We start from the raw sequence: 115343 nt of genomic DNA on the forward strand, positions 1-115343 counted from the left end.
CGTACGCCGTTTGCGCAGCACGCTCGGCGATGTCGAGGTCGATGCGCAGTTTGTCGAGAATCAATTGGTGGACTGTGTGTTTGTTCATGATCAATCGCAGAACTGCAAAACGTTGGCGCGGCTTTTTTCGCTGGGCGCGGTCTGGTCCTGCTGCAGCCAGAACTGGCATTTCGGGTTGGACGCGTTGCGCGAACTGGCGCGCGCCTGATCCAGTCGAGCCTGCTGTTCATTCTTGCGCAGGTTTTCTTCGTACTGCTCGAACAATGGGCTTTGCGGCGGAATGTCCGGCTGGGCTTGCACCGGCGCAGGCGGATGGGCGATCTGCTGCACCGCTTGGGCGACGGGCGCCAGTTGCTCGGCAAAGATGAACCGCGAAAGCAGCCAGCAGGTCAGAGCGATGGCGAGAAAGCCCAGCCACATGCCCAGGGCGATGCTACCGATCAGGTGCAGGGCGCTAAGCTGAACAGGCAAGGGGCGACGCGAACGGGGACGGTAGGGCATGGCTGCCTCCTGGCGGATGAATGCGGGCAAGTAGCGATTGTCGCACGAAGATTAATCGGCGTCGGCTCTTCTGCGCGAGGGTATTTATGCGGACAATCGGCGCTTTTGCCAACGGGAGCCTTAAATGACTGAAACGAACACCCGCTGGGATATTTTCTGCACCGTCGTCGACAACTTCGGCGACATTGGCGTGACCTGGCGCCTGGCCCGGCAACTGGTTGCCGAGCATTCACTGACAGTGCGCCTGTGGGTCGACGATTTGCGCGCTTTCGAACGTATCTGCCCAGCGATCGATATCGACGCTGCTCAGCAATATCAGCAGGGCGTCGAGGTGCGGCACTGGCCCGCCGAGTGGGTTCACACGGACGCCGCTGACGTCGTGATCGCCGCGTTCGCCTGCAATTTACCCAACGATTACATGGACGCCATGGCCGCGCGTGAACGCCCGCCGCTGTGGCTGAACCTCGATTATCTCAGCGCCGAAGACTGGGTCGTCGGCTGTCACGGATTGCCCTCGGTCAAATACAAATCGGTGCAGAAGATTTTCTTCTTTCCCGGCTTTCAGCCAGGCACCGGCGGGTTGTTGCGCGAGCGCGGCTTGCTTGAGCAGCGTCGGCAGTTTCAACAGGATGCCGCGGCGCAGCGACAATTCCTGCAAGGGCTGGGCATCGAGCGCGCACCGGACGCACAACTGATTTCGCTGTTTGCCTACGAGAACCCCGGGCTGGCCAGTTGGCTCGATGTACTGGCAGCGGCGGACACGCCGACCCATTTGCTGGTACCGGAAGGGCGGATTCTCGGCGATGTGGCGCGTTGGCTCGAAGTGGAAACGCTGACGGTCGGCGCCATTCATCAACGCCAATCGCTCACCGTGCAGGTATTGCCGTTCGTCCGTCAGGACCAATACGACCACTTGCTCTGGTGCTGCGATTTCAACGCGGTGCGCGGTGAGGATTCGTTCGTGCGTGCGCAATGGGCGGCACGACCGATGCTCTGGCACATCTATCAGCAGGACGAAGACATCCATCTGGACAAGCTCGACGCCTTCCTCGCGCTTTACACCCAAGGCTTGTCGCCAGCGGCTGCCGAGGCGATGAACGGTCTGTGGCGCGCCTGGAGTGCCGGCCAGCCGATCGGCGAGCACTGGCTGGCGGCGCGCAAACACTGGCCGGAACTGCAGGAAAATGCCCAAGGGTGGTGTCTGGAACAAGGCTTGCAGGCGGATCTCGCCACGGCGCTGGTACAGTTTTACCTAAATTGGATATGATACGCGGCCTAGATTTTTGTAAATCCCATCCAAATTCGGATATTCGCAATGAAAACTGGTAAAGAACTCAAACCCGGTACCGTGATCCGTATCGACAACGATCCTTGGCTGGTTCAGAAAGCTGAATTCACCAAGTCGGGCCGTAACAGCGCGATCATGAAGACCAAGCTGAAGAACCTGCTGACCGGTTACAAGACCGAAACCGTTTACGGTGCGGACGACAAGCTGGACGACGTGATCCTGGATCGTAAAGAAGCCACCCTGTCGTTCATCAGCGGTGACACTTACACGTTCATGGACACCACTGACTACACCATGTACGAACTGAACGCTGACGACATCGAAGCCGTTCTGCCGTTCGTTGAAGAAGGCATGGAAGACGTCTGCGAAGCCGTATTCTTCGAAGGCCGTCTGGTTTCCGTAGAACTGCCGACCACCATCGTGCGTCAGGTTGACTACACCGAAGGTTCCGCTCGCGGTGACACTTCCGGCAAGGTGATGAAGCCTGCCAAACTGAAGAACGGTACCGAGCTGTCGGTTGCTGACTTCATCGAAATCGGCGACATGATCGAGATCGATACCCGCGAAGGCGGCTCCTACAAAGGCCGTGCGAAATAAGCACTGCTTTTTGCGGAAAGAAAAAACCCGACCATTAAGTCGGGTTTTTTTGTGCCTGCAATTCAGCCATCACCACAAATCCCTGTAGGAGTAAGCCTGCTCTCGATGGCGTCATACCAGTCGACATGTTCATCGACTGATACACCGCTATCGCGAGCAGGCTCACTCCTACATGTGGGGATAGGTTTATTTCAGGTGTTCTTTCAGCTCTTGCGAAGCCTGCAACATCGCCGAGCGCACTGCCGGCACCTGGCTGACCACGTTGAGCAAACCGTAATCGTGGATCATGCCGTTGTAACGCACCGACGTCACCGGCACACCGGCTTCGTCGAGCTTGCGCGCATACGCCTCGCCTTCATCGCGCAGGACATCGGCGCTGGCGGTCTGCACCAGTGCTGGCGGCAGACCTTTCAGTTGCGCGGTGGTAGCGCGCAGCGGTGAGGCGTAGATCTCGTTACGCTGTTTCGCGTCGGTGGTGTAGTTGTCCCAGAACCACTTCATCATGTTGCGGGTGAGGAAGTGCCCCTCGGCGTATTGGTTGTAGGAACCCGTTTCGAAGCTGGCATCCGTCACCGGCCACAGCAGCGCCTGAAATCTGATCGCCGGGGTGCCCTTGTCCTTGGCCATCAGTGCAACCACTGCGGCCATGTTGCCGCCGACGCTGTTGCCGGCCACGGCCAGACGTTTGCCGTCGACGTTGATCTCCTTGCCGTGTTCCGCCACCCACTTGGTGGCGGCGTAGGCCTGGTTGATCGCCACCGGGTAATGCGCTTCAGGCGAAGGGGTGTAGTTGACGAATACCGCCGCCGCACCCGAACCGGCCACCAGATCGCGGACCAGACGTTCGTGGGTCGGGAAATCTCCCAGCACCCAGCCGCCACCGTGGAAGAACATGAACACCGGCAGCTCGCCCTTGACCCCGGCCGGCCGGACGATGGTCAGGCTCAACGGTTGGCCATCGACCTGGATGGTCTTCTCGCTGACATCGGCTTTGGGCAGTGTCAGTTTGACCCCGGACTGCGCGCCGACCAGCACGGCGCGAGCGTCCTTGGGCGACAGCTGCTCAATCGGCTTGCCGCTGCCGGCATTCAGCACATCGAGAAACGCCTGGGTGTTGTGCTCGACATCACCGGCGAAGGCGCTCTGCACGGACAGGGCGAGAAGGGTACCGGTCAAGACTTTGCTGAAAGTGTTCATGTTCAATTTCCTTGTTCGGGCCGGGGGCTCAGTGATTACACGGTGACGTGCAGACGGACATCGACGTTGCCGCGGGTGGCGTTGGAGTACGGGCAGACCTGGTGAGCGGCGTCGACCAGGGTTTGCGCATCGGCTTGTTCCAGACCTGGCAGGCTGATGTGCAGGTCGATGTCCAGACCGAAGCCGCCCGGGATCTGACCGATACCGACGTGGGCGGTGATCGAAGCGTCATCGGGGATTTTGCGTTTGGTCTGACTGGCAACGAATTTCAGCGCGCCGATGAAGCAGGCGGAGTAGCCGGCAGCGAACAGCTGCTCAGGGTTGGTCGCCGCACCGCCAGCACCGCCGAGTTCTTTTGGCGTGGCGAGTTTGACGTCGAGGATGTTGTCGCTGGAGATCGCACGACCGTCACGGCCGCCAGTGGAGGTTGCGATTGCGGTATAGAGAGTTTGCATGGTGTGAGCCTCGTTGGTTGTGGTGTTTTGCACTAATTGTTTGCGCGCTAAGTAGGTGTGATGAGAATGTATAGCGCTAATGTTTTGCGCGCAAGATAAATTTTTAAAGAATTTTTCCTGAGCGTGATCTTTGGTAGATCAATCTTCTTGAAAGGATTGAGATAGAGGGACCGGAGGGGGGCTTGAAGCCTGAAAATATTTTTCAGGCGAAGGAGATCAAGTGTAGGAGTGAGCCTGCTCGCGATAGCGATGAGTCAGAAATACATGTGCTGACTGACCCAGCGCAATCGCGAGCAGGCTCGCTCCCACAAGGGGGACGGGGGCGGGGCTTAATTCAGGCTGTCTTGCAGGTGCCCGCGCAGCGCCTGCAGTTCTGCTTGCAGCTTTTGCAGGCGTTCCAGAGAAAAGCCGCTGGCGCCGAGGATGCACTGCGGAATGCTTTGCGCCTTGTCCCGCAGGGCCCGGCCTTGCTCGGTCAACTCGACGATGACCACACGCTCGTCCTCGCGACTGCGCGTGCGGCTGAGCATGCCTTCTGCTTCCAGACGCTTGAGCAGCGGCGTCAGCGAGCCCGGATCGGTGAGCAGGCGCGTGCTGATTTCTCCGACCGTCAAACCATCCTGTTCCCACAACACCATCATCGCCAGGTATTGCGGGTAGGTCAGGTTCAGCGCTTGCAGCAGCGGCTTGTAGACCTTGGTCATCATCAGTGAAGTGGAATGCAGGGCGAAGCAGGCCTGGTTAGCCAGCAGCAGGTCGTCGCAGGTGTCGCGTTCGGAAGTCATGGTGCAAGCCTTGTTCAGTAATGCGATGAATCTAGCGCTCGAATCTTTAATGCGCCAGATAATTTTTCCTGAGCCTTGAGCCTTGAGCCTAGTGCCGGCCCAGATCCCGTTGCAACGCCAGATCCCAGGGAGGAACAGGGCTGAAGCGGGTTTTCAGATATTCCAGTAGCAAGCGGCTGCGCGAATGGGGCTGTTGGCCCATGCGCAAGGCGTAAATGCCGGCAGACTCTGCTTCGGGCAAGCCGTTGTCGCAGAACAGCGGCAGCAGTTCGCCGCGCAGCAGGTATTCGCTGGCCAACCAGGTCGGCAGATGGGCGATACCCAATCCGGCCAAAGCGCCGCAGACCAGCGCTTCGGCGTTGTTGGCGCTCAGGCGGATGCGGGCCGGACGGTGCAACTGCAATTGCCCGTCGAGTTGAAAGCGCCAGGCGAAGGGCGGGGCGAGGCCGTCCCAGTCGAGCCCGTCGTGTTCATTCAGTTGTGCGGGATGGCTCGGCACGCCACGGCGTTTCAGGTAATCGGGGCTGGCGCAGGCGATGCGTACAATGCTCGCCAGTGGCGTGGCGACCAGACGCGTATCAGCCAGTTGCCCGGCGCGCAGGACCAGATCGACTTTGCCCAGGTTCGAGCCGTCCATGTCGATAAAGCTGTCGATCAAATGCAGCTGCACATCCAGGCCCGGGTATAGCAACAGAAAGTCAGCGAGCACCGGCGCCAGATGGCGGCGCCCGAACGCGGCGGGCGCGTCGATGCGGATCAAGCCTTCCGGCGCACTGCTCAGCGACACCGCTTCGGCGCGGGCCAATTGCAGCTCGGCGACAATTCGCCGTGCGCGCTCGGCAAAGGCCAGCCCGGCCGGCGTCGCGCGCACCGCATGGGTGCTGCGCACGAATAACTGGCTGCCTACCGCGCTTTCGAGATTGTCGATACGCCGGGCGACCGCCGAAGGTGTTAGCGGATGGCGGCGTGCGGCGGCGGAAAAACTGCCGCTTTCCAGCACATCGAGGAACAGTCCGAGCTGATCGGTCAGTTGATTGGGGTTCATGGTGTTGAGCGCTTATGCGGAATCGGCACAGCCATTGTGCGTTGCTGTGCGTTTCCCCGCCAGCCGCGACTGCGTAGCATGGCAAGCCTGACGAAGAGGAATGTGCGGTGATGGAATTCTTGTTGTACCTGTTGTTTGGCGCGGCGCTCGGCACACTCGGCGGCATTTTCGGAATCGGCGGCGGCTTGATCGCCATTCCGTTGCTCGGTGTGTGGTTCGGGCTCGATCAGCAGATCGCCCAAGGCACGGCGCTGGTGATGGTGGTGCCGAACGTGATGCTGGCGCTGTGGCGTTATCACCAGCGCAATCGCATCGAGCTACGCCATGCGCTGCCGTTGGCGCTGATGGGTTTCTGCTTTGCCTGGCTCGGTTCGATCTGGGCGGTGGGCATCGATGCGCAAACCATGCGCGTCGGTTTCGTGGCTTTTCTGGTGGCGCTGTCGGCGTACAACTTGCTGAAGATGTTCGGTCCGAAACCCGCGGTGAGCGCAGAAATGCGCTACTCGTGGCCATGGCTCGGTGTGCTCGGCGCTGCGTCGGGGACCATGGGCGGTTTGTTCGGTGTCGGCGGGGCGGTGGTGGCAACGCCGGTGCTGACCAGTCTGTTCGGCACCTCGCAAGTGGTCGCTCAGGGTTTGTCCCTGGCACTGGCCCTGCCCAGCACCGGCGTAACCCTGGTGACCTATGCGGTACACCACGAAGTCGACTGGATGATCGGCTTGCCACTGGCGCTCGGCGGTCTGGCCAGCATCAGTTGGGGCGTGAAAGTCGCCCACGCGATGCCGGAAAAACTTCTGCGCGGGCTGTTCTGCGGTTTTCTGGTGCTGTGTGCGGTGATGCTCGCGTTCAAAGTTTGAAGCCTTCGACGATGTGTTCGGCCAGACATTCAGTGATCGGCGACGGATTGTTCAGGTTGCGGATCAGCATGATGCTGGCCTCGGGCAGTAATGGCAGGTCTTCAGCGGCGCCGAGAATGCGCATGTCCGGGGTGATCAGGCTCTCCAGTTGCGCGGTAATTGCCAGGCCCGCGCTGACAACGGCCATCAACGCCGACAGGCTGGTGCTGTTATAGGCGATGCGGTATTCGCGGCCCATCGCGTCCAGCGCATTGCACGCCCATAAACGGCAGAAACAATCACTGTTGAACATCGCCAGCGGCAGCGGCGTCTGTTCGTGGGCGCTGAAGTTCTGCGCCTCGGCCCAGACAAAACGCTCCTTGCGCAACAGTTGGCCGATCTCGTTACCCGGCTCACGGGTGACGATCGACAAGTCCAGATCGGTGCGCTGCAGCAACTGTTTGGTCGACTCGCAATGCACCTCGATCTGGATCAGCGGATAGAACTGCGCAAACCGCGAGAGGATCCCCGGCAGAAAACGCATCACGTAATCATCCGGCGTGCCGATGCGCACGGTGCCGACCATGTGCGGCTCGCGCAAAGTGTTGAACACCTCGCTGTGCAACTTGAGGATGCGCCGCGCATAGCCGAGCAATACCTGGCCTTCGGCGGTGAGGCGCACCTGACGGCCATCGCGCTCGAACAACTGGCGCTGCAACACGTCTTCTTCCAGACGCTTCATCTGCATGCTCACCGCCGATTGCGTGCGGTTGACCATCTCGCCGGCGCGGGTGAACCCGCCCTGATCGGCAATCGCCACAAAGGTGCGCAGGACATCGGTATCGATACTGGGGTAAGCGGACAATTGATGAATCTCCGTGATGCTTGCCATCAGAAACATTCGTTGGATTGATCTTAGCGCCGAGACGAGACTTGAGCCATCCACAAAGGGAGGCAAGACGATGAAAGGTCAAAGAGAGTATGTGAACGAAGAACAGCTGTCCGGCCACGGCCATATCGTTTCCGATCTGCTGCACAAGTTTAGCCGCTGGTACGAACTGCACCGTGAACGCGAGTTGCTCGCCAGTTTGAGTGACGAAGCGTTGAAGGACATCGGTGTCAGTCGTGCCGACGTTGAACACGAAGCCGTGCGGCCGTTCTGGGATGATCCGATGCATAAATGATCAACCCGGTGCTACACAAACCCACTTTCGGTGAGGTAGGTTGCGAGCAGACAAGGAGATGTTCATGCCCGCGACTCTGGCCTTTTCCCTCAAACAGGCGCGACGTCTGGCGCTGGCTGCCCAAGGATTCAACGGGCGCCAGCCGCCGACCGTCAAGGCGCCGCAGCTCAACCGGCTGATCGAACGGCTGGGCCTGCTGCAAATCGACTCCGTCAACGCCGTGGTGCGCTCGCACTACCTGCCGCTGTTTTCCCGTCTCGGTGCCTATTCTTTGGATTTGCTTGACCAGGCTGCCTGGAGTTCGGGGCGGCGCCGCACGTTGTTTGAATACTGGGGGCATGAAGCGTCGCTGCTGCCGCTGTCGATGTACCCGTTGCTGGGCTGGCGCATGCAGCGGGCCCGGCGCGGCGAGGATATTTATCAGCAACTGGCGACATTCGGCCGCGAGCAGCAAGAGACGATTCGCCGGGTGCTGGCAGCGGTTGAAGCGCAGGGCGCCTTGGGCGCCGGCAGTCTGTCGACCCGCGCCGACAAGGCTGGGCCGTGGTGGGACTGGAGTGCGGAAAAGCTTGCGCTGGAATGGTTGTTCGCCGCCGGTGAGGTGACCGTGGCCGGGCGACGCGGTTTCGAGCGTCTGTACGATTTACCCGAGCGAGTGATTCCTGCGGCGATCCTGCAGCAGCGGATGCCCGACGAGGCGGAGGCGCAACGCGAACTCTTGCTGCATGCTGCGGGGGCGTTGGGCGTCGGCACGGAAAAAGACTTGCGTGATTATTTCCGCTTGAGCCCGACGGATGCGCGGCCGCGTTTGGCCGAGCTGGTCGAGGCGGGGCAATTGCAGATGTGCGAGGTGGCCGATTGGCGGCAGATTGCCTATTGCCTGCCGGAGCCCACAGTGCCGCGTAAAGTCATCGCCAGTGCGCTGTTATCGCCGTTCGATTCGCTGATCTGGGAACGCAGCCGCACCGAGCGCTTGTTCGACTTCCGCTATCGGCTGGAGATTTACACGCCGCAACCCAAGCGTGTCTACGGCTATTACGTGTTGCCGTTTTTGCACAATGAGCGGATCGCCGCGCGGGTCGATCTGCGTGCCGAGCGGGCAGCGGGGCAGTTGGCGTTGCATGCGGTGCACGAGGAAGAAGCCGGGCTGGACGAGGAGGGGATGCTGGCGCTGGCGGTGAGTTTGCGCAGGATGGCAAGTTGGCTGGGCCTGGCGCGGGTGCAGCTCAATTGTCAGCGTGAGAGTGCGGCGCGGCTTGGGATGGCATTCGCACAGATCGAGTGCGACTGAACTGACGCCATCGCTGGCAAGCCAGGCTCCCACAGGTTCTGCGCCGGATACATAAATTGCATACGACAGGAACCCTGTGGGAGCGGGCTTGCCCGCGAAGAGGCCAGTTCAGGCAATAAAGAAAGCCAACCTCATCGCCGAACCTGCTTCAAGGTCTCGGCAATCAAAAACGCTAGCTCCAGCGACTGATCGGCATTCATCCGCGGATCACAATGGGTGTGATAACGGTCCGACAGGCCATCCTCGGTAATCGGCCGTGCACCACCGATGCATTCGGTAACGTTCTGCCCGGTCATTTCGATATGAATGCCGCCGGCGTAGCTGCCCTCGGCTTCGTGCACCTGGAAGAACTGCTTCACTTCACCAAGGATCTGCGCAAAGTCGCGGGTCTTGTAGCCGCTGCTGGCCTTGATGGTGTTGCCGTGCATCGGATCGGAGCTCCACAGCACTTGCTTGCCTTCGCGCTGCACTGCGCGAATCAGTGCCGGCAAATGATCGCCGACCTTGTTCGCGCCCATTCGCGCGATCAGGTTGAGGCGGCCGGGATCGTTGTCCGGGTTGAGCACATCGATCAGGCGGATCAGGTCGTCGGGATCCATGCTCGGGCCGACTTTCACCCCGATCGGGTTGTTCACCCCGCGCAGAAATTCCACATGTGCGCCGTCCAGTTGACGGGTGCGGTCGCCGATCCACAGCATGTGCGCCGAGCAATCGTAGTAATCGTTGGTCAGGCTGTCGCGGCGCACGAAAGCTTCTTCGTAGTTCAGCAGCAGCGCCTCGTGGGCGGTGAAGAAACTGGTTTCGCGCAGTTGCGGCGAGCTGTCCATGCCGCAGGCGCGCATGAACGCCAGGGTTTCATCGATACGATCGGCGAGGTGGCTGTACTTTTCGGCCAGCGCCGAGTTGGCGATGAAGTCCAGGTTCCACTTGTGCACTTGATGCAGGTCGGCAAAACCGCCCTGAGCAAAGGCGCGCAGCAGATTCAACGTCGCGGTGGACTGGTGATAGGACTGCAGCAGGCGCTCCGGATCGGGCACGCGGCTCTTTTCGTCGAAACCGATGCCGTTGACGATATCGCCACGATAGGCCGGCAGCGTCACGCCTGCGATGGTTTCATCGTTGGCCGAACGCGGTTTGGCGAACTGACCGGCCATGCGCCCGACTTTGACCACCGGGCAACCGGCGGCGAAGGTCATGACGATCGCCATTTGCAGCAACACTTTAAACGTGTCGCGAATCTTGGCTGCGGAGAATTCGGCAAAGCTTTCTGCGCAATCGCCGCCCTGCAACAGGAAGGCCCGACCTTGGGTGACTTCGGCAAACTGACGGCGCAGCTCACGCGCTTCGCCGGCAAACACCAATGGCGGATAACTGGCCAGGGTTTGCTCGACCTGGCGCAGGTGCGCGGCGTCGGGGTATTGCGGTTGTTGCTGGATCGGCAGGGCGCGCCAGCTGTCAGGGCTCCACGGTTGGCTCATCACGGTCTCGAAATTTCATACGCAGGGAAACGCCATGGTAGCAGCAATTAGTGCGTGACCTGTTCCCGCCCCATCACCGACAATTGCCGCTTTGCCACGGCACCACAGCGGTGCCATCGCGTCACCGCGCCCGGTGACCATCAGGAGACGAAATGACAGAGGAGCGCGTCGAGCATCTGCTCGCCGAAGTACAGGATGAGTTCGGCGTGATTCGCGTGCTGGAAGTGGCCGATTACCGCTTTCTCGAATTTGGCGATGCCATCGAACAGAGCTGCGTGTTCACCGCCGATCCGAGCTGGCTCGAATACGACTACACGCGCGCCATGCTGATTGGCGCGCTATGCCACGAGCAACCGGAAAGTGCGCTGTTTCTCGGCCTCGGCGCCGGCACGCTGACCCAGGCCTGCCTTAAATTCCTGCCGCTGGAAGACGTCGAAGCCATCGAATTGCGCCCGGACGTGCCGCGCCTGGCGATTGAATACCTGGGTCTGGACGACGATCCGCGTTTGTACATTCGGGTCGGCGATGCCCTCGAGTTGCTGCCGAGCGCAGAACCGGCGGATCTGATTTTCGTCGACCTCTATACCGATGTCGGGCCGGGCGTCGGGCATCTGGCCTGGAGTTTTCTCGGCGACTGCCAGAAGCGCCTGACCCCGGGCGGCTGGCTGGTGATCAATCAATGGGCGACGGATGACGGCAAACCGCTGGGCGCGGCGTTGCTGCGCGGGCTCTATCACCGGCATTACTGGGAGCTGCCGGTAAAGGAGGGCAATGTGATTCTGATTGTTCCGGCGGACCTTGATCAGGTGTTGGACATACCAGCGCTGACGGCACGGGCGCAAGCATTGGCGCCCAGATTGGGGTATTCGTTGCAGTCGTTGATCAACGCCATTCGCCCGGCGACCTGAGTCGGCAGTGCCGGCCTCATCGCCAGCAGGCCGGCTCCCACAGGGGTTCTTCGTCGTACACAAAACCCCTGTGGGAGCTAGCCTGCTAGCGATGGCGGCCTGTTGAACAACACATATTCAGGCCCCTTTGAACACCCCAGGCCGCCGCTCCACCAGCGACCTCACCCCCTCCGCGGCATCTTCAGTGGCCAGCAATTTCTTCACCAGTGCAGGCAATCCCTGCGCCGCCGCCGTCTCGCCCTCATACCGTGCCTGTCGTGCTGAGAGCAACGTCGCCTGCACCCCCAGTGGCGCCTGGCGGGCAATCCGTTCTGCCAGCTCGATCGCGCGCGGCATCAGGTCTTCGCTGGCCATTACTTCCTGCACCAGGCCCAGGTGCAACGCGTCATGCGCATCGAATTCATCCCCGGTCAGCAACCAGCGCATCGCATTGCCCCAGCCGGCAATCTGCTGAAAGCGTAAAGTCGCGCCGCCAAACGGAAAGATCCCACGCTGCACTTCCATCTGCGCGAAGCGAGTATTGCTCGCGCACAGGTTGATGTCCGCCGCCAGCATCAGCTCGATGCCGATGGTCAGGCAGTAACCCTGCGCGGCGACGATGACCGGTTTGCTCACCCGTGGGCCGACGAAAACGCCCCAGGGATCGCAGCCGCCGCTCGGAACCTGCCAGCCTTCGGCCAGGGCTGCGCTGGCATTGACCAGATCGAGCCCGGCGGTGAAGTGCTCGCCATGGCCGAACACCACGGCGACCCGCGCTTCGCGGTCGGCTTCGAATTCGCCGTAGGCCAGGCTCAGGTCGTTGAGCAGGTCGATATCGAAAGCGTTGCGCTTGGCCGCCCGATCGAGGCCGATCAAGTGCACATGACCACGACGTTCTCGGCTGACGCGGCCGGCGCAGGGCTGATTCATGGCTAAATCCTCAAGCGGGAAGGGCGGGTGCGCGGCGCTTTGCCGCAGGTCGGTGAACCGTTTAAGCGTCATCGCCCGCAGGGCCGGGCCTTTGCAAAATAGACCGTTGCGCGATTATCCGCAAAACCCCGTTACACGGCGGTGACACACGGATAAGGGCCACAAAAAAAGCTCCCTTTTCGGGCAAAATCCGGTATAGTGCGCGCCGGCCTTTAACCGGGCCGCGTTTAGGTAGCGCAATTTCCCGAAGTCAGCTTCGGCTGCACGTCCGCACTGCGGGCTCTTCCTTGACGATTCATCTTCATTCATTCGTTTTCGCAAATCCCCGCCGACAAAGCTGCCAGGGCGACTCTTGAGTCTCAACACGGCATGCGCAGCTTTGGAGCATGGGTCTTTGCGGATGCACTTAGAGGCAGACCCATGACCCAGGAAACCGGCGGATTCGCCGCTTTTAATCTCAACCCGAATATTCTTGCAGCCGTCGCAGCGACTGGCTACGAAGAGCCTTCGGCGATTCAGCAGCAATCGATCCCGATCATCATGGCCGGCCAGGACATGATTGGCCAGGCGCAAACCGGTACCGGTAAAACCGCCGCGTTCGCACTGCCTATTCTGCACCGCATCGATCCTGCCAAGCGCGAACCGCAAGCCCTGATCCTGGCGCCGACCCGAGAGTTGGCGCTGCAAGTAGCAACCGCTTTTGAAACCTACGCCAAGCAAATGCCAGGCGTTACTGTCGTGGCCGTTTACGGCGGCGCGCCGATGGGCCCGCAACTCAAGGCTATCCGTAATGGCGCACAGATCGTTGTCGCCACCCCGGGTCGTCTGTGTGACCACCTGCGTCGCGACGAGAAAGTCCTGTCGACCGTGAACCATCTGGTTCTCGACGAAGCTGACGAAATGCTGAAGCTGGGCTTCATGGATGACCTGGAAGTCATCTTCAAGGCTCTGCCAGCGACCCGTCAGACCGTTCTGTTCTCGGCGACCCTTCCGCAGTCGATCCGCGCCATTGCCGAACGCCACCTGCGCGATCCGCAACACGTCAAGATCCAGACCAAGACCCAGACCGTTACCGCGATCGAACAGGCTCACCTGTTGGTTCACGCTGACCAGAAGACCTCGGCCGTGCTCAGCCTGCTGGAAGTCGAAGACTTCGACGCACTGATCATGTTCGTGCGCACCAAGCAAGCGACTCTGGATCTGGCCAGCGCCCTCGACGCCAAAGGCTACAAAGCCGCGGCGCTGAACGGTGACATCGCCCAGAACCAGCGTGAGCGCGTCATCGACTCGCTGAAAGATGGCCGTTTGGACATTGTTGTCGCCACCGACGTTGCTGCCCGTGGTCTGGACGTTCCGCGCATCACTCACGTGTTCAACGTGGACATGCCGTACGATCCGGAATCCTACGTGCACCGTATCGGCCGTACCGGCCGTGCCGGTCGCGAAGGTCGTGCGCTGCTGCTGGTGACTCCGCGTGAGCGCCGCATGCTGCAAGTGATCGAGCGCGTCACCGGTCAGAAGGTTGCTGAAGTCCGCCTGCCGGACGCTCAGGCCGTTCTCGATGCACGCATCAAGAAACTGACCAACAGCCTGTCGCCGCTGGTTGGCGATGCCGAGTCGACGCACGGTGATCTGCTTGATCGCCTGACCGCTGACATCGGTTGCACTCCACGTGCACTGGCTGCAGCGCTGCTGCGCAAAGCCACCAACGGTCAAGCGCTGAACCTGGCGGCGATCGAGAAGGAACGTCCACTGGTGCCGAACAACGCACCGCGTGGCGACCGTCCTGAGCGTTCCGGTGATCGTCCTGATCGTGGTGACCGCGAGCGTCGCGCGCCAATGCCTCTGGGCGAAGGCCGTGCTCGTTGCCGTACCGCGCTGGGCGCGCGTGACGGTATCGCAGCGAAAAACCTGCTGGGCGCGATCCTCAACGAAGGTGGCCTGGCCCGCGAAGCGATCGGTCGCATCCAGGTGCGTGACAGCTTCAGCCTCGTCGAGCTGCCGGAAGATGGTCTGGACAAACTCCTGACCAAACTGAAGGACACTCGCGTTGCTGGCAAGCAGCTCAAGCTGCGTCGCTACCGCGAAGATTGATCCGCTCTCGGGCTGATTGATCGCACATAAAAAATCCCCGACTGGTTCGGGGATTTTTTTTGCCTGTCTTTCGGGTTCACACAAAACCCTGTGGGAGCCAGCCTGCTGGCGATGGCGTCAGCCAAAGCGATAGATATCCATCCCCAACGCTCCCATCGTGAACCCCTTGTGCGCCACGCTGAACTCACCTCCGGCACCCCGCGCGAAGTACAGCGGCAACAAATGCTCATCACTCGGATGACTGCGCACCGCATGCGGCGCCTGCTGGCGGTAATCGTGCAACGCCGTCTCATCATCGGCTGTGAGCTTGTCGATCATCCAGTCACGAAAATCCCGCGCCCACGGCTCGACGCTCTCGGGGTCGGCATGCCAGTCAAGTTCGCGCAGGTTGTGAGTGATGCTGCCAGAGCCGATCAACAGAACGCCCTGATCGCGCAGGCTCGCCAGCGCGCAGCCAACCCGCGTTTGCAGCGCCGGTCCCGCACGACTTGGCAGCGACACCTGCACCACCGGAATGTCCGCTTGCGGGTACATCAAGGATAATGGCACCCAAACGCCATGATCGAACGGGCGTTGCGGGTCGAGGCGCGCCGGCAGGTGGTTGGCGGTCAGCAGGGCGGCGACCTCGGCGGCCAGTTGCGGATTGCCCGGCGCCGGGTACTGCACCTCGAACAATGCACGAGGAAAACCGCCGAAGTCGTGCCAGGTTTCCGGTCGCGGATGACTGCTGACCAGCAACTCCTGGCTCTCCCAATGCGCGGAAACCACGACAATGGCTTTGGGTTTTGGCAGTTCGGCCGCCAGCCGCGCCAATGCCGGGCCGCTGGCGCCGGGTTCCAGGGCCAGCATGGGTGAGCCATGGGAAATGAACAGGCTGGGCAACATGGTTGATTCCTGAGGATTAAGATGGCTCATCTTCGGTCAGTTGACTGATTTGAATCTAATATAAGTTTTCGCGGTTTTTCATCGATTTTTCGGGAGTGATGCATGCAGCCTGAGTTTTGGTACAAGAAATGGGATTCGAACCAGATCGGCTTTCATCAGCCCGAGGCCAACCCCTATTTGCGACGCTATTGGCCCGACCTGTCGATTGAGCCCTTGGCGCGGGTGCTGGTGCCGCTGTGCGGAAAAAGTCTGGATTTGCTGTGGCTTGCCGAGCGTGGCCATCAAGTGTTCGGGGTTGAGCTGTCGGAGAAGGCGATCGAGGGCTTTTTCAGTGAGCATAAGGTTGAACCGCAGATCAGCCAGAAGGGCGCTTTCAAGGTTTACCGCAGTGATGCCATCGAGCTGTGGTGCGGTGACTTCTTTGCGCTGACGGCGCAGGACGTTGCCGATTGCACGGCGTTGTACGACCGCGCCGCGCTGATCGCCTTGCCGGCGCCGATGCGTGAACGTTATGCGGCGCATCTTCAGCAAATCCTTGCGCCCGGCGTGCAGGGGTTGTTGATCACCCTCGATTACCCTCAGGCGCAAATGCCCGGGCCGCCGTTTGCGGTGGATGATGACGAGGTGCAACGCTTGTTCGGTGAGGGCTGGCAGGTGCAGAGGCTGGAAGAGCAGGATGTGTTGGCCGTAAGCCCGAGGTTTTCCGATGCGGGGGTGACGGAGTTGGTGGAGCGGGTTTACCGCGTGTCTTCCACATAGTTCTGTGCAGGCAGTTCCGGCTTCATCGCGAGCAGGCTCGCTCCCACAGGGTTATGCGGTGTTGATGCCATCTGTGGCACAACACAATGCCCCTGTGGGAGCGAGCCTGCTCGCGAAAGGGCCGGCATTGTCGACGCATAATCCAGCGATATAAAAAAAGGCCCGCATCACTGCGGGCCTTTTTTTTATCGCTTTCGGAATCAACCGCGACGACGCAATGCGTCGATACGCTCTTCCAACGGCGGGTGGCTCATGAACATGCGGGCAAAGCCCTGTTTGATGCCACCGTTGATGCCGAACGCATTCAGGGTGTCCGGCATGTGCACCGGCAGGCCCTGTTCGGCGCGCAGGCGTTGCAGTGCGCCGATCATCGCGTTGGTGCCGGCCAGTCGGGCGCCGGCTTCGTCGGCACGGAATTCGCGCTTGCGCGAGAACCACATGACGATCGCGCTGGCGAGAATGCCCAGTACCAGTTCGGCGAAGATCGTCGCCACGTAGTAGGCAATGCCCTGGCCTTCTTCGTTCTTGAAGATCACCTTGTCGACGAAGTTGCCGATGATCCGTGCGAAGAACATCACGAAGGTGTTCACCACGCCCTGGATCAACGCCAGCGTGACCATGTCGCCATTGGCGACGTGGCCGATCTCGTGGGCCAGCACGGCTTTGACTTCATCGGGCGAAAACCGCTCGAGCAGGCCCTGGCTGACCGCGACCAGCGCGTCGTTCTTGTTCCAGCCGGTGGCGAAGGCGTTCGCTTCGTAGGCCGGGAAAATACCCACTTCGGGCATCTTGATCCCGGCTTCGCGGGACAGTTGCTCGACGGTTTGCAGCAGCCATTGCTCGTGCCGGGTCCGCGGCTGGCTGATGATCTGGGTGCCCGTGCTCATCTTCGCCATCCACTTGGAGATGAACAGCGAGAACAGCGAGCCGGCGAAACCAAAGACGGCACAGAAAACCAGCAGCTGACTGAGGTCGAGGTCGACCCCGTTGGCCGCCATGAACCCGTTGAAGCCGAACAGGCTCAGGGTGATGCTGGCTATCAGCACGACCGCCAGGTTAGTGGCCAAAAACAGCAGGATGCGCATCATGGTTGTAGAAATCTCCTCAAGCTAAAGATGTAGCGTACTGCGGGGTATATAAGGTGCTGCACCGGGCTATTCAACTGAGTGACTATTTCAAACTGTGTCCTACAGTGAATTCTTCAGTGCCGGGCACATTTCCCACGTCAGATCAGGACAAGGATGACGGGCAGTCGCGACCCGTCGCCATTACCCCGGACGCTGTCAGCGGGCACGAAACGCAAGTGTAGAAGGCCTGTGCGCAGGCGGAACGCAGAAGTGTTGCTGAATCAGACAGTGCGCAACATTGGGCTGTTGCGCACTGCTGGCCAGTTACTGGCGGTAGGACTTGAGGAAGTTACCGATGCGGCCGATGGCCATTTCCAGATCGTCGACGCGGGGCAGGGTGACCACACGGAAGTGGTCCGGCCATGGCCAGTTGAACGCCGTGCCTTGCACGACCAGCAGCTTTTCCGAAAGCAGCAGGTCGAGGACGAATTTCTCGTCGTTGTGGATCGGGCAGACTTTAGGGTCGATTTTCGGGAACGCATACAGCGCGCCCATCGGCTTGACGCAGCTGACGCCAGGAATGTCGTTGAGCAATTCCCAGGTGCGATTGCGCTGTTCCAGCAGGCGACCCTGCGGCAGCACCAGATCATTGATGCTCTGATAGCCGCCCAGCGCGGTCTGGATTGCATGCTGGCTCGGCACGTTGGCGCACAGGCGCATGTTGGCCAGCATGTCGATGCCTTCGATGTAGCTCTGGGCGTTATGTTTCGGCCCGGAAATGGCGATCCAGCCTGAGCGGAAGCCGGCCACGCGGTAGGACTTCGACAGGCCGTTGAAGGTCAGGCAGAGCAGGTCTGGCGCCAGCGAGGCGGTGCAGATGTGCACGGCATCATCGTAAAGGATCTTGTCGTAGATCTCGTCGGAGAACACCACCAGATTGTGCGCCCGGGCGATTTCCAGCATGCCCAGCAGCACTTCCTTCGAATACACCGCGCCGGTCGGGTTGTTCGGGTTGATGATCACCATCGCTTTGGTGTTCGGGGTGATTTTGGCCTTGATATCGGCCAGATCGGGGAACCAGCCGGCGCCCTCGTCACACAGGTAATGCACGGCGTTACCGCCGGCGAGGCTGACGGCAGCGGTCCACAGCGGGTAATCCGGGGCCGGCACCAGCACTTCGTCGCCGTTGTTGAGCAGCGCCTGCAGCGACATCACGATCAGCTCGGACACGCCGTTGCCCAGGTAAATGTCTTCGATGCCGACGCCTTCGACATTCTTCTGCTGGTAGTACTGCATGACGGCTTTGCGCGCACTGAACAGGCCTTTGGAGTCGCTGTAGCCTTGCGCGGTCGGCAGGTTGCGGATCACATCCTGAAGGATTTCGTCCGGCGCTTCGAAACCGAACGGTGCCGGGTTGCCGATGTTCAGCTTGAGGATGCGCTGGCCTTCCTCCTCCAGACGTTTGGCGTGCTTGAGCACCGGGCCGCGAATGTCGTAGCAGACGTTGGCGAGCTTGTTCGATTTGCTGAACTGCATGGCGATGTGATCCTGAAAATGAACGATCCAGGCGGCGAATGGACAACCGTACTGGGAATCCTGCGTCTTCACACAGGCGGACCGATCGAGCCGTGGCTCGGAGAATCCGTTTGAATGCGCCCGGTCTGGCTGCCAGACTGGTGCGTGACGAGGCGCAATCATACGTGCCGCCCGATCCGTGGAAAAGGTACAGATCGGGCTTTTTCAGCCGCTGAGGTGTGATGATGGAAAAGTTGCAAAAAACCCTGGAAGAATGGAAAGCCATGCTCGATCCGGAGCAGTACAACGTGTGCCGCCTCAGTGCCACCGAGCGCCCGTTCTCCGGCAAATACAACGACACCAAGACCGATGGCGTCTATCACTGTGTCTGCTGCAACGAGCCGCTGTTCGATTCCACCACCAAGTTCGATTCCGGCTGCGGCTGGCCGAGTTTCTACGCGCCGATCGGCGAAAGTGCGATGACCGAAATCCGTGACACCAGCCACGGCATGATCCGCACCGAAGTGAAGTGCGCGCGTTGCGATGCGCATCTGGGCCACGTGTTCCCGGACGGCCCGCCACCGACCGGCCTGCGCTACTGCATAAATTCGGTGTGCCTGAATCTCGAACCACGCCAGTAAGCACCAACAGGGCGACCGGCGGGTCGCCTTTTTATGGGGTAATTAAATTGCACACAATTGAATTGCTCGCTATGTTTGCTCTTTCCCGACCTTCCGTGGAGCCCGACACATGAGTGACAACCTGCTGAACATCCCCTGCACCACTATCAAGGGTGAGCAAAAGACTCTGGCCGATTTCGCCGGCAAAGCGGTGCTGGTGGTCAATACGGCGAGCAAATGCGGCTTCACTCCGCAGTACAAAGGCCTCGAAGAGCTGTGGCAGACCTACAAGGATCAGGGGCTGGTGGTATTGGGCTTTCCCTGCAACCAGTTCGGCAAGCAGGAGCCGGGCAACGAAGGCGCGATCAGCGAGTTCTGCGAATTGAATTTTGGTGTGAGCTTCCCGCTGTTCAAAAAGGTCGAGGTCAACGGCGCCGGCGCTCACCCGTTGTTCGTGCAGTTGAAGAAACGCGCGCCCGGCGTCCTCGGTTCGCAAGGCATCAAGTGGAACTTCACCAAGTTTCTGATCGGCAAGGATGGCCAGTTGGTCAAGCGCTTCGCCCCCGCAACCAAGCCGCAGGACCTGAGCCGCGAGATCGAAGCTCTGCTCAAATGAACAGCCTGCCGCTCGTTTCGCTGAAGCTCGACAGCCAGTTGTGCTTCAAGCTGTATGCCGCTTCGCGGGCGGTGATTCGCGCCTACAAGCCGATGCTCGATCAGCTCGGCCTGACGTACCCGCAATACCTGGCGATGCTGGTGCTGTGGGAATGGCAGGACGTCGCTCCGCAGCAACCGACCGTCAAAGCCCTGGGCGAACGTCTGGTGCTGGATTCGGGCACGTTAACGCCGCTGCTGAAACGTCTGGAGCAATTGCAGTTGGTGCAGCGCCAACGTTCGGCCCGCGACGAACGTGAAGTGCACTTGAGCCTGACGCCTGAGGGACAGGCGCTGCGTGAACAGGTAGGGCCGCTGAAGGCCCGCCTGTTATGCGACAGCGGGGTGGATCTGGACCGGCTCAACCAACTGCGCGACGGCCTCGACCACTTGTTGGGACAGATCAAGGCGCTGGGGTAGGCGGCACCCACTGATCGAGCAGGGCCGCCAGCTCCTCGCGGCGGAACGGCTTGGCCAGATAATCGCTCATGCCGGCCGCGCGGCAGCGTTCGCGCTCCTCGGACATGGCGTTGGCGGTCAGGGCGACAATCGGCAGTTGCGGCCAGCGTCCGCTCTGGCGGATCTGCCGGCTCGCTTCGTAACCGTCCATCACCGGCATGTTGCAATCCATCAGCACCAGATCGAAATCGTTGAATTCAAGCTGATCCAGCGCTTCGGCGCCGTGGGCAGCGACGACGACTTCGCAACCCAGCTTGCCGAGCATGCCCTTGGCCACCAGCTGGTTGACCGGGTTGTCCTCGACCAGCAAGACCCGCCCGCGAGTGTTTGCGGTCGATGCGTCTTGCTGCGCATCGTTGATCGCGACCACTTCTGGCTGCAAAGTGCGTCGCAGGTTCTGATAAAGCGCGTTACGTGCCAGCGGGCGTGCCTGTTGTTGCAGAGGGGCGAGGGCGGCGGCTTCTTCGCTCGGCAGGAAACTGCCGTAAGCCGTCACCAGCAGGATCGGCGCGGTGATGGCCGGTCGCAGCCCGAACAGACACTCCGGGCAATCGGTAATCAGCACGTCAGGTTTCAGGCCGAGCAGCGAATCGTCGATGGTGCGCTGCGTGTACTCCAGGCCCCAGACCGGCAGCAAACTTTGCAGCAGCTCCGCCAGGCCACTGCTGGCTGCGGTAATGGCCAGAATCTTGCCTTGCAGCGGCGCCGGCGCCAGGGCGCGGGTATGACAGGGCAGCGGCAGCTCGGCGCAGAACTGACTGCCGAAACCGATTTCGGAACTGATCGTCAGCCGGCCCTGCATCGCTTCGCAAAGGTTGTAGGTCAGCGCCAGCCCCAGCCCGGTACCGCCGTATTGGCGGGTGATACCGGCGCCGGCCTGGGTGAATGGCTGGAAGATTTTCAACTGCGCTTCCTGAGCGATGCCGATGCCGGTGTCGCAGACTTCGATGCGCACGCCCTTCTTGTAAGTCGACAGACGCACGTCGACCCGGCCGAAGCGGGTGAATTTCAGCGCGTTGGACAGCAGGTTGCTGACGATCTGGCGCACCCGGGTCGGGTCGCCAAGCACCAGCGCCGGAAAGTGCGGATCGATCAGGCAGGTCAGTTCGACGCTAGGCGCGGCGTTCTGTGACAGCAGGTTGGCGGTGTCTTCGATCAGCGAGCCGAGGTCGAACGGGATGTGTTCGAGCTCCAGTTGCCCGGCATCGAATTTCGACAGATCGAGAATATCGTTAAGCAGCTCGACCAGCACCTTGCCCGAGTCATGGGCGATCGATAGCTGTTGCTGCTGTTCGGCATTCAGCGGGCCGTCGAGCGACAGCGCGATCATCCCCAGCAAGCCGTTGAGCGGTGTGCGGATTTCGTGGCTCATGTTGGCGAGAAACGCCGAGCGCGCTTCGGCCATGTCCAGCGCGGTGCTGCGCGCGACTTCCAGTTCCTGGTTGGACTGGCTGAGCCGCGCATTGATCGCCTTGAGTTCGGCAGTGCGCGCCGAGACGATGTTTTCCAGTTGACCGAGATAGTCGGTCAGACGGTTTTCCGCATTACGCCGCTGCTGGATCTCGGTGGCTATGTTCTCGAATTGCTGATTGGCGACTTTGACCAGCACGCCGATTTCATCGTTGGCATGGCCCGACGGGCATTCCAGAGTGGTCGGCTCGGCGCTGCGCGGGTCGCGGCCGCTGAGTTCGCGGATGACCCGCACCAACGGCTTGGTCAGCATCACGTAGAACAGCGCGAGCAGAATGCCGGTCAGCAACAGGCTGCGGGCGAAACCGTTGAGCAGGGTGATCTCGGCCCGGCGCAGGAACCGGCTGCCGAAGGCGTAGGTGTCGACTTCCAGACTCAAGACGCCGAGCGATTCGTTGGGCAGATGATCCAGGTACAGGCGATCCTCGAACTGGCGCTTGGCGCCAAACAGGAAATCGCTGATCACCCGATAGCCGCTTTGAAGCTCCGGGCGCTTGACGTTGGCCAGCACCGTGCCGTTGTTGTCGGTGAGGGTCGCCGAGATGATCGCCGGCGAGCGCAACAGGCCCAGGGTCAGTTCCTGCGCCAGTTCGGCATCGATGTTGTAGGCGATGCGCGAGGCCGGATTGTGGCTGATTTCCAGCAGCGACAGGATTTCACGGTTGATGGAGGCGTCTTCGCTGGCATAATCGATGCCGATTTGCAGCAGGCTGAGCAGCGTGCCCAGAATGAACCCGACCAGCACGGTAAGCCTGGCTTGTTTGAACGACAGCCGGTGGGTGAATTTGATATCCATGGGGTGTTGAACCACTTCCGTTTCCCTTCGCTGCTCAAGCATAGTCGATCATGTATGGATACCGAGGTTCCCGAATCGCCTTGTAACAAGGCTTGCTCGGGTGATTTGGGTCTGTGTGTCGTCGCTGGATCGTCATCATTACTGTGAACGTGCCCGAGGAGAAGACGTGGATTCCCGATTGAATGCTTTTCTTGAACGCGCCGAGTCGGTTCTGGCGCGCATCGAACCGTTGTTGCCGGCGCCACGGCCGGTGATCGACTGGGGCACCTGCCTGGCCGCGCGCTGGCAGCGCGACGGGCGCAGCGGCTATCTGCTGCCGCTGGAAGTCAGCCTCGACATGCGCTTGTCCGACCTGATCGGTGTCGACCGGCAACTGGAACAACTGGGCCGCAACACCCGACAATTTCTCGATGGCATGCCGGCCAACCATGCGTTGCTCTGGGGCTCGCGCGGTACCGGCAAGTCGTCGCTGGTGCGCGCGCTGCTGGCGGAACACGCCGCAGCGGGCCTGCGCCTGATCGAGATCGAGCGCGACCATCTGGCGGACCTGCCGCGAGTGGTCGAGCAGATCGCCAAACTGCCGCAACGCTTCGTGCTGTTTTGCGACGACCTGTCGTTCGAATCCGGCGAAGGCGATTATCGCGTGCTGAAAAGCGTGCTCGACGGCTCGCTCGAGCAGGCGCCGGACAACGTTTTGCTGTACGCCACCTCGAACCGCCGCCATCTGGTGCCGGAAAAGGAAAGCGACAACGAAAACTGGAAACGCGTCGACGGCGAACTGCATCCCAGCGAAGCCGTTGAAGACAAGATCGCGTTGTCTGACCGTTTCGGCTTGTGGCTGTCGTTCTACCCGTTTACCCAAGAACATTTCCTCAACGTCGTCGAACACTGGATCGGCCAGTTGGCGACCAAGGCCGGCCTGAGCTGGCAGCGTGACGAAGCGCTGGACATTCTCGCCGTGCGTTGGGCCACCGGCCGCGGCAATCGCAACGGACGTTGCGCGTATCAATTTGCCCGCTATTGGGTGGGCCTGAAATTGCTGGAGCACAAGGCATGATCGATTTGCAACAAAGTGGCCAGGGCCTTGAAGGCTATGGCCTGTTGGCGGCACAACTGGAATCGCTGCTGGCGGACGAGCGCGATTTTATCGCCAACGCCGCGCAGTTTTCGGCCTTTCTGTTCAACCAGCTCGATGACCTGAACTGGGCCGGTTTTTACCTCAATCGCAACGAGGAGCTGGTACTCGGCCCGTTCCAGGGCCAGATCGCCTGTGTGCGCATTCCGTTCGGTCGCGGTGTCTGTGGCGCGGCGGCAGCTACACGGCAGACCCAGCGCGTCGAAGACGTGCATGCCTTCCCGGGACATATTGCCTGCGACAGCGCTTCCAACAGCGAACTGGTCGTGCCGTTGGTCAAAGAGGGTCGCCTGATCGGTGTGCTTGATCTCGACAGCCCGAAACTTTCGCGTTTCGCTGCGCAGGATCAGGCCGGCATCGAGCAACTGGCGGCGATTTTCCTGCGTCTGACCGACTGCTGATCACGGATCGAGGCCAGCCTTGAGCAACAGGCTGGCCGGGTCGACGCTGTCGATCTGCGCCGGGTCGAGAAAACGCTCGGCGTACTGCCGGTACACGCCTTCGCTGATGAACAGGCCAAACAGCTGCGCATCAATGTGCGCTTCGCGGCACATGGTGGCCATGATCGCCAATGCCTCGCTGAGAGTCTTGGCTTTCTTGTACGGGCGATCGGCGGCGGTCAATGCTTCGAAGATATCGGCAATCGCCATCATCCGCGCTGGCAGGCTCATTTCGTCGCGCTTGAGACGTTTCGGGTAGCCGGTGCCGTCCATTTTTTCGTGATGGCCACCGGCGATTTCGGCAATGCTCTCGAGGTGGCCGGGGAAGGGCAGGTGGCTGAGCATCATGATCGTCTGCACCATGTGATGGTTGATCACGTACCGTTCCTCGCGGGTCAGCGTGCCGCGCCTGATGCTCAGGTTGTACAGCTCGCCGCGATTGTATTTGTAGCGCGGCACATCGAGCTTGAAACCCCACGGATTGTCTTCGGGAATCAATTCGTTGGGGTCACGTTCGAGCAGATGTTCGGGCTTGTCCGCCAACAGCTTTTCCTTGGTCGGCAAGCTTGGCGCCGGTGTCCGCGCTTGCCGCCGGTTCTCCTCCCACGACACGCCCAGACGGTCATCCAGCGTACGCATCCAGGTGCGCTGCGCCAGTGTGTTCAGACGCTGCAGATCGGCGTCAGCCATGGCCTCGCTGCCCAGGTTGCAACGTGCAACAAACGCAAAATCGTCATCCAGCGCCGCCAGTGTCGTGTCGCGCAGGCCGGCCAGGGCGGACTCCTCGCCGCCCATGGCAAGTGCCTGCCAGTAGCCGACCCAGGCATCGCGCTTGAGCACTTCGAAACGCGTGCGGATTTCGTGGATGCGGTCGTTGATGGTTTCCAGTTTGGTGGCCTTGTCGACCACGTATTCCGGCGTCGTCACCTTGCCGCAGTCGTGCAACCACGCGGCGATGTGCAGGGCTTCCCATTCATCTTCGCTGGGCTGGTAGGCACGGAAGGCCGGCGCATCGCTCGCCGCTGCCGCCTGAGCCAGCATCAGTGTCAGCTCCGGCACGCGCTGGCAATGCCCGCCGGTGTAGGGGCTTTTCGCATCGATGGCGCCGGCCAGTAATTGAATGAATGCATCCAGCAGTTGCTTCTGCCGCGCTTGCAGACGCTGGCTCTCGATGCTCACCGCGGCTGCTCCTGAAACGGCCTGCAAGAAGGCGATGCGATCAGGCCGCAGTTTTTCCAGATCGGCTGTGGTGCCGCTGTCGTCGACCAGCAGAATCAGCAGACCGATGGTTTCGTCATGGCGATTGTGCAGACGAATGCCGATCAGATGGATGCGCGGCGCTTGCATCGCCAGCAGGACTCTTTGCAGGTCCCCGGCCTGATCGAAACCCAGATGGCTGACGACATTGCTGGCGCTGATCAATTGCTTGAACCACTCGGGACCGTCGGTGTGTTGCAGGTCGTGGCCGTGTATGTCGAAGTTTTCCAGCGCCTGGGGTGCGCCGTCTATGACTAAGCCGTAAGGCTCCATGCGCGTGCTGTCGCTTTCACGCAGGTAGATCAGCCCGGCCTGCGCCTGGGCGATCTGCACGGTTTCGAACAGTACCCGCTGCAACAGAGAGGCGAAGCGCGTTTCCGCGCCGAGGGTGTCGGTGATGCGGAAAAAACTCGCCAAGGTGTCTTTCATCCGCGCCATCGACACGCTCAACTGATCGACTTCGAGCACCGGTGAGCGGCGTGCCGAGGGAAAGTCGAAATTGAAACTGCGGATCGCGTCGGCTTCCTTGACCAGCGCGTGCAAGGGCTTGACCAGAATCCGCGAAATCACCCAGCCCAACGGCAGGCACAACAGCAGGATCGCCAAGGTGATCAGTGCGCCTTGCCAGCGCAAGCGGTAAGCGTCGACGAGCAGTTCGTCTTCCGGCACCAGCAACGCCAGTTGCAAACCCTTTGGCCCGCCTTCCTCGACGGTGCTGCGCGCGACAATCCACTGCCGGCCTTCGGCGCTCACACGATTGCTGGTCTGGGTGCCGGTCAGCAGTGCATGCAGGGCAGGGCTCAGATCGGCGGCCTTGGCCAGGCTCGCCGCGCTGCCGTCGACGATCAGGCGTTGGCTGTCCGGGTAGGCCACGGCGTTGCCGTCTGCATCGAACAGGGCGATCTCGGTGGACGGCGTGACCACATGCTTGCTCAAGGTTGCCGACAGAGCGACCAGTGTCAGGTCGGCGCCGATCACGGCGTTGTCGCCACTGCGTCGGGCCAGGGTGGTGCCGACGTTGTGCGTGGAGAAAAACACATAGGGCTCGGTGGTGATCTGCTCGTTCTGCTCGTGCGCCTGGGTGAACCAGGCGCGGCTGCGCGGATCGTAGCGGTCGGCGAGATTGTCCTGACGACCGACCGGCAGCAGCGCCGGGTCGAAAAACAGCGACTGCGAGTGCAGGTTGCCCTGCGCATCATGCTCGATGCTCCAGACCTGAAACGCTGCGGCCTCGGGCGCCTTGAGCAAGGTCTTGAGGGCGGCGCTGCGCAATGGCCGCACCATGAAAAAGTCGCCGTTGGCATAACCCAGGTACAGCGAGGCCAGGCTCGGGTTGTCGGTCAGCGACTGGCTGAAGGGGCGTAGCAAGGGCAGGCGTTGCTCAAGGCTGGCTGCCTGCGCGGCCGGATCACCGGCCAGCAGGCTCAGCAGATGGCGGATCGGTTGATAGGTGGCGGCCACGTCCAGACGCACATCCTGTTCGATGCGGTTGAACAGTTTCTCGCTGCTCGACAGGATGATCTGCGTGGTCTGGCGGTAATTGAAAAGCCCCAGCACGACCCCGGTGAGCAGCAGCAGGCAGGTGAACATGACGCTGATGTGCACGTGCAGCGGTAACCGGCGTTGTTCCGGGCGCAGTGGGCTGGGCATTTCTGGCTCTCCATGATGTTTAACTCACTGCTCAGCACCCAGCATAGTTAAGGCAAGCTCATTGTGCTTTGCTCCGACAGTGTCAATTGTTGCTGCAAAGCCTGCTCCAGTTCGAGCATCGCCCGGTCGGTCGCTTCGCAGTGGCGGGCAAGCTCGGTTTTTTCCGCGGCGTTGGCGCAAGCCTTCTCGAGGGCTTCGCAACATTCGATGACCCGTGCGGCCTGCGCAATCCGCGCGGCGCCCTTGATCTTGTGCGCAACCGCCGCCAGTGCCGCGCGGTCATTGGCCGGTGTTAACGCCAGCAGCTCCTGGCGGTCAAGGCGGCTGCTCTTGAGCAACTCGGCCAGCAGGCGTTGGGTCTGCGCCGGGTTGCCAGCGGTCAGCATGTCGAGATTTTGCAGATCGAACGCCGGGCTTGCTGGCGCCGGGGTGATGCCGTCGACCCATTCACTGAGCAGGCTCAGACTCAGCGGTTTGAACAGACAATCGTCCATGCCGGCCTGTTTGCAACGCTGGACTTCTTCCGGTTGCGCATTGGCGGTAAAGCCCAGCACCGTGCAGGGCGGGCAACGCGTCTGCGCTTCATGCTGGCGAATGGCGCGGGTCAGCTCATAGCCGTTCATCAGCGGCATGTTGCAATCGACAATCACCAGATCGAAGTGGCCGGCCTGCCACAATTGCAGACCGACGCAGCCGTTTTCGGCGACGCTGAAACGATGGCCGAGAAACTCTAGCTGCTGGCACATCAGCAGGCGGTTGGCCGGGTGATCATCCACCACCAGCACGCACAGGGGCGTTCGCGCTGTTTTGATTACAGCTTCGTTTTTGCTGGCGCTCACCTGTGCCGGCAGCGTTTCCACAGCCAGCGTGATGCACACCTGAGTGCCGATTCCCGGCTGGCTGCTTAATTGCAACTGGCCGCCCATCATTTCGCACAGGTTACGACTGATCACCAGGCCCAGACCGGCGCCGCTTCGAGCTTGTCGATGGCTGTTCTGCGCCTGGGCAAATGGCGCGAACAGGCGTTGCTGATCTTCAGCGTTGATACCGACGCCGCTGTCCTGCACGGTCAGTTGCATCAGCGCACGGCCGGGCACTTCGGTGTTGATCAGATCGAGGGTGATCCTGACATGACCCTGCTCGGTGAATTTGATCGCGTTGCTGACCAGATTCGACAGCACCTGCTTGAAGCGCAGCGGGTCGAGATAGACATCGACGGCCAGTTCCGGTGGATTGAGCACGGTTTGCAGGACGAGGTTTTTCTGCCGGGCGAGGCCATCGAAAATGCGCGTGACCGATGCCACGGTGTCGACCAGGTTGACCCGCTCCGGACACAGGCTCAGGCGCCCGGATTCGATGCGTGCGATGTCAAGAATATCGCCGATCAGACCGAGCAGATCCTTGGCCGAATGGTAGGCGGTGTCGATCGAAGAACGATCCGGGTGTTGTTGATCCATGCGTTTGAGGGTCAGTTCGAGCATCCCGATCACCGCGTTCATCGGTGTGCGGATCTCATGGCTCATGGTCGCCAGAAAGGTGCTTTTCGCCCGGTTGGCCTCGTCCGCCTGCTCCTTGGCCGCGCGCAATTCATCGAACAACTGACGACGCTCGCTGATGTCGATCCAGCCGCCGATGATGCCCTGCACAGCGCCGCTGGAATTGCGGTACGGCAATATCCAGTGATAGATCGTCAGGCGGCGGTTGCCGATGTGCAAAGGCCGGTCGACCACCATCGGCATGCCTTCGGCAACCACTCGCTGGTAATCGGCATGAAAGGCATGGGCCTCGAAAGCATTGCTCAAAGTGCCCTCAATGACGCTTTTGCCGATCACGTCCTCACGCTTGGCAGCAAATGCTTCGAGGTAGCTTTCGTTGCAACTTTGCAGCAAGCCCTGGCGGTCGCGCACGTAAATCGGGTGCGGCGTGCCGTCGACCAGTGAGCGCATGAACTCCAGTTGATCGTTCAGCGCCCGTTCGGCGGCCTGGCGCTGTTTGATCTGGTGGCGCATGTAGGCGTTCCACGCCAGTAACAGCAACAACAGCAGACAGGCGCCGAGAATGACCTGATAGAACAGGCGCTGATAGTTGTGCCAGATGTTCTGCGAGGCGGTGGAGTAACCGCGCCAACGGCCATTGATAACGCCCAGTTCATCCGGTGCGATGCTCAATAGCGCCTTGTTGATGATTGAGGTCAGTTCGGTGTTGTCACGCGCCGTCGCCAGTGAAAATGCAGCCTGACTCGTACCAATGGTGGTGGTGATCTGCAGCGGCTGATTGAAGATCCGCGAGGAAATGAAATAGTTGGCGATGACCAGCGAGTTCACCGCGCCGTCGACCCGTCCTTCGGCAAGTAGCGACACTGCGCTGAAGGTGTCTGCGGTTTCAATCAGATGGATGCGCGGATATTCCTCGCGCAGGTAGTCGACCATTGGATTGCCCTGGGCAATTGCCAATTGCTTGCCGCGCAACTGGCCGAGATTGGTCGGGCCGTCGGCGCTTTTGCGCGTGAGCAACACATAGGAGTTTTCCAGATAGGGCCGACTGAAACTCAAGTGTTTCTCGCGTTCTTCCGACGGCAGCAGCGCGGCGATCAGATCGGCTTGATGGCGATCGATCTGCTCGATCATTTCCGCGTCGTTACGGCTGCGCCGAATCTCGAAGCGCAGGCCGGTACGCAGGCGGATCAGCTCGAGCAGGTCGGCGCTGATGCCGCGAAAATTACCGTCGTTATCAAAGAACGTCAGGGGGGCAAAGGCCTCATTGACCACCACGCTGACCACCGGATGCTGTTTGAGCCAGGCTTCTTCGCGCTCGGTCAGTTGCGGTTTCTGCTCGCTGAGCAGCAGATCGCTACCGGCGCTCCAGCGTTTGGCAATACTGTCACGTTCACTGGCCGGCACGGCTTTGAGCACGTGGTCGATGATGCTTAATAGTTGCGGGTTGCTGCGGCGCACGGCGAAGCTGAAACCCTGGGCTTCCTGCTTGCCGAAATTGGCCATGCGCACGTTGTTCAGGTAGCCCTTGTTGATCATGTAGTGAGTGGACAGGGTATCGCCGAGAAACACATCGGCCTGATCGAACGCCACCGCGTTGATTGCGTTCTGGTAGGAGGGATAGCAGGTGATGAGCGCTTTCGGATACAGCGCCTTTATTTCGGGCAATGGCAGATAGTGATAAACCATGCTCAACCGCAGCCCGGCGAGACCTTCGCTGAGCGAGCGGGTTTCGTCCTCGCGGGTGACCAGCACCGGTTGATCAAATGCGTAAGGGGTCGACAGGGCGAGGTTGGCGTTGCTGGCTTCGAAGCCGTTGGCGGTCCCGAGCAGGTCGACCTGGCCATCGAGCAGGGCGCGAATTGCCGCATCGCGTGAAGGGAAGCGCTGCACCCGGATCGGCAGACCGGTGGCCTGGCTCAGCAGTCCGGCGTAGTCGGCGGTGAGGCCTTCGTAATCCTTGCCGCTGACCGTCATGTCAAACGGCGGGTAGTCGGGCGCCGAGGTGCCCAGCACCAGTTCGTTGCGTTCCAGCAGCCACTGCCGCTGTGGCCGGTCGAGCATCACCGTTACTGCTTCGCCCGCCGACCGGCTGAGCAGGGCGTAGTCCGGCGAGGCGGCGGTCAGGGCGAAGACGTTTGCGCTCAGCAACAGTCCTGCGCTCAACGTGATCAGATAGTCCTTCAAACGACTGGGCATGCTGGCTCTCACACGAGTGCGTTGCGTTTGGCCATCTCGATAAGTTCTACAAGGGATTTGGCTTTGAGTTTTTGCATCAGGCGTTTCTTGTAAGTGCTAACGGTTTTATTACTCAGAAACATGCCTTTGGCGATTTCCTTGTTGGTGCGGCCCTGGGCGAAAAGTTGCAGGACCATCAATTCGCGATCGTTAACGGTTTTGAACAGTTCAAGTTCGGCATAACGGACGTCGTCATTGCGAACGGGGTTCAACGCTTGACTGGGAAAGTAGTTGTATCCGGAAAGTACCGCTTTGATCGCACTGACCAGCTCGCTCAGGTCTTCCTGTTTGCAGACATAACCCGAGGCGCCGGATTGCATGCAGCGAATGCCGAAGAGGGTCGGGCACTGTGCGGTCAGGATCAGGATTTTCAGCGGTGAACCCATGGCGTTGAAGCGGGCCAGTACTTCCAGGCCGTCCAGCTTGGGAATGCTGACGTCGAGAATGACCAGGTCGGGCATGCATTCGCGGACCATCTGCATGGCGTCGACTCCGTTATCGGTCTCGCCGACGACCTTGTAACCTTCATGTTCGAGCAGCATTCGAACGGCGAGACGGATGACGGGGTGATCGTCGACAATAAAAACGGAGTTCATAATCAAATCCCATGCGAACACGAATAAAGCGCGCACCTTAGCTCAGTTGCATGAGCACTCGCAGGGAGTGACGGGGTCTGGGTCATGGTATCGGATAAGTCCTACAATCATTGAGGACGCGGACTACAGTTGAACTGGGTTTGGCGTAAGGAAGTGCGGGATCGGGGTGGGCTTTTAGTTTGGCTTGATCAAGTTGTAAGTGTTGGCGGGGATCGCGTTTTTTTATTGTTTAAAGTTATGGGTGTTTGGGTTTTATTTTGGGTGAATATCCGTTGCTGCGGTGACGGCTTCTTATGGTTTCGCCCTTACGGCGAGGCACTTTTTCCAGACGCCGAAAAAGTACCCAAAAAGGCTTGCTCCTGCGTTCGGCCCTCGCAGGCTCGGGTCCCTTCGCTCCGGGATCGATCCGGGCGCAGCGGATACGGTTTGCTGCGCTGCACCTACGTCCGCTGTGTCTGGCTGCGCCAGACGGTCGCTGCGCTCCCACGCCCGGATCAATCCCTCCGCTCAGCCTTCCGATGTCGCTGGTGACGCAAGATCAAAAGCACTCGAGCTAACGCTCATTGTTGAGTGGTGAGAAGCGTCGCATGGCTTTGGATTTGTGGTGGTGCTGCCGCTCACCCCAGCCCTCTCCCGAGGGAGAAGGAGCCGATCGGTGTGCTTTTCAAGTGTTGGATTCAACTCGATACCCTGGTCGGCGTAACTTTCGAATTCACCTCGATCAGTCCCCTCTCCCTCCGGGCGGTCCGACGTTTCGGGAGGGCTAGGGTGAGGGGCTTTTGATGTTGCCGGTACATGCAGGCCTCAGTGGCTGGAGCGTCCGGTCATTTCCAGTGCCATGTCGCTGGCGTAGCTGTCGGTCATGCCGGCGATGAAGTCGATCATGCGCAGGAATGAGGTGTGTAGCGAGCCTTGCGGGTCGGGGGCGTTGCTGCCGAGCAGGTCGAGGATGCGCCGGCTCTTGAAGGACGGGGTGCGGCCGTTGTGTTGTTCCAGTGCGGCGCCGCAGAAGGAGTTGAGGAGGATTTCCAGGGTGGTGTAGGCGCCGATTTCGTGCAGGGTCTTGCGTTTGTCCTGGAAAATTTTCTTGCGTGCGATGTCTTTGGCGTTCAGTACGCAGCGTTTGGCCGGGCCGTGCATGTGTTCGACCAGGTCGCCGTGCAGGGTGCCGGCGAGTAGTGCGTCCTGTTGTTCGACGAAGGCGCGTGCGGCGGCGTTGGTCAGGTGTTCGATGGCTTTGCCGCGCAGGATCGCCAGTTTGCGTCGGCGTGAGTCTTGCGGGCCGAGCAGGCGATAGGTTTCCGGCAGATCATCGCCGACCAGGCCGAGCAGCAGCGCTTCGACTTCGGCGTATTCCAGCAGCTCCATTTCGAGGCCGTCTTCAAGATCGATCAGCGCGTAGCAGATGTCGTCGGCGGCTTCCATCAGATACACCAATGGATGGCGCGCCCAGCGCTGGTCTTCGATTTGCGGCAGGCCGAGTTTGTGGGCGATCTGCTCAAGCAGGGGCAGTTCGCTCTGGTAGCAGCCAAATTTATGTTTCTTGTAGCCCAGCGAGTCGGCGTGGCGTGCAGTCCACGGGTATTTCAGGTAGGTGCCAAGCGTGGCGTAGGTCAGGCGGGTGCCGCCGTCGAACTGGTGGTATTCCAGTTGCGTAAGGACGCGGAAGCCTTGGGCATTGCCTTCAAAATTGAGAAAGTCGCCGCGTTCGGCTTCGCTCATGCCATCGAGCCAGCCGCGACCGGCGGCCTGCTGGAACCAGTGGCGGATGGCGTCTTCACCGGAATGGCCGAAGGGCGGGTTGCCGATGTCGTGGGCCAGACACGCCGATTGCACGACCATGCCGAGGTCGGCCGGGTCGCACCATTCGGGCAGCGCGCTGCGCAGGGTTTCACCGACGCGCATGCCCAGCGAGCGGCCGACGCAGCTGACTTCCAGCGAGTGGGTCAGACGCGTGTGGATGTGGTCGTTGCTGGTGACCGGGTGCACTTGGGTCTTGCGCCCGAGCCGGCGGAAGGCGCCGGAGAAGATGATCCGGTCATGGTCTTTGTGAAAAGGGCTGCGGCCGAGTTCTTGCGGGCTGTGCAGCGGCTTGCCGAGACGTTCGCGGTTGAGCAGGGTGTGCCAATCCAAGGCTGTTTCTCTCCGTCAGGTGACTAGGGGCGTTGGCCCCTAGCTTCCCGGTTCGCGCTGGCCCCTGCAAGCGGAACTACAGACCGGCCGCGTCGATGTCGATCAGCAGCAAGCGCTCGCCATTGTCGAAAAACTGCCCGGCGGTGAGGCAGTACTGATTGCTGGTGGCATCGCGGTAAGTGCTGGACAGGGTCAAACGGCGTTCCTCCCAGCCTTCGGCGAGCAGATGATAGAAGTACGGGCGCCACGACCAGTTATGGCCCAGGTATCGGTTGTCGGCGACCCAGCGATGCTGGCGCCATTCCAGGTTCGGCGTCAGTTGCGTGCCATGGCGATCGCACTGATAAAAGCGCAGCAGCCAGGGGAAGGCATCCAGTTGTGGCAGTGCGCTCAGTGGTGCGTGGGCCTGCGCCCAGCTTTGCAGGATCGACATCAGTTCGGCCAGTTGCTGGCGCATCTGCATCAGCCGCCCGCGCTCGGCGAGTTTCTGCCGCACATAGCGCTGACGCAGCTCGGCGAAACGCTGCACGAACGCGTCGGTGGCGAAGAACGCCTCTTGCGCCCGGGCGAAGAGAAAACCCTGCACGTAACGCGATCCGCATTCCAGCGCAAAATTGAGCTGCGCTTCGGTCTCGACGCCTTCGGCAATGATCCAGCAGCCGGTCTTCTCGGCCATTTGCGCCAGCGCCTTGACCACGTCACTGCTCGGCCCTCCCAAGGCTGCGGCCTGAAACAGACGCATGTCGAGTTTGAGAATGTCCGGTTGCAATGCCAGCACCCGATCAAGCTGGGAATAACCGGCGCCGAAGTCGTCGATAGCGATTCTGGCACCAGCCTCGCGATAACGCGCGACCACCTCGGCCAGGCGCTGATCATTGCCGCCCAGTTCGGTGATTTCGAAGACGATGCGCTGCGGATCGACACCATGACGCGCCAGTTGCCTGAGGCTGGGCAACGCCTGCCCGGCGCGCAGGCGACTGATCCAGCGCGGCGACATGTTCAGGCTGAGAAACCAGTCGGAGGGCGCTTCGTGCAGGCGGCTCAAAGCGTTGTCACGGATCTGCCGGTCGAGGCGACGCAGGGCAATCGCAGGCGTACGCGGATCGGCGAACAACGGCCCGACCGAAGTCAGTTGGCCGTCAGCCTGGCGCAGGCGGCCCAGCGCTTCGACGCCTGCAATCAGTCCGGTGGCGGTATCGATGAACGGTTGAAAGCAGGCGAGCGGTTGCCCGTCGATCACGGGGCCTCCTTGGTTCTTGTTTTGATGAACCCCGATGGCTGCGTAGGCGTGCGGGATTGAACCTGCGGATAACAGGTTCATCCCGCCGTCAGTGCAAGAATGTAGCCAGATGGATCACTTCAACGTTTAGCCGAACTCTGCATGACCAGTTTGATCAGCGGCCCCAGCGTGGTGCCGAGCCGGATCAAGCGGCTGACCCCACCGGCGCCGCCGCTTTTCGCGCCTTTGCCGGTGAGAAAGCCCAGCAGCGTAACCGCTGCCACGCCCCACAATGGCGCGTGTTTGATACCGAAGCCGCTGTGCAGACCCTGCGTCATGCCGCGCACGCGCTGCAAAGGCTGCAGAACCTGCCCGGCCTCATGGCGGATTTCCTGGCGATGCATTTCCATGCGCAGGCGAATCAGCGCCTTGCGCATTTCCCGGCGCGAGCTGTTATGCGGCAATTGAGGATGGCTCATGGCAACAGGCGCTCCCGGTCGTTGGCCAGCTCTTCGAGCGTGCCGTGGAAAGGCGAGGACTCGTCGAAGATCGCCGCCTTGAGGCGCAGCCCGCAGAAGATCGAGGCCAGGGTATAAAACACGCACAGGCCGATGATCGCGGCCAGACGATACGTGTCCCAGAACAGGATCATCACCAGCGTCGATAACCCCACCAGCAACAACAGGGCAAAGACCAGCGCCAGCCCGGCGAACAGCAGCAGGCTGACGGTGCGGGATTTCTGCTCCTGCAATTCGATGCCGAACAACTCGACATGACTGTGCAACAGACCGAGAACGGCGGCGCCCAGGCGTCGCGTGGAAGAGGCGGTGCCCGCAGTCGGGCCGGATTCACCGATCGACATGATCAGCGCCGAGTGGCCAGCAGGCCAATCAGAAAACCGACGCCGGCAGCAATGCCGACCGACTGCCATGGGTTGGCCGACACGTATTCCTCGGTGGCGGTGACAGCGGCCTGACCGCGTTCGCGCAAGCTGTCTTCGGTCAGTTTCAGGGTTTCGCGGGCACGCAACAGGCTGTCTTGGATCTGAGCACGCAGCTCATCGGCCTGATCACCGGCCAGGGTGGCGGTGTGCTCGAGCAAACGCTCGGTGTCGGCGACCAGGGTCTGGAAGTCGTTCATCAGGATGTCTTGAGCAGTCTTTGCCTTGATGCTGGCCATTGGGTGGATCTCCGTAGTGACGTCTGAAGCGTTCGAGTATGAGCCTTGCGCGAAGGTTCAGTAGAAATGACTGGTACGACAATTGCTGTGTTGTGGTGCGTCGCCCGGCCATTGTGCGCTGTTGCCGGGCGTACGCCACGGGAAACCTTGTCCCGAATGATCGCGGTTCGTGTCAGCACATCGACCGGGTGCGCCAAAGCAGTTCGCTGAAGATGCCATTCGGTGCCTGCCTGGTCGCAACTTGGTGCATGAAATGTGCGCATGAACCGCTTTGGTGCCTTTTCTGCCGTTAGGTCTGCCTGCTTATGGAAAATCTGCAAAGCGCTGTGGACACGTTGGTCCACAGTTCCAATACCTTGTTCATTCTGATCGGTGCCGTGATGGTACTCGCGATGCACGCCGGTTTCGCCTTTCTGGAGGTCGGAACGGTCCGGCAGAAAAACCAGGTCAACGCGCTGGCGAAAATTCTCAGCGATTTCGCCGTCTCGACGCTGGCCTATTTCTTTATAGGCTATTGGATCTCTTACGGTGTGACGTTCATGCAACCGGCAGCGGTGCTGAGCGCCGATCACGGTTACGGACTGGTGAAATTTTTCTTCCTGCTAACGTTTGCTGCGGCAATCCCGGCGATCATTTCCGGCGGCATCGCCGAGCGTGCGCGCTTCGTGCCGCAATTGTGCGCCACGGCATTGATCGTCGCGTTCATTTACCCGTTTTTCGAAGGCATGATCTGGAACGGTAACTACGGTCTGCAAGCCTGGCTGACGGTGCAGTTCGGCGCCGCGTTCCATGACTTTGCCGGTTCCGTTGTGGTGCATGCCATGGGCGGCTGGCTGGCGCTGGCGGCCGTGTTGCTACTCGGGCCGCGCAATGGCCGCTACCGCGATGGGCGTCTGGTGGCGTTCGCACCGTCGAGCATTCCGTTCCTGGCGCTGGGCTCGTGGATTCTGATTGTCGGCTGGTTCGGCTTCAACGTGATGAGTGCGCAGACGCTGCAAGGCGTCAGTGGTCTGGTCGCGGTCAACTCGCTGATGGCAATGGTCGGCGGCACAGTGGCGGCGTTGATCGTCGGGCGCAATGACCCAGGCTTTCTGCACAACGGCCCGCTGGCCGGGTTGGTGGCGGTCTGTGCCGGTTCCGATCTGATGCATCCGGTCGGCGCGCTGGTGACCGGGGCGATTGCCGGCGCTCTGTTTGTCTGGTGCTTTACCGCCGCACAAGTGAAATGGCGCATCGACGATGTTTTGGGTGTGTGGCCGTTGCACGGTTTGTGCGGCGTATGGGGCGGAATCGCCTGCGGGATTTTCGGCCAGACCGCGCTCGGCGGTATCGGCGGGGTCAGCCTGATCAGTCAGTTGATCGGCACCGGGCTTGGCGTCACGGTAGCGCTGCTCGGCGGCTTCGTCGTGTACGGCGTGATCAAGGCATTGCATGGTCTGCGCCTGAGCCAGGAACAAGAGTATTACGGTGCCGATCTGTCGCTGCACAAGATCGGCGCGGTGAGCCAGGATTAAGTCTCGGCATCGTCGGTACCGGGATAAAAACCGTGCAGCAGGCGATAGCGGTCGATGCGCAGTTGATCGACTTGTTCCTGCACCTTATGTGCGGGCAATCCGAGCATGATCAACGCGTGAGAGGCGAGCATCAGGCTTGACTCCAACAGTTCCGGCACCACTTCGGTGGCGCCGGCGGCTTTCAATTCGGCCCACTGGCTGTCGTCGCGGGTGCGCACCAGAATCGGCACATGGGCATTCAGCCGCCGGGCTTCCTTGAGGATGCGCAGGGCGATATCGCTCTGATCCACGGCGATTACCAATAGTCGCGCGCGTAACAGGCCGACGGCGCTCAGCAGGTCGCCACGCGACGAGTCGCCGTAATGCACGTCACTTTCGCCATGGGTGGCTTCCTGTACGCGCACCGGGTCGTTGTCCAGGGCGACGTAGGGTTGTCTGGCATTGCTCATGAACCGCCCGATCGATTGGCCGACACGGCCGTAGCCGCAAATCACTACGTGTTGGTTGAGGTCGGCATTGAGCGCGCTGATTTCTTCAATCTGCGCTTCCTGATTGGGTTTGCGATGCAGCGCTGCGGCGATGCGTGGCGCTGCACGCAGCAACAGCGGGGTCAGCAGCATCGAGCAGAATGTCGCCGCCAGCAGCAGGTCGCCCAAGCCCGCGGGCAGCATGCGGTTCTGTTGCATCTGCGCCATCAGTGCAAAGCAGAACTCGCCGCCCTGAGCCAGCGCCAGACCGCTACGCCAAGCGGTTTCGCTGTCGCTGCCGCGCCATTTCACCAGCAAGGCCACGGCGATGCCCTTGATCACCATCAAGCCGACGGTGAGGCCGAGGATCGCCAGGCTGTGGCTGAGGAACAGTTGCAGGTCGATCAGCATGCCGATGCTGACGAAAAACACCCCGAGCAGGATGTCGCGAAAGGGCCGGATATCGGCCTCGATCTGGTGTCGGTAATGGCTTTCGCCGAGCAACATGCCAGCGAGAAAGGCGCCAAGGGCAGGGGACAGGCCCAGCAGGTGGGTCAGCCAGGCAGTCAACAGCACGATCACCAGCGCCAGCAGTACAAACAATTCTGCCGAGCGCGAGGCCGCGACTTCGTGAAACAGCCGCGGCAGCAACCAGCGACTGGCCAGCAGCAGGCCGACGAACAGCACCACGGTTTTCCCCAGCGTCAGCGGCAACGCCCAGTACCACGCTTGCTCGCTGCTGCCGGCGAACACCGGGATCAGGGTCAGCAGCAACACCGCCACGACATCCTGAAACAGCAAAACCCCCACCGCATTCTGCCCGTGGCTGCTGAACACTTCGCCGAGGCTGCCCAGCTCCTTGGTGACGATTGCCGTCGACGACAGCGAAAGCCCGGCGCCGAGCAGCAGCGCAGGTGTGACCGGCATGCCCAGCAGTATCAACAGCAGCCCGAGCAACGCGGTGCTGATCAGCACTTGCTGACTGCCAAGGCGAAACACGACCTGGCGCAGGGCAATCATCTTCGACAGGGAAAACTCCAGACCCAGCGAAAACAACAGAAACACCACGCCCAGCTCGGCGACGTCCGGCAGGTGTTCGCTCTCGTTGACCCAATCGAATGCGCTTGGCCCGACCAGCAGTCCGACGCACAGATAGCCCAGCACTGGCGGCAATCGCAGCCGTCGAAACAGGGCAATCACCACGAGGGACGAGGCGAGGATGATCAACAGATTGGCGAACACTGGACACTCCGGCGGCGGCTTCAGACTTTTCAAGCGTAGAAGCAAAAAGACTGCAAGCATCGCGCAATCGGCTTTTCTGCGAACTGATGTGCGTCAGGGTTTTGCCAGCGTTGCGCTGTTGCGACGCTGGAGCCTTTGGGCGGTGCTGGCTCGACGGGTTTTGCGCGCAAGCCTAGAATGGAGCCCCACTCATTTTGCGGTTGCGCGCACATGCCTCCTGAATGTCAGTTGTTCGGCACGCTCGGGTGTCATCTCTGTGAGGTCGCTGAAGCCGAGCTCATGCCTTTCGTCGAGCATGGACTGCTGGTTGAACTGATCGATATTGCTGAAAATGAAACCTGGTACGAGGCTTACAGTTTGAGAATTCCAGTGCTGCGCCGGGTCGATACCGGGAAGGAACTCGACTGGCCGTTCAGCGCGGACGAGATTGTCGCGTTTCTGCGTTGATCCGGATTCCCTGGCTTTTCCGCCGGTCGCCACCAGGTTCCATCCCTTGGCTTTTTGCGGTTTGTTCGGTTACTGTATGCCTATACAGTAAATGCGTCAGAGGGATGAACCGTGGTCAATGTCGAACAGTTGAAGAACAGCGTGAACCGGATGTCGGTTGACGTAGTGCGCGAGGCGGTTCTTGAATTGCGCCTGGACGGGCTGGTCACGGAGGGCAAGACGCCTTTCAACAAGTTGCATTTCAATACCTGTTTCGCCGAGATCGAGGCTTTGTTCCAGCGTGCCGGTTATCACAAACAGCTGGATGTGGTCGGCTATCAGGGCTTGCTCTATGCCTTGTACGACCCGGCTCGCTGGGAGGCGGTTGACGTGCTGCGCTGGCTCAAGGAGTTCACCGAGGCCGCAGCGCTCAAGTCGATCCCGGCGTAAGTATTCTGCGCTAGGTAGGTTTCCCTCAGTGCTGGATAATGCGACTTCGCATTGAGGGTCCGAACTTCCATATGTCCACTCCAACATTCTCTGCCGCCCACACCCAGGCGAGCACACTCTATCTGCCGCCAGGTCATTGGCTGACCGTACTTGATTGTCTGTGTGAGCATTTCAGTGCCATTGGCCGCGAGCAATGGCTGGACCGGATTGCCCGAGGGCGTGTACTGGATGGCAACGGTCAGCCGATCGACGTGAACCTGGCTTACAAGGAAGGTCTGCGCATTCATTATTTTCGCGAAGTGCCGGACGAAAAGCCGATTCCGGTGCTCGAGACGATTCTGTATGCCGATGAACACCTGGTCGTGGCGGACAAACCGCATTTTTTGCCGGTGACGCCGGCCGGGGAGTACGTTGAGCAAACGTTACTGCGCCGCTTGATCCGCCGTCTGGACAATCCTCATCTGGTGCCGCTGCACCGTATCGATCGACATACTGCAGGGCTGGTGATTTTCTCGGCCAATCCGCAGACCCGTTCGGCCTATCAGTCGTTGTTTCCCACGCGCCAGATCGACAAGCGTTATGAAGCGATTGCCCCGGCGCTGCCTGATCTGGAATTTCCCTTGGTGCACAAGAGTCGTCTGGTCGACGGCGAGCCGTTCTTCCGCATGCAGGAAGGTCCGGGTGTCAGCAATACCGAAACGGCGGTGCAAGTGCGGGAAAAAAACGGCGACCTGTGGCGCTATGGGCTGTTTCCGGTGACCGGCAAGAAACATCAACTGCGCGTCCACATGACCGCGTTGGGCGCGAGCATCTGCAACGATCCGTTTTATCCGCAGGTGTTGAAAGACGCCGAGGATGACTACGCCAACCCGTTGAAGCTGCTGGCGCAGGGACTGAAATTCATCGACCCGGTGACGGGCGAGGCGCGTGAGTACGAAAGCCGGATCACGCTGCAGTGGTGACCACCCAGGCACTTTCGAGCGCCCATGAAAAAGCCCGCAATCAATGCGGGCTTTTTTGTATCCGGTTGACCAGAACTTACAGTTCTTTAACGGTACGCACCTGATCCTTGTTGATGCGGGTCTCTTTGCCGTCCAGCTGCTGGAACTCGTAGAAGCCCGAATCGTCATCGTATTTCGGGGTGTCGACGGCCTGGATTTCGCGACCGTCATTCAAGGTGATCACTGTAGGCGAGGAGCAACCGGCGAGGGTGGCCAGGCCCAGTGCGAGCATGAAAGTGGCGAGGGTCCGTTGAGTCATGAGTGTGTCTCCGAATGGGAATTCTTTTGGTTACTGAGCTTGAGACGTATACAAGGCGTGAGAGTTCCTTGAATGGTGTCAGTCTGACACAGTGTTGTAAGCGTTTAACAGTTCGGGGGTGTTGAGGTTGGCCAGGCGCGGGTCGTTGTCCGGGCATTGCAGGGCCGTCGCGCCGAGGCTGCGCATCACCCGGCCGGGGCTGCGTTCACCAGCGTTCCAGGCCACTTCGAAGGCCGCCGAAAGGCTCAGCGGGATCACGCAAAGCAACGGTTCCCAGTGTTCGCCATGACGCAACATTAAAGGTTTTTCAGAATTCAGCTGCGCCGTCTCGCGCATGCTTTGCAGCAATGCCGTGTCGATGCGCGGAACATCGCAGGGCAATACCAGCAAGTGTGGATGGCGCGCGGCTTTCAGGCCGGCACGAATCCCGGCCAGTGGCCCGGGGAAATCGCCCTCATCGTCGGCAACCAGTTGATCGGCAAACGGCGCGTAACGCTCGCGGTTGCGGTTGCAGGAAATAATCAGGTCGTCGGTCATTGCACGGACCTTGCGCTGCAGATGCGCGATCATCGGCTCGCCCAGCCATTGCACCAACCCCTTGTCCTGGCCGCCCATGCGCTGGCCGCGTCCGCCTGCCAACAGCAGGATGGAACAAGCGGGTAGTCGGGTGTTGACGGTCATTGCATCCCTCCACAGGGGCGGCGAAAAAAGGGGGCGCTGTGATATAACACCGGGCTGTTTCTCCTACAACTGGAAGAGCCTATGAAAGCCAAGGCTGATGTACCTTTCGTGCCGCTCAATATTGCGGTGCTGACTGTCAGTGATACCCGGACCCTGGAAACCGACACCTCCGGTCAGGTCTTCGTCGACCGCTTGACGGCGGCGGGCCACAACCTGGCGCAACGCGTGTTGCTCAAAGATGATCTTTACAAAATTCGTGCGCAAGTCGCCAACTGGATTGCCGACGATGTCGTGCAGGTGGTGCTGATCACCGGCGGCACTGGTTTCACCGGTCGCGACAGCACCCCGGAAGCGGTTGCCTGCCTGCTCGACAAACAGGTCGACGGCTTTGGCGAATTGTTCCGGCAGATCTCGGTCGCCGATATCGGCACGTCAACCGTGCAATCACGCGCGCTGGCCGGTCTGGCCAATGGCACGCTGGTGTGCTGCCTGCCGGGTTCGACCAATGCGGTGCGCACCGGTTGGGATGGCATTCTCGGTGAGCAGTTGGACGCCCGCCATCGTCCGTGCAATTTCGTCACGCATCTGAAGCAGGCGGCGCCGTGTGAAACCCGTGGCTAAGCCGGGCAAGAGCGGAGCCTTGATGCCGGTCGAAGTGGCGCTGGCGCGCTTGCTGGAAATGGCCGAGGCCGCGCCTATTGTCGAGCATGAATATCTGCCGCTGGCGCAGGTACACGGGCGAGTGCTGAGCGAAGACCTGTTTTCCCCGCTGGATCTGCCACCTTGGCCGAACTCCGCCATGGATGGTTACGCGCTCAACCTCGGCGAATGGAATGGGCAGCCGCTGCCGGTCAGTCAAAAAGTGTTTGCCGGCCAATCCCCGCAACCTTTGGAGCCTGGCACCTGCGCACGCATCTTCACCGGCGCACCAGTACCGGCGGGCGCCGACTGCGTGGAAATGCAGGAGAACGCTGAGGTCGAGGCCGACGGCAAAGTGCGCTTCCTCGAACCGATGAAGGCTGGGCAGAACATTCGGCCGCAAGGGCAGGAAACCACCATCGGTGAGCTGATTCTGCCGCTCGGAACCCGGCTGGGCCCGATTGAGCAAGGTCTTGCCGCGTCGCTGGGCTGTGCCGGGCTGAAGGTGGTGCGCAAGGTTCGCGTGGCGGTGATTTCCACTGGCGACGAATTGGTGGAACCAGGTCAGACGCTTGGACCCGGGCAGATCTACAACAGCAACCGGGTCCTGCTTTGCAGTTGGCTGCAACGGCTTGGCTGCGAGGTGATCGATGCCGGCATTCTTCCGGACGACCTCGCCACCACCCGCGCTCGGCTCGGTGAATTGCAGGATGTCGATCTGATTCTTTCCACCGGTGGCGTGTCGGTCGGCGAAGCGGATTTTCTCGGCATCGCGCTGCGTGAGGAGGGTGAACTCGCACTGTGGAAGCTGGCAATCAAACCCGGGAAGCCACTGACCTGTGGTCATTTTCGCAACGTGCCGGTGATTGGCTTGCCGGGAAATCCGGCTTCGACCCTGGTGACCTTTGCGCTGCTGACCCGGCCTTATCTGTTGCGACGCCAGGGTGTGCGTGACGTCGAGCCGCTGAAATTCAGCGTACCCGCGGGTTTTGCCTGGCCTGTGGCCGGCAATCGGCGTGAATACCTGCGCGGGCGTCTCGAGCAGGGGCAGGCTACTGTTTACCGCAATCAGAGTTCCGGGGTATTGCGCAGCGCCGTGTGGGCTGACGGTCTGGTCGAAGTCCTGGAAGGTCGCACGTTGAGTCAAGGCGACGTGGTGGGCTTCATTCCGTTGAGTGATCTGCTGGGCTGACCGGCACAGTGCAAAGGCGGGCGCCGGCTGACTCAAGCGGCGCCCGCCATGACTCACAGGTTCAATTGCTCATCAAAGTGACGAGCTGGTCGAACCGGCTGTTGGCGACCCAGCCCAGCAGTCCCAGCACCACCGCCATGGCTCCGGCCGAATAGGCGAGCCGGTGTTTGATCGTTCTGACATCACCACGGACTTCGTCCATGTCCCGTCGAAGATATTTGAGATGGGTTTCCAGCTCGGTAACACGAGGTTCCATATCAACTTCTCCAGTCGTTCTGGCGCTGTTTTTGAAGTCGGACTTGTGGTTCGTGCGACTTTCGACGATGGGGCCAACCGGGCTCACTGGCATTCGCGCTTCATGGCTTGGCATGGAAGCATCCACCGGCTGTTTGAAATGTTCGCTTGCAGGTTATTCGGGCTCCAGAACTGACCGAAGCTCTGTGGTTGTATCCACTCATTACATGCACGTCCTTGTGTATTGGATTTGAAGATTGATACCGCCGGCACACGGTGACCCAATGCTCGAAGCGGGTCAATTGAGCCGATTCCGCATGTTTTGTAAGAAAAAGTACCGTCGTGTAGGACGCCCGCGGCGCAAGGCAGATTTAATTAGGGAGGGCGGGGCTTTTTTGCGTGCCGCAGTGGTCAAGATGTTTCAATCGATTCGATTCTGGGGAGTAACGCAATGAACGAGCGCCGGGCGCTGTTGATTCTGCATGGCAAACAGGCTCTCAACGAGGCGGTTCGCACTGCCGTCGAGGACAAGCGCAAGCAGGGCTGGGAGCTGGCCGTGCGCCTGACCTGGGAAGCCGGAGACGCTCAACGCTGGGTAGAACAGGCGTTGGCGGAAGGCTACACCACGATTATTGCCGGTGGCGGCGATGGCACCTTGCGCGATATTGCCGAAGCGCTCGCGGCGCATCCGGGCAAGGCCAGTCTGGTGCTTTTGCCATTGGGCACCGCCAACGACTTTTCCCGCGCCGCCGGGGTGCCGCTGGAGCCTGCCGAAGCATTGGAATTGCTCGATGTGCCGCCGCACGATATTGACGTGGGCGAGGTTGGTGGGCAGATTTTTCTCAACATGGCCACCGGCGGGTTCGGCAGTCAGGTCACGGCCAACACGTCTGAAGATTTGAAGAAAGTCCTCGGCGGCGCAGCTTATCTGTTCACCGGGTTGTCGCGCTTCAGCGAGTTGCATGCCGCCTATGGCGAATTGCAGGGGCCGGACTTCCATTGGAGTGGCGAGCTGTTGGCGCTGGGCATCGGCAATGGCCGTCAGGCCGGTGGCGGACACGTATTGTGCCCGCAGGCGCTGGCCGATGATGGACTGCTCGATATCAGCATCCTGCCTGCACCACAGGAGCTGGTGGGGACTTTGAAATCACTGCTGAGCGACGGTTTCGGACTGGATAATCTGTTCGTGCGAACCCGTTTGCCATGGGTCGAAATCAAGGTAGCCGAGGGGCTTTGCATGAACCTCGACGGCGAACCGCTGGAGTGCAACAGCCTGCGCTTTGAAGCGCGTCCGGCGGCATTGCGCGTGCATTTGCCGGAACATTCACCCTTGTTGTGCAGTACCGAAGCGATCAGTCGTCAAGGCTGATGATCTGTTCGCGCACGGCAAACAGCACGAGGCCCGCCACGTCGAATATCTGCAGACGCTTCATGATCTGGGAGCGGTGGGTTTCGACCGTTTTGATGCTCAAGCCCAGTCCATTGGCAATCTCGCGGGTGGACTTGCCCCGCACGATCAGGCGCAGGATTTCCAGTTGGCGCGCCGTCAGGTTGTGCGAGTCGGCAATGTCCGGCTGCTGATTCTGATTACGGGTCAGTGCCTGATTGATCACGGTATGGGCGATGGCCGGGCTCAAGTAGCGCTCGTTGTTGCGCAAGGCTTCCAGGGCGTGTTCGAGTTCCGTTGCGGTGGTGTCCTTGAGCAAGTAACCGTAGGCACCAGACTCGAGGGCCTGCATGATCAGCGCCGGATCGGTGTGCATCGACAGAATCAGCACCTTGCTCTGCGGTCGCACGCGCTTGAGGCGTTGCAGCGCTTCCAGCCCCCCGGTTTCCTTCATGGAGATATCCAGCAAGACGATATCGGGATTGAGTTGCTCGACCATTTCGAGCAATTGCGAACCATCATTGGCCTCGCCAATCACCGCGTAACCGGGAATATCCAGCACCAGAGCGCGCACGCCGGCCCTGATCAGCGAGTGGTCATCCACCAGAAGTAAATTGCAAGTCAACGCATAACCTTATTCGTACTGGCCCGTTCGAGTGCGCGCGGCGCCCACGGGAAAAGTGCTTCGATCTGGGTGCCTCTGCCCGGCTCGCTGACGACCCTCAGGGTGCCACCCAGTTGCTCGATTCGTTCGGCCATCCCGGCCATTCCGCGTTGTCCTTCACGACCCGGATCGGTCGCCGGCGCAAATCCCGCGCCGTCATCACTGATCAATAATGTCAGACCTTCGGGCAGGCGCTGCAAGCGTACCACCAGATTTTTCGCCTGTGCGTGACGAAGAATATTGGTCACCGCTTCCTGGGTGATGCGAAAGGCCGCGACCGCCATCTCTTCCGGAATGCCATTGAGGCGCTGCTGACAATCGAGGCTCCATTGCACGCTGGTGTTGGCCAGGGTCTTGAGCAGATGCGCACGCAGGCTGGCCTCGAGTCCCAGACTGGTCAACTGGCGTGGATTGAGAATGGCCGAAACGTCGCGCACCTTGTTCAGGGTTTCTTCGAGGGTGTCGCATAACACCGCGCATTGCTCCTGCGAGTCGGGCGGCAGGCGGCGCTTGAGCCACTCGCTCTGCAGTTTCGCCGCCGTCAGCAACTGGCCGATATCGTCGTGCAGTTCACGGCTGAGGCGATGGCGTTCGTTTTCCTGGACTTGCAGCAGACGGTCGGCGAGTTCCTGCGGCTGAAACTTGATTGATTTGCGCGACAGCCGATATTGCACCCAGACACAGGCAGTCGCCGCGAGTTGCAATAGCAGCAGACCGAGGCTGAAGGAAGTTGAAAAACCATAGGTCAGCAAACTGCCCAATGTGGCCGCGACTGACAATATCAGCGTGAACCGACGCGCATTTTCCCGCGAAGGAGGCCATTGGGTAATTGACTTGAGGCTGGCGTACATAGCGGATGGAGCCAATGAATGTTCGCTGCGGGCAGACCGGCCGGAGCCTGGCGGGTCTCTGTCTGGAAATACTGTCAAATATGGCAATGGTTTCAACATGGCCGGGAGTCCCGGATGTTTGCGAACTTCAGTAGATAACGCCTGAATGAAAGCACCGTGCCATTAATTTGAGGACAACTAATGGTCGACATAATACCACTTAAGATACCGTTGGTCGCGCTTGCTATATATGTCCATTCAGTCAGGAAATACACGGGTTTGCACGCCAGTTCCATAAGGACGAAAGTCGGTTTTGATGGGGTGTGAAGAGAAGACCAGCGATGCCCGAAGTTGTGCTCCCTGGTACACAGGCAAACCCTGAGGCCGACAGGAAAAAGGGCGGGTGATCAATGCTGATTATTTATATCGTTTTGTCGCTGGCAGGCATGGACTATTCAATTACGACATTCGACGCGTGAGTCCGCCAAGGCCATCCGCGTCACGGCGATGAGTCAGGCCTGGCCCGAGTAAGGCAGTTGCGGCAAACGTTTGCCTGGCAGCGGCGACTGAATCGGGCTTTGACCGACCTGAAACGCCAGCGCTTCGATCAATGAAGCCTGCTCGCTTTCATCCAGGCTCAGTTGGCCAGTCTTCTGATCGACCAGTTCGAGCTGCCAGGCCATCAGCGTGAAGCAATCCTGCAACGCTTGCAGCGCCTGATCATGAAGATCAACACGAGCATGATTGAGATCAAGCAGGCTGTGGATGTGCAGGGAAAATTCGCTGATCGACTCCAGCGCCAGCGCTTCCGCCCGGCGAGCAAGCTTGAGCAAGGTACTGAGCATGCATTCAATGGCGTCCCTGTCATTGCTGATCAGTTGCAGATGGCTCAGGCATTCCTCTGACTTGGCCAGCAGTGTTTCAGCCTCGACAAGAAATTCGGGGAAGCGTTGTACCCAGTCTTTGCGGTCGATTGGCATGCTTATCTCCACAACGTCACGTCTGATGAACGAATGCCGTGTGTAGCGACGATCATGAATCGTCGGCAGATCGCGCCCGGCCGTGCAAGTGCACAGACTGAGAGTTTCCAGAGGGTTTGTTGCCACTGAACTGCGATCGCACACAATAGCCTGACTCCGTTCATGCAATGAGAATGGCGTCACATTAATGGCTATTGGATATCGGGAATATCAGGTTGGGCCTGATTGCTCCTAGGGGAATCCCTTAGGTGCGGGAACCTATGACGCAAACCGAGGTCGCGCCGCAGATAAAAGTAGCAGATAAAAATCACTGCGCCAGTAAACCATGATGTTAATGTGACATCAATGGCTGTCCAGAGCATTTTTTACAGGTCAGTTATGACAATCAAGAAGCGCCATTTGCAGCCGATAACCTCACATAAGTGAATTCATCAGAACAAGCCCAGGAGTCATTGATGGCCGGCATTCTCGACACGGTAGACCAACGCACGCAACTGGTGGGTGAGAATCGCCTGGAAATTCTCATGTTTCGACTGGCCGGGCGGCAGTTGTTTGCGATCAACGTGTTCAAGGTTCAGGAAGTGCTGCAACTGCCGAAGCTGACCCTGATGCCGCAGCGTCACCCGTTCGTCTGCGGTGTGGTCAACCTGCGCGGGCAAACCTTGCCGGTGATCGACCTGTCTCAGGCAATCGGCATGCGCCCCTTGGTGCCAGGGCCGAACAGCACGATCATCGTCACCGAATACAACCGTTCGGTGCAGGCCTTCCTGGTGGGCGGTGTCGATCGCATCGTCAACATGAACTGGGAAGCCATTCTGCCGCCGCCGACCAGCGCCGGTCGCCAGCATTATCTGACGGCCATCAGCAAGGTCGACGATCAACTGGTGGAAATCATCGACGTGGAAAAAGTCCTCGCCGAAATCGTCCCGTACAACGCCAAGGTTTCGCGCGACAAACTCGACGATCCGGTGCTGGAGCGCGCCCGTGGCCGAGAAGTGCTGTTGGTCGACGACTCCAACGTGGCGCTTTCGCAGCTGCGCGACACCCTCGGCCAGCTCGGGGTGAAAATGCACATTGCCAGTGACGGCCTCAAGGCGCTGAACATGCTCAAGGCCTGGGCCGATACTGGCGTGCACATGACCGACAAGTTGCTGATGATTTTCACCGACGCGGAAATGCCGGAAATGGACGGCTATCGTCTGACCACCGAAATTCGCAACGACCCGCGTTTGCGCGGCCTGTATGTGGTGCTGCACACCTCGCTGTCGGGCAGCTTCAACGATTCGATGGTGAAGAAGGTCGGCTGCGACAACTTCCTCTCCAAATTCCAGCCGGACAAACTGGTCGACGTGGTGCGTCAGCGTTTGATGCTCGACGCCGTGCCAGCCTGATCACACACCCTTTGTAGGAGTGAGCCTGCTCGCGATAGCGCTGTGTCAGCCCCGAATCATTAACCTGACACAGCGCAATCGCGAGCAGGCTCACTCCTACAGCCATTGCTCTTTGATTCCTGAGCCGGCTCGTATAGGGTGGCGTTTTTCCATCAGGGAGCTGGCCATGCTGCGTCTGAGCGCGCTTTATCGTTACCCGTTGAAATCCGGCAAGGGCGAAGTGCTGCAAAGCGCCGAGCTGGACAAGCTGGGGCTGGCGGGCGATCGACGCTGGATGCTGGTAGACGAGGCCAGCGGGCGCTTCCTGACTCAGCGTGCCGAAGCACGGATGAGTCAGCTGTCGGCGCTGTGCAATGCCGATGGCGGCCTGACACTCGCGACGCCCGGGCAAGGCTCCATCGATATTCCCTTGCCGGCGGATGATGCCGAGCTGCGCGGTGTGACCATCTGGCGCGATACCCTGCGCGTGCCGGATGCCGGCGACGAAGCGGCGCGCTGGGTCAGTGAGTTCCTTGGCAAGCCGACACGGCTGGTGCAGATGCCGCTGGATCGCGCACGCACCACGCAATCGGGTTTCGGCCATGACGACGATCAAGTGGCGTTCGCCGACGGCTATCCATTGTTGTTGATTGGCGACGCGTCGCTGCAGGACCTTTGCGGCAAGGTCGGGCGCTCGCTGGAGATGCTGCGTTTCCGGCCGAATCTGGTGATCGACGGCAGCGCGGCTTACGCCGAGGATGGCTGGAAGCGTATTCGCGTGGGCGATATCGAGTTTCGCGTGGTCAAGCCGTGCTCACGCTGCATCATGACCACTGTTGACCCGCAAACCGGCGAGCGCAGTGCCGACCGCGAACCGTTCGCCACCCTGCAAAAACATCGGGCCACGGCCGATGGTGCAATGTTCGGGCAGAACCTGGTCAATGACAGTAACGGTCGTCTCGAAGTCGGCATGCCGGTGGAAATCCTCGAATAAATCTGCATGCAAATAAAAATGCCCGCGTTTTTACACGCGGGCATTTTTTAGCTCTGGATCGAACCGCCGTATCAGCCGCGGTATTCGCACAGGTAAGCAGTGTCGACCGCGACCTTCAGCTGGAACTTGCTGTTGGCCGGTACATTGAACTGGCTGCCGGCGGCGAAGGTTTCCCAGTCGCTGCTGTCGGGCAGCTTGACGGTCAGGGCGCCCGACACGACGTGCATGATTTCACGCTGGCTGGTGCCGAATTCGTATTCGCCCGGGGCCATGACGCCGATGGTCGCCGGACCTTCAGCAGTGCCAAAGGCGATCGACTTGACGGTGCCGTCGAAGTACTCGTTGACTTTAAACATGGGCGATTCCTCGAAAAGGGCTGAAAAGGGGCCGGCCAGTATGCCCAAGGCTTTGCGCCTCGTCACGTCTCTAAAGCGGCAGCACCAGTGGCAATAACCGCGCCGTGTTGCGCGCATCCTCCAGCGCCCGATGCTGCTGGCCGCTGAACTGCAGGCCGGCCAGTTGCAGCGCACCGTTGAGGCCCAGTGGCCGCTCGAGGCGGCGGGCCTTGGCGAAGCGTTGTTTGAGGTTCATGTGCGGCACCCGGCTGAGGCCACTGTCGATGTGCAGGCGCTGCCACTCCTGCAGCAACTGCTTGCGATCGTAATCGCCCCAGCTGACCCACCCCTCGAGGCGCGACTGGTGCTGTGCCAGCCAGCGCTCGAAGGCCGGCCAGACCTCATGCAGCGGTTGCGCGGCATCGATATTGGCCTGGGTGATGTGCGTCAGTTCCCGGCAAAACGTGGTGAGCAAGGGCCGCCGCGTCGGTTTGACGAAGCGCTGGAAGTGATCCTGCTCGCGTCCGGCGCGATCGACGAGGGTGGCGCCAATCTCGATAATTTCCATTTCGGTGACCGGCCAGCCACCCTCGTCGGTGGTGGCTTCCAGATCTATGACCAGCCAGTGGGGCATCGCAGGGTTCCTGATTTTCGCGTTCTGATATCTCAGAGCGTAGTCAAAACCCGCATCGGCGTGTGGGCGACTACTCGACCTGCAACAGAACCTGACGATTTTTTACCTGATCGCCAACCTTGACCTGCACCCGCTTGAGCACGCCGTCGATGCCGGCCTTGAGCGGGTGCTCCATTTTCATTGCCTCCAGCACCACCAGCAACTGCCCTTTGCTGACCGCGCTGCCTTCGCTGACCAGGACGTCGACGATGGCGCCGTCCATCGGCGCTTTCAAGGTGCCGGAGCTGACGCTGGTCTGACTGTCGATCACCGCATGAGTTCGATCCTCCAGCCGCAGACTGCCTGGATGGGTGAACAGCCAGAGCTGGGCGCCCGCCAGTCGACAGGCGTGGCGCTGGCGCACGCCGTTGACGGCCAGCGTCAGCGAATGCGCGTCGAGGTCGATGAGTTGCAGGTCGATCGTGCGTCCACCGAGGCTAACCTGAAAGACGTCTGGCCCTTGAGCGTGCAGTTGCAGCGTCCAGTTCTGCTCATCCAAGCCGAGGCGATAAGTCAGCGGTACGCTGGCGTTATTACGCCAGCCGCTCAGCGGCTGACGATGGTTGCGCGCGCTGGTTTGATAGAACAGCAGCGCGGCGATCGCCAGCTCCTCGGCGCTGGGCGCGTAGCGATGCAGGCTTGGATGATCGCTGAAGTGTTGGACAATGAACGCGGTACTGAATTGGCCGCTGATAAATTGCTCATGTTGCAACAGGGTGGCGAGCAGACGCTGATTGCTTTGTACACCCAACAGCACGCTGTCCTGCACCGCGCGCAATAGCTTGCGTCGCGCCTCTTCCCGGGTGGTGCCATGGGCGATCAGTTTGCCCAGCATCGGGTCATAGAACGGGCTGACCGCTTGCCCTTCGAGCAAGCCGTGATCGATCCGCACACCATGGCCCAGCGCCGGCTCCCAGGCCTCGATACGCCCGGTCTGCGGAAGAAAATCCTGCGCCGGATCTTCGGCGTACAACCGCACCTCCATGGCATGCCCATTGAGTTGCACCTGATCCTGAGTCAGTGGCAGCGGCTGGCCTTCGGCAATCTGTAATTGCCACGCCACAAGATCGACACCGGTGATCAATTCGGTGACCGGGTGTTCGACCTGCAGGCGCGTGTTCATTTCCAGAAAGTAGAACTGCCCTCGGGCATCGAGCAAAAATTCCACGGTGCCGGCGCCGACATAATGCACCGCGCGGCCAGCCTTCAACGCCGCTTCACCCATGGCTTGGCGCAACTCGCTGGTCAGCACCGGGCAGGGCGCTTCTTCGATGACTTTCTGATGGCGACGCTGGATCGAACAGTCGCGTTCGCCCAGATAAATCAAGTTGCCGTGATGGTCGCCAAACACCTGCACTTCGACATGCCGAGGCTCAAGCACGGCCTGTTCAAGAATCAATTCATCACTGCCAAAACCGTTCAACGCTTCCGAGCGCGCGGTGCGCAATTGCGCCGGCAGCTCAGCCGCGCTGTGCACCAGCCGCATACCGCGCCCGCCACCGCCGGCACTGGCCTTGATCATCAACGGATAGCCGATGTGCTCGGCTTCGCGCAGCAGGGTCGCGTCGTCTTGCGCAGCGCCCTGATAGCCGGCGATGCACGGCACACCGGCATCGAGCATGGCGAGCTTCGACAGGCGTTTGCTGCCCATTAGTTCGATGGCTTCGACGCTGGGGCCAATGAAAGTCAAACCGGCCTGTTCGCAGGCGCGGGCGAATTCGGCGTTTTCCGAGAGAAAGCCATAGCCGGGATGGACCGCGTCGGCTCCGCTGCGGCGCGCGGCGTCAAGGATCGCCGGGATGTTCAGGTAGGACTGCTGCACCGGGGCCGGGCCGATACGCACGGCCTGATCGGCCATCTTCACGTGCAGCGCATCGGCGTCGGCATCGCTGTAGACGGCGGCGGTGCGGTAACCGATGGCCTGGGCGGTGCGCTGGATGCGGCAGGCGATTTCACCGCGGTTGGCGATCAGGATTTTTTGAATGACAGGCATAGTGGGTTTCCTGAAGTTTTGGCGGTGGATGTGGTGGCCTCATCGCGAGCAGGCTCACTCCCACAGTTTTTTGAACGACGCAAAACCCCTGTGGGAGCTAGCCTGCTAGCGATGCTTTTAAAAGGCCCATCGAGGCTTGCGCTTTTGTACAAAAGCCAGCGTGCCCTCGACGCCTTCCTCGCCCGTCACCGCCTCGCTGAACCACTGCGCGGCTTGATCAAGCAGTTCACTCGACGGCTGCCCAGCGCTCGCCAACAGCAATTGCTTGGTCATGGCATTCGCCTGCGGCGCGCAACGCAGCACCTGCTGCAACACCTCATCGAGCCGCTCGGCCAACGCCTGGGAATCACGTTCGACAAAATGCACCAGCCCCAGTTGCCGAGCCTGATCGCCATCGAAACGCGCTGCGGTCAGCGCCAGACGGCGGGTTTCTGTGAGGCCGATGCGCTGCAGCACAAACGGTGCGATCTGCGCCGGAATCACGCCGAGACTGGTTTCCGGCAGACCGAACTGCGCCTGATGGTCGGCAATCGCGACATCGCTGACGCAGGCCAGCCCGAAACCACCGCCGAGCACCGCGCCTTGCAGCACGGTAATCAACACCTGCGGCGTGCGCTGCGCTTCTTCAAGCAGGGCACCGAAGGCCCGGTTCAGCTCGCGATAAGCCTCGCCCCCCTGAGCTCGCGCGCTGGCCATGTCCTTGATGTCGCCGCCGGCACAGAAATGCCCGCCGGCACCGCTGAGCACCAGTGCACGAATATCGCGCTCGTCAGCAACAGCAGCAAATACCGCGCGCAACTCGCTGACCATCTGCAGGCTCATCGCATTGCGGCTGTCCGGCCGGTTGAGGGTGACGTGCAGCACGCCGCCATGCAGTTCCAGCAACAGCGTCTGGCACTCGGGCAGGTGGCTCATTTCTTTTTCCCCGGCAGGATGCCCATCAGCTTGCAGATGATCCCCAGCATGATTTCATCGGCACCACCGCCGATCGATACCAGCCGCACATCGCGATACGCGCGGGCCACCGGGTTGTCCCACATGAAGCCCATGCCGCCCCAATATTGCAGGCAGCTGTCGCTGACCTCTCGGCCCAGTCGACCGGCCTTGAGCTTGGCCATCGACGCCAGCCGGGTGACGTCCTGACCTTTGATGTACTGCTCGGTGGCCTGATAGACCAGCGCGCGCAGGCACTCGATTTCGGTCTGCAACTCGGCGAGGCGGAAGTGAATCACCTGATTGTCGATCAGCGCATTGCCGAAGGTCTTGCGCTCCTTGCAGTATTCGATGGTGCTGTCGACGCAATACTCCAGGCCTTTGATCATGTTCGCCGCGCCGAACAGGCGTTCTTCCTGAAACTGCAGCATCTGCATCATGAAACCGGCGCCTTCGTGGCCGATGCGGTTGCGCTGCGGCACGCGTACGTTGTCGAAAAACACCTGAGCGGTTTCCGAGCTGCGCATGCCGAGCTTGTCCAGATGCGAGCTCAGACTGATGCCGGGCGTGTTCATCGGCACCATGATCAGCGACTTGTTGATGTGCGGCTTGTCATCGGACGTGTTGGCCAGCAGGCAGATGAAATCGGCGCTCGGCGAGTTGGTGATCCACATCTTGCTGCCATTGATCACGTAATCGTCGCCATCCTTGCGCGCCGTGGTCTTCAGCCCGGCCACGTCGGACCCAGCGCCGACTTCGGAGACGCCGATGCAGCCGACCTGCTCGCCGCTGATTGCCGGGCGCAGGAATTCTTCGCGCAGTGCATCGGAGCCGAAGCGGGCCAGCGCCGGGGTGCACATGTCGGTCTGCACGCCGATCGACATCGGAATGCCGCCGCAATGAATGGTGCCGAATTCCTCGGCGGCGACGATCGAGTAACTGTAGTCGAGGCCCATGCCACCGAATTTTTCCGGTTTGGAAATCCCCAGCAAACCCAGCTCACCGGCCTGACGGAAAATTTCGTGGATCGGAAAGCGTCCGGCCTTTTCCCATTCGTCGACGTGCGGGTTGATCTGATGGTCGACGAACTGGCGGACGGTGCGCCGCAGCGCTTCGTGTTCCGGGGTGAAGATCATTGTTATTGTTCTCCGTGAGATCCGTGGCGGTCAGAAGCGGCTGACGCCGAAGCTGTTGGGTTGCAGCTTACGAACGTCGGCTTCGTGGCAGATGTCCAGCAGATAGCCGAGCAGGGTGCGCGTGTCGCGCGGGTCGATCAGCCCGTCGTCCCACAGGTTGGCGCTGCCGTAGAGCGCCGTGGACTGGCTGTCGAGTTTCTGCGCGGTGACCTGTTCGAGCATGTCGAGCATTTTCGGGTCCGGCACCAGGCCGTCCTTCAATTGCTTGGCTTCGGTGACGATCCGCAGCACCTTGCCGGCCTGCGCACCGCCCATCACTGCCGTGCGGCTGTTCGGCCAGGCGAAAATGAAGCGTGGATCGAGACCGCGTCCGCACATCGCATAGTTGCCGGCACCGTAGGAGCCACCGACTACCAGCGTCAGTTTAGGCACCCGCGCATTGGCCACCGCTTGAATCAGTTTCGAGCCGTGTTTGATCACGCCTTGCTGTTCCGATTCGGTGCCGACCATGAAGCCTGTGGTGTTGTGGAAAAACAGCAGCGGGATCTGGCTCTGGTCGCACAACTGGATGAACTGCGCCGCTTTGCTCGCACCGTTGGGGGTGATCGGGCCGTTGTTACCGATGAAACCGCAGGCGCGGCCCTGAATCTTCAGATGACCGCACAGGGTCTGCTGATCGTATTCGCCCTTGAACTCGACGAAGTTCGATTCGTCAGCGATGCGCGCGATGATTTCGCGCACGTCATAGGGCTTTTTCGGATCGTCCGGGATCAGCCCGAGCAATTCGTCGATGGAGTAGAGCGGCTCTTTAAATTGCGGTTCCGGCAGCCACGGCAGTTGTTCGTTCCATGGCAGCATGCGCAGGATGTCGCGCACCTGACGCACGCCATCGGCATCGTTTTCCGCCAGGTACTCGGCGGTCCCGGCGACCTGCGCGTGCATCTCGGCGCCGCCGAGTTCTTCGTCAGTGGCGACTTCACCGGTGGCCGCCTTGAGCAGCGGTGGGCCAGCGAGAAACAGCTTGGCCTTGCCGCGCACCACCACCACATAATCCGACAAACCGGTCTGATAGGCGCCGCCAGCGGTAGCCGAACCATGCACCACGGTAATCTGCGGCAAACCCAGCGCCGACAGCCGCGCCTGATTGGCAAAGCTGCGCGCGCCTTCGACGAAAATCTCCGCGGCGTAATTGAGATTGGCACCGCCGCTTTCGGCGAGGGTGATCATCGGCAGTTTGTTTTCCAGGGCGATCTGTTGCAGGCGCAGGGATTTTTTCAGGCCGCTGGGCGAGATCGTCCCGCCCTTGATCGCGCTGTTGTTGGCCACCACCATCGCGCGAATACCGCAGACGTAACCGATGCCAGCGATCAAGCCGCCACCGGCCGCGCTGCCGTCCTTGTCGTCGTGCAGTTTGTAGCCGGCCAGACTCGCCAGTTCCAGAAACGGCGCGCCGGGGTCGAGCAGCAGGTTCAGCCGTTCGCGTGGTAACAATTGCCCGCGCTGAGCGAATTTCGCCTTGGCTTCGGCGGCCTTGTTCAGCAGGTTCTGTTCCAGCTGTTGCACGTGTTCGATGACAGCGAGCATCGCCGCACGGTTGCGTGCAAAGGCTTCGCTGTGCGGGTCGAGTTGCGAGTGGATCTGCGCCATGGCTTATTCCTTGTCCTTGAGCACGTCAGGCAAATACGCCCGATGAAATCCGTTGAACGACTCGCTGTGCGTGGCTTTATGCAGGGGCCAGGCGCGACTGCCGAGGCTGGCCGCGCCGTCGATTTTCAAGGTGCTGCCGCTGATGAACGCCGCCGCCGGGCTGAGCAGAAACACGATCGCCGCGCTGACTTCCGATTCGGTGCCGATACGCTTGAGCGGCACATGCTCACGCAAGGTCGGAATCACCGCTTTGAACGCGCCCTGATAAGTGTCCATGCCGCTGGAAGCGATCCAGCCCGGCGCCACCGCATTGACTCGAACCCCGGCGTAACCCCACTCGACGGCCGCGGTTTTGGTGAAGTTGTCCATGCCCGAGCGCGCAGCGCCAGAGTGGCCCATGCCGGGCATGCCACCCCACATATCGGCGAGCATGTTGACGATGTTGCCGCCATGTTTGCTCATCGACTGGTTGAACACTTCCCGCGCCATCAGAAATCCACCGACCAGATTGGTCCGCAGCACGGTCTCGAAACCTTTCTGATTGATCGACGCCAGCGGCGACGGATACTGGCCGCCGGCATTGTTGACCAAACCGTGAATCGGCCCGTGTGCGGCGATCAGCTCACTGACCAGCTGTTTTACCGCTTCTTCATCGCGGATATCGCAGGCCTGCCAGTGCGCGCGGCCTCCGTCCTCGGCAATTTCGGCGGCAACGCGTTCGAGCTTTTCAGGCTTGCGCCCGACCAGCAACACGTTGGCGCCAAGCGCCGCCAGTTCATGCGCGGTGCAACGGCCGATGCCGCTGCCGCCACCGGTGACGATAATGCTCTGGCCGCTGAACAGCCCGGCCTGGAAAATCGATGCGTACGCCATGAAGCTCAACCTCTAGTCGAGTTGTTCGGCGATGCTCTGCGGCACCGCGATGCGGATTTCCAAAAGTTGCTGGGCGAAGGCCTTGCCTTGCGGATCGATGCGCAGACTGGCGACACCGCCGCCGCCGAGGGCGTTTTCCAGCAGGAAGTTGAGGCTGTGGGTGCCGGGCAGATACCAGCGCTCGACCCGGCCGTTATGCGGGTCGAGCACATGGCTCATCCAGTCTGCGACCACCGCTGGCGTCAGCGCTGCGGCGATCCACGGCAGATATTCGGGTTTGCGCGGCATGACGCCGATGTTGCTGTGATTGCCTTTGTCGCCGGAACGCGCGACCGCGAGTTTGACCAACGGCACAGAAGCATCGGCGCGGCCCTGCGGTTCGGGCGGTTGATGGGGCAGGGCTGAGGTCGGGTTTTGCGTTACGGCAGGTACCGGCAGGCTGCACGGATGACGTTCGCCAGCCATGTCGACGTGCAGTGTGCAGACGCTTTTATCGATCAGAAACGAAAACAGGCGGATCAGCGGGTACACCGTCGGACGACCGCCGACGATGCCGGTCAACCCCGGCGCCATGCCCGTTGCGGCCTGAGCGATTTCCCTGGAAAAAAGAACCAGCGCTCGTTTGTCCGGGTGGCGCACGGCGAGTTTGATCACCACTTCGCGGCTGTCCTGACGCTGACCATGCGGGCCGTAAGTGGCCTCGCTGCCGAGCAGTTCGACGTGGGTTTCGCTGTAGGGCGCCCAGCCGCGCTGGCTGAGCATTTCCGCAGTTTTGGCGAGGATCGCCTGACTCACTCGCTGCGCCTTGGCGACCGCATCGATTCCAGCGATCAGGCAACTGGCGGTGCAGCGAAAGCCGTCTGGGTAAGTCGCGCTGACCTTGTATTGATCGCTGGGTGGCAGGCCTTTGGCACCGTGCACATGGACGGCGTTTTTGCCGTGTTGCCGCAGTTCGACCTGAGTGAAAGCACAGATCACATCGGGCAGCCGATACGCCTGTGGATCGCCGATTTCATAGAGCATCTGTTCGCCGACGGTCAGCGCTGTGATCAGGCCGCCGCTGCCTTCGGGTTTGCTGACGGTGAACTGACCGTCGGCGCTGACCTCGACGATCGGAAAACCGATGTGTTCGTAATCCGGCACGTCGCGCCAATCGGTGAAGTTGCCGCCGGTGCATTGCGCGCCGCATTCGATGATGTGCCCGGCCAGTGCGGCCTGGGCGAGTTTGTCGTAGTCGTGCCACGACCAGCCGAACTCGTGCACCAGCGCCGCGCTGACCACGGCGCTGTCGACTACCCGCCCAGTGATGACGATGTCGGCGCCTAGTTTTAGCGCTTCGACGATGCCCGGCGCGCCAAGGTAAGCATTGGTCGAGACGCACAACGGCGGCAGCGGGGCACCCGTAAACATTTCAGTGATACCGCTGAGCTGGCGCAGTTGAGGCTGCAGGTCATCGCCGAGCAGCACAGCGATTTTCAACGCGACGCCGGCGCGATCACACGCGGCTTGCAGGGCTGCCGCACAAGCGTGTGGATTGACCCCACCGGCATTGCTGATTACGCGAATGTTCTGCTCGGCCAATTGCGCCAGCAGCGGGGTCAGCACTTCGATGAAATCAGTGGCGTAGCCGGCCTGTAGGTCTTTCATGCGTGCGCCGGCCATGATCGACATCGTGATCTCGGCCAGATAATCGAACACCAGATAATCCAGGCGCCCGCCGGCGACCAGTTGCGCGGCGGCGGTCGACGTGTCGCCCCAGAAGGCGCTGGCGCATCCGATCCGCACGGTATTTGGCATTTTTATCTCCGACTCAGCGATCTGCGACAGAAGTGTCTGGAGGCTACCAAGCAAGCGCTTGGTTTGTAAACAGTTGAAACTATCTTCTGCCCAAGCGCTTGCTTGGTTGCCGCTGGCGGCTTAAATTGCGCGCAACCCTGCGGTTTCAGGGGGCAAGACACTGATCGACTGTAGGAGAGAACGGGTGGACGAGCAAAAAGCCTTGAGGGTCATGCGCGATTTGGTCGACAGTGGCCAGTTGACCGACCCCGACAGCGCGCGCGGCAAATTGCTGCAAGTGGCGGCTCACCTGTTCCGCAACAAAGGTTACGAACGCACCACCGTGCGCGATCTGGCCGGCGCGGTCGGCATCCAGTCGGGGAGCATTTTTCATCACTTCAAAAGCAAGGACGAGATCCTGCGCGCGGTGATGGAAGAAACCATTCGCTACAACACTGCACTGATGCGCGCGGCGCTGGCCGACGCCGCCGATGTGCGCGAACGCGTGCTGGCGCTGATTCGCTGCGAATTGCAGTCGATCATGGGCGGCAGCGGCGAGGCCATGGCGGTGCTGGTCTACGAGTGGCGCTCGCTGTCCGAAGAAGGCCAGGCCAAAGTGCTGGCGCTGCGCGACGTCTACGAAGACATCTGGTTGCAAGTACTGGGCGAAGCCAAGGACGCCGGATTTATCCGTGGCGACGTTTTTATTACCCGACGTTTCCTGACTGGCGCACTGTCCTGGACCACGACCTGGTTCCGTGCCGGCGGCAGTTTGAGCCTCGATCAGCTGGCCGACGAGGCGCTGATTCTGGTCCTCGAAGAGCGCTGAGGCACTTTCTATCCGGCCGGGAAACTGGCTAACTGGGCGAAACCGCCTAGCTTGAATGCATTGATCGGTATTTTTTCGGGGAGTGGGGTGTTTTGAAGTCTTTGCCAATTCGGACCGTCGCGGGGTTGATGCTCGCAGCGCTGGCTGCATTATGGGTATTGCCCGCTCAGGCCGCGCAATTGGTCCGGGTCGGCGCGGCGCATTTTCCGCCCTACACCATTCGCCCGGAAAACGGCGCCGACACCGGTCTGCTGCCGCAATTGGTCGAGGCGCTGAACCGGCTGCAAAGCGACTATCAGTTCGTTCTGGTGCCCACGTCGATTCCCCGGCGTTTCGGAGATTTCAAGCAGGGCCGGATCGACATGGCGATCTTCGAGAACCCTGAATGGGGCTGGAAAGACATTCCCCACAGCGATGTCGATATGGGCCTGGAAGATGCCGAGATTTTTGTCGCACAACGCGCAGATGGCCGTCAGCAGAACTATTTCGCCGACCTCAACGGCAAGCGCCTGGCGCTGTTCAGCGGCTATCACTACGAATTCGCTGCCTTCAACGCCGACCCCAAATTCCTCGCGCAGCAATTCAACGCGACGCTGACCTATTCCCACGACAGCAACCTGCTGATGGTGCTGCGCTCACGCGCCGACATCGCTCTGGTGACCCGCTCGTACCTCAGTGATTACCTGCTGCGTAACGAGAAGGTCCGTGATGAGTTGCTCGTCTCGCAGCGCGTCGATCAGATCTACCACCACTATGCGATTCTGCGCCCGACGGCACCGATCAGCGGCGCGGCGTTCGGCAAGCTGTTGCAGGGGCTGCGCGACAACGGCGACATGCTGAAGATTTTCGATCCTTACAAAATCGCCGTGGTGCCAGTGCTCAATCGCTGAGCGCCATTTGCGCTGAAAGCCTAAATTTCCGCCTGCCGCTGACGTCACATCGTCTAACTGTCGACGATTATCGTGAGCCCGCCCCATGTCCAATCTGCATGACCTGACTGCCCTGGCCTTGCCTTCGGGCAGTCAACTGATCGCTGATGCCAGCGAAAGCCGTTTGAGCCTGAGCCTCGACGGCCAGCCGCTGATTCGCCTGCGCCTTGATCGCGACGCGAAGGGCCCGATCCAGATCGATGAGCGCTTTGCCTTGCCGCCGGGGCAAGCGCTGTGGGCGGCCTGTTATTGGCTGTTTGCGCGCGATCCGGCGTGTCAGCAACTGACCTGGCAACTGGATCAGCCACCGACCGAGGCCTTGCTCAGCGGTTTGCTGATCAGCACCGGGGTGGCCGGCGAATATCGCTGCGAGCGCACGCTGTTCTGGCAATTGCCGCAACCCTGGCTCGGCCAGTCGTTGACCGGCAGTTATCCGCAACAAATGATCATCAGCGAAGGCAAACGCCATCCCCGGCGCCCGGTCAAACCGCGCGGTGAAGTCTATCGGCGTTTCGACGCACGGCTTGGCGCGTGGATTTCCCTGCGCACCGTCGAAATTGAAAATGATCTGCCGCGCTTCAACCGTTGGCAGAACAGCCCGCGGGTGGCCAGTTTCTGGCAGGAGGAGGGCAGCCTCGACAAGCACCGCGAGTACCTCAGTAAACTCGACGCCGACCCGCACACGCTGACCTTGATCGGCTGTTTCGACGATCAGCCGTTTGCCTATTTCGAAGCTTATTGGGCCAAGGAAGATCGCATCGCGCCGTTCTATGACGCCGATGATTACGATCGCGGCATCCACATGCTGGTCGGTGAGGAAAACCACCGCGGCCCGCACAAAGTGGCGAGCTGGTTATCGGCGCTGGTGCATTACCTGTTTCTTGATGATCCGCGCACGCAACGGGTGGTCGCCGAACCGCGCGCCGACAACGCGAAGATGATCGGCCATATGCACAACCAGTGTTTTCACTGCGAGAAGGAATTCGACTTTCCGCACAAGCGCGCGGCGCTGATGATGTTGGGGCGTGAGCGGTTTTTTGATCGCTGCAAGCTGGCTTGATGATCGAGTGATCTTGGGGCCGCTATCGTCAGCAGGGCTGGCTCCCACACCGGGTTTGTGTCGTCCACGACCCCCCTGTGGGAGCTAGCCCTGCTAGCGATTGAATACACCACAAATCCTGCTGTTTACCTGCGACCCACAGCCACCGTATCGCGCCGACTGCCCGAAACCTTGCGGCAGTGCACCAGTGCATCACGAATCATGAAGTTGACCAGGGTCGGCGAGACGCCGAGTTCCTTGGCGATGTCCTTTTGCGGCACGCCGTGCAGGCGGTACATCTCGAACGCATAGCGTGTGCGGCTGGGCAGTTCGGTCAGCGCGTCGGCAATGTTTTCCAGGGTTGAGAAATTGATGTGCGAGGTTTCCGGCGAAGCACCCTGGACCACCACGTTCAGCCCTTCCTCTTCAGGGCCGGAGTATTTCTGCTCGAGCGCCTGTTTGCGGTAGTGATCGATGGCGAGGTTGCGCACGATCTGGAACAGATAACTCAGTTGCGCCTTGATCGACGAGGTGATCGGTGGCGCCGATTGCAGGCGGAAAAACGCATCCTGCACCACGTCCTCGGCGCGCGAACGACAACCGGTAATGCGCGCGGCGATCTTGACCAGAATCAGCCGATTGTCGACGAATGCCTGAAGTAGCGGTGAATCGCACCTGCTTGTGGATACTTGTTCCGTCATGGAAATCACCTTGCTGCCAAATTGGTTAGTGGGACGCCCCTGGGGGCAGGGCTGTCCTACACATCGAGCGACAAATTATGTTGAATGATAATGATTGTCAATTGAGAAAGAGAACTAATGCTGCAAGCAATTGTGTTTTGCGAACTGCGACACGCCGCCGCACCCCGGCCCCGTTGAGGGGCGCGTCTGTCGACTAATTATTTGCAGACGTCATCCGTTCTCATCTGTGAATGGCTGCGGGTATTGCTCCCCGCCAGACAGCATTCCGATGCCTTGCGCGGTCGGCACAGACCGCGCCCCTGCACGCCTTTTCGCAAGGCGTGACGTCGCAACCCGATTCCATCAGCAAGCCGAATTCAGGCAGGAAACCTCATGACCGACGCGTTCGAACTCCCCAGCACCCTGGTCCATGCCCTTCAGCGCCGCGCGGCCCTGACGCCGGATCGACTGGCCTTGCGTTTTCTTGCCGAAAACCAGGAGCAGGCTGTGGTACTCAGTTATCGCGAACTCGATCAGCGGGCGCGGACCATCGCCGCCGCGTTGCAGGCTGAGGCGCAATCGGGCGACCGCGCGGTGTTGCTGTTTCCCAGCGGCCCGGATTACGTCGCGGCGTTTTTTGGTTGCCTGTATGCCGGCGTAATCGCAGTGCCGGCCTACCCGCCAGAATCGGCACGGCGTCATCATCAGGAACGCTTGCTGTCGATCATTGCCGATGCCGAACCGCGCCTGTTGCTGACCAGCGCCGATCTGCGCGAGGCCTTGCAGCAGATCGAAGGCGCGCCGCCGCTGCTGTGCGTCGACAGCCTCGACGAGGCGCTGGCGCAAAACTGGCGCGAGCCGACGCTGACTGCCGATCACATCGCCTTTCTGCAATACACCTCCGGCTCCACGGCATTGCCCAAAGGCGTGCAGGTCAGCCACGGTAATCTGGTCGCCAACGAACAGTTGATCCGCCACGGTTTCGGCATCGACGTCAATCCGGACGACGTGATCGTCAGCTGGCTGCCGCTGTACCACGACATGGGCCTGATCGGTGGTTTACTGCAGCCGATCTTCAGCGGCGTGCCGTGCGTTTTGATGTCGCCGGCGTATTTCCTCGGTCGACCGTTGCGCTGGCTGGAAGCGATCAGTGAATACGGCGGCACCATCAGTGGCGGGCCGGATTTTGCCTATCGGCTGTGCAGCGAGCGGGTCAGCGAATCCGCCCTGGCGCGTCTCGACCTGAGCCGCTGGCGCGTGGCGTATTCCGGCTCCGAGCCGATCCGCCTCGACAGCCTCGAACGCTTCGCCGAAAAGTTTGCCGCGTGCGGTTTCAGCACTGACAGTTTCATGGCCTCGTACGGCTTGGCCGAAGCCACACTGTTCGTCGCCGGCACGCCGCGCGGCACCGGCATTCCAGTGTTGCGTGTCGACGATCAAGCCTTGGCGCAGAACCGCGCCGAGCCGGGTGATGGCAGCGCGATCATGAGCTGCGGCATCAGCCAGCCGGAGCACGCGGTGCTGATCGTCGAACCGAATTCGCTGGAAGAACTGGCGGATAACGCCGTCGGCGAAGTCTGGGCCACCGGGCCGAGCATCGCTCACGGTTACTGGCGCAACCCCGAGGCCAGCGCCAAGACCTTCGTCGAGCACGCCGGCCGCACCTGGCTGCGTACCGGTGACCTGGGGTTTCTGCGCAACGGTGAACTGTTCATCACCGGGCGCCTGAAGGACATGCTGATCGTGCGCGGTCACAACCTCTATCCGCAGGACATCGAGAAGACCGTCGAGAACGAAGTGGAAGTGGTGCGCAAGGGTCGCGTCGCCGCGTTCGCCGTCAATCATGAGGGCGAGGAGGGCATCGGTATCGCTGCGGAAATCAGCCGCAGCGTGCAGAAAATCCTTGCGCCCCAAGCATTGATCAAAGCCATTCGCCAAGCGGTGGCCGAGGCGTATCAACAGGCGCCAAGCGTGGTGGTCCTGCTCAATCCGGGCGCCTTGCCGAAAACCTCCAGCGGCAAATTGCAGCGCTCGGCGTGCCGCAGTGGTCTGGCCGACGGCAGCCTCGACAGCTATGCGCTGTTCCCGTCGACGCCGGCCGAATTCCAAGTCGCGCCAACCAGCGGTTCGGATCTGCAAGCGCGGATCGGGCAGATCTGGGCCGAGCAGCTGAACGTCGAACAGGTCGCTAGTGACGACCACTTTTTTCTGCTCGGCGGCAATTCGATTGCGGCCACGCAAGTGATCGCCCGGGTGCGCGAAGAACTCGCGCTGGAGCTGAACCTGCGTCTGCTGTTCGAAGCACCAACCCTGTCCGCATTCACCGCTGCGGTGGCGCAACAGCAACAGGCCGGTGGCAGCATCCAAGGTGTAATCGCCGCGTTATCGCGCAGCGAGCCGATGCCGCAATCGCTGGCGCAAAACCGCTTGTGGATTACCTGGCAACTTGACCCGCACAGCAGCGCCTACAACATTCCGGGTGCCTTGCGCTTGCGCGGCGAACTCGACGAGGTCGCCCTGCGCAGCAGTTTTCAGCACCTGATCGAGCGCCACGAATCCCTGCGCACTCGCTTCTTCGAGCGCGACGGCGTCGCCTTGCAACAAGTGCTGGCGGCAGGCGAGTTCAATCTGCAAGTGATCGACCTCAGCGACGTGCCAGCCAACGAGCGCGAAACCCGCGCACAGCAGATCCGCGAAGACCAGGCGCAAACGCAATTCGATCTGGAAAAAGGCCCGCTGCTCAGCGTGAGCCTGATTCGCCTCGACGACGAAGATCACCAATTGCTGGTGACGATGCACCACATCATTGCCGACGGTTGGTCGCTGAACATCCTGCTCGACGAGTTCTCGCGCCTGTACGCCGCCGCCAGCCAAGGCGCGACGGCCGAGCTGCCAGCGCTGCCCATGCAATACGCCGACTACGGCAACTGGCAGCGCCAATGGCTGGCACAAGGCGAGGGCGAGCGGCAACTGGCGTACTGGCAAGCACAACTGGGCGACGAGCACCCGGCACTGGAACTGGCCACCGATCACCCACGCTCCGCCCAGCAACAACACAGCGCAGCGCGACATAGTCGGCGTCTGGAGGCGAGCCTCAGCGCAGCCATCCGCAACACCGCGCAGGCGCATGAATCAACCACCTTCATGCTGTTGCTCGCCGCTTGGCAAAGCCTGTTGTATCGCTACAGCGGTCAGCGCGACATTCGCATCGGCGTGCCCAACGCCAACCGTCCGCGGCTCGATACCCAAGGGCTGATCGGCTTCTTCATCAACACCCAGGTGCTGCGTGGGCAGATCGACCCGCGTCAGTCGTTCGGCGAATTGTTGGCCGAGACACGCCTGGCGGCACTCGGCGCACAAGCGCATCAGGATCTGCCGTTCGAACAACTGCTCGAAGCTTTTCCGCAGGCCCGCGAACACGGGCTGTTTCAGGTCATGTTCAATCATCAGCAGCGCGACCTCAGTGCGCTCAAGCGCTTGCCGGGGCTGCTCGCCGAAGAGCTGCCGTGGCACAGCCGCGAAGCCAAGTTCGACCTGCAATTGCACAGCGAAGAAGACCGCAACGGGCGTCTGACCCTGTCCTTCGATTACGCCAGCGAACTGTTCGATGCGGCAACCATCGAGCGACTGGCCGAGCATTTCTGCAACCTGTTGCGCGATGCCTGCGAGCACCCGCAGCAGGCGATCGGCGAGCTGCAATTGCTGGCGCCCGATGAGCAGCAACACCAGCAACAGTGGAGCGCAGAACCCTGCACCCCGGCGCAACAATGGCTGCCGGAACTCCTCAATCTACAGGCAGGCCTGACCCCGCAGCGCACCGCGCTGGTGTGGGACGGCGGCAGCCTCGATTTCGCTGAACTGCATGCCCAGGCCAACCGCCTCGCGCATTATTTGCGTGACAAAGGCGTCGGCCCGGATGTCTGCGTGGCGATTGCTGCCGAGCGTTCGCCGCAACTGCTGATCGGTCTGTTGGCCATCATCAAGGCTGGCGGTGCCTACGTGCCGCTGGACCCGGAGTACCCGGCCGAGCGCCTGGCCTACATGCTGCGCGACAGCGGCGTCGAATTGCTCCTGACCCAGACCCGACTGCTCGAGCGCCTGCCGGCCAGCGACGGCGTCAGTGTGATCGCCATGGACGCGTTGCATCTGGAGAACTGGCCGAGCCAGGCACCGGGTCTGCACCTGCATGGCGACAACCTCGCTTACGTGATTTACACCTCGGGTTCCACCGGCCAGCCAAAAGGCGTCGGCAATACTCACGCGGCACTGGCCGAACGTCTGCAGTGGATGCAGAACACCTACCGTCTCGATGAAACCGATGTGCTGATGCAAAAAGCGCCGATCAGTTTTGACGTCTCGGTGTGGGAATGTTTCTGGCCTTTGATCACTGGTGCGCGGTTGTTGCTCGCCGGGCCCGGTGAACATCGCGATCCGCATCGCATCGCCCAGCTCGTGCAGCAGTTTGGCGTGACCACGCTGCATTTCGTGCCGCCGCTGCTGGCGCTGTTCATCGACGAACCGCTGAGCGTCGAATGCACCAGCCTGCGCCGGGTTTTTTCCGGCGGTGAAGCGCTGCCCGCCGAACTGCGCAACCGCGTGCTGGCACAGTTGCCAGCGGTGCAATTGCACAACCGTTATGGCCCGACCGAAACCGCGATCAACGTCACCCACTGGCACTGCACCGCTGCCGATGGCCAGCGTTCGCCGATTGGCCGTCCATTGGGTAACGTGATCTGCCGGGTGCTGGATGCTGATATGAACCCGTTGCCGGCCGGTGTGCCGGGCGAGTTGTGCATCAGCGGCATCGGTCTGGCTCGCGGTTATCTGGGGCGTCCGTCGCTGACTGCCGAACGCTTTGTCGTCGATCCACTGGGCGAGCAGGGCGCACGTTTGTACCGCACTGGCGACCGCGCACGCTGGACCCGTGACGGCGTGATCGAATACCTCGGCCGTCTCGATCAGCAGGTCAAACTGCGCGGCTTTCGCGTCGAGCCGGAAGAAATCCAGGCGCGATTGCTCGCCCAGGAGGGCGTCGCTCAAGCCGTGGTGCTGGTGCGCGAAACGGCTGCCGGCGCGCAACTGATCGGCTACTTCACCGCTAGCGATGCCAGCGAAAATCACGATGAGCAGATCACTCGCCTGAAAGCCGCACTGGCCGCCGAGCTGCCGGAATACATGGTTCCGGCGCAACTGCTACGCCTCGACGCGATGCCGTTGAGCCCCAGCGGCAAACTCGACCGCCGCGCCTTGCCCGAGCCGCAATGGCAGGTGCGCGAGCACGTCGAACCGGTGACCGAACTGCAACAACAGATCGCCGCGATCTGGCGTGAAGTGCTGGGCCTGACCCGGGTCGGCCTGCGTGACGACTTCTTCGCCTTGGGCGGTCATTCGCTGCTGGCCACGCAAATCATCTCGCGCAGCCGTCAGGCCTGCGACGTCGAGCTGCCGCTGCGTACGTTGTTCGAACACAGCGAACTCGCCGATTTCGCCGAGCAGGTTCACCAGATCCAGCTCAGCGGGCGCACCAACGAACAGCCACCGATCGCCAAAGTCGATCGCAGCCAAGCGGTGCCGCTGTCCTATTCGCAACAGCGCATGTGGTTCCTCTGGCAGATGGAACCGGACAGCCCGGCGTACAACGTCGGAGGCATGGCGCGGCTGCGCGGCGTGTTGCACGTCGAGCATTTCGAAGCGGCCCTGCAAGCGCTGGTCCTGCGTCACGAAACCCTGCGCACCACATTCCCCAGCATCGACGGCGTCGCCCGCCAGCAGGTGCATGGCGAAACAGGCGTGCGCATGGGCTGGAAGGATTTCTCCGGATCTGCTGCTCAAGTGCGTGAGCAACAGGTCCAGCAACTGGCTGACGAAGAAGCGCATCGGCCGTTCGATCTGGAAACCGGCCCGCTGCTGCGCGCCTGTCTGGTGAAGACCGCCGAGCAGGAGCATTACTTCGTCCTGACCCTGCACCACATCGTCACCGAAGGCTGGGCAATGGACATTTTCGCCCGCGAACTCAGCGCGTTGTACGAAGCCTTTGTCGATGAGCGCGAATCGCCGCTCGAGCCGTTGCCAGTGCAGTATCTGGACTACAGCGTCTGGCAGCGCCACTGGCTGGAATCCGGCGAGCGTCAGCGTCAGCTCGACTACTGGACCGCGCACCTGGGCCGCGAACATCCATTGCTGGAACTGCCGGGCGATCGTCCACGACCACCGGTACAAAGCCATCGAGGCGAACTGTTCCGCTTCGACCTGAGCGACGACCTCGCCGCGCGCGTGCGGGCATTCAATGCGCAACACGGTCTGACCCTGTTCATGACCATGACGGCTGCGCTCGCTACCTTGCTGTACCGCTACAGCGGCCAGACCGATCTGCGCATCGGCGCGCCGGTGGCCAACCGCATCCGCCCGGAAAGCGAAGGGCTGATCGGGGCGTTCCTCAATACCCAGGTGCTGCGTTGCCAGCTCGACGGCATGATGTCGGTCAGCGAACTGTTCGAGCAGGTACGCCACACGGTGATCGAGGGGCAGTCGCATCAGGACCTGCCTTTCGATCATCTGGTCGAGGCGTTGCAGCCGCCACGCAGTGCCGCGTACAACCCGTTGTTCCAGGTGATGTGCAACGTGCAGCGCTGGGAATTCCAGCAGAGCCGCAGTCTGGCCGGGATGACCGTCGAGTACCTGGCCAACGATGCCCGCGCGACCAAATTCGATCTCAACCTGGAAGTCACCGACCTCGATCAGCGCCTCGGTTGCTGCCTGACCTACAGCACCGATCTGTTCGACGAGCCGACCATTGCGCGCATGGCCAGACATTGGCGCAATCTGCTCGAAGCGCTGATCGCCGATCCGCAACAGCGTCTCAGCGAATTGCCGCTGCTCGATCAGCCCGAACAGCAGCACTTGCTCGACAGCCTGGGTGTCGAGCCGGGCGAGCATCGTCTCGACCAGTGCATTCATCACCTGTTTGCCGAACAAGCGCTGGCGCGTAAAGACGCACCGGCCCTGACCTTCGCCGGGCAAACCCTGAGCTACGCCGAACTCGACGCCCGCGCCAATCGCCTGGCCTGGGCCCTGCGCGAGCGCGGCGTCGGCCCGCAAGTGCGGGTCGGTCTGGCGCTGGAGCGCTCGCTGGAAATGGTCATTGGCCTGCTGGCGATTCTCAAGGCCGGCGGCGCGTATGTGCCGCTCGACCCGGAATACCCGCTCGACCGTCTGCACTACATGATCGAAGACAGCCGCATCGGTCTGCTGCTCAGTGATCGGGCAATGTTCGCCGCCCTCGGTGAGCTGCCGTCCGGCGTCGTGCGCTGGTGCCTGGAAGACGACAGTGTGGCGCTGGCCGATTACCCGGCGACCGAGCTGCCGTTGATCAGCCTGGCGCAGCATCAGGCGTACCTGATCTACACCTCGGGTTCGACCGGAAAACCGAAAGGCGTGGTGGTTTCCCACGGTGAAATCGCCATGCACTGCCAAGCGGTGATCGAACGTTTCGGCATGCGCCCCGACGACTGTGAACTGCACTTCTATTCGATCAACTTCGACGCCGCCACCGAGCGTCTGCTGGTGCCGTTGCTCAGCGGCGCGCAGGTGGTGCTGCGTGCGCAAGGTCAGTGGGACGCGGAAGAAATCTGCGGTTTGATCCGTGACCATCGGATCAACGTGCTCGGTTTCACCCCGAGTTATGGCAGCCAGTTGGCGCAGTTCCTCGCCACGCAAGAGCAAATCCTGCCAGTGCGGATGATCATTACCGGCGGCGAAGCGCTGACCGGCGAACACCTGCAACGGATTCGTGCAGCCTTCAAACCGGCGCTGTTCTTCAATGCCTATGGCCCAACGGAAACCGTGGTCATGCCGTTGGCCAGTCTGGCGCCAGAGGTGCTGGAGGAGGGCGCCGGCAGTGTGCCGATCGGCAGCGTGATCGGTGCGCGCGTGGCGTACATTCTCGACGCTGATCTAGCGCTGGTACCGCAAGGTGCGACCGGTGAATTGTTTGTCGGTGGCGCGGGGCTGGCGCAGGCCTATCACGATCGTCCGGGGATCAGCGCCGAACGTTTTGTCGCCGATCCGTTTGCCGCTGCTGGCGGACGCATGTACCGCACCGGCGATCTGGTGCGCCAGCGAGCCGATGGGCTGGTGGAATATCTGGGGCGTATCGATCATCAAGTGAAAATCCGCGGTTTCCGCATCGAACTCGGTGAAATCGAAACCCGCCTGCTTGATCACGATTCGATTCGCGAAGCCGTGGTACTGGCGCTGGATGCGCCAAGTGGCAAACAACTGGTTGGCTATCTGGTGACCGAAGTCGCCGAGCAAAGCGCAGCCAGCCAGGCCGAACTGCGCGAAGCGCTGAAGGCCCATCTCAAGGCACAGCTACCGGATTACATGGTGCCGACTCACCTGATTCTGCTGGCAAGCATGCCGCTGACCGCCAACGGCAAACTCGACCGCCGCGCCTTGCCCGCGCCGGACCCGGAGCTCAACCGTCAGGATTATGTGGCGCCGAGCAATGAGCTGGAGCAGAGCCTCGCGCAGATCTGGTGCGATGTGCTCAACGTCAAGCAGGTTGGCCTGAACGACAACTTCTTCGAACTCGGCGGCGACTCGATTCTGTCGATTCAGGTGGTCAGCCGCGCGCGTCAACAGGGCATTCATTTCAGCCCGCGGGATCTGTTCCAGCATCAGACCGTGCACAGCCTCGCCGCCGTCGCCAGCCGCACCGAGCGGGTGATAGCCGAGCAGGGTCTGGTGACTGGTGAATCACGCCTGACGCCGATTCAGCATTGGTTCTTCGACACCGACATTCCCCAGCGACAGCACTGGAACCAGGCGTTGCTGCTGGAGCCGAGCGCGGCGCTGCAACCGCAGATTCTGGGGCAAGCGCTGCTGGCAGTAATCGAGCAGCACGATGCGTTGCGTCTGCGTTTCGCCGAGGTCGATGGTCAGTGGCAAGCCACCCATGAGCCACTGTCCGCGGCGAACTTTTTCTGGCACCGCCGCGTCGAGTCGATGGAGGCTTGCCAAGCCTTGTTCGCCGAGGCCCAGCGCAGCCTCGATCTGGCGCAAGGTCCGCTGCTACGGGCGGTGCTGGTCGACGGCCCGCAAGGCCAGCAACGTCTGTTCATGGCAATTCATCACTTGGTGGTCGACGGTGTTTCGTGGCGCGTGTTGCTCGACGATGTACAAACGGTCTATCGCCAGCTCGACGCCGAGCAGCCGCTGCAGCTGCCGGCGAAAACCAGTGCGTTCAAGGACTGGGCCGCGCGTTTGCAGGCCTACGCCGGCAGCGAATCCCTGCGCGAGGAACTGGCTTGGTGGCAGGCCCAACTGGCCGGCCCGAGTATCGATCTGCCGTGTGCGAACCCACAGGGCGGGCGACAGCATCGTCACGCGCAAACCGTCAGCGTGCGCCTCGATGCCGAGCGTACCCGGCAACTGCTGCAACAGGCGCCGAGCGCTTACCGCACGCAGGTCAACGACTTGCTGCTGACCGCGCTGGCCCGTGTGCTGTGCCGTTGGACTGGCGAGGCGTCGGCCCTGATCCAACTGGAAGGCCACGGCCGCGAAACCCTGTTCGACGAGATCGATCTGACCCGCACGGTCGGCTGGTTCACCAGCGCTTACCCGCTGCGCCTGACCCCGTACGGCAGTGAAGAAAGCGCCGGGCAGGGCGCGTCGATCAAAGCGATCAAAGAACAATTGCGTGCAGTGCCGCACAAAGGCCTGGGTTACGGTGTGCTGCGTTATCTGGCTGACGACGCCAGCCGTGCGCGCATGACCGCGCTGCCGAATGCGCCGATCACCTTCAACTACCTCGGCCAATTCGACCAGAGCTTTGCCAGCGACGCGCTGTTCCGTCCGCTCGACGAGCCGCTCGGTGCCGCTCACGATCCGCAGGCGCCGTTGCCCAATGAATTGAGTGTCGACAGTCAGGTCTACGGCGGCGAACTGCAACTGCGCTGGACCTTCAGTGCCGAACGTTTCGACGCCCGGACCATTACCGATCTGGCCAATGCCTACCTGGCTGAGCTGCACAGTCTGATCGCCCATTGCCTGCAAGACGAGGCCGGCGGCCTGACGCCGTCGGACTTCCCGCTGGCGCAACTGACCCAGGCGCAACTCGATGCGCTGCCGGTGCCGGCTGCGCACATCGAGGATGTCTATCCGCTGACGCCGATGCAGGAGGGCATGCTGCTGCACACCTTGCTCGAACCGGGCACCGGTCTGTACTACATGCAGGATCGCTACCGCATCAACAGCGAACTCGACCCCGAGCGTTTTGCCCAGGCGTGGCAAGCGGTGGTCGCCCGGCATGAAGCGTTGCGTGCATCGTTCTGCTGGAACGTCGGCGAAGACATGCTGCAAGTGATCCACACGCCGGGTCGCACGCCGATCGAATACCTGGACTGGAGCACCGTCGCCGAAACCGAGCAGGAACCCCGGCTGCAAGCCTTGCTGAAAAGCGAGCGCGAGGCCGGTTTCGATCTGCTCGCCCAGGCGCCGTTTCATCTGCGCCTGATCAAGGTCGGCGCGGCGCGTTACTGGTTCATGATGAGCAATCACCACATCCTTATCGATGCCTGGTGCCGCTCGTTGCTGATGAACGATTTCTTCGAGATCTACAGCGCCCTCGGTGAAGGTCGCGAAGCGCAGTTGAGCACGCCGCCGCGTTATCGCGATTACATCGGCTGGCTGCAACGCCAGAGCCTGGCCGAGGCGCGGCAGTGGTGGCAGCAGAACCTGCAAGGCTTCGAGCGCACCACACCGATCCCGAGCGACCGTCCGTTCCTGCGTGAACATGCCGGCGAAAGCGGCGGAATGATCGTCGGCGACTGCTACACCCGCCTCAATGTCGAGGACGGTGCGAGGTTGCGCGAACTGGCGCAGGCGCATCAACTGACCATTAACACGTTTGCGCAAGCCGCGTGGGCGCTGGTCCTGCGCCGCCTCAGCGGTGATCGCGACGTGCTGTTCGGCGTCACCGTGGCCGGGCGCCCGGTGGACATGCCGGAAATGCAACGCACTGTCGGTCTGTTCATCAACAGCATTGCGCTGCGGGTGCAGATGCCGGCGGACGATGAGCGCTGCAGCGTGCGGCAATGGCTGAGCGCGCTGCTCGACCGCAACATGCAGTTGCGCGAGTACGAATATCTGCCTTTGGTGAACATTCAGGAACAAAGCGAATTGCCCAAGGGCCAGCCGCTGTTCGACAGCCTGTTCGTCTTTGAAAACGCCCCGGTGGAAGTCTCGGTGCTGGACCGCGCGCAGAGCCTCAACGCGACCTCGGATTCCGGCCGGACCCACACCAACTTCCCGCTGACGGCGGTGTGTTATCCGGGCGATGACCTTGGTCTGCACCTGTCGTATGACCAGCGTTATTTCGACGAGTCGACGGTTGAACGCATGCTCGCTGAGTTCAAGCGTTTGCTGCTGGCGCTGGTCGAGGGTTTCCATGGCGACATGGCCGAGCTGCCGCTGCTCGGTGCGCAGGAGCAGGAGTTCCTGCTGCACGGGTGCAACCAGAGTGCGCAGGAGTATCCGCTGGAGCAGAGTTACGTGGCGCTTTTCGAAGCGCAGGTCGCCGCGCATCCGCAACGCATCGCGGCCAGTTATCTCGATCAACAGCTGAGCTATGCGGAGCTGAACCAGTGCGCCAACCGTCTCGGTCACGCACTGGTCGCCGCCGGGGTGACATTTGATCAACCGGTGGCGCTGCTGGGCGAACGCAATCTCGACCTGCTGGGCATGATCATCGGCAGCTTCAAAGCCGGCGCCGGCTATCTGCCGCTGGACCCGGGCCTGCCGGGCCAGCGCCTGCAACGCATCGTCGAGCTGAGCCGCACGCCGGTACTGGTCTGCGGCGAGGCCTGCCGCGAACAGGCACAAGCGTTGCTCGATGAATGTGGTTGCGCCCATCGTCCCCGGCTGCTGGTCTGGGAAGACCTCCAGGCGGCGGCGACATCGGCGGACAATCCCGGCCTTTACAGCGCCTCGGACAACCTCGCCTACGTGATCTACACCTCGGGTTCCACCGGGCAGCCGAAAGGGGTGATGGTCGAGCAGCGCGGCATGCTCAACAACCAGTTGAGCAAGGTGCCGTATCTGCAGCTGAGCGAAACCGATGTGATCGCGCAGACCGCTTCGCAAAGTTTCGACATTTCGGTCTGGCAGTTCCTCGCCGCGCCGTTGTTCGGCGCGCGGGTCGACATTGTGCCGAACAGCATTGCCCACGATCCGCAAGGTTTGCTGACGCATGTGCAAGCGCAGGGCATCACTGTGCTGGAGAGCGTGCCGTCGCTGATTCAGGGCATGCTTGCTTCCGAGCGCCTGAGCCTGGATGGCTTGCGCTGGATGCTGCCAACCGGTGAAGCAATGCCACCGGAGCTGGCGCACCAATGGCTGCTGCGTTACCCGGACATTGGTCTGGTCAACGCCTATGGCCCGGCCGAGTGCTCGGACGATGTGGCGTTCTTCCGTGTCGACCTCGCATCGACGCGTGGCAGCTATCTGCCGATCGGTACGCCGACCGACAACAACTTGCTGTACCTGCTCGACGGTGCGCTGGAGCTGGTGCCGTTGGGCGCGGAGGGTGAACTCTGCGTGGCCGGCACCGGTGTCGGTCGCGGTTATGTCAGCGATCCGCTACGGACTGCGCCGGTATTCGTACCGAACCCGTTCGGTGCGCCGGGCGAGCGTCTGTATCGCACCGGAGATCTGGCGCGGCGGCGCAGCGATGGCGTGCTGGAATATGTCGGCCGCGTTGACCATCAGGTGAAAATCCGTGGCTACCGTATCGAACTGGGCGAGATCGAAGCACGCCTGCACGAACAGCCGGAAGTGCGCGACGGTGCGGTCGGTGTGCAGGAGGGCGTCAACGGCAAACATCTGGTGGGTTACCTGGTCGCCGCGGATTCCACACTGAGCCCGAACGAACGCCTGGAGCGAATCAAACAGCGCCTGCGCGCCGAATTGCCGGAATACATGGTGCCGTTGCACTGGCTGTGGCTCGATCGACTGCCGCTTAACGCCAACGGCAAGCTCGACCGCAAAGCCTTGCCAACGCTGGAAATCGGCCAGTTGCACAGCCACGACTATCTGGCGCCGCGCAATGAGCTGGAGCAAACGCTGGCGGATATCTGGGCCGAGGTGCTCAAGGTCGACAAGGTCGGCGTGCGCGACAACTTCTTCGAACTGGGCGGGCATTCGTTGCTGGCCACGCAGATCGCCTCGCGGGTGCAGAAAACCCTGCAACGCGACGTGCCGCTGCGGGCGATGTTCGAGTGCAGCACCGTGGAAGAACTGGCCGAGTACATCGACGGACTGGCGGCGAGTGACATCACCGAAGAGAAAGTTGATCGGTTGAATGATCTGATGGCGGAGCTGGAGGGGCTCTAGTTCTTCGGCGCCTGGGCCGGCCTCTTCGCTGGCAAGCCAGCTCCCACAGTTTTTGCGGTGTGCACAAATCTTGTGAACGACGTTGAACCCTGTGGGAGCTGGCTTGCCAGCGATGGCGTCGGTCAATTCAGCACAAATCAACCGGTAAGTGACTGTACATTTCGATCCTTGACGACCAGCAACCGGCAGCTCAGTCTGCCGGTTCTGTTTTTTCTCGCGAGGGATGCTCGATGCCTTTTTTCACGGTTGACGGACAAGCGCTGCATTACACCGATCAAGGCGCTGGCCCGGCGGTGCTGCTGGCCGGCAGTTACTTGTGGGATCACGCCATGTGGGCGCCGCAGATCGCTGCGCTGGCGCCGCATTATCGAGTGATTGCGCTGGACCTGTGGGGACATGGCGAGTCGGGGCGGTTGCCGGAAGGCACCTCGTCACTGGATGACATCGCCCGTCAGGCGCAAGCCTTGCTCGACCATCTACAGATCGACCGGGTCACGCTGGTGGGCCTGTCGGTCGGCGGCATGTGGGGCGTGCGCCTGGCGCTCTCGGCACCGCAGCGACTCAACGGTCTGGTGCTGATGGACACGTACGTCGGCGTCGAACCCGAGCCTACCCGCCAGTACTATTTCTCGCTGTTCAAGCAGATCGAAGACAGCGGCGAGATCTCCGAACCACTGCTCGATATCGTCGTGCCGATCTTTTTCCGACCGGGCATCGATCCGCAGTCGGCGCTGTATCAGGATTTCCGCGCGAAACTGGCGGCGTATTCCTCGGATCGACTGCGCGACAGCATTGTGCCGATGGGGCGTATCACCTTTGGTCGCGATGACTTGCTGCCACGCTTGGGCGAGTTGAATGCGGCAACCACGATGGTGCTGTGCGGCGATCAGGACAAGCCACGCCCACCGGCGGAAGCCCGTGAAATGGCAGAGTTGATCGGCTGCCCGTGCGTGCTGGTGCCGGAGGCGGGGCATATCTCCAATCTGGAGAATCCGCAGTTTGTGACGGATGCGTTGTTGAGTTTCCTGAACGAACGCAACCTTTAGACCGAGTCATCGTTTATCGCGGGCAAGCCCGCTCCCACAGAATCTGGTGACGTACACGAAATTTGTGATCACCTCGGTCACTGTGGGAGCGGGCTTGCCCGCGAAGAGGCCGTTTCAGACGCCAAAGGATCTGAAGTTATTTCGGCCCCAGAATCTTCACCAGTTTCTCCGCCGTTGGCGCCCCTTGCTGCTGTTGCAACTCACCCTTGTCATCCATATAGAAGATCGCCGGTGTGGCCTGCAACTCAAGGTCTTCCATCAACTGCATGTTCGCCGCCAGCTTGGTCTGCACCGCCACCGGAATATCCTTCAAGGCTTTGAGCGAGCTGCCCTTGCCCGCCTTTTCGTGATCTTCCAGTGCCTTGGCCGGGTCTTTCGCCGCCAGCAGCGCCGCCGATTTGCCCGGGCTGTCTTCGCGAATGATGCCGACCATGATGTGGCGCAATTGCACCTTGCCGGCCTTCACCCACGGCCGCGCCTGCTCCCAGAACATGTTGCAGTACGGGCAGTTCGGATCGCTGAACAGGTACACCGTGCGCGGTGCGTCTTTGTTGCCGTCCTGAATCCAGTTGCTCGCCTCGAACCTGGCCCAGACTTCCTTGGCCATCGGCGCGTAGACCAGTTTTTGCAGCGGTTCGCTACTCAGGTCCTTGCCGTCGGCGTCGTACAGGTTACCCAGCAGAACGTGCTTGCCATCCGGCGTCAGGTACAGCGCCATGCCGCGATTCTGGTACTGCGCCGCATAACCGCGCAGGCCGTCAGGGGCATCGAACTGGCCGACGATCTTCGCGCCCTTGGCTTCGATCTGCTTGATCGCGGCGGGCAGTTCTTCGGCAGCCTGCACCGACGGCCAGTGCAGCAGGGCGCCGCTCAGGGTCAAGGTCAGCAGGTGGCGGAGGCGGGGCATGGCAGTTTCCTTGCAGAGGTGGCCGGTGCGGTGGCCGGGTTCGAATGGGCGATCGGTGTGTCGAAACTTTCCAGCGCACGGGCCAGGCTGGCGTTTGACAGCTCACCGAGGTGGCTGCTCAGCAGACGACCCTCGGGGCTATAAAACAGCGTAGTCGGCAATGCCATTGAACCCACGGCCTGGCCGAGGCGACCGCTGCGGTCGAACAGGACGTTGTTCAGGCTCAGCCCCTGGGTTTCGAGGAAAGTCGCCACGCTTTGCATGCTTTCGGCCTGGTTGACGAACAGGAACGTCAGGTCCGGACGTTGTTGCTGGGCATTTTCCAGCACCGGCATTTCGCGCCGACACGGTGGGCACCAGGTCGCCCACAGATTGATCACCAGCGGCCCGCCCTGATAATCGCTAAGCTGGATGGTTTCGCCGGCCGCGTTGCGCAGGGTGATGTCCGGCAGACGGGTACCTTGTTCGTAAATATTCAGCGACAGCGTCGCCAGCAGCCAGAACGCCACGCCGCTGGCCACGCCAAAGCCCAGCGGCCGGCGCAGCCCGGGACGGCGCCAGCCGCGATACAGCGCCGCCAGCAACAGCACGATCACCCCCGGCCAGGCGAGGAAACCGCCGTCACGCAGGTCGATGATCTGCCACGGGTCAGCGCGATAGTGCGACCAGTACAGCGCGACAAAGGCCACCCGCGCAGCGAGCATGCCCAGCAAAAAAAGGCTGAACAGTGCCGACTCGGGGTTATCGCCACCGCGCTTGGCCACCCGCCAGCCGACAAACGTCGCCAGCGCCAGGGCGCTGATCAGCAGCAGATGATTGAGCGCGATGGCAAAGGTGCCGAGGGTGAGAGTGAGCATTAATGGGCGTCTCGGGTAGCGTTCCAGCGTTGCAGGAATGTATCGGCATCGACTTCGCCGGTAATCCGCTGGCTGCGGCGTTCTTCACCATCGGGGCCGATCCAGACGAAACTCGGTGGCCCCGGCACTTTATAGCGGCTGAGCAGCTCACGGCTGGCGGCATTGTCAGCGGTGACATCGAGGCGCAGCAGGCGCACATCAGTCAACGCCTGCATCACATTGGCCTTGCCGAACACCTGCTTCTCCATGACCTTGCACGACACGCACCAGTCGGCGTAGTAGTCGAGCAATACCCACTGGCCCTGTGCCTTGGCCGCGTCGAGTTCGCGTTGCAGCGCCGCCGGCTCGTTGATCGTGGTGAACGCCTCATGCCCGGCAGGCGCCGCTGAACCGGCACGGCCAGCGCTGTAGACCTGCAATGGTTGATACGGGTCGTCGCTGCCGCCGGCTGCGCCAATCACCAGCAGACTGCCCCACAACCCGAGCAGCAACGACGTGGCGCCGAACAACTGCGCGACGCGGCCGAAACCTGCGGACTGTTTCCAGGCGCAGAACGCGGCGATCAACAGCAATGCACCGCACAGGCCCAGCCACAACGACTTATCGAGTACCGGGCGCAACATCAACAGCGCAGTGGCAAGAAAGAGGAAACCGAACACGCCTTTGAGCAGGTTCATCCATGCGCCGGGTTTGGGCAGGAAACGGTTGCCCACGGTCACCAGCAACAGCAACGGCACACCGATACCGATACCCAGCGAGAACAGGATCAAGCCACCGTGCAAGGCATTGCCGGTCTGCGCGATATACAACAGCGCGCCGGCCAGCGGTGCGGTCATGCACGGGCCGACCAGCAGACCGGACAGCGCACCGAGTACCCCGGCGCCGATCAGGCTGCCACCGCTGCGACTGCGCGAGGCGTGTTCGAGGCGATCACGCAGGGCTACCGGCAGTTGCAGTTCGAAGAAGCCGAACATCGGCAGGGCCAGGATCACGAAAATCGCCGCAAACGTGCCGAGCAACCAAGGGTTCTGCAACCACGCCTGCAGGTTCGCCCCGAGCAGCGCAGCAATCACGCCCATCGCGGCATAGACCAGTGCCATGCAGATCACATAGCTGCCGGCCAGAGCAAAACCGCGCCGCGGTGTGGCGCCGCTACCGACCACCATGCCGGCGAGAATCGGCAGCATCGGCAATGTGCAAGGAGTAAAGGCCAGCAGCAGACCGAGGCCGAAGAACACCAGCAGACTCCAGCCCAGCGCCCGTTGTTGCAGGCTGCTGGCCAGTGCCTCGTCCGCTGCCTGCGCGCCCGGCGTCACGGCCGCCTTGCCGCCAAGATCAATCACGCGGGTTTGCGGTGGATAACACAAACCGGCATCGGCGCAGCCCTGATAGCTGACCTTGATCTGGCCGCTGGCGGATGCCGGAATTTTCACTTCCAGACCCTGACGGTAGACCGGTTGCTCGCCGAAGAACTCGTCGCTATGGGACTCGCCTTCGGGCAGCTTCGGCTGCTGATCGGCGGTGAGCCCGTCGAACTTCAAGCGTTTCTGATACAGGTAATAGCCGTCGCTGATCTGCCAGAACAGCTGGGTTTCCCCGGATTCAAGACGTTCGGACGTGAGCACGAAGGCTTTGTCGACCGGCAAGAACTCCGGTTTGGTATCGAATGGATTGTTTCCTGCCTGGGCCAGACCCGAGATCAAGAGCGCGAATAAAAGAAAGAAATGACGCATGGAGGAGCCTTGTCCCTGTGCAAGTGAGCGCAGAATGGGCGGCGGCGATTAACCGATAATTAACCCGTATCGTACAAGGCTCTCTCCTGCTCGGCCAATCAGCTGCGCAACAGTCCGGGCCAGTTCGCCTCGTTGATCGTGTGCGGGCCGGAGACCAGTCGGTCGCTCTGGATGTTGTAAACCAGATACTGATTGTTGGTCAGAAAGATGTACCAGTGGCTGTCGGCGAACGTCCGGTCATTTTGTGCGGCGGTAATGATGCGGTCTTTGTAGGGTTTCAATACGCCCAGTTGATATTCGCCGAACGGCTTGCGCGTCAGGGTTTTTGCTCTGTAATTGAACGACAGATAATGGCCGTCATTGAGGATGAAGCGAAACAGAAACGCTTGCCCGGTCAGTTGGAACCAGGTGCCGGCAATGATCTGATCGAAGTACGGCAGGATCGGTTTCCAGATCGAATCGGCGACTTTCTGAAAACTGTCTACTGCATCTTTATCCTGGTTGTACTTGCAGACCATGGGCGTTGAACCCTGGTAATGGAATAACCACGCGATGTCTTCGTCGCCCGGGGCGTTGAAGCCGATTGACGTGGTGGTAAAACCGAAGCGCAAGTCTTTGATGAACGGGTCGAACTTATCCCAGCTGCCTGCCGTAGAGGCCGGGTAATTATCTGGGACCTTATTGGCGCCCAGATCGAAGCGAGAGTAGGTCTCGCTGTCTTTGAAAAAGAAATAAATGCGATCCGGGCCGGCGCGCCAGTCGATGGCGACAAAATTTTTTAGTTGAGGCATCTGTAGTAAGTCCTTTTAACAAATGGGGGTGGAACTTCAACGTCAAGGCTAAAACAGCGCTGTTCGCCGAAACAGGCGCAAAGTGTTTCCGTATCGGTGTACATATTTAATAAGGTTTCCGGTCTGCCTTGCCTTCCCCCAGGTTCGGCTTCCCGTCTATGCGGGTGACGGCCATAATTGCCGCTTAATCCTCGCCTGCTTCACTCGCCTTTTTATTTTCGGAGCGCCCATGCACGTACTGGTTTGCGAAGACGATGAGCTGATCGCCAGCGGCATCGTTGCCGGCCTCACGGCTCAGGGTTTGACGGTCGAGCACGTCAACACTGCCTCGAAAGCGCGGGCAATGCTCAAGGTCGCCGAATTTGACGTGATGGTGCTCGACCTCGGTCTGCCCGACGAAGATGGCCTCAAGTTGCTCCAGCAATTGCGTCAGGGCGGGCTGGAGATTCCGGTGCTGATACTGACCGCGCGCGATTCGGTTACCGACCGCGTCGACGGCTTGCAGGCCGGGGCGGACGATTACCTGCTCAAACCCTTTGATCTGCGTGAGTTGTTCGCGCGTCTGCAAACCCTGTTGCGTCGGGTGGCCGGACGCAGCGTCAACCTGATCGAGCACGGCGCACTGACCTACGACCCGAGTAGCCGCGAAACCACTCTGGCCGGGCAACCGGTCGACCTGTCGCGGCGCGAGCAGTCACTGCTTCAGGCGCTGTTGCACAATCGTGGCCGGGTGCTGTCCACCGAGCAATTGAAGGACAGCGTCTACGGTTTCAACGATGAACTGGAAAGCAACGCACTGAACGTGCACATCCATCATCTGCGCAGCAAGCTGGGCAAGGGCATCGTCGAAACCGTGCGCGGTCTGGGCTATCGTCTTGGTCCGGCCGACGGTGGAGAGCAAGGCAAGTGATGAGTCTGCGGTTGCGCCTGAGCCTGACCCTCGGCGCCGCGTTTGCGTTGATCTGGGCGCTGGCGGCGGCGTGGATGCTCAGTGATCTGCGCAATCAGATGATGTTTTCCCTCGACCAGCGGCTGGTCGCGTCGGCGCGGATGGTCGCCGGCCTGCTCGAGCAGTTGCCGACACTGCCAAGCAAAGGCGAGGGCACCCATTTCAGCGCCGAGCAACTGAATATCCCCGGCGGCATGGCTTGTCAGGTCAGTTCCCTGCGCGGGGAAATTCTCGCCCGCAGCCATAACAATCCGGAACAGGCGCTGGAAGCCGAGAAAATGGGTTTCCACGATCAGATGATCGACGGCGCGCCGTGGCGCAGCTTCACCCTCGCTCGGGGCGATGTGCGCATTACCACGGCGGATCGGCAGATAGAGCGCGAGGCGCTGAACATGTCGATCCTGTTGGCAGCATCGGTGCCGGTCGGTGTGGCCCTGCTCGGTTGTCTGTGCCTGTTGTGGCTCGGCATCGGCCAGGGCCTGGCGCCGCTCAACCGCTTGCGTGAAGCGCTGATGCGGCGCAACGCCGATTCGCTTGAGCCGTTGCAGATTCAGGCGTTTCCCAGCGAATTGAAACCGCTGCTGGAAACCCAGAACCAGTTGTTCCAGCGCATCGGCAAGACCCTCGAACGCGAACGACGCCTGACCGGTGACGCCGCACATGAACTGCGCAGCCCGCTGACCGCGATCAAGACCCACCTGCAAGTTGCCCGAATGACCGATGGCAACGCCCGCGATCAATCGTTGGCGCGGGCCGAGGAGGGCGCCGATCGCCTGCATCGTACCCTCGAGCAGTTGTTGTTGCTGGCGCGGGTCGAGGGCAGCCTGTCGTTCGACGACGGCTCGCAATACAGCGCCGAACAAGTCGCGCGCCTGGCGATTCAGGACGCCACCGGCGGCGAGCGCACGCGCATTCAGCTGCAACTGCCGACAGATTTGTCGACAGCGCCGCTGCAAATGCCCGCCGCACTGGCGATTGCCGCGCTGCGTAATCTGCTCGACAACGCCCTGCGCCATACCGCCGAGGACTGCAGGGTCGATCTGAGTCTGGTAACCGTCGGCAACCGTGTGCGCTTCGTCGTCCGCGATCATGGTCCGGGGATTGCCCCGGATGATCTGCAATACCTGACGCAACGCTTCTGGCGCAACGGCCAGAGCACCGGTTGTGGCCTCGGCCTGGCGATCGTTCAGGCGATCGTCCAGCGCTGCGACTGTGCGCTGCATTTCGACAGCCGCGCGGATGGTTTGCGCGTTGAGCTGACCATGCCGTTGCAACGCGTCTGAACCCGGCACAATCCCCTGTAGGAGCGAGCCTGCTGGCGAAAGCGTCCGGTCAGTTGATGATGCGGTCGACTGACGGAACGCTATCGCGATCAGGCTCACTCCTACAGAGGAGCTGTGATCTGACACATCAAATGTAACTTCTCGGCGTTCGCTATCCGCTCGGGGTGGGCGTAAGGTCGACGCAGCTTTGACTCAATGGATTGAGGGAACTGCGCCATGGAAGCGTCCATCTGCATCAGCCCGGCCACCCTGGCCGACGCCGGCCTTATCAGCCGCATCATCGAACGTTCGATCCGCTTTGGCTGTGCGCACGATCATCGTAACGACCCTTCACTGGTCAGCCGCTGGCTCGGCCTGCAATCGGCCGATGTCATCAGCGCCCGGCTCGCCGACCCGCAGTTTTACCTGTGCATCGCGTTGCTTGATGACAAGCCGGTCGGCGTCGGCATGGCGGGCAATGGCGGCGAGATTCTGCTGTGTCATGTCCAGCCGGAATCGTTTCGCCGCGGTGTCGGGCGCGCGTTGATGAGGGATCTGGAGGGCTGGCTGCACATTCGCGGTGTGCTTCAAGCGCAGCTCAACAGCACGCGTACGGGCCAGGCGTTTTATCGGCATCTGGGCTATCGCGCAGCCACTGCGCCTTGCGAATGCCATGGCTTGCAGGTGCAGCCGATGCACAAGCCTTTGCTGTTGCCGGTCTGACGACCCGATCAAGGGCTAAATCCTCACCGCTCTTAAGCGTTTCCAGAACAGGAAAACCTGCCAGTGCGCCCCGTGACCGGAATGCGCACCTGTCCGGTGTGTTGTTTTGGGTCGCTATGCATTGCCAATCAAGGGGTCGAGAAATGTCAGTCGCCACCAGCCTTATCGAAGCATCGTCGGCGCGGGTCAGCCCGGCGCCTGCGGAAACGTTGTATCAGTTCGACGAATCACCATTGCTCGCGCGCCAGGCGCAACAGGAGTCGAATGCTCGCAGTTATCCGCGGCGCATCCCGCTGGCGCTCAAACGCGCCAAGGGCCTGTATGTCGAAGACGTCGAGGGCCGCCGCTTCATCGACTGCCTGGCCGGTGCCGGTACGCTGGCGCTGGGGCACAATCACCCGGTGGTGATCGAGGCGATCCAGAAGGTACTGGCCGATGAATTGCCCTTGCACACCCTCGACCTGACAACGCCGGTCAAGGATCAGTTTGTCCAGGACCTGTTCGGGCTGCTGCCACCCGCGCTCGCGGCGCAGGCAAAGATCCAGTTCTGCGGGCCGACCGGGACCGACGCGGTGGAAGCCGCGCTGAAACTGGTACGCACGGCCACGGGGCGCAGCACGGTGCTGTCGTTTTCCGGTGGTTATCACGGCATGAGTCAGGGCGCTTTGAGCCTGATGGGCAGCCTGGGCCCGAAAAAACCGCTGGGTGCCTTGCTCAGCAACGGCGTGCAGTTCATGCCGTTCCCGTATGACTACCGTTGCCCGTTCGGCCTCGGCGGCGCGGCGGGGGTGAAAGCCAATCTGAGTTATCTGGAAAACCTGCTCAACGACCCCGAAGGCGGTGTGCAGTTGCCCGCCGCAGTCATCGTTGAAGCGGTGCAGGGCGAGGGCGGCGTTATCCCCGCCGATATCGAGTGGCTGCAAGGGCTGCGCCGGATCACCGAGCAAGCGGGTGTGGCGTTGATCGTCGACGAAATCCAGAGCGGTTTTGCCCGCACCGGCAAGATGTTTGCCTTCGAACACGCCGGCATCATTCCCGATGTGGTGGTGCTGTCGAAAGCCATTGGCGGCAGCCTGCCGCTGGCGGTGGTGGTCTATCGCGACTGGCTCGACACCTGGCAGCCCGGCGCACACGCCGGTACCTTCCGCGGCAACCAGATGGCCATGGCGGCCGGTTCTGCGGTGATGCGCTATCTGCTCGAACACAAGCTGTGCGAACACGCCGAAGCGATGGGCGCACGGCTCAGCGAGCACCTGCACATCCTGCAACGCGATTTCCCGCAACTGGGCGATATCCGCGGGCGTGGCCTGATGCTTGGCGTTGAGCTGGTCGACCCTAACGGCGCGGTGGATGCCCTAGGTCATCCACCGGCATTTGCCCGTCTGGCGCCACTGGTGCAGCGCGAATGCCTCAAGCGTGGCCTGATCCTCGAGTTGGGCGGGCGGCATGGCGCGGTAGTGCGGTTCCTGCCGCCATTGGTGATCACTGCCGCCGAGATCGACCGCGTCGCCGAAATCTTCGGCCGCGCTTTGGCGGCGGCGACCACGGCGCTGTAAATTTTTCGCCGCGCCGAACGTTCTTTCTACATACCCGGCTGCACCGCGCGTGCGGCCCACCCTTACAGCGATGGAGAAGCAGCATGACGTCAGTATTCGACCGCGAAGACATCCTCTTTCAAGTCGTGGTCAACCACGAAGAGCAGTACTCGATCTGGCCGGATTACAAAGCCGTGCCAGAGGGCTGGCGCACCGTGGGCAAGAGCGGCCTGAAAAAGGAATGCCTGGCCTACATCGAGGAAGTCTGGACCGATATGCGCCCGCTGAGTCTGCGTCAGAAGATGGATGCGCAGGCCGCTGCCCAATAAGCTGCCGGGCAAAAAGAAACCCGCTGAACCTCTTAGAGGCAGCGGGTTTTTTCATGGCTGGATTTTGTGCCATCAAGTCTGGCCTCATCGCTAGCAGGCTAGCTCCCACAGGGGATTATCGGTGAGCACAACCCCTGTGGGAGCCAGCCTGCTGGCGATGAACGATAACGCGGTCCGGATTACGCTCCGCTCAGACCTTTGATCAGCGCATCCACATTGCCTTCCAGCTCCGCCACCGGGTCCACCGCATCGGTGCTCAATACCAGCAAGCGGCTGCCCGATTCGGCAATCGCCGCCGTCACCGCTTCCGATGGCTGACGATGATGCAGCACCACCGCGACGTCGTTGTCCTTGAGGGTCGTCGTGAGCTTCTGCAGATCTTCAGCCGTCCATTCTGCGTCAGGCCGCGCATCCTGACCGATCAGCTCCAGATTGAGGCTGCCGATCAGATAGCCGAAGTGATCGCTCAGACTCAGCACGCTGAGGTTGTCGGCACGGGCCAGGCGCGCCTCGCTGTCGGCGCTGAGCTTGAGCAAACGCTGTTTCAGCGTCGCCAGATTCGCCTCGATTTTCGCTTTGGCGCTTGGTGCCAGTCGCACCAGATCGGCCGCCATTACATCGGCCATGCGTCCCATGTTGTTGCTCGCCAGCCAAGGCTGACTGTTCAAGCCATCGACTTTGAGATCTGGCTGTACGGCAATGCCGGGCAGGGCGCCGTCGACCGGGCGGGCCGCGTCGACTTCGACGATGCGGATATTGCTGCGCCGGGCAATCGGGTACAGCTGATCATCCGGCCACAGCGAACGCACGCCGATCACCGCGTCGGCATCGCTGGCCAGTTTGCTCAAAGCCGGCGCGCCACGCCCGGTAAAGTAGGCGCTCTGCCGGCTGCCCGGCAGGTTCGCCGGCGCCGCACGTTCAAGGCTGACATCCGTACCCTTGAGCAGAACCTCGCCCAGACCATAGGTAATCGGCAACGAGGCCAGGACCCGCAGCGGCTTGGCGCTTTCGGCGGCCAGCAACGGCGTGCTGACCATGCCGCACAGGGCCAGGGCCAGGGTCATTTTGCGCAGTGAAAAAATCATTTATCCAAGATTCCCTTTCAGGCTGGGGACAACGCCGCGGGCAATGGCGGCAAGGGCGAAGGCGATGCCGGCGACCAGAATGATCGCGGCGCCGGACGGAATCGGCAGATCGAACACGATAGGCGCGAGAATCCCGCACAGCGTGCTGACCGTGGCGATCAGCACCGAACACCAGAAAAAGCCCTTGAGCGACTGGCTGAGCAAGCGCGCGGCAGCGGCCGGAATCACCAGCAAGGCACCGACCAGAATCGCGCCGATGACCTTTACCGCCGCCACGGTGATCAGGGTCACCAGAATCACGAACAGATAATCCAGGGTCTTCACCGCGACGCCACGCACCGCCGCCAGTTGTGGGTTGAAACTGGCCAGCATGATGCGGTTGTACAGCGGCAAGGCCAGGGCCATGACCAGCGAGCCGACAATCGCCAGCACCGCAATGTCGTTGCCATTGACCGTCAGTACCGAACCGAACAGCACGTTTTCGAGAATGTGCACGTTGATCTTGCCGGCGAGAATCAGCAGCAGACTCGCCCCCAGCGCCAGCGACACTGAGAGGAACACGCCGATCAACGTATCCGGCGCCAGACCGGTGCGGTTGCGCAGATAGTTGAGCAGGATGCCGAACAGCAGGCAGTAGCCGAACAGGGCGCCATAGGGACCGGTGTAGGGTTCGCCGAGCAGAATGCCGATGGCCACACCGGTCAACGCCGCGTGGCCGACGGCTTCGGAGAAAAACGCAAAGCGCTTGACCACTACCAGCGTGCCGAGGCCGCCGAGCACCGGGCCGATCAGCAAACCGGCGAGCAGCGCATTGACCACAAATCCGTAGGCCAGCGCTTCCGGCAAATAACCGGAAGAGGCCCAGCCCTGCACCATCAAACGAAAGGCTTCGTAACTCATCAGGCAGCACTCCGCGGATGGGTGGAAAACAGACTGAGCAGCCGTTCCGGGGTCAGCGCCTGTTGCGGAGTGGCGTCGAACAGCACGCGACGATTGAGCCCGGTGACCTGATCGGCCAAACGGCCGACCGCTTCCAGATCGTGCTCGATCCACAGCACCGTAATACCCGCCGCGCGCCAGTCACCGAGCAGGCGTTCGAATACCTGAATCCCGGCCTCATCGAGGGCCGACATCGGTTCATCCAGCACCAGCAGTTGCGGCGCCGGAATCAGCCCTTGCGCGAGCAGCACGCGCTGACGTTCGCCACCGGACAGTGCGCCCATGCGCCGCTTGCGCTTGTCCTGCATGCCGACGCGCTCCAGCGCCTCACCGATGGCGGCAGCGTAGCGCTTGCTCAAACCAAGGAATGCCGGGCGGCGCTGACACATCGCCGCCATGAAATCGTCGACCGTCATCGGTAAACCGCGATCGAACTCCAGCGCCTGCGGCACGTAACCGATGGTGCCGGGCGCGCCGGGCCACTGCAGACTGAGTTGGCCCTGATGCGGCATCTGCCCGAGCAAGGTCTTGATCAGCGAACTCTTGCCGCCGCCGTTCGGGCCGACCAGCGCATGCACGCTGCCGGGCTGCACCTGGAAGGTGACCTTGTCGAGAATGGTCGTGCGGCCCAGCGTCAGTGAGACTTCCGCAAAATCCAGAGTCGGACCCGTAACCTGTAGGAGTGAGCCTGCTCGCGATAGCGGTGTGTCATTCAACAATGATGTCGGCTGATCCGGCGCCATCGCGAGCAGGCTCACTCCTACAGGGGATTTAGTGTTTTCTGAAGAGAGGGTTTCCTTTGAGGTCATGCGCCAGACTCCTGAATCGCCCGGACCACGGTGTTGAGGTTGCCGGTCATTTCCTTCTCGTATTTTTCGGCGGTGTATTCGCCGTAGGAAATGTGGGACAGCGGATACAGCTTCACCCCGGACTCACGCTGAATGGTGTCGACGTAAGTGGACGGGAAATCCATCTCCGAAAAGATCACCTTCACGTCCAGTTCGCGCAGTTGGTCGATGGTCTTCTTCAACTGACTCGGGCTCGGCTCGATGCCGTGGGCCGGTTCGACCACCGCGGTGACTTCCAGGCCAAATTCGCGCAGCAGGTAGTCATACGCCGCGTGCACCGTGGCGACGCGCAATTCGGCGTTGGGTGCCTGGGTCAGTTTCGCCAGAGCGTCGGCGCGCATCTGCCGCAGGCGTTTGCCATAGGCGCGGGCGTTCTGCGTGTAGGTCTTGGCGTTGTCCGGATCGAGTTTGCCCAGTTCGCGGGCGATGTTGTTGACCTGGGCGATGGAAGCGCTGATCGACAGGAATGTGTGCGGATTGACCACCTTGCCGGCGCCGCGCGCGGCCACCCCGGTGGCCGCCAGCAGCGGTACGTTTTCGTTGGCTTCGATGGTCTTGATGTTCGGCGTTTCGCTGGCAGCGATCATGCGGTCGGCGAAGTCGTCATGGCCGACGCCGTTGAGCACGATCACATCCAGCCCGCTGATGCGCTTGATGTCCTCGGCGCGCGGCTCGTAGGCGTGCGGGTTGAAACCGGCAGGAATCAGCGGCACCACTTCGGCCTTGTCGCCGACGATATTCGCCACATAGCTGTAATACGGGTGCAGGGTGATGCCGATCCGCAGGCGCTTGGCCTGATCGGCGCTGACCAGCGGGCTGAGCAGGCAGGCGCAGAGGCCAAGCAGAAACGAACGCAGCAACGGACGGCGAGGTAATGAAATGGACATGGGCAAGCAGTCTTCTCTCGAAAATGGGTGAGGCATCAATGGCGATGTTCGCGGGTTACCCCGGCATCGTATTGCGCGACAATCTGTTTCCAGCCAGCGGCGGCGAGGGCGGCGTCGGACAATTCGCTGGGTGTTTGCAGCGCGGCGCCACGGTTGAGCCAGATGTCGGGCGCCGCCTGGTCATCGCTGCTCAGACGCATCAGGAACGAACCGGCGACGCTGGTCGACTGGCTATGACCGAAGTAGGCGGTGTCGCCGAGCAGTTGCCAGGCATGCCCGCCACGGCTGATCGAACTGGCATCGCGGGCAAACGGCGCGAACCCTTCGTCCGCAAGAGTTTGCGGCGTTGGCAGCGCTTGCTGTTCTTCACGCAGCAGACGGATTTCATCGAGGGTTACGCGCAGATCGGCATAAATGCCTTGTTCGGATGCGGTGAGGTCGCGGCGGGCGTCGAGCTGATTGCTGGCCACCGGCTCCGGCTCATGGGACACGCCGCGCCAGGCCACCACGGAACCGGCAATTGCCAGAATCAACAGGCACAGCAGCAAGACATTCAGGGTTTCGTGGCCGGCGCCGGCCGGGCGCACGATTTGCGTGGTTGGCGTACTCATGGGGCCTGGATATCCGCTTGGTCGATTTCGACCACATGGCCGGGGCCGGCGTCGAACAGTACGTAGAATTCGGCACCGGGCTTTTTGAAGGTCAGGGTCGAATCGGCGCCGAGCTTGCCCGGCACCAGGATCGTTTCGTCATAGCCGATCACATCGAGGGTTACCCCCGGGGCGCCGCTGCCGTCGGAAAAGCCGCCGGTGCATTTGATCTGTTCGGCATCGATGGCTTTGCATTCGCACATCGGGTTATGCGCCAGCGCACTGCTGCTGAAAGCGGCGCTCAGCACCAGCAACGCGGCGCTCACGCTCAGGCGCGAAGCATGTTGAAAGCGAGTCATGGTCGGGCTCCTTGTTTGTTCAGCCAGTCGAGAGTGGCGGGCGAGGCCTGGCTCAGGGGTATAGAGGCCTGATGCATGCTGCCGTCCCAGCCTTCCATGGTGATCCACAGTTCGGCATCGGCTTTGGTTTTTTCCGGCACGGGCAATTGCGCGCCCATGCGATAAGGCGTGCCAAAGAACAGTGCGCCGGCTGCGCGCAGGCTGCGCGGTTTACCGATCCGCAGGTAGGTGGCCTTGACCTGGTCGATGCAGGCATCGCAGAGCGCGGCGTTGAAACCTTTCATGTAGCCCGCCGGACCTTCCAGGCGTGGCGCTTCGTTGCGCAGTTCGGCCAGACGCAGGCTCCAGGGGCCGACGGCGATTTCACCGACTTCGCGCTCACCCAGACCGATATCGCCGCGAAACAGCGCGGCATCGGCGAAGTATTTGGGCATGAAGCCCAGCGGAATCAGCAACAGCAGAACGTTGATGTGGAAGCGCCACTTATGCCAGAACCGGCTCAGGCGCGAGGGTTGCGGTGCCGCAATGGACTTGCTCACGGGTTGACCTCCGCAGGTTCACGATTAATGGCCGGTTGCGCCGTCACACGGGTTTTCTTCGATTCACGCTTGAGCGCATTGGCGGTGGCCAGTGCGGTGCGTTTGGTCCAGATCAACAGGCCGCTGAGCACCATCATGCTCAGCACCAGACCGAAGAAGAACCAGATCAGCTTGATCCACAGCCCGCCAAAGTCTCCGGTGTGCAGGGGACGCATGGATTCGGTAACGAACTCCAGCGCAGTGCGATCGGACAACAGCCGCGAAGCGGCGAGATCACCGTTGAACGGGTTGAGCGTGGCGGACTGGAACATCAGCGGATACCAGCCACGGCCACCGAGGTTCATATGGCTATAGGCATTGCCCGGCAGGCTGACGAAGCTGACTTCCAGGCCGGGGATTTTCTGCTGTGCGACTTCAATCGCGCGGTCGAGGCTGATGCGCGGCGGCGGTGTGCCGTCGGCGGAGATCGGCACCGCTTCACGGGCCATCGCCGGAATCACCGGCTCGCTGGAAATGGAAATGTGATTGTCGAACAGCAGCGCTTCGATCAGGAACCAGATGCCGGTGATCGAGATCACCGCGATGAACCAGATCGACCAGATGCCGCTGAGGCGGTGGAAGTCGCCCCAGAAGATCCGCGCACCGTGGCGAAAACGCAGGGTCGGGCGGAAGAAGCCTTTCCAGAAACGTTTATAGACCACCAGCCCGGTGATCAACGACGCCAGCAACGGCAAACCGAGGAACGACACCAGATACCAGCCCCAACTGAAGCCGTTGGTGAACGGCACCAGCCACCAGCCATGCAGCGCACGGGTGAAGGCTTTGAAGTTGAAGTCCGGCGCGCCGCCCTGAATCACCCCGGTATAAGGATTGACGTAAACGGTCTGCGAACGCCCGTCGGGGTAGCTGACGTTGACGTCGAGGGCAAAATGCGACTCGTCGGGCCGGCTGATGCGCTGCACCACGGTTTGCGGTTCGGCTTGCTTGATCGCGGCGAGGATCTGGTCGTAGCTGAGTCGCGGGGCATCGTCCGCCGGCTGGCTGGCGCGCATCTGCGGGTTGGCCAGCCAGACGATCTCCTGGCTGACCACCGCCAGCGTGCCGGTGACACAGACGATCAGCACAAAGAACCAGATGGGCAAAGCGAGCCAGCTATGCACCAGGAACCACAGTTTGGAACGGGATTTCTTCGACATGGTTGCGCGTCTTGTTTTCGGTGAAAGGGGCAGGACTACGGGCTTCGCAGCGCTGTTTCCCTGGAAGGTCCGGCCGTGGCTTTTGCCTACGCGGCCGGCCCGCATCTATATAAGACGGATGAGCGCGGCAAATCCCGATAAACGATATGAAAGTAAATGTTTCGCGTTTCCACCAGGCGCAACCGCCTCTGTAGGAGTGAGCCTGCTCGCGATAGCGGTGTATCTGTCGAAGTTGCTCTGTCTGACAAACCGCTATCGCGAGCAGGCTCACTCCTACAGGGGATTCGGTGTGCCGGGATCGAACACGCTTCATGAATGACGCCATCACCCTCTGCCAATTGATGGCCCGTGCATGCTCCCTATGATGGGCATCACCGGATTCCTTGATGAGCGCCCCGTGATGACCGCCAGAACCCTCTACGCCAAACACATCGATTCGCACACGGTGTGCCGTCTCGACGATCAGGGCCATGTGCTGTTGTATATCGATCGCCAGGTGATCAACGAATACACCAGCCCGCAGGCCTTCAGCGGTTTGCGTGCGGCCGGGCGCAAGGTGTGGCGGCCGGGCACGGCGCTGGCGGTGGTTGATCACGTCAACCCGACCGCGCCGGTGCGGATTGCCGCCATGCCCGACGCGGGTGGCGCCCGGCAAGTGTCGTATCTGGCAGAAAACTGCCGGGACTTCGGCATCGAATTGCTCGACATCCTCGACAAGCGCCAGGGCATCGAACATGTGATCGCCCCGGAGCAGGGCTTCATTCTGCCGGGCATGGTGATTGCCGCTGGCGACAGCCACACCACGACCTACGGCGCCCTCGGTGCGTTCGGTTTTGGCATTGGCACTTCCGAGATCGAGCACCTGCTGGCATCACAGACCCTGATCTACAAACGCCTGAAAACCCTGCGCGTGACCATCGACGGCGCGCTGGCACCGGGCCTGACCTCGAAAGACGTGATCATGGCCCTGATCGGCCGGATCGGCGCTTCCGGGGCCAGCGGCTACGCGATCGAATTTTGCGGTGCGACCATCGATGCCTTGAGCGTCGAAGCACGCATGACCATTTGCAACATGGCGGTCGAGGCCGGCGCGCGGGGAGCGTTCATGGCGCCGGATGAAAAGGTGTTCGCCTATCTAAAGGGCAAGCCGCGTGCACCTGTGGGCGCGTTGTGGGAGCAGGGCGTGGAGAAGTGGCGCGAACTACGCAGTGATCCGGGCGCGGTGTTTGACCGCGAGATCCACCTCGATGCCAGCGTCCTTGAGCCGATGGTCACCTGGGGCACCAGCCCCGATCAGGCTGCCGCTATTGGCGCGCGTGTACCGGACCCGCAAGCGATCAGCGATCCGATCCTGCGTCAGGACATGCACCGCGCCCTCGATTACATGGGCCTCGAAGCGGGCATGGCGCTCAGCGAGATCGCCATCAGTCACGCCTTTATCGGCTCGTGCACCAATGCGCGCATCGAAGATTTGCGTGACGCCGCCCGCATCGTCGATGGCCGACAAGTGGCCGGGCACGTGCGGGCGATGATCGTGCCCGGTTCCAGCGAAGTCCGCGCCCAGGCTGAGGCGGAAGGGCTGGCGCAGATCTTCATCGACGCCGGTTTCGAATGGCGTCAGTCCGGTTGCTCGATGTGCCTGGCGATGAACGACGATGTGCTCGCGCCCGGCGACCGCTGCGCCTCCAGCACCAACCGCAATTTCGAAGGCCGTCAGGGCGCCGGCGCGCGCACCCACCTGATGAGCCCGGCGATGGTCGCCGCCGCGGCGATCAGCGGCCGACTCACCGATGTCCGCGATTTTGGAGAATGCCCATGAGCCTGCAACCCTTCACTCACGTCAGCGGTCAGGCCGCGCCGTTACTGGCGGCCAACATCGACACCGACGTGATCATGCCCAAGCAGTTCCTCAAGGGCATCGATCGTCACGGACTGGATCGCGGATTGTTCTTCGATCTGCGCTTTCTGCGCGATGGCCGTCCCGACCCCGATTTCGTGCTGAATCAACCAGCGTGGCAGGAGGCGAAGTTTCTCGTGGTCGGGCCGAATTTCGGCTGCGGCTCCAGCCGTGAACATGCCGTGTGGGGTTTGCAGCAACTGGGTATCCGCGCGCTGATCGGCAGCAGTTTCGCCGGGATCTTCTACGACAATTGCCAGCGTAACGGCGTGTTGTTGATCACCCTGGAAGAGCCGCAGGTGCAGCGGATTGGCCGGCTCGTCGGTCAGCCGGAAACGGCGCGGATCAGCATTGACCTTGAGGCGCAGCAGATCCGCCTGGCGGATGCCTCGGTGCTGGATTTTCAGATCGACACCTTGCGCAAAAGCGCGTTGCTGCTGGGGCTGGATGCGATCGGCAGCACCTTGCAGCGGCGCGAGCAGATCGAGGCGTTCGAACGCGAACATCTGGCCAACAACCCATGGCTCACCTGACCCACCACTAATCCCCCTTGTAGGAGTGAGCCTGCTCGCGATAGCGGTTGATCAGTCAGAGTTGCTGTGTCTGACACACCGCTATCGCGAGCAGGCTCACTCCAGGGATGGTGGTGATTGCAGTTACAGCGACAAGCTTTTGAAATGCTCCTGCAAGAACTCCACACACGCGCGCAATTTCCCCGAATGCGCCAGGCGCGTCGGGTATACCGCCCAGACGTTGGCGCTCTGGCTGTAAGCGTCCAGCACCTGCATCAGACGCCCTTGCTCCAGCAGCGGTTTCACGTCCCACAGTGAACGCAGCAGAATCCCGCGGCCGTCCAGCGCCCATTGCAGGACGATCTCACCATTGTTCGAGGACAACGGCCCGCTGACCCGCACGTCTTCCAGGCCGTTGTCACCCTGCAGATTCCAGATGCCGAAAGCGTTGTCGCGCTCCTTGATCACCAGACAATCATGCGCTTGCAGGTCTTCGAGGGTCTGCGGTGTTCCGCGGCGTTGCAGGTAAGCGGGGGCGGCGCACAGCACGCGGCGGTTACTGACCAGACTGCGACCGATGTGCTGGCCGGGAAGGTCATCGCCCACGCGAATCTCCAGATCGAAGCCTTCGTCGATGATGTCGACCACCCGGTCAAACAGGTCGAGACGAATCTCCAGTTGCGGATAACGTTCTGCCAATAGCGACACCGCTGGCGCCACGTGATTGCGGCCGAAGCCGAAGCTGCTGCAGAGGTGCAAACGCCCACGCGGGCTGGTGTGGGCGTCGGACAATTCGTCGTGCAATTGCTGAAAATCATCGAGAATGCGCAGCGCCCAACGTTGCACGCGCTCGCCATCTTCAGTCAGCGAAACCCGCCGACTGGTGCGGTGCAGCAGACGCGTGCCGAGGGTGCTTTCGAGAATCTGGATGCGTTTGCTGACATAGGCCGGCGACAGCCCCAATTCATCCGCCGCAGCAGCGAAACCGTTCTTGCGAATCACCGTGAGCAGCACACGCAGGTCTTCAGGCAGGGGCAAGGCGTCTTTATTCCGGGACATGGCAAAACGAGCACTGGCGGGACGAGTCGCCAGCATAGCACCGCGCTGTGCAGGCGCGGCTCAGCGCAGAAACGCCAGCGCTTCGGCCAGCAATAACTCCGGGACTTCTTCGGCAATGTAATGGCCAGCGGGCAAGGCCTTGCCGCTGACATCGGCGGCTACCTGTTGCCATTCCTTGAGCGGATCGAAACAGCGCCCGACGGTGCCTTCGGCGCCCCACAGCACGCGCAACGGCAAATTCAGCCGATGCCCGTCGGCGATGTCGGCGCGATCATGCTCCAGATCGATGCTGGCGCTGGCGCGGTAATCCTCGCAGAGGCCGCGCGCACTGCCCGGTTGTCGCAGGCAGCGCAGATATTCGCCAAACGCCTCATCGGTGAACGGCTTGAAGCCGGCGCTGCGACTGCCCATGACACTGCGCAGGTAGCCTTCGGGATCGGCTTCGATCAGGGTTTCCGGCAGCGGCGCCGGGCGGATCAGGAAGAACCAGTGCCAATACGAGCGGGCGAAGGCTTCGTTGGTTTGCGCGTACATCGACAGGGTCGGCGCGATGTCCAGCAGCATCATGCGTTGCACGGCTGCGGCGTGGTCCAGCGCCAGACGATGAGCGACCCGCGCACCGCGGTCGTGAGCCAGGACTGAGAACTGCGCAAAACCCAGCGACTGCATCAGCTCGACATTGTCGCGGGCCATTTCCCGTTTTGAATAATTGCGATGCAGGTCATCCGCGAGCGGACGGCTGCTGTCGCCGTAACCGCGCAGGTCGGCGGCGACCACGGTGAAATGCTCGGCCAGGGATTCGGCGATCTTGTGCCAGATCACATGGGTCTGCGGGTGGCCGTGCAGCAGCAACAATCCCGGGCCGCTGCCACCGATGCGATAGGCAATGTCGACGCCGTTGACATGACGCTGGTCTTTGCGGAATCCGGCAAACATCGGGCTGATCCTTCTTTCAGGGTTCTTGTTGGATGTATCCTGAAATCGTCCGGAGTGTGTGGCAAGGGCTAAAGCGTGGTGGGCAGATCCATGAACTGTGTTCAGGGTGTTTTGAGCTGCCTTTGCCGGCGCTATCGCGAGCAGGCTCACTCCTACATTTGGAATGCATTCCAACTGTAGGAGTGAGCCTGCTCGCGATAGCGCCGGTGCAGACACCGAAACGCTCAACTCTGCTGAAACATCTCCATCGCCCGCTGCCTGATCTGCTCTTCAGTCAAATCCTCCTTGCGCGTAGCCAGAAACCACAAATGTCCATAGGGATCCTTCAACGTCCCGCTGCGATCGCCATAAAACTGATCCTGGACCTCGGATACCGTCGTCGCCCCGGCATCCAGTGCCTGTTGAAACGATCGATCAACATCGGTCACATACAGATGCAAACCGACCGAAACCGCTTGCTCCGGATTGCTCAACGGCCCCTGATCGCAGGGCGAGCCGAGCATGATTGCGCTGTCGCCAATGCGCAGCTCGGCGTGACCGATGGAGCCGTCGGGCATGGCCAGGCGCATGACCTCGGTGGCGCCGAAGGCTTTTTTATAAAAGTCGATGGCCTCGGCCGCTTTGTGGATGCCGAGATAGGGGGTAATGCTGTGATACCCCTCGGGAATGGGTTTGACGCTCATGACGTTCTCCCTGATTTTGTTCTACGAAATGGGGTCCACCGGATGGGTGGCAAAACCACTATAGAACGCTCGGCGCAGTGCAGAGGTTGGCCCGACGAGCCGTCAATCGTTGGGAAAATGCGGCCCCGGACCCTGTTCACCGAGCACATCGCCGTGATTGCGCAGCGGGCAGGCCTCCATCGACAAACACCCGCAACCGATGCAACCGTCGAGGCGGTCGCGCAGTAACAGCAATTGTTCTATGCGCTCATCCAGCTCCCGCCGCCAGCGCTCCGAGAGGATTTGCCAGTCGGCGGCGGTCGGCGCGCGATCGTCCGGAAGCATTTGCAATGCGTCGCCAATCTGCGCCAGCGGGATGCCCAGGCGCTGCGCCACTTTGATCAGCGCCACCCGGCGCAGCACCTCACGCCCATAGCGGCGCTGATTGCCCGCGTTGCGCTGGCTCTTGATCAAGCCTTTGGTTTCATAAAAATGCAGGGCCGTGACCGCGACGCCGCTGCGCGCCGCCACTTCACCGACGGTCAACGGTTTACGCACCTGTTCTTTACAGATCATTGGAAACAGCTCTTGACCTTGACTTAACTGGAGGTTTTACCCTGCTGGCCTTCGAGTCGCAAGATTCGCCTGACGATAAGTGGGGACACCATGCAAGCATCCGTGCAAAACCGCAGCTTTACGCAATTGATCGAATTTGAAATCGAACCGCTCCAGCAGCCAGCCCTGGTGGCGGAACTGGCGCTACAAACCGAGCACCTGGCCCAGCGTTATGCAGGATTTGTCAGCGCGAGTGTGCAAGCCAGCGACGATGGCCGCCGCGTGCTGGGGTTTCTGCAATGGCAGACCCGCGAGGCGGGGGAGGCGGCGTTTCGCAGTTTCGAGACCGGTGAGCAGGATTTCTGGCAACTGATTCGTCGGCATCGGGCGAAAACCATCACCTTCAATTCGTTCCAGGTGCTCAGCAGCATCGCGCGCAGCCACGATGACGCGCTGCATTGCCGGTTGCTCGGTTAGGCCGATTCATCACTGGCCGTGGCGAATTACTGATAGCCACTATTGAGAGCGTTGATTTCTGCGCGAGCGTGCCGCGGCGTAGCCTTTCTACATCGACCAACACTGCTCGCCAGGACGCCCCCATGAATCGTTTACTGACTGTTTCGCTGCTGCTCGCTGTTTCCGTACTTGCCGGATGTGCCGGCCACGTTGCGCCGGAATTGCGCCCTTATACTGCGGAAGAATCCCGTGAACTGGCGCTCGAAGCGCTGAACCGCAGTGGCCTGTCCTTCGACGAATATCACGCGAAAAAAGCCGCACTGCTGGGCCAGCCACAGAAATCCTACGGCTTCGATCAGCAAGGCGAGATGAGCGCCGAGCGTGCCGTACAGCTGCACGGTCGTCCAAGCTGAAACGCAACTGTACTGCTGCAAGTTTTGCGTAACTGTCCGTGGGCCGGGCGTGCGCAGTGGGATAGGGTCTACCTCTGAATGACCCTGACGGACTGCCCGCTATGACCCTCTCGCTTGATCTGCTGTTGGGCTTTGCCCTGTTTGCCCTTGTCACCTCGATAACGCCGGGGCCGAACAACACCATGTTGTTGGCATCAGGGGTGAATTTCGGCTTCAACCGCACCATTCCACACATGCTCGGCATCACCTGCGGCTTCTTCGTATTGGTCGTGGCGGTGGGCTTTGGTCTGGGCGCGGTGTTTCAGAACTATCCGATTCTCTACACGATACTGCGCTACGTCGGCGCGGCGTATCTGTTGTACCTGGCGTGGAAAATCGCCCACTCGGGGCCGGTCGGCGACAATGTCGAAGGCGAGGCCAGGCCGATCAGCTATCTCGGTGCCGCGGCGTTTCAATGGGTAAACCCGAAAGCCTGGATCATGGCCATCGGCGCGATCAGCACCTATACGCCGATGCAGGGTTATTTCACCAACGTCGTGGTGATCGCTGCGGTGTTTGCCATCATCAACTTGCCCAGCGTCGGTGTCTGGGCGGCCTGCGGGACTTTATTGCGCAATGTACTGAAGGAGCCGCGCTGGTTGCGGGTGTTCAACTGGGGCATGGCTGCGCTGCTGGTGATTTCCCTGTACCCGTTACTTCTCGAAAGCTTTCGCTGACGCATTGCTTCAACCGCAGGCCGGATGCCTGTTAAGCTCGGCTTCAGGAGCGTTCCTACGCACTTTTAAATGAAGTTGTCCTTCTTTAACGGCATCCGATCAGGTATTGATGACGCTCTCGAACCGACGCGCAGCTCACAAGGCTGCGCGGTGCCGTTTGCAGACACGAGCCTCCTGATCCCGGAACACGCTCTGCGAGTCTTTTATGAACACACGTCCGTTGTATTTCGATTACGCCGCCACTACCCCGGTGGACGAGCGGGTCATCCAGGTGATGATCGAGTGTCTGGGGTTTCACGGCAATTTCGGTAACCCGGCTTCCAGCTCCCATGCCTTCGGCCAGCAGGCCCGGCACACGGTCGAGCAGGCGCGCCAGCAAGTCGCCGGACTGGTCGGCGCCAATGCCGGGCAGATCGTCTGGACCTCCGGCGCCACCGAATCCAACAACCTTGCCCTCAAGGGCGTGGCGCAGGCGCGCGGTGTACCCGGCGGCCACATCATCACCAGCCAGATCGAACACAAAGCCATCCTCGATACCGCCCGCCAGTTGCAGGATAGCGGCGTCGCCGTGACCTATCTGGTGCCCGACGCCAACGGTTTGATCACGGCGCAAGCGGTCAGCGAAGCCCTGCGCGACGACACCTTTCTGGTTTCGCTGATGCTGGTCAACAACGAACTCGGTACCGTCAATGATGTGCAAGCGATTGGCGAAGTCGTCCGGGCTCGCGGGGCGTTGTTTCACGTTGATGCCGCGCAGGGTGCCGGTAAAGTCGCCATCGATCTGGGGCAGTGGCCTGTGGACCTGATGTCGTTTTCCGCGCACAAGCTCTATGGCCCCAAAGGCGTCGGCGCGTTGTACGTCGGCCCGCGTGCGCAGCAGCGTTTGCAGGCGCAGATTCACGGCGGCGGTCACGAAGGTGGATTGCGTTCCGGGACGTTGGCGACCCACCAGATTGCCGGCATGGGCGCCGCGTTTGCCTTGGCCGCCGAAGCCTTCGACGCGGAGAAAGCAACCATTGTCGCGCTGCGCCAACGCTTGCTCGAACAACTGCTGAGCCTGCCGGGCGTGCGCCTGAACGGCTGTGCCAGCCAGCGTATTCCGCACACCTTGAGCCTGACCTTCAGCGAAGGTGAGTTCAACAGTGCGGCGTTGAGCCAGTCGATCGCTTTTTCCGCGACGTCGGCGTGCAATTCGGCAAGTAACGCGCCGTCTCACGTGCTGCTGGCGCTGGGGCATGACGCGCATCTGGCCGGCCGCACCATCCGCCTGAGCCTTGGCCGTTTCACCACCGCCGAGGATGTCGACAAGGCCGTTGAACTGATCAAGAGCGCCTGCGCCAGTGCCCCGGCATTCTGGGCGACAGGGCTTTAAACGAGCCGGATAAACGGCTACGAACAATAACGATGAAATGATTAGCAGGAGACATGATGAGTACCCAGACCTTGACCGAAGGATCGGTGCCCCAGCGCCTGGCGCACACCCGCGAACTGATGCGCCGCGAAGGCATCCATGCGTTGCTGGTGCCGTCCGCCGACCCGCATCTGTCGGAATATCTGCCGGGCTACTGGCAGGGCCGGCAATGGTTGTCGGGTTTCCATGGTTCGGTCGGCACGCTGATCGTCACCGCCGATTTCGCCGGGGTCTGGGCCGACAGCCGTTACTGGGAGCAGGCGACCAAGGAACTCAAGGGCAGCGGCATCGAGCTGGTCAAGTTGCAACCGGGGCAGCCGAGCCCGCTGGACTGGCTGGCCGAGCAGACACCGGAGGGTGGCGTGGTCGCGGTTGACGGTGCGGTAATGGCCGTGGCATCGGCGCGTACCTTGAGCAGCAAGCTCGAAGCACGTGGAGCTCGTCTGCGCACTGACCTCGACTTGCTGCAGCAAGTCTGGAGCGACCGTCCGAGCCTGCCGAATGCGCCGATCTATCCGCATCTGCCACCGCAGGCGACGGTCAGCCGTGGCGAAAAACTCGCCAGACTGCGCGAAACCTTGCAGGAGCGCGGTGCCGACTGGCATTTCATCGCCACCCTCGACGACATCGCCTGGCTGTTCAACCTGCGCGGCGGCGACGTGTCGTTCAACCCAGTGTTTGTTTCGTTTGCCTTGATCAGTCAACAGCAAGCGACGCTGTTCGTCGCGCTGAGCAAAGTCGACGCGAATTTGCGCGCAGTGCTGGAGCAGGACGGCGTGACGCTGCGCGACTACAGCGATATTGCGCACGCTTTGCGTGACGTGCCGAAGGGCGCGAGCCTGCTGGTCGATCCGGCGCGAGTCACCACTGGCCTGTTGGACAACCTCGACAGCGAAGTGAAACTGGTCGAAGGCTTGAACCCGACCACGCTCGCCAAATCGCAAAAAAGCGAAGCGGATGCGCAACATATTCGCCGGGCGATGGAGCAGGACGGTGCGGCGCTGTGCGAGTTTTTCGCCTGGTTGGAGTCGGCCTGGGGGCGCGAACGCATTACCGAATTGACCATTGATGAGAAGCTCACTTCAGCTCGTGAGCGTCGTCCGGATTACGTCTCGCTGAGTTTCAACACCATTGCCGCGTTCAATGCCAACGGCGCCATGCCGCATTACCACGCCACCGAAGAAGAGCATGCGGTCATAGAAGGTGACGGCTTGCTGTTGATCGACTCCGGCGGGCAATACCTGGGTGGTACTACCGACATCACGCGGATGGTGCCCGTCGGTACGCCGACCGATGAGCAGAAACGCGACTGTACGCGGGTGTTGAAAGGCGTGATTGCGCTGTCGCGGGCACGCTTCCCCAAAGGCATTCTTTCGCCATTGCTGGACGCCATCGCCCGTGCGCCGATCTGGGCGGACAACGTCGATTACGGTCACGGCACCGGACATGGCGTTGGCTATTTCCTTAACGTCCACGAAGGTCCGCAAGTCATTGCCTACCAGGCCGCACCTGCGCCGCAAACCGCCATGCAACCGGGGATGATCACGTCCATCGAGCCGGGCACTTATCGTCCGGGTCGGTGGGGCGTGCGCATTGAAAACCTGGCGATGAACCGCGAGGCGGGCAATAGCGAGTTCGGGGAGTTTCTCGAGTTCGAAACCCTGACGCTGTGCCCGATCGACACGCGTTGCCTGTTGCCGACACTGCTGACGGAAGAGGAGAAGCAGTGGTTCAACGCTTATCACACCGAGGTGCGTGAACGTTTAAGCCCGCTGCTGCAAGGGGCTGCGCTGGAATGGCTGAACACGCGGACCGCGGCCATTTAAGCGATTGACACCCGGGCGCTGTAGCCAGCGCCCGGGTCTGGCTTTGTTCTAGAGCTCGCGCAACGCCGCTTCGACGAACTCCAATCGGTCCTGTCCGAAATACAGTTGGTTACCGACGAACATGCTCGGGGCGCCAAAAACACCGCGTTCAATGGCTGTTTCGGTATTCTCTTTGAGTACGGCCTTGACTGACTCGTCATTGACCAACGCCATCACCACCTGCGGCTCGAAACCGTGTTCACTTAACACGGCGGCCACGGTTTCAGGCTCATTCAAGTTGCGTCCTTCGATCCAAAGCGCTTTGAACAGACAATCGATAAAAGCCTGAAAGCGTTCGGGATGATGAAGCTGAATGCCAGTTACTGCGCGCATCAGCATCAGCGTATTGATCGGAAAGTGCGGATTGATTTTCAGCGGCACCGCGTAGCGTTTCGCATAGCGGTTCAGATCCTCGAACATATAACGACCTTTCGCTGGAATCATTGCCGGTGATGCATTGCCCGTCGCCTTGAAAACTCCGCCTAGCAGCATCGGAATGTAGCGCAGCTGACTGCCGGTTTCGGCGCAGAGCTTCGGTAGCTGGGTGTAAGCCAGATAGGTGGCAGGGCTGCCGAGGTCGAAATAGAACTCCACGGTTTTCGTCATTATCGCGTCTCTCTGCTTGTTGTTATGGCGAGGGCTTACCAGCGTTCATTCCACGGGCGCAGATCCAGTTCAAAGGTCCAGGCATCCCTCGGTTGGCTGTGCAGGTACCAGTAGTTCTCCGCTATGTGCTCGGGATCGAGAATGCCATCCTGATCCTTCGTCGCGTACTTCTCGGGGAAACTGGTGCGGATAAAATCGGTGTCGATAGCCCCGTCGACCACGATATGGGCGACATGGATGTTCATCGGCCCCAACTCCCGCGCCATGCTTTGCGCCAGCGCGCGAATCCCGTGTTTGGCACCCGCGAACGCGGCGAATCCTGCAGCACCACGCAGCCCGGCGGTCGCACCGGTGAACAAAATCGTGCCGCGCTGACGGGTGACCATGCGTTTGGCCACTTCGCGGGCATTGAGAAAGCCTGAGAAACAGGCCATTTCCCAGATCTTGAAATATTTGCGCGCGGTTTCTTCGAGAATGCTGCACGGCACGTTGGCGCCGATATTGAAGACGAAGGCTTCGATCGGGCCGAGGCGGGTTTCGATGTCTTCGATCAGTGCGACGACGTCATCTTCCTTGCGCGCATCGCAGGCGAAACCATGGGCTTCACCGCCTTCAGCGTTGATCGCGTCAACCAGCGGTTGCAATTTGTCGGCGCTACGCCGGGTGACGCAAGCGATGAATCCCTCCCGGGCAAAACGCTTGGCAATCGCTCCGCCTGTTGAGTCGCCTGCGCCAACGACCAATACGACCTTGTTGTTATTCATGGGTGGATCCCTTTATTTAACGATCGTTAAGTGAACGAACGTTATGCTAGGATTTCGGCAACGTCAAGGTCATCGATTCGAGGTCACGCTCATGCGCTATTCCGCCAGTCACAAGCTGGAAACCCGAGAAAAGTTATTGCAGAGCAGCGCGCTGTCGGCAAAACGCTCAGGGTTTTCCACAGTTGGCGTCGATGCGTTGATGAAGGCGATCGGCTTGAGCGGCGCGGCGTTCTACAGCCACTTTTCTTCGAAAGATGAACTGTTCACGGCGATTGTCGAGCGCGAGCTGAGCCAGAGTCTTGAGCGGCTGGGCGGAGGCGGGGAGGGCGAGCAGGATCGCCAGAGATTGCAGCGCTGTCTCAAACACTATTTGAGCATGACCCATGTCGAACAGCCGGAAGTCGGTTGCGCGTTGCCGGCGCTGGGCGCGGAAATCGCCCGCTCGGATGTGCAGGTGCGCGAACAAGCGCAATTGTGGATTTGTCGGTTGCATGAGCGCTGGGCTCAGATCCTGGAAAGCGACAGCCTGGCGTGGTCGATTCTGGCGCAATGCGTCGGCGCGCTGGTGGTGGCGCGCATGCTGGTCACGCCGGACATTCAGCAAGCGGTGCTGAAGTCCAGCCAAGACGAGATCGGCCGTCAGATGGCCGAACCACGCTAAGTTATTTGCAGATGACGATCATGCTGCGGCTGGTGTAGCCGGCAGGGTTGAGACCGAACGGATAATCGCCGGGCTCTTCGACGGCGTCACCGGATTTGGCAATCACCTTGTAGCCTTTCGGCAAACAGGCGTTGGCGGCACTGGCGTAGCACTTGTCCCAGGAGGACGACAGCCCCGAACAGTTGATATGCAGCCCTTTTTTCCCGCGCTTGACCTGTGTTTCCGAAGTCGCCGCACAACCCGCAATTGCCAGGATGGCGATCAGTAGCAAAATTCGTTTCATTACCGTCCTTATAGCGGCCACGAGTCTGTCGCTCGGGTCTGCCTGTGTTCGCTACGCGTTGAGCGTTGTCCGTCCCTGTGTGAAAAAATCCATGTCTGGCATTGGGTTACACGGCTAAACATGGCCTAAATGCGCTGCAATTGCCAGACCTTCGTCACTTGCGCATTCAATCGGCCGCGATTGCCGGTTTTGCGGCGCTGCCCATGGTCATGGTGGCGCCGACGGAAGCCAGAATAATGCACAGAATGGCCATCCATTGTGACAGCGTGAGGAATTCCTGCAGAAACAAAAGGCCGGACAGCGCGCCGAAGGCCGGCTCGATGCTCATCAACGTGCCAAACGTACGCGCCGGCATGCGCGTGAGTGCGACCATCTCCAGGGTGTAGGGCAGGGCGGTGGACAGGATCGCCACACCGATAGCGATCGGGATCAACGAGGGGGTGAGCAGCGCTGCGCCAGCATGGATGATGCCGATCGGCGCTACGAACAGCGCGGCGATCATCACCCCAAGCGCGGCAGTCGTGACGCCATTATCGGCCCCGGCTTTTTGTCCGAACAGAATGTACAGCGCCCAGCAGACGCCTGCGCCCAGTGCATAGCCGGCGCCAACCAGGTCAATCCCGGCGCCGGTGGCTCCGCTGGGGATCAACAGGAACAAACCAACCGCGGCGAGGGCGATCCACAGAAAATCGATTGCCCGGCGGGATGCATAGATCGCTACGGCGAGCGGGCCGGTGAATTCGAGGGCAACGGCAATGCCCAGCGGGACCGTGCGCAATGACATATAGAAGAGGAAGTTCATGCCGCCCAGCGCCATCCCGTAGACGATCACGGTGCGCAGCGATCTGGCCGTCAGCTTGGCCCGCCAGGGGCGCAGTATCAGCAACATGATCACACTTGCAAAGATAAGGCGCAGCGTGGTGGTGCCCTGAGCACCAACGACGGCGAACATGCTTTTCGCCAGCGAGGCGCCAGACTGGATCGATGCCATGGCTATTAATAGCAGGCCAACCGGAAACAGCATGGAGGCAAGCGATCTTGGTTGGTCATTCATTGCGTGGCATCGTCCAAAGTTAGAGCAGGAGAGGTTTATTGTTGGTGTTGGGCAATATACTGCGCACTGGTTTTCGTTACGTCTATATAGAGATGGCGTTTTTAACCGTTTTGATAGAAATACGAAATTACTGCTTGACGATGGATCGGATCTGTCTATAATTCGCCCCACTTCCGGCGCAGTCGAAACGGAAAACTCCTTGAGATTCAACGAGTTAAATAGGTTTCGGCGGCAAGCGGCTTCAGTTCATCGAAGCCCGAAAGGAAGTTGAAAAAGAGGTGTTGACAGCAGCGTGTAACGCTGTAGAATTCGCCTCCCGCTGACGAGAGATCGGAAGCGCAAGTGGTTGAAGTTGTTGAAGAAATCTTCGAAAGCTTCTGAAAATAATCACTTGACAGTAAATGAGGCTGCTGTAGAATGCGCGCCTCGGTTGAGACGAAAGATCTTAACCAACCGCTCTTTAACAACTGAATCAAGCAATTCGTGTGGGTGCTTGTGGAGTCAGACTGATAGTCAACAAGATTATCAGCATCACAAGTTACTCCGCGAGAAATCAAAGATGTAACCAACGATTGCTGAGCCAAGTTTAGGGTTTCTTAAAAACCCAAAGATGTTTGAACTGAAGAGTTTGATCATGGCTCAGATTGAACGCTGGCGGCAGGCCTAACACATGCAAGTCGAGCGGATGAAAGGAGCTTGCTCCTGGATTCAGCGGCGGACGGGTGAGTAATGCCTAGGAATCTGCCTGGTAGTGGGGGACAACGTTTCGAAAGGAACGCTAATACCGCATACGTCCTACGGGAGAAAGCAGGGGACCTTCGGGCCTTGCGCTATCAGATGAGCCTAGGTCGGATTAGCTAGTTGGTGAGGTAATGGCTCACCAAGGCGACGATCCGTAACTGGTCTGAGAGGATGATCAGTCACACTGGAACTGAGACACGGTCCAGACTCCTACGGGAGGCAGCAGTGGGGAATATTGGACAATGGGCGAAAGCCTGATCCAGCCATGCCGCGTGTGTGAAGAAGGTCTTCGGATTGTAAAGCACTTTAAGTTGGGAGGAAGGGTTGTAGATTAATACTCTGCAATTTTGACGTTACCGACAGAATAAGCACCGGCTAACTCTGTGCCAGCAGCCGCGGTAATACAGAGGGTGCAAGCGTTAATCGGAATTACTGGGCGTAAAGCGCGCGTAGGTGGTTCGTTAAGTTGGATGTGAAATCCCCGGGCTCAACCTGGGAACTGCATTCAAAACTGTCGAGCTAGAGTATGGTAGAGGGTGGTGGAATTTCCTGTGTAGCGGTGAAATGCGTAGATATAGGAAGGAACACCAGTGGCGAAGGCGACCACCTGGACTGATACTGACACTGAGGTGCGAAAGCGTGGGGAGCAAACAGGATTAGATACCCTGGTAGTCCACGCCGTAAACGATGTCAACTAGCCGTTGGGAGCCTTGAGCTCTTAGTGGCGCAGCTAACGCATTAAGTTGACCGCCTGGGGAGTACGGCCGCAAGGTTAAAACTCAAATGAATTGACGGGGGCCCGCACAAGCGGTGGAGCATGTGGTTTAATTCGAAGCAACGCGAAGAACCTTACCAGGCCTTGACATCCAATGAACTTTCCAGAGATGGATGGGTGCCTTCGGGAACATTGAGACAGGTGCTGCATGGCTGTCGTCAGCTCGTGTCGTGAGATGTTGGGTTAAGTCCCGTAACGAGCGCAACCCTTGTCCTTAGTTACCAGCACGTTATGGTGGGCACTCTAAGGAGACTGCCGGTGACAAACCGGAGGAAGGTGGGGATGACGTCAAGTCATCATGGCCCTTACGGCCTGGGCTACACACGTGCTACAATGGTCGGTACAAAGGGTTGCCAAGCCGCGAGGTGGAGCTAATCCCATAAAACCGATCGTAGTCCGGATCGCAGTCTGCAACTCGACTGCGTGAAGTCGGAATCGCTAGTAATCGTGAATCAGAATGTCACGGTGAATACGTTCCCGGGCCTTGTACACACCGCCCGTCACACCATGGGAGTGGGTTGCACCAGAAGTAGCTAGTCTAACCTTCGGGAGGACGGTTACCACGGTGTGATTCATGACTGGGGTGAAGTCGTAACAAGGTAGCCGTAGGGGAACCTGCGGCTGGATCACCTCCTTAATCGACGACATCAGCTGCTCCATGAGCTCCCACACGAATTGCTTGATTCATTGAAGAAGACGATAGAAGCAGCTTTAAGCTCCAAGCTGATAGCTCCAGGCTAACAGTTACGCGCTCGAAATTGGGTCTGTAGCTCAGTTGGTTAGAGCGCACCCCTGATAAGGGTGAGGTCGGCAGTTCGAATCTGCCCAGACCCACCAATTTTGTTATGGGGCCATAGCTCAGCTGGGAGAGCGCCTGCCTTGCACGCAGGAGGTCAGCGGTTCGATCCCGCTTGGCTCCACCATATAAACTGCTTCTGAAAGCTTAGAAATGAATATTCGGTGCGAATATTGATTTCTAGTCTTTTGATTAGATCGTTCTTTAAAAATTTGGGTATGTGATAGAAAGATAGACTGAACGTTACTTTCACTGGTAACGGATCAGGCTAAGGTAAAATTTGTGAGTTCTCTTAGTTGAGAAATTCGAATTTTCGGCGAATGTCGTCTTCACAGTATAACCAGATTGCTTGGGGTTATATGGTCAAGTGAAGAAGCGCATACGGTGGATGCCTTGGCAGTCAGAGGCGATGAAAGACGTGGTAGCCTGCGAAAAGCTTCGGGGAGTCGGCAAACAGACTTTGATCCGGAGATGTCTGAATGGGGGAACCCAGCCATCATAAGATGGTTATCTTGTGCTGAATACATAGGTGCAAGAGGCGAACCAGGGGAACTGAAACATCTAAGTACCCTGAGGAAAAGAAATCAACCGAGATTCCCTTAGTAGTGGCGAGCGAACGGGGACTAGCCCTTAAGTTGATTTGAGATTAGCGGAACGCTCTGGAAAGTGCGGCCATAGTGGGTGATAGCCCTGTACGCGAAAATCTCTTATCAATGAAATCGAGTAGGACGGAGCACGAGAAACTTTGTCTGAATATGGGGGGACCATCCTCCAAGGCTAAATACTACTGACTGACCGATAGTGAACTAGTACCGTGAGGGAAAGGCGAAAAGAACCCCGGAGAGGGGAGTGAAATAGATCCTGAAACCGTATGCGTACAAGCAGTGGGAGCCCACTTTGTTGGGTGACTGCGTACCTTTTGTATAATGGGTCAGCGACTTATTTTCAGTGGCGAGCTTAACCGAATAGGGGAGGCGTAGCGAAAGCGAGTCTTAATAGGGCGTCTAGTCGCTGGGAATAGACCCGAAACCGGGCGATCTATCCATGGGCAGGTTGAAGGTTAGGTAACACTGACTGGAGGACCGAACCGACTACCGTTGAAAAGTTAGCGGATGACCTGTGGATCGGAGTGAAAGGCTAATCAAGCTCGGAGATAGCTGGTTCTCCTCGAAAGCTATTTAGGTAGCGCCTCATGTATCACTGTAGGGGGTAGAGCACTGTTTCGGCTAGGGGGTCATCCCGACTTACCAAACCGATGCAAACTCCGAATACCTACAAGTGCCGAGCATGGGAGACACACGGCGGGTGCTAACGTCCGTCGTGAAAAGGGAAACAACCCAGACCGTCAGCTAAGGTCCCAAAGTTATGGTTAAGTGGGAAACGATGTGGGAAGGCTTAGACAGCTAGGAGGTTGGCTTAGAAGCAGCCACCCTTTAAAGAAAGCGTAATAGCTCACTAGTCGAGTCGGCCTGCGCGGAAGATGTAACGGGGCTCAAACCATACACCGAAGCTACGGGTATCACCCTCGGGTGATGCGGTAGAGGAGCGTTCTGTAAGCCTGTGAAGGTGAGTTGAGAAGCTTGCTGGAGGTATCAGAAGTGCGAATGCTGACATGAGTAACGACAATGGGTGTGAAAAACACCCACGCCGAAAGACCAAGGTTTCCTGCGCAACGTTAATCGACGCAGGGTTAGTCGGTCCCTAAGGCGAGGCTGAAAAGCGTAGTCGATGGAAAACAGGTTAATATTCCTGTACTTCTGGTTATTGCGATGGAGGGACGGAGAAGGCTAGGCCAGCTTGGCGTTGGTTGTCCAAGTTTAAGGTGGTAGGCTGAGATCTTAGGTAAATCCGGGATCTTAAGGCCGAGAGCTGATGACGAGTTACCCTTTGGGTGACGAAGTGGTTGATGCCATGCTTCCAAGAAAAGCTTCTAAGCTTCAGGTAACCAGGAACCGTACCCCAAACCGACACAGGTGGTTGGGTAGAGAATACCAAGGCGCTTGAGAGAACTCGGGTGAAGGAACTAGGCAAAATGGCACCGTAACTTCGGGAGAAGGTGCGCCGGTGAGGGTGAAGGACTTGCTCCGTAAGCTCATGCCGGTCGAAGATACCAGGCCGCTGCGACTGTTTATTAAAAACACAGCACTCTGCAAACACGAAAGTGGACGTATAGGGTGTGACGCCTGCCCGGTGCCGGAAGGTTAATTGATGGGGTTAGCTAACGCGAAGCTCTTGATCGAAGCCCCGGTAAACGGCGGCCGTAACTATAACGGTCCTAAGGTAGCGAAATTCCTTGTCGGGTAAGTTCCGACCTGCACGAATGGCGTAACGATGGCGGCGCTGTCTCCACCCGAGACTCAGTGAAATTGAAATCGCTGTGAAGATGCAGTGTATCCGCGGCTAGACGGAAAGACCCCGTGAACCTTTACTATAGCTTTGCACTGGACTTTGAATTTGCTTGTGTAGGATAGGTGGGAGGCTTTGAAGCGTGGACGCCAGTTCGCGTGGAGCCATCCTTGAAATACCACCCTGGCAACTTTGAGGTTCTAACTCAGGTCCGTTATCCGGATCGAGGACAGTGTATGGTGGGTAGTTTGACTGGGGCGGTCTCCTCCTAAAGAGTAACGGAGGAGTACGAAGGTGCGCTCAGACCGGTCGGAAATCGGTCGTAGAGTATAAAGGCAAAAGCGCGCTTGACTGCGAGACAGACACGTCGAGCAGGTACGAAAGTAGGTCTTAGTGATCCGGTGGTTCTGTATGGAAGGGCCATCGCTCAACGGATAAAAGGTACTCCGGGGATAACAGGCTGATACCGCCCAAGAGTTCATATCGACGGCGGTGTTTGGCACCTCGATGTCGGCTCATCACATCCTGGGGCTGAAGCCGGTCCCAAGGGTATGGCTGTTCGCCATTTAAAGTGGTACGCGAGCTGGGTTTAGAACGTCGTGAGACAGTTCGGTCCCTATCTGCCGTGGACGTTTGAGATTTGAGAGGGGCTGCTCCTAGTACGAGAGGACCGGAGTGGACGAACCTCTGGTGTTCCGGTTGTCACGCCAGTGGCATTGCCGGGTAGCTATGTTCGGGAAAGATAACCGCTGAAAGCATCTAAGCGGGAAACTTGCCTCAAGATGAGATCTCACTGGAACCTTGAGTTCCCTGAAGGGCCGTCGAAGACTACGACGTTGATAGGTTGGGTGTGTAAGCGCTGTGAGGCGTTGAGCTAACCAATACTAATTGCCCGTGAGGCTTGACCATATAACACCCAAGCAATTTGCGAACTCGAAAGAGACCAGATTGCGGTGTGTGAAGACGAAACGAACCGAAAGTTCGAAACGCACAAACACCGACAGCTGTCACATACCCGATTTGCTGAAGCGAGGCCATCTGGTCACGAGTCAGTACCCGAATTTCTTGACGACCATAGAGCGTTGGAACCACCTGATCCCATCCCGAACTCAGCAGTGAAACGATGCATCGCCGATGGTAGTGTGGGGTTTCCCCATGTGAGAGTAGGTCATCGTCAAGATTAAATTCCGAAACCCCAATTGCGAAAGCAGTTGGGGTTTTGTTTTGCCTGCGAGAAAGTTTCGCCGGTGCATTGATCCGCTCTAACCATCGTCATTAAAAAAACGTCCTGAAGTGACCGGGCAGTTTTTGGTATGGTGCAGCTCGTTTTTACGGACTGCAGCCATGCCCAAGGATCGGCATTCATTCATGTCAAAGAGTTGCTGTAGAAATGCCTGAAGCCATCCCGATCAAGGACCACGAAAAAGAGACGCGTCTGGTCAACAAACGGTTGATTGCCTGCGCCTTGTTCGTCTTCGCCGTCAGCTGCGCTCTGGTCGTGCGCTTGTACATCCTGCAAGTAGTGGAGTTCGATTACCACTCGACCATCTCGGAAAACAACCGCGTTCACGTCTTGCCGATCCCGCCGACGCGCGGCCTGATCTACGACCGCAATGGCGTGGTACTCGCCGATAATCGTCCCAGCTTCAACCTGACCATCACCCGCGAACGCGCCAGCGACGTCAATCAAGAGCTGGACGAGGTCATCAATCTCTTGCATCTGCCCGCGGAGGATCGCGCGGTTTTCGACAAGGCGATGAAGCAATCCCGTCACCCGTTTACCCCGGTGACGCTGTTCTACGAGCTGACCGAAGAGCAAATCGCCGTATTGGCCGTCAACGAGTTTCGTTTGCCGGGCATTGATGTCGAGCCGCAATTTGTTCGCGATTATCCGCTCGGGGCGCATTTTGCCCATTCAATCGGCTACGTTGGCCGGATCAACGAAAAAGAAGCAAAAACCCTGGATTCGGTCGAGTACCGCGGCACTCAATCCATTGGTAAAACCGGCATTGAGCGATTCTATGAAGCGCAGTTACATGGCCATGTCGGTTATGAGGAAGTCGAAACCAACGCTCAGGGTCGGGTGCTTCGGGTGCTTAAACACACCGATCCGGTTCCGGGTAAAAACATCGTGCTCAGCCTCGACGTCAAACTGCAGGAAGCGGCAGAGGCCGCCTTGGGCGATCGCCGTGGTTCAGTGGTAGCGCTTGATCCGTCGACGGGCGAAGTATTGGCGATGGTCAGCAATCCGAGCTTCGACCCGAATCTGTTTGTGACCGGCATCAGCTCCAAGGAATACTCGGCATTGCGTGACTCGATCGACCGACCATTGTTTAACCGTGTCCTGCGCGGGCTCTACGCACCGGGATCGACCATCAAGCCGGAAGTGGCGATTGCTGGCCTCGATGCTGGCGTCGTGACACCGCAGACCCGCGTGTTCGACCCCGGTTACTACCAGCTCCCTGATTTCGATCACAAGTATCGCAACTGGAACCACAGCGGTGACGGGTGGGTGGACATGGATGCAGCGATCATGCGCTCCAACGATACTTACTTCTATGATCTGGCCCACAAGCTCGGCATCGATCGCCTGCATGATTACATGGCGATGTTCGGCCTCGGTGAGAAAGTCTCGCTGGACATGTTCGAAGAGTCACCCGGCCTCATGCCGTCGCAAGCCTGGAAGCGCGCCACGCGGCGCCAGGCCTGGTTCCCGGGCGAAACCGTGATCCTCGGTATCGGTCAGGGTTATATGCAGGTCACGCCGCTGCAACTGGCTCAGGCCACGGCATTGATCGCCAACAAAGGGGTGTGGAACCGTCCGCACCTGGCCAAAACCGTCGATGGCGTCGCGCCAGTCGACGAGCATCCGATGCCGAACATTCTGCTCAAGGATCCGCGCGACTGGGAGCAGGTCAACCACGGCATGCAAATGGTGATGCATGATGCTCGAGGTATTGCCCGCGCGGCTGCGGCGGGTGCGCAATACCGCATCGCTGGCAAGAGCGGTACGGCGCAGGTGGTGGCGATCAAGCAGGGCGAGCGCTACAACCGCGAGAAAACCCTTGAGCGCCACCGCGACAACGCCTTGTTCGTCGGTTTCGCCCCGGCTGAACATCCGAAGATTGCCATTTCGGTAATGATCGAAAACGGCGAGGCCGGCGGTCGTGTCGCCGGGCCAGTGGTGCGGCAGATCATGGATGCCTGGTTGCTTGATCAGGACGGTCATCTCAAGCCGCAGTACGCGGTGCCGAGCAAGGCGCCGGGGGATCCGCACGTTTGATCGTTCAGTGGTCAGTGTCTGGCTGACAGCTTCGCGAGCAGGCTCGCTCCCACCAGTGGAAGCCTTTCAACTGGGGAGCGGGTCTGTGGTTCAGAGCTGTGTCAGGCGCCCGGCACCGGACAGCTCATGTCACCTTCTTCGCACTTCAGATACTGTTTCAACGATTCAACCCGGGTTTTCGTCATGCTGGTCATGCAGTTGCTGTAAATCAGCGGATAGACGCTTCCACCCGCGACGCCCGAGGCGGAGAACTTGCACTCGGTATCGCGAAACCCGATC

General features: G+C 60.5%; 99 protein-coding genes, 2 tRNA genes, 3 rRNA genes and 2 pseudogenes (2 of these 106 running past the window's edge). 46 read left to right on the forward strand and 60 right to left on the reverse strand.

The features are described 5' to 3' along the window. Positions 1-88 carry the 5' end (the start) of a GreA/GreB family elongation factor gene (locus J3P93_RS08630; RefSeq protein WP_434596582.1) on the reverse strand. Its footprint begins 395 nt before the window's first position, so only the first 88 of its 483 coding nucleotides appear in the window; it begins with the start codon at positions 86-88; its stop codon lies beyond the left edge, outside the window. Between the two features lie 2 nt (positions 89-90). Beyond that, positions 91-501, reverse strand: coding sequence for a hypothetical protein (locus J3P93_RS08635; RefSeq protein ID WP_434596583.1), 411 nt, complete (start codon positions 499-501; stop codon positions 91-93). A gap of 124 nt (positions 502-625) precedes the next feature. Here J3P93_RS08635 and earP point away from each other — a divergent pair, with 124 nt between their 5' ends. After that, entirely contained in the window at positions 626-1768 is a 1143-nt protein-coding gene (gene earP / locus J3P93_RS08640) for an elongation factor P maturation arginine rhamnosyltransferase EarP (protein ID WP_434596584.1), read from the forward strand. Between the two features lie 48 nt (positions 1769-1816). After that, the gene (locus J3P93_RS08645) at positions 1817-2386 is read left to right on the forward strand and encodes an elongation factor P (protein ID WP_203418884.1); all 570 of its coding nucleotides are present in this window, start codon (positions 1817-1819) and stop codon (positions 2384-2386) included. Positions 2387-2572: 186 nt separating this feature from the next. Here the strand turns inward: J3P93_RS08645 and J3P93_RS08650 are convergent, their stop codons facing one another. The 4 genes from J3P93_RS08650 to J3P93_RS08665 all read right to left on the reverse strand — a co-directional run bounded on the left by J3P93_RS08650 (position 2573) and on the right by J3P93_RS08665 (position 5868). Further along, a complete protein-coding gene (locus J3P93_RS08650; protein WP_434596586.1) occupies positions 2573-3583 on the reverse strand; it encodes an alpha/beta hydrolase in 1011 nt (336 codons plus the stop codon). Between the two features lie 35 nt (positions 3584-3618). Then, entirely contained in the window at positions 3619-4038 is a 420-nt protein-coding gene (locus tag J3P93_RS08655) for an organic hydroperoxide resistance protein (RefSeq protein WP_027613448.1), read from the reverse strand. 329 nt (positions 4039-4367) lie between these two features. Beyond that, on the reverse strand, positions 4368-4823 hold the full coding sequence (locus tag J3P93_RS08660) for a MarR family winged helix-turn-helix transcriptional regulator (protein WP_434596589.1): 456 nt from the start codon (positions 4821-4823) through the stop codon (positions 4368-4370). 88 nt (positions 4824-4911) lie between these two features. Then, complete coding sequence (locus J3P93_RS08665) at positions 4912-5868, reverse strand: LysR family transcriptional regulator (protein ID WP_434596591.1); 957 nt, start codon at positions 5866-5868, stop codon at positions 4912-4914. A gap of 110 nt (positions 5869-5978) precedes the next feature. Between J3P93_RS08665 and J3P93_RS08670 the strand changes: the two genes are divergently transcribed. Continuing rightward, positions 5979-6725: a sulfite exporter TauE/SafE family protein gene (locus J3P93_RS08670; RefSeq protein ID WP_434596593.1), complete on the forward strand. Its 747-nt coding sequence runs from the start codon at positions 5979-5981 to the stop codon at positions 6723-6725. Here J3P93_RS08670 and J3P93_RS08675 read toward each other — a convergent pair. Continuing rightward, positions 6715-7569 (reverse strand): LysR substrate-binding domain-containing protein, encoded by an 855-nt coding sequence (locus J3P93_RS08675; RefSeq protein ID WP_007908606.1) that lies wholly within the window; start codon positions 7567-7569, stop codon positions 6715-6717. The genes J3P93_RS08670 and J3P93_RS08675 overlap by 11 nt on opposite strands. Before the next feature lie 97 nt (positions 7570-7666). On the opposite strand from J3P93_RS08675, the gene J3P93_RS08680 reads away from it, so the two are divergent. Then, positions 7667-7888 carry a DUF1127 domain-containing protein gene (locus J3P93_RS08680; RefSeq protein WP_258448469.1) on the forward strand — a complete coding sequence of 74 codons (222 nt, stop codon included), beginning with the start codon at positions 7667-7669 and terminating at the stop codon, positions 7886-7888. A gap of 64 nt (positions 7889-7952) precedes the next feature. Continuing rightward, positions 7953-9179 carry a winged helix-turn-helix domain-containing protein gene (locus tag J3P93_RS08685; RefSeq protein WP_434596596.1) on the forward strand — a complete coding sequence of 409 codons (1227 nt, stop codon included), beginning with the start codon at positions 7953-7955 and terminating at the stop codon, positions 9177-9179. A 131-nt stretch (positions 9180-9310) separates the two neighbouring features. Here J3P93_RS08685 and J3P93_RS08690 read toward each other — a convergent pair whose 3' ends face one another. After that, positions 9311-10657, reverse strand: a complete 1347-nt coding sequence (locus tag J3P93_RS08690) for a class II 3-deoxy-7-phosphoheptulonate synthase (RefSeq protein WP_434596598.1) — start codon at positions 10655-10657, stop codon at positions 9311-9313. A 152-nt stretch (positions 10658-10809) separates the two neighbouring features. Here J3P93_RS08690 and J3P93_RS08695 point away from each other — a divergent pair, with 152 nt between their 5' ends. Next, positions 10810-11565 (forward strand): spermidine synthase, encoded by a 756-nt coding sequence (locus tag J3P93_RS08695; RefSeq protein WP_434596600.1) that lies wholly within the window; start codon positions 10810-10812, stop codon positions 11563-11565. 117 nt (positions 11566-11682) lie between these two features. Here the strand turns inward: J3P93_RS08695 and J3P93_RS08700 are convergent, their stop codons facing one another. Beyond that, positions 11683-12474: a crotonase/enoyl-CoA hydratase family protein gene (locus J3P93_RS08700; RefSeq protein ID WP_434596602.1), complete on the reverse strand. Its 792-nt coding sequence runs from the start codon at positions 12472-12474 to the stop codon at positions 11683-11685. Positions 12475-12894: 420 nt separating this feature from the next. Between J3P93_RS08700 and J3P93_RS08705 the strand changes: the two genes are divergently transcribed. Beyond that, positions 12895-14568 carry a DEAD/DEAH box helicase gene (locus J3P93_RS08705; protein WP_090284939.1) on the forward strand — a complete coding sequence of 558 codons (1674 nt, stop codon included), beginning with the start codon at positions 12895-12897 and terminating at the stop codon, positions 14566-14568. Positions 14569-14685: 117 nt separating this feature from the next. On the opposite strand, the gene J3P93_RS08710 is transcribed toward J3P93_RS08705, so the two are convergent. Further along, the gene (locus J3P93_RS08710; RefSeq protein WP_434596604.1) at positions 14686-15453 is read right to left on the reverse strand and encodes a DODA-type extradiol aromatic ring-opening family dioxygenase; all 768 of its coding nucleotides are present in this window, start codon (positions 15451-15453) and stop codon (positions 14686-14688) included. 102 nt (positions 15454-15555) lie between these two features. On the opposite strand from J3P93_RS08710, the gene J3P93_RS08715 reads away from it, so the two are divergent. Beyond that, the gene (locus J3P93_RS08715; protein WP_434596606.1) at positions 15556-16212 is read left to right on the forward strand and encodes a thiopurine S-methyltransferase; all 657 of its coding nucleotides are present in this window, start codon (positions 15556-15558) and stop codon (positions 16210-16212) included. Between the two features lie 200 nt (positions 16213-16412). Here J3P93_RS08715 and htpX read toward each other — a convergent pair whose 3' ends face one another. Next, positions 16413-17300 carry a protease HtpX gene (gene htpX, locus J3P93_RS08720; RefSeq protein ID WP_123466521.1) on the reverse strand — a complete coding sequence of 296 codons (888 nt, stop codon included), beginning with the start codon at positions 17298-17300 and terminating at the stop codon, positions 16413-16415. 303 nt (positions 17301-17603) lie between these two features. Further along, positions 17604-18815, reverse strand: a complete 1212-nt coding sequence (locus J3P93_RS08725; RefSeq protein WP_025113152.1) for a pyridoxal phosphate-dependent aminotransferase — start codon at positions 18813-18815, stop codon at positions 17604-17606. Between the two features lie 224 nt (positions 18816-19039). Here J3P93_RS08725 and msrB point away from each other — a divergent pair, with 224 nt between their 5' ends. The 3 genes from msrB to J3P93_RS08740 all read left to right on the forward strand — a co-directional run bounded on the left by msrB (position 19040) and on the right by J3P93_RS08740 (position 20488). Continuing rightward, positions 19040-19435, forward strand: coding sequence for a peptide-methionine (R)-S-oxide reductase MsrB (gene msrB / locus J3P93_RS08730; protein WP_434596610.1), 396 nt, complete (start codon positions 19040-19042; stop codon positions 19433-19435). Between the two features lie 109 nt (positions 19436-19544). Then, positions 19545-20030: a glutathione peroxidase gene (locus J3P93_RS08735; RefSeq protein WP_093099714.1), complete on the forward strand. Its 486-nt coding sequence runs from the start codon at positions 19545-19547 to the stop codon at positions 20028-20030. Continuing rightward, complete coding sequence (locus J3P93_RS08740) at positions 20027-20488, forward strand: MarR family winged helix-turn-helix transcriptional regulator (protein ID WP_434596612.1); 462 nt, start codon at positions 20027-20029, stop codon at positions 20486-20488. Before J3P93_RS08735 ends, J3P93_RS08740 begins: the two co-directional genes overlap by 4 nt. Here the strand turns inward: J3P93_RS08740 and J3P93_RS08745 are convergent. Next, positions 20472-22793: a response regulator gene (locus J3P93_RS08745; RefSeq protein ID WP_434596614.1), complete on the reverse strand. Its 2322-nt coding sequence runs from the start codon at positions 22791-22793 to the stop codon at positions 20472-20474. The two genes, J3P93_RS08740 and J3P93_RS08745, sit on opposite strands and share 17 nt — an antisense overlap. 166 nt (positions 22794-22959) lie before the next feature. On the opposite strand from J3P93_RS08745, the gene J3P93_RS08750 reads away from it, so the two are divergent. Further along, positions 22960-23850, forward strand: a complete 891-nt coding sequence (locus tag J3P93_RS08750) for an ATP-binding protein (RefSeq protein ID WP_434596615.1) — start codon at positions 22960-22962, stop codon at positions 23848-23850. Further along, on the forward strand, positions 23847-24329 hold the full coding sequence (locus J3P93_RS08755) for a GAF domain-containing protein (protein WP_434596617.1): 483 nt from the start codon (positions 23847-23849) through the stop codon (positions 24327-24329). The genes J3P93_RS08750 and J3P93_RS08755 overlap by 4 nt, the downstream gene beginning before the upstream one ends. Here the strand turns inward: J3P93_RS08755 and J3P93_RS08760 are convergent, their stop codons facing one another. The 8 genes from J3P93_RS08760 to J3P93_RS08795 all read right to left on the reverse strand — a co-directional run bounded on the left by J3P93_RS08760 (position 24330) and on the right by J3P93_RS08795 (position 36133). Next, positions 24330-27275, reverse strand: coding sequence for an HD domain-containing phosphohydrolase (locus J3P93_RS08760; protein ID WP_434596618.1), 2946 nt, complete (start codon positions 27273-27275; stop codon positions 24330-24332). A 47-nt stretch (positions 27276-27322) separates the two neighbouring features. Next, on the reverse strand, positions 27323-30967 hold the full coding sequence (locus tag J3P93_RS08765; RefSeq protein ID WP_434596620.1) for a transporter substrate-binding domain-containing protein: 3645 nt from the start codon (positions 30965-30967) through the stop codon (positions 27323-27325). 8 nt (positions 30968-30975) lie between these two features. Beyond that, on the reverse strand, positions 30976-31602 hold the full coding sequence (locus J3P93_RS08770; protein ID WP_434596622.1) for a response regulator: 627 nt from the start codon (positions 31600-31602) through the stop codon (positions 30976-30978). Between the two features lie 804 nt (positions 31603-32406). Then, positions 32407-33735, reverse strand: coding sequence for a deoxyguanosinetriphosphate triphosphohydrolase (locus tag J3P93_RS08775; protein WP_090284911.1), 1329 nt, complete (start codon positions 33733-33735; stop codon positions 32407-32409). Positions 33736-33811: 76 nt separating this feature from the next. After that, positions 33812-34975, reverse strand: coding sequence for an EAL domain-containing protein (locus J3P93_RS08780; protein WP_434596623.1), 1164 nt, complete (start codon positions 34973-34975; stop codon positions 33812-33814). Between the two features lie 119 nt (positions 34976-35094). Next, entirely contained in the window at positions 35095-35433 is a 339-nt protein-coding gene (locus J3P93_RS08785; RefSeq protein ID WP_090284907.1) for a hypothetical protein, read from the reverse strand. Beyond that, on the reverse strand, positions 35430-35816 hold the full coding sequence (locus J3P93_RS08790) for a phage holin family protein (RefSeq protein WP_090284905.1): 387 nt from the start codon (positions 35814-35816) through the stop codon (positions 35430-35432). Before J3P93_RS08790 ends, J3P93_RS08785 begins: the two co-directional genes overlap by 4 nt. A gap of 2 nt (positions 35817-35818) precedes the next feature. Continuing rightward, positions 35819-36133 carry a DUF883 family protein gene (locus tag J3P93_RS08795; protein ID WP_434596627.1) on the reverse strand — a complete coding sequence of 105 codons (315 nt, stop codon included), beginning with the start codon at positions 36131-36133 and terminating at the stop codon, positions 35819-35821. A 305-nt stretch (positions 36134-36438) separates the two neighbouring features. On the opposite strand from J3P93_RS08795, the gene J3P93_RS08800 reads away from it, so the two are divergent. Beyond that, positions 36439-37647 carry an ammonium transporter gene (locus tag J3P93_RS08800; RefSeq protein WP_434596629.1) on the forward strand — a complete coding sequence of 403 codons (1209 nt, stop codon included), beginning with the start codon at positions 36439-36441 and terminating at the stop codon, positions 37645-37647. Here the strand turns inward: J3P93_RS08800 and J3P93_RS08805 are convergent. Next, positions 37644-39356 carry a cation:proton antiporter gene (locus J3P93_RS08805; RefSeq protein WP_434596630.1) on the reverse strand — a complete coding sequence of 571 codons (1713 nt, stop codon included), beginning with the start codon at positions 39354-39356 and terminating at the stop codon, positions 37644-37646. The genes J3P93_RS08800 and J3P93_RS08805 overlap by 4 nt on opposite strands. A gap of 210 nt (positions 39357-39566) precedes the next feature. Between J3P93_RS08805 and J3P93_RS08810 the strand changes: the two genes are divergently transcribed. The 3 genes from J3P93_RS08810 (at position 39567) to J3P93_RS08820 (ending at position 41194) form a co-directional block, all read left to right on the forward strand. Beyond that, positions 39567-39803, forward strand: a complete 237-nt coding sequence (locus J3P93_RS08810; RefSeq protein WP_434596633.1) for a glutaredoxin family protein — start codon at positions 39567-39569, stop codon at positions 39801-39803. A gap of 111 nt (positions 39804-39914) precedes the next feature. After that, positions 39915-40232 carry a transcriptional regulator gene (locus J3P93_RS08815; protein ID WP_434596635.1) on the forward strand — a complete coding sequence of 106 codons (318 nt, stop codon included), beginning with the start codon at positions 39915-39917 and terminating at the stop codon, positions 40230-40232. A 71-nt stretch (positions 40233-40303) separates the two neighbouring features. Next, on the forward strand, positions 40304-41194 hold the full coding sequence (locus J3P93_RS08820) for a pseudouridine synthase (RefSeq protein WP_434596636.1): 891 nt from the start codon (positions 40304-40306) through the stop codon (positions 41192-41194). Positions 41195-41270: 76 nt separating this feature from the next. Here the strand turns inward: J3P93_RS08820 and J3P93_RS08825 are convergent, their stop codons facing one another. Next, positions 41271-41492 (reverse strand): YgdI/YgdR family lipoprotein, encoded by a 222-nt coding sequence (locus J3P93_RS08825; RefSeq protein ID WP_016770600.1) that lies wholly within the window; start codon positions 41490-41492, stop codon positions 41271-41273. Between the two features lie 78 nt (positions 41493-41570). Further along, positions 41571-42173, reverse strand: a complete 603-nt coding sequence (mobA, locus tag J3P93_RS08830; RefSeq protein ID WP_434596638.1) for a molybdenum cofactor guanylyltransferase MobA — start codon at positions 42171-42173, stop codon at positions 41571-41573. A gap of 81 nt (positions 42174-42254) precedes the next feature. On the opposite strand from mobA, the gene moaB reads away from it, so the two are divergent. Further along, positions 42255-42794 carry a molybdenum cofactor biosynthesis protein B gene (gene moaB / locus J3P93_RS08835; RefSeq protein WP_090284891.1) on the forward strand — a complete coding sequence of 180 codons (540 nt, stop codon included), beginning with the start codon at positions 42255-42257 and terminating at the stop codon, positions 42792-42794. Then, positions 42778-44004, forward strand: a complete 1227-nt coding sequence (locus J3P93_RS08840) for a molybdopterin molybdotransferase MoeA (RefSeq protein ID WP_434596641.1) — start codon at positions 42778-42780, stop codon at positions 44002-44004. The genes moaB and J3P93_RS08840 overlap by 17 nt, the downstream gene beginning before the upstream one ends. 61 nt (positions 44005-44065) lie before the next feature. On the opposite strand, the gene J3P93_RS08845 is transcribed toward J3P93_RS08840, so the two are convergent. Then, positions 44066-44374 carry a hypothetical protein gene (locus tag J3P93_RS08845; protein ID WP_434596643.1) on the reverse strand — a complete coding sequence of 103 codons (309 nt, stop codon included), beginning with the start codon at positions 44372-44374 and terminating at the stop codon, positions 44066-44068. A 315-nt stretch (positions 44375-44689) separates the two neighbouring features. Between J3P93_RS08845 and yegS the strand changes: the two genes are divergently transcribed. Continuing rightward, a complete protein-coding gene (gene yegS, locus J3P93_RS08850) occupies positions 44690-45607 on the forward strand; it encodes a lipid kinase YegS (RefSeq protein ID WP_434596644.1) in 918 nt (305 codons plus the stop codon). On the opposite strand, the gene J3P93_RS08855 is transcribed toward yegS, so the two are convergent. The 3 genes from J3P93_RS08855 to J3P93_RS08865 form a co-directional block, all read right to left on the reverse strand. Then, positions 45591-46250: a response regulator gene (locus tag J3P93_RS08855; RefSeq protein ID WP_434596646.1), complete on the reverse strand. Its 660-nt coding sequence runs from the start codon at positions 46248-46250 to the stop codon at positions 45591-45593. The genes yegS and J3P93_RS08855 overlap by 17 nt on opposite strands. Then, positions 46247-47140: a sensor histidine kinase gene (locus J3P93_RS08860; RefSeq protein ID WP_434598326.1), complete on the reverse strand. Its 894-nt coding sequence runs from the start codon at positions 47138-47140 to the stop codon at positions 46247-46249. The genes J3P93_RS08855 and J3P93_RS08860 overlap by 4 nt, the downstream gene beginning before the upstream one ends. A 491-nt stretch (positions 47141-47631) precedes the next feature. Further along, a complete protein-coding gene (locus J3P93_RS08865) occupies positions 47632-48099 on the reverse strand; it encodes a hypothetical protein (protein ID WP_434596647.1) in 468 nt (155 codons plus the stop codon). 455 nt (positions 48100-48554) lie between these two features. Here J3P93_RS08865 and J3P93_RS08870 point away from each other — a divergent pair, with 455 nt between their 5' ends. Continuing rightward, positions 48555-49490, forward strand: coding sequence for a chemotaxis protein CheV (locus J3P93_RS08870; protein WP_434596649.1), 936 nt, complete (start codon positions 48555-48557; stop codon positions 49488-49490). A 166-nt stretch (positions 49491-49656) separates the two neighbouring features. Next, complete coding sequence (locus J3P93_RS08875; protein WP_434596651.1) at positions 49657-50463, forward strand: MOSC domain-containing protein; 807 nt, start codon at positions 49657-49659, stop codon at positions 50461-50463. Positions 50464-50534: 71 nt separating this feature from the next. Here J3P93_RS08875 and J3P93_RS08880 read toward each other — a convergent pair whose 3' ends face one another. The 10 genes and pseudogenes from J3P93_RS08880 to J3P93_RS08925 form a co-directional block, all read right to left on the reverse strand. Further along, positions 50535-50819, reverse strand: a complete 285-nt coding sequence (locus tag J3P93_RS08880) for a pyrimidine/purine nucleoside phosphorylase (protein ID WP_007940055.1) — start codon at positions 50817-50819, stop codon at positions 50535-50537. 70 nt (positions 50820-50889) lie between these two features. Next, positions 50890-51432, reverse strand: coding sequence for an exonuclease domain-containing protein (locus tag J3P93_RS08885; RefSeq protein WP_434596654.1), 543 nt, complete (start codon positions 51430-51432; stop codon positions 50890-50892). Positions 51433-51502: 70 nt separating this feature from the next. Then, positions 51503-51694, reverse strand: coding sequence for a biotin/lipoyl-containing protein (locus tag J3P93_RS08890; protein ID WP_434598328.1), 192 nt, complete (start codon positions 51692-51694; stop codon positions 51503-51505). A 117-nt stretch (positions 51695-51811) separates the two neighbouring features. Continuing rightward, positions 51812-52024 (reverse strand): annotated as a pseudogene (locus J3P93_RS08895) (3-methylcrotonyl-CoA carboxylase); the annotation flags it as partial. Continuing rightward, positions 51997-53464 (reverse strand): annotated as a pseudogene (locus J3P93_RS08900) (acetyl-CoA carboxylase biotin carboxylase subunit); the annotation flags it as partial. The pseudogenes J3P93_RS08895 and J3P93_RS08900, both read right to left, overlap by 28 nt. A gap of 117 nt (positions 53465-53581) precedes the next feature. Next, a complete protein-coding gene (locus tag J3P93_RS08905; protein ID WP_434596656.1) occupies positions 53582-54379 on the reverse strand; it encodes an enoyl-CoA hydratase/isomerase family protein in 798 nt (265 codons plus the stop codon). Next, positions 54376-55533, reverse strand: a complete 1158-nt coding sequence (atuD, locus tag J3P93_RS08910; protein ID WP_434596658.1) for a citronellyl-CoA dehydrogenase — start codon at positions 55531-55533, stop codon at positions 54376-54378. The genes J3P93_RS08905 and atuD overlap by 4 nt, the downstream gene beginning before the upstream one ends. A gap of 30 nt (positions 55534-55563) precedes the next feature. After that, positions 55564-57180: an acyl-CoA carboxylase subunit beta gene (locus J3P93_RS08915; RefSeq protein WP_434596660.1), complete on the reverse strand. Its 1617-nt coding sequence runs from the start codon at positions 57178-57180 to the stop codon at positions 55564-55566. A 3-nt stretch (positions 57181-57183) separates the two neighbouring features. After that, the gene (locus J3P93_RS08920) at positions 57184-58053 is read right to left on the reverse strand and encodes an SDR family oxidoreductase (protein WP_434596662.1); all 870 of its coding nucleotides are present in this window, start codon (positions 58051-58053) and stop codon (positions 57184-57186) included. 12 nt (positions 58054-58065) lie between these two features. Then, complete coding sequence (locus J3P93_RS08925) at positions 58066-59850, reverse strand: acyclic terpene utilization AtuA family protein (protein WP_434596664.1); 1785 nt, start codon at positions 59848-59850, stop codon at positions 58066-58068. A gap of 184 nt (positions 59851-60034) precedes the next feature. On the opposite strand from J3P93_RS08925, the gene J3P93_RS08930 reads away from it, so the two are divergent. The 3 genes from J3P93_RS08930 (at position 60035) to J3P93_RS08940 (ending at position 62647) form a co-directional block, all read left to right on the forward strand. After that, a complete protein-coding gene (locus J3P93_RS08930; protein ID WP_090284861.1) occupies positions 60035-60658 on the forward strand; it encodes a TetR/AcrR family transcriptional regulator in 624 nt (207 codons plus the stop codon). Between the two features lie 92 nt (positions 60659-60750). Continuing rightward, positions 60751-61548: a substrate-binding periplasmic protein gene (locus tag J3P93_RS08935; RefSeq protein ID WP_434596666.1), complete on the forward strand. Its 798-nt coding sequence runs from the start codon at positions 60751-60753 to the stop codon at positions 61546-61548. Between the two features lie 85 nt (positions 61549-61633). Further along, entirely contained in the window at positions 61634-62647 is a 1014-nt protein-coding gene (locus J3P93_RS08940; RefSeq protein WP_434596668.1) for a GNAT family N-acetyltransferase, read from the forward strand. Between the two features lie 125 nt (positions 62648-62772). Here the strand turns inward: J3P93_RS08940 and J3P93_RS08945 are convergent, their stop codons facing one another. Next, positions 62773-63327 (reverse strand): RNA polymerase factor sigma-70, encoded by a 555-nt coding sequence (locus J3P93_RS08945; RefSeq protein WP_434596670.1) that lies wholly within the window; start codon positions 63325-63327, stop codon positions 62773-62775. A 372-nt stretch (positions 63328-63699) separates the two neighbouring features. On the opposite strand from J3P93_RS08945, the gene J3P93_RS08950 reads away from it, so the two are divergent. Both J3P93_RS08950 and J3P93_RS08955 read left to right on the forward strand, forming a co-directional pair. Further along, entirely contained in the window at positions 63700-76698 is a 12999-nt protein-coding gene (locus tag J3P93_RS08950; protein WP_434596672.1) for a non-ribosomal peptide synthetase, read from the forward strand. 230 nt (positions 76699-76928) lie between these two features. Continuing rightward, positions 76929-77744, forward strand: a complete 816-nt coding sequence (locus tag J3P93_RS08955; RefSeq protein ID WP_434596674.1) for an alpha/beta fold hydrolase — start codon at positions 76929-76931, stop codon at positions 77742-77744. A 136-nt stretch (positions 77745-77880) separates the two neighbouring features. Here the strand turns inward: J3P93_RS08955 and dsbG are convergent, their stop codons facing one another. From dsbG to J3P93_RS08975, 4 genes are all read right to left on the reverse strand, one after another. Beyond that, positions 77881-78651, reverse strand: coding sequence for a thiol:disulfide interchange protein DsbG (dsbG, locus tag J3P93_RS08960; protein WP_203418842.1), 771 nt, complete (start codon positions 78649-78651; stop codon positions 77881-77883). Beyond that, the gene (locus J3P93_RS08965) at positions 78627-79508 is read right to left on the reverse strand and encodes a prolipoprotein diacylglyceryl transferase family protein (protein ID WP_434596676.1); all 882 of its coding nucleotides are present in this window, start codon (positions 79506-79508) and stop codon (positions 78627-78629) included. The genes dsbG and J3P93_RS08965 overlap by 25 nt, the downstream gene beginning before the upstream one ends. Further along, positions 79508-81241 carry a protein-disulfide reductase DsbD gene (gene dsbD / locus J3P93_RS08970; RefSeq protein WP_434596678.1) on the reverse strand — a complete coding sequence of 578 codons (1734 nt, stop codon included), beginning with the start codon at positions 81239-81241 and terminating at the stop codon, positions 79508-79510. The genes J3P93_RS08965 and dsbD overlap by 1 nt, the downstream gene beginning before the upstream one ends. 98 nt (positions 81242-81339) lie before the next feature. Further along, on the reverse strand, positions 81340-82032 hold the full coding sequence (locus J3P93_RS08975) for a hypothetical protein (protein ID WP_434596680.1): 693 nt from the start codon (positions 82030-82032) through the stop codon (positions 81340-81342). Positions 82033-82261: 229 nt separating this feature from the next. Here J3P93_RS08975 and J3P93_RS08980 point away from each other — a divergent pair, with 229 nt between their 5' ends. The 5 genes from J3P93_RS08980 (at position 82262) to J3P93_RS09000 (ending at position 86830) form a co-directional block, all read left to right on the forward strand. Further along, on the forward strand, positions 82262-82942 hold the full coding sequence (locus J3P93_RS08980) for a response regulator (RefSeq protein WP_203418838.1): 681 nt from the start codon (positions 82262-82264) through the stop codon (positions 82940-82942). After that, the gene (locus tag J3P93_RS08985; RefSeq protein WP_434596682.1) at positions 82942-84264 is read left to right on the forward strand and encodes an ATP-binding protein; all 1323 of its coding nucleotides are present in this window, start codon (positions 82942-82944) and stop codon (positions 84262-84264) included. The genes J3P93_RS08980 and J3P93_RS08985 overlap by 1 nt, the downstream gene beginning before the upstream one ends. A gap of 216 nt (positions 84265-84480) precedes the next feature. Further along, positions 84481-84966, forward strand: a complete 486-nt coding sequence (locus J3P93_RS08990; RefSeq protein ID WP_434596684.1) for a GNAT family N-acetyltransferase — start codon at positions 84481-84483, stop codon at positions 84964-84966. A gap of 143 nt (positions 84967-85109) precedes the next feature. After that, entirely contained in the window at positions 85110-86522 is a 1413-nt protein-coding gene (locus tag J3P93_RS08995) for an aspartate aminotransferase family protein (RefSeq protein WP_434596686.1), read from the forward strand. 83 nt (positions 86523-86605) lie between these two features. Next, positions 86606-86830 carry an MbtH family protein gene (locus tag J3P93_RS09000; protein WP_064120196.1) on the forward strand — a complete coding sequence of 75 codons (225 nt, stop codon included), beginning with the start codon at positions 86606-86608 and terminating at the stop codon, positions 86828-86830. 179 nt (positions 86831-87009) lie between these two features. On the opposite strand, the gene J3P93_RS09005 is transcribed toward J3P93_RS09000, so the two are convergent. The 8 genes from J3P93_RS09005 to J3P93_RS09040 are packed head-to-tail and all read right to left on the reverse strand — an operon-like array spanning position 87010 to position 93273. Next, entirely contained in the window at positions 87010-87915 is a 906-nt protein-coding gene (locus J3P93_RS09005) for a metal ABC transporter substrate-binding protein (RefSeq protein WP_434596688.1), read from the reverse strand. Continuing rightward, positions 87916-88815, reverse strand: a complete 900-nt coding sequence (locus J3P93_RS09010; protein ID WP_258448503.1) for a metal ABC transporter permease — start codon at positions 88813-88815, stop codon at positions 87916-87918. Next, a complete protein-coding gene (locus tag J3P93_RS09015) occupies positions 88815-89663 on the reverse strand; it encodes a metal ABC transporter ATP-binding protein (protein ID WP_434596691.1) in 849 nt (282 codons plus the stop codon). Before J3P93_RS09015 ends, J3P93_RS09010 begins: the two co-directional genes overlap by 1 nt. Then, positions 89660-90589 (reverse strand): metal ABC transporter substrate-binding protein, encoded by a 930-nt coding sequence (locus J3P93_RS09020; protein ID WP_434596693.1) that lies wholly within the window; start codon positions 90587-90589, stop codon positions 89660-89662. The genes J3P93_RS09015 and J3P93_RS09020 overlap by 4 nt, the downstream gene beginning before the upstream one ends. 35 nt (positions 90590-90624) lie before the next feature. Next, positions 90625-91200: a DUF6162 family protein gene (locus tag J3P93_RS09025; protein ID WP_434596695.1), complete on the reverse strand. Its 576-nt coding sequence runs from the start codon at positions 91198-91200 to the stop codon at positions 90625-90627. Next, positions 91197-91538, reverse strand: coding sequence for a hypothetical protein (locus J3P93_RS09030; RefSeq protein WP_434596697.1), 342 nt, complete (start codon positions 91536-91538; stop codon positions 91197-91199). The genes J3P93_RS09025 and J3P93_RS09030 overlap by 4 nt, the downstream gene beginning before the upstream one ends. Next, a complete protein-coding gene (locus tag J3P93_RS09035) occupies positions 91535-92077 on the reverse strand; it encodes a thiamine pyrophosphate-binding protein (protein ID WP_093099819.1) in 543 nt (180 codons plus the stop codon). The genes J3P93_RS09030 and J3P93_RS09035 overlap by 4 nt, the downstream gene beginning before the upstream one ends. Then, a complete protein-coding gene (locus J3P93_RS09040) occupies positions 92074-93273 on the reverse strand; it encodes a PepSY-associated TM helix domain-containing protein (RefSeq protein WP_090284814.1) in 1200 nt (399 codons plus the stop codon). The genes J3P93_RS09035 and J3P93_RS09040 overlap by 4 nt, the downstream gene beginning before the upstream one ends. A gap of 400 nt (positions 93274-93673) precedes the next feature. Between J3P93_RS09040 and leuC the strand changes: the two genes are divergently transcribed. Both leuC and leuD read left to right on the forward strand, forming a co-directional pair. Then, a complete protein-coding gene (gene leuC, locus J3P93_RS09045) occupies positions 93674-95092 on the forward strand; it encodes a 3-isopropylmalate dehydratase large subunit (RefSeq protein WP_434596699.1) in 1419 nt (472 codons plus the stop codon). Beyond that, positions 95089-95703: a 3-isopropylmalate dehydratase small subunit gene (gene leuD, locus J3P93_RS09050; RefSeq protein ID WP_434596701.1), complete on the forward strand. Its 615-nt coding sequence runs from the start codon at positions 95089-95091 to the stop codon at positions 95701-95703. Before leuC ends, leuD begins: the two co-directional genes overlap by 4 nt. 123 nt (positions 95704-95826) lie before the next feature. Here leuD and J3P93_RS09055 read toward each other — a convergent pair whose 3' ends face one another. The 4 genes from J3P93_RS09055 to soxR all read right to left on the reverse strand — a co-directional run bounded on the left by J3P93_RS09055 (position 95827) and on the right by soxR (position 98915). Beyond that, positions 95827-96777 carry a LysR substrate-binding domain-containing protein gene (locus tag J3P93_RS09055; protein WP_434596703.1) on the reverse strand — a complete coding sequence of 317 codons (951 nt, stop codon included), beginning with the start codon at positions 96775-96777 and terminating at the stop codon, positions 95827-95829. A 24-nt stretch (positions 96778-96801) separates the two neighbouring features. Next, positions 96802-97677, reverse strand: coding sequence for an alpha/beta fold hydrolase (locus J3P93_RS09060; RefSeq protein WP_434596705.1), 876 nt, complete (start codon positions 97675-97677; stop codon positions 96802-96804). A gap of 224 nt (positions 97678-97901) precedes the next feature. After that, positions 97902-98360 (reverse strand): VOC family protein, encoded by a 459-nt coding sequence (locus J3P93_RS09065; RefSeq protein WP_434596706.1) that lies wholly within the window; start codon positions 98358-98360, stop codon positions 97902-97904. Between the two features lie 102 nt (positions 98361-98462). Further along, positions 98463-98915 (reverse strand): redox-sensitive transcriptional activator SoxR, encoded by a 453-nt coding sequence (gene soxR, locus J3P93_RS09070; protein ID WP_434596708.1) that lies wholly within the window; start codon positions 98913-98915, stop codon positions 98463-98465. A 90-nt stretch (positions 98916-99005) separates the two neighbouring features. On the opposite strand from soxR, the gene J3P93_RS09075 reads away from it, so the two are divergent. The 5 genes from J3P93_RS09075 to J3P93_RS09095 all read left to right on the forward strand — a co-directional run bounded on the left by J3P93_RS09075 (position 99006) and on the right by J3P93_RS09095 (position 103716). Then, complete coding sequence (locus J3P93_RS09075; protein ID WP_434596710.1) at positions 99006-99371, forward strand: antibiotic biosynthesis monooxygenase; 366 nt, start codon at positions 99006-99008, stop codon at positions 99369-99371. A gap of 122 nt (positions 99372-99493) precedes the next feature. Next, positions 99494-99763: a hypothetical protein gene (locus tag J3P93_RS09080; protein ID WP_090284800.1), complete on the forward strand. Its 270-nt coding sequence runs from the start codon at positions 99494-99496 to the stop codon at positions 99761-99763. 101 nt (positions 99764-99864) lie between these two features. Beyond that, complete coding sequence (locus tag J3P93_RS09085) at positions 99865-100479, forward strand: LysE family translocator (protein ID WP_434596712.1); 615 nt, start codon at positions 99865-99867, stop codon at positions 100477-100479. 205 nt (positions 100480-100684) lie between these two features. Further along, on the forward strand, positions 100685-101851 hold the full coding sequence (locus J3P93_RS09090) for an aminotransferase class V-fold PLP-dependent enzyme (protein ID WP_434596715.1): 1167 nt from the start codon (positions 100685-100687) through the stop codon (positions 101849-101851). 56 nt (positions 101852-101907) lie between these two features. After that, on the forward strand, positions 101908-103716 hold the full coding sequence (locus tag J3P93_RS09095) for an aminopeptidase P family protein (RefSeq protein WP_434596717.1): 1809 nt from the start codon (positions 101908-101910) through the stop codon (positions 103714-103716). Positions 103717-103764: 48 nt separating this feature from the next. On the opposite strand, the gene J3P93_RS09100 is transcribed toward J3P93_RS09095, so the two are convergent. Both J3P93_RS09100 and J3P93_RS09105 read right to left on the reverse strand, forming a co-directional pair. Further along, positions 103765-104361 (reverse strand): 2-hydroxychromene-2-carboxylate isomerase, encoded by a 597-nt coding sequence (locus J3P93_RS09100; RefSeq protein WP_434596719.1) that lies wholly within the window; start codon positions 104359-104361, stop codon positions 103765-103767. Positions 104362-104396: 35 nt separating this feature from the next. Further along, on the reverse strand, positions 104397-105125 hold the full coding sequence (locus tag J3P93_RS09105) for an SDR family oxidoreductase (protein ID WP_434596721.1): 729 nt from the start codon (positions 105123-105125) through the stop codon (positions 104397-104399). Between the two features lie 91 nt (positions 105126-105216). On the opposite strand from J3P93_RS09105, the gene J3P93_RS09110 reads away from it, so the two are divergent. Next, positions 105217-105786, forward strand: a complete 570-nt coding sequence (locus J3P93_RS09110; RefSeq protein ID WP_434596724.1) for a TetR/AcrR family transcriptional regulator — start codon at positions 105217-105219, stop codon at positions 105784-105786. 1 nt (position 105787) lies between these two features. Here J3P93_RS09110 and J3P93_RS09115 read toward each other — a convergent pair whose 3' ends face one another. Both J3P93_RS09115 and rhtA read right to left on the reverse strand, forming a co-directional pair. Next, on the reverse strand, positions 105788-106069 hold the full coding sequence (locus J3P93_RS09115; protein WP_090284785.1) for a hypothetical protein: 282 nt from the start codon (positions 106067-106069) through the stop codon (positions 105788-105790). 166 nt (positions 106070-106235) lie between these two features. Next, complete coding sequence (gene rhtA, locus J3P93_RS09120; RefSeq protein WP_434596726.1) at positions 106236-107123, reverse strand: threonine/homoserine exporter RhtA; 888 nt, start codon at positions 107121-107123, stop codon at positions 106236-106238. A 616-nt stretch (positions 107124-107739) separates the two neighbouring features. Between rhtA and J3P93_RS09125 the strand changes: the two genes are divergently transcribed. From J3P93_RS09125 to mrdA, 6 genes are all read left to right on the forward strand, one after another. Continuing rightward, positions 107740-109276, forward strand: a 16S ribosomal RNA gene (locus J3P93_RS09125). 123 nt (positions 109277-109399) lie between these two features. Further along, positions 109400-109476: transfer RNA gene (locus tag J3P93_RS09130), tRNA-Ile, on the forward strand. A 10-nt stretch (positions 109477-109486) separates the two neighbouring features. Beyond that, positions 109487-109562: transfer RNA gene (locus tag J3P93_RS09135), tRNA-Ala, on the forward strand. Between the two features lie 234 nt (positions 109563-109796). Beyond that, a 23S ribosomal RNA gene (locus tag J3P93_RS09140) occupies positions 109797-112690 on the forward strand. 155 nt (positions 112691-112845) lie between these two features. Next, positions 112846-112961: ribosomal RNA gene (gene rrf, locus J3P93_RS09145) — 5S ribosomal RNA — on the forward strand. Together the 16S, 23S and 5S rRNA genes with 2 tRNA genes alongside form the textbook arrangement of a ribosomal RNA operon. Positions 112962-113171: 210 nt before the next feature. Next, entirely contained in the window at positions 113172-115064 is a 1893-nt protein-coding gene (gene mrdA, locus J3P93_RS09150; RefSeq protein WP_434596729.1) for a penicillin-binding protein 2, read from the forward strand. A 101-nt stretch (positions 115065-115165) separates the two neighbouring features. Here mrdA and J3P93_RS09155 read toward each other — a convergent pair whose 3' ends face one another. Next, positions 115166-115343, reverse strand: the 3' portion of a protein-coding gene (locus J3P93_RS09155) for a lysozyme inhibitor LprI family protein (protein ID WP_434596731.1). 227 nt of this gene lie beyond the right edge of the window; only the last 178 of its 405 coding nucleotides appear in the window; its start codon lies beyond the right edge, outside the window — the gene reads right to left on this strand; it ends in the stop codon at positions 115166-115168.

Origin of the sequence: Pseudomonas sp. R3-57 (genome assembly GCF_051132065.1) — a bacterium.
In the GTDB taxonomy this organism is placed as follows: domain Bacteria; phylum Pseudomonadota; class Gammaproteobacteria; order Pseudomonadales; family Pseudomonadaceae; genus Aquipseudomonas.

Excerpts from the sequence above, each read along its gene's own strand:
- J3P93_RS09025 (WP_434596695.1), bottom strand. The coding sequence starts at position 91,200 with ATGAGTACGCCAACCACGCAAATCGTGCGCCCGGCCGGCGCCGGCCAC.
- J3P93_RS09065 (WP_434596706.1), bottom strand. The coding sequence starts at position 98,360 with ATGAGCGTCAAACCCATTCCCGAGGGGTATCACAGCATTACCCCCTAT.
- J3P93_RS08660 (WP_434596589.1), bottom strand. The coding sequence starts at position 4,823 with ATGACTTCCGAACGCGACACCTGCGACGACCTGCTGCTGGCTAACCAG.
- J3P93_RS08690 (WP_434596598.1), bottom strand. The coding sequence starts at position 10,657 with ATGAGCCAACCGTGGAGCCCTGACAGCTGGCGCGCCCTGCCGATCCAG.
- J3P93_RS08885 (WP_434596654.1), bottom strand. The coding sequence starts at position 51,432 with ATGCCCCACTGGCTGGTCATAGATCTGGAAGCCACCACCGACGAGGGT.
- J3P93_RS08740 (WP_434596612.1), top strand. The coding sequence starts at position 20,027 with ATGAACAGCCTGCCGCTCGTTTCGCTGAAGCTCGACAGCCAGTTGTGC.
- J3P93_RS08645 (WP_203418884.1), top strand. The coding sequence starts at position 1,817 with ATGAAAACTGGTAAAGAACTCAAACCCGGTACCGTGATCCGTATCGAC.
- J3P93_RS08865 (WP_434596647.1), bottom strand. The coding sequence starts at position 48,099 with ATGCCAATCGACCGCAAAGACTGGGTACAACGCTTCCCCGAATTTCTT.
- J3P93_RS08685 (WP_434596596.1), top strand. The coding sequence starts at position 7,953 with ATGCCCGCGACTCTGGCCTTTTCCCTCAAACAGGCGCGACGTCTGGCG.
- J3P93_RS08870 (WP_434596649.1), top strand. The coding sequence starts at position 48,555 with ATGGCCGGCATTCTCGACACGGTAGACCAACGCACGCAACTGGTGGGT.
- leuC (WP_434596699.1), top strand. The coding sequence starts at position 93,674 with ATGACCGCCAGAACCCTCTACGCCAAACACATCGATTCGCACACGGTG.
- J3P93_RS09080 (WP_090284800.1), top strand. The coding sequence starts at position 99,494 with ATGAATCGTTTACTGACTGTTTCGCTGCTGCTCGCTGTTTCCGTACTT.
- J3P93_RS08945 (WP_434596670.1), bottom strand. The coding sequence starts at position 63,327 with ATGACGGAACAAGTATCCACAAGCAGGTGCGATTCACCGCTACTTCAG.
- J3P93_RS08920 (WP_434596662.1), bottom strand. The coding sequence starts at position 58,053 with ATGGCGTACGCATCGATTTTCCAGGCCGGGCTGTTCAGCGGCCAGAGC.
- J3P93_RS08995 (WP_434596686.1), top strand. The coding sequence starts at position 85,110 with ATGTCAGTCGCCACCAGCCTTATCGAAGCATCGTCGGCGCGGGTCAGC.
- J3P93_RS08985 (WP_434596682.1), top strand. The coding sequence starts at position 82,942 with ATGAGTCTGCGGTTGCGCCTGAGCCTGACCCTCGGCGCCGCGTTTGCG.
- J3P93_RS08845 (WP_434596643.1), bottom strand. The coding sequence starts at position 44,374 with ATGCCAAGCCATGAAGCGCGAATGCCAGTGAGCCCGGTTGGCCCCATC.
- J3P93_RS08975 (WP_434596680.1), bottom strand. The coding sequence starts at position 82,032 with ATGCCTCAACTAAAAAATTTTGTCGCCATCGACTGGCGCGCCGGCCCG.
- J3P93_RS08635 (WP_434596583.1), bottom strand. The coding sequence starts at position 501 with ATGCCCTACCGTCCCCGTTCGCGTCGCCCCTTGCCTGTTCAGCTTAGC.
- J3P93_RS09030 (WP_434596697.1), bottom strand. The coding sequence starts at position 91,538 with ATGACTCGCTTTCAACATGCTTCGCGCCTGAGCGTGAGCGCCGCGTTG.
- J3P93_RS09020 (WP_434596693.1), bottom strand. The coding sequence starts at position 90,589 with ATGTCCATTTCATTACCTCGCCGTCCGTTGCTGCGTTCGTTTCTGCTT.
- earP (WP_434596584.1), top strand. The coding sequence starts at position 626 with ATGACTGAAACGAACACCCGCTGGGATATTTTCTGCACCGTCGTCGAC.
- J3P93_RS08980 (WP_203418838.1), top strand. The coding sequence starts at position 82,262 with ATGCACGTACTGGTTTGCGAAGACGATGAGCTGATCGCCAGCGGCATC.
- J3P93_RS08695 (WP_434596600.1), top strand. The coding sequence starts at position 10,810 with ATGACAGAGGAGCGCGTCGAGCATCTGCTCGCCGAAGTACAGGATGAG.
- J3P93_RS09090 (WP_434596715.1), top strand. The coding sequence starts at position 100,685 with ATGAACACACGTCCGTTGTATTTCGATTACGCCGCCACTACCCCGGTG.
- J3P93_RS09110 (WP_434596724.1), top strand. The coding sequence starts at position 105,217 with ATGCGCTATTCCGCCAGTCACAAGCTGGAAACCCGAGAAAAGTTATTG.
- J3P93_RS09095 (WP_434596717.1), top strand. The coding sequence starts at position 101,908 with ATGAGTACCCAGACCTTGACCGAAGGATCGGTGCCCCAGCGCCTGGCG.
- dsbG (WP_203418842.1), bottom strand. The coding sequence starts at position 78,651 with ATGCCCCGCCTCCGCCACCTGCTGACCTTGACCCTGAGCGGCGCCCTG.
- J3P93_RS08705 (WP_090284939.1), top strand. The coding sequence starts at position 12,895 with ATGACCCAGGAAACCGGCGGATTCGCCGCTTTTAATCTCAACCCGAAT.
- J3P93_RS09005 (WP_434596688.1), bottom strand. The coding sequence starts at position 87,915 with ATGATTTTTTCACTGCGCAAAATGACCCTGGCCCTGGCCCTGTGCGGC.
- yegS (WP_434596644.1), top strand. The coding sequence starts at position 44,690 with ATGAACGAGCGCCGGGCGCTGTTGATTCTGCATGGCAAACAGGCTCTC.
- J3P93_RS08795 (WP_434596627.1), bottom strand. The coding sequence starts at position 36,133 with ATGGCCAGCATCAAGGCAAAGACTGCTCAAGACATCCTGATGAACGAC.
- J3P93_RS09015 (WP_434596691.1), bottom strand. The coding sequence starts at position 89,663 with ATGACCTCAAAGGAAACCCTCTCTTCAGAAAACACTAAATCCCCTGTA.
- J3P93_RS09055 (WP_434596703.1), bottom strand. The coding sequence starts at position 96,777 with ATGCTGGCGACTCGTCCCGCCAGTGCTCGTTTTGCCATGTCCCGGAAT.
- J3P93_RS09100 (WP_434596719.1), bottom strand. The coding sequence starts at position 104,361 with ATGACGAAAACCGTGGAGTTCTATTTCGACCTCGGCAGCCCTGCCACC.
- J3P93_RS09010 (WP_258448503.1), bottom strand. The coding sequence starts at position 88,815 with ATGAGTTACGAAGCCTTTCGTTTGATGGTGCAGGGCTGGGCCTCTTCC.
- J3P93_RS08710 (WP_434596604.1), bottom strand. The coding sequence starts at position 15,453 with ATGTTGCCCAGCCTGTTCATTTCCCATGGCTCACCCATGCTGGCCCTG.
- mobA (WP_434596638.1), bottom strand. The coding sequence starts at position 42,173 with ATGACCGTCAACACCCGACTACCCGCTTGTTCCATCCTGCTGTTGGCA.
- leuD (WP_434596701.1), top strand. The coding sequence starts at position 95,089 with ATGAGCCTGCAACCCTTCACTCACGTCAGCGGTCAGGCCGCGCCGTTA.
- J3P93_RS08770 (WP_434596622.1), bottom strand. The coding sequence starts at position 31,602 with ATGAACTCCGTTTTTATTGTCGACGATCACCCCGTCATCCGTCTCGCC.
- J3P93_RS08810 (WP_434596633.1), top strand. The coding sequence starts at position 39,567 with ATGCCTCCTGAATGTCAGTTGTTCGGCACGCTCGGGTGTCATCTCTGT.
- J3P93_RS09115 (WP_090284785.1), bottom strand. The coding sequence starts at position 106,069 with ATGAAACGAATTTTGCTACTGATCGCCATCCTGGCAATTGCGGGTTGT.
- J3P93_RS08665 (WP_434596591.1), bottom strand. The coding sequence starts at position 5,868 with ATGAACCCCAATCAACTGACCGATCAGCTCGGACTGTTCCTCGATGTG.
- J3P93_RS08800 (WP_434596629.1), top strand. The coding sequence starts at position 36,439 with ATGGAAAATCTGCAAAGCGCTGTGGACACGTTGGTCCACAGTTCCAAT.
- J3P93_RS08715 (WP_434596606.1), top strand. The coding sequence starts at position 15,556 with ATGCAGCCTGAGTTTTGGTACAAGAAATGGGATTCGAACCAGATCGGC.
- J3P93_RS08965 (WP_434596676.1), bottom strand. The coding sequence starts at position 79,508 with ATGCTCACTCTCACCCTCGGCACCTTTGCCATCGCGCTCAATCATCTG.
- J3P93_RS08950 (WP_434596672.1), top strand. The coding sequence starts at position 63,700 with ATGACCGACGCGTTCGAACTCCCCAGCACCCTGGTCCATGCCCTTCAG.
- J3P93_RS08735 (WP_093099714.1), top strand. The coding sequence starts at position 19,545 with ATGAGTGACAACCTGCTGAACATCCCCTGCACCACTATCAAGGGTGAG.
- dsbD (WP_434596678.1), bottom strand. The coding sequence starts at position 81,241 with ATGCGTCATTTCTTTCTTTTATTCGCGCTCTTGATCTCGGGTCTGGCC.
- J3P93_RS08890 (WP_434598328.1), bottom strand. The coding sequence starts at position 51,694 with ATGGACGGCGCCATCGTCGACGTCCTGGTCAGCGAAGGCAGCGCGGTC.
- J3P93_RS09075 (WP_434596710.1), top strand. The coding sequence starts at position 99,006 with ATGCAAGCATCCGTGCAAAACCGCAGCTTTACGCAATTGATCGAATTT.
- J3P93_RS08940 (WP_434596668.1), top strand. The coding sequence starts at position 61,634 with ATGTCCAATCTGCATGACCTGACTGCCCTGGCCTTGCCTTCGGGCAGT.
- J3P93_RS08650 (WP_434596586.1), bottom strand. The coding sequence starts at position 3,583 with ATGAACACTTTCAGCAAAGTCTTGACCGGTACCCTTCTCGCCCTGTCC.
- J3P93_RS08860 (WP_434598326.1), bottom strand. The coding sequence starts at position 47,140 with ATGTACGCCAGCCTCAAGTCAATTACCCAATGGCCTCCTTCGCGGGAA.
- soxR (WP_434596708.1), bottom strand. The coding sequence starts at position 98,915 with ATGATCTGTAAAGAACAGGTGCGTAAACCGTTGACCGTCGGTGAAGTG.
- J3P93_RS08905 (WP_434596656.1), bottom strand. The coding sequence starts at position 54,379 with ATGAGCCACCTGCCCGAGTGCCAGACGCTGTTGCTGGAACTGCATGGC.
- J3P93_RS08700 (WP_434596602.1), bottom strand. The coding sequence starts at position 12,474 with ATGAATCAGCCCTGCGCCGGCCGCGTCAGCCGAGAACGTCGTGGTCAT.
- J3P93_RS08755 (WP_434596617.1), top strand. The coding sequence starts at position 23,847 with ATGATCGATTTGCAACAAAGTGGCCAGGGCCTTGAAGGCTATGGCCTG.
- htpX (WP_123466521.1), bottom strand. The coding sequence starts at position 17,300 with ATGATGCGCATCCTGCTGTTTTTGGCCACTAACCTGGCGGTCGTGCTG.
- msrB (WP_434596610.1), top strand. The coding sequence starts at position 19,040 with ATGGAAAAGTTGCAAAAAACCCTGGAAGAATGGAAAGCCATGCTCGAT.
- J3P93_RS08925 (WP_434596664.1), bottom strand. The coding sequence starts at position 59,850 with ATGCCAAATACCGTGCGGATCGGATGCGCCAGCGCCTTCTGGGGCGAC.
- rhtA (WP_434596726.1), bottom strand. The coding sequence starts at position 107,123 with ATGAATGACCAACCAAGATCGCTTGCCTCCATGCTGTTTCCGGTTGGC.
- J3P93_RS08915 (WP_434596660.1), bottom strand. The coding sequence starts at position 57,180 with ATGGCGCAGATCCACTCGCAACTCGACCCGCACAGCGAAGCCTTTGCA.
- J3P93_RS08955 (WP_434596674.1), top strand. The coding sequence starts at position 76,929 with ATGCCTTTTTTCACGGTTGACGGACAAGCGCTGCATTACACCGATCAA.
- J3P93_RS08670 (WP_434596593.1), top strand. The coding sequence starts at position 5,979 with ATGGAATTCTTGTTGTACCTGTTGTTTGGCGCGGCGCTCGGCACACTC.
- moaB (WP_090284891.1), top strand. The coding sequence starts at position 42,255 with ATGAAAGCCAAGGCTGATGTACCTTTCGTGCCGCTCAATATTGCGGTG.
- J3P93_RS08790 (WP_090284905.1), bottom strand. The coding sequence starts at position 35,816 with ATGTCGATCGGTGAATCCGGCCCGACTGCGGGCACCGCCTCTTCCACG.
- J3P93_RS08785 (WP_090284907.1), bottom strand. The coding sequence starts at position 35,433 with ATGAGCCATCCTCAATTGCCGCATAACAGCTCGCGCCGGGAAATGCGC.
- J3P93_RS08760 (WP_434596618.1), bottom strand. The coding sequence starts at position 27,275 with ATGCCCAGCCCACTGCGCCCGGAACAACGCCGGTTACCGCTGCACGTG.
- J3P93_RS08745 (WP_434596614.1), bottom strand. The coding sequence starts at position 22,793 with ATGGATATCAAATTCACCCACCGGCTGTCGTTCAAACAAGCCAGGCTT.
- J3P93_RS08875 (WP_434596651.1), top strand. The coding sequence starts at position 49,657 with ATGCTGCGTCTGAGCGCGCTTTATCGTTACCCGTTGAAATCCGGCAAG.
- J3P93_RS08655 (WP_027613448.1), bottom strand. The coding sequence starts at position 4,038 with ATGCAAACTCTCTATACCGCAATCGCAACCTCCACTGGCGGCCGTGAC.
- J3P93_RS09085 (WP_434596712.1), top strand. The coding sequence starts at position 99,865 with ATGACCCTCTCGCTTGATCTGCTGTTGGGCTTTGCCCTGTTTGCCCTT.
- J3P93_RS08820 (WP_434596636.1), top strand. The coding sequence starts at position 40,304 with ATGTCCACTCCAACATTCTCTGCCGCCCACACCCAGGCGAGCACACTC.
- atuD (WP_434596658.1), bottom strand. The coding sequence starts at position 55,533 with ATGATCTTCACCCCGGAACACGAAGCGCTGCGGCGCACCGTCCGCCAG.
- mrdA (WP_434596729.1), top strand. The coding sequence starts at position 113,172 with ATGCCTGAAGCCATCCCGATCAAGGACCACGAAAAAGAGACGCGTCTG.
- J3P93_RS08825 (WP_016770600.1), bottom strand. The coding sequence starts at position 41,492 with ATGACTCAACGGACCCTCGCCACTTTCATGCTCGCACTGGGCCTGGCC.
- J3P93_RS08680 (WP_258448469.1), top strand. The coding sequence starts at position 7,667 with ATGAAAGGTCAAAGAGAGTATGTGAACGAAGAACAGCTGTCCGGCCAC.
- J3P93_RS08880 (WP_007940055.1), bottom strand. The coding sequence starts at position 50,819 with ATGTTTAAAGTCAACGAGTACTTCGACGGCACCGTCAAGTCGATCGCC.
- J3P93_RS09105 (WP_434596721.1), bottom strand. The coding sequence starts at position 105,125 with ATGAATAACAACAAGGTCGTATTGGTCGTTGGCGCAGGCGACTCAACA.
- J3P93_RS08765 (WP_434596620.1), bottom strand. The coding sequence starts at position 30,967 with ATGCCCAGTCGTTTGAAGGACTATCTGATCACGTTGAGCGCAGGACTG.
- J3P93_RS09060 (WP_434596705.1), bottom strand. The coding sequence starts at position 97,677 with ATGTTTGCCGGATTCCGCAAAGACCAGCGTCATGTCAACGGCGTCGAC.
- J3P93_RS08990 (WP_434596684.1), top strand. The coding sequence starts at position 84,481 with ATGGAAGCGTCCATCTGCATCAGCCCGGCCACCCTGGCCGACGCCGGC.
- J3P93_RS09000 (WP_064120196.1), top strand. The coding sequence starts at position 86,606 with ATGACGTCAGTATTCGACCGCGAAGACATCCTCTTTCAAGTCGTGGTC.
- J3P93_RS09040 (WP_090284814.1), bottom strand. The coding sequence starts at position 93,273 with ATGTCGAAGAAATCCCGTTCCAAACTGTGGTTCCTGGTGCATAGCTGG.
- J3P93_RS08725 (WP_025113152.1), bottom strand. The coding sequence starts at position 18,815 with ATGCAGTTCAGCAAATCGAACAAGCTCGCCAACGTCTGCTACGACATT.